Source organism: Tolypothrix sp. FACHB-123, from assembly GCF_014697075.1.
Lineage (GTDB): Bacteria > Cyanobacteriota > Cyanobacteriia > Cyanobacteriales > Nostocaceae > Aulosira.
Genome location: NZ_JACJRE010000036.1, coordinates 1 through 86,178 on the forward strand (window position 1 = coordinate 1; position 86,178 = coordinate 86,178).

The following is an 86,178-nucleotide window of genomic DNA, read 5'->3' on the forward strand; positions in this document are numbered from 1 at the left end:
TATATCTGGGTGGGTGATACAAACGGCGTACAAATCCAAATTTTTGCCACTTGGATTTTTTATGCTGTTCTCAATCAATTATGCATCGATATAGCGTTCGCGAAGCGTGTGCGAAGCACTCTCGCTCTTCAGCAGCCTTTAGACCGAATTTCTACAGAGATGTTTTTCCGCAGTTTATACCATTTCTCCCAAGCTGTTCTCCGTGGTGATGCATCTGAGGCTGTTCCCTATCTTGTCGAACGTCAAAAGCTGTTTGGATTGGTCAAAACAAGGCGTAAGCGCCATCGAGAGATTGACGCTTACACTCAACAAATTTGGGCTTTATCTTCTTAAGTTGACACCAATGGGCAGTGCCATGCCCCTACCATCTGTCGCATTCTTTTCTCAAATTGGTATAAGATTGTCATTTTAAAATTTTATCTTTTCAAATTTAAAATTTAATCTAGCAGCCAATAGCTGAAAAACAAAATCCACCTACCCTGAAGTAATGTCAAGGACAGGTGGAATTTATCTGTGTAGATGTACCCTCAAGCTTGTTGGCGATAAAACTAGGATGCTTCCGTCGCCCAATACTTTAGAGTTATTTAAGTAGAAATGTAAATAGATGGGCAATGACTAATGACAGCCTTTGCGATATTTAATTGCACTGACCTATCGGTGAAAAATTAAAATCTCCAAACTATATAATGAAAATGTTTGGAGAAGTTGTGGTGTTCCAAAGGAGTTATTCCTAGTGGAAGTTTAACAATTAGTTGTGGAGGTTACGGGTAAATATCGGGTAGAAATCGGGTATTTTTCTACAGCTGCTTGAGGCGGTAGCCTAATCCATGAACTGTTTCAATCAAATCATCAGGAGCGCCTGCTTCTCGGAGCTTATTTCTTAAGCTCTTAATGTGAGATTTCACAGTTTCTTCGCTGGGCGGATCGTTGAGTGACCAAATCCGCTCAATAATTCCAGTTCGACTAAGTACCCGCCGACCGCTAGAAATCATCAGTTCTAGAAGGGCAAATTCTTTTGGTGTCAGGTGTAAGGGCTGTTCTGCATAGGTGACTTCATAAGTGCTGGAATTTAAATACAGCTCGCCCCAACTCATGTCTGGAAAAGAGGCGGCGCTTTGATTGCGGCGCAATAATGCACGAATGCGAGCCATTAACTCTGGCATTTCAAAAGGTTTCACCATATAGTCATCGGCCCCTGCATCTAGCCCGGTAACTTTGTCAGCCAAGGTATCGCGTGCTGTTAACATAAGGACGGGCAGGCTATGATTACGCGATCGCAAGCGTTGACAAAAACTGACACCATCTAACTTGGGTAAGGTAATATCTAGCACTACTAGATCGTATTCCAAACTCTTGATAAAATCCCATGCTTCTTCTCCATCTTGGGCAATATCCACTACATATTGACGGTCTGTGAGGGCTTCCATTAGCATCTCTGCAAGTTGCACATCATCTTCGACTACCAAAATTCGCATTTCTCAAATATTTTTCAATAAACAAACTAGGATCGTTCGCGATACCTCACATCACGTTAATATTATCTGCGATTGGCTTGAGGACGAGGAAACTTAGAAGTTGCTTGAAATCTTTCTACTGGTACGCCCACAAGTGCCTTCTGCATAAAGTCACGCCAGATAGGAGCCACCGTACCGCCACCGGTAGCACTGCGAGCTAGTTGTCGGTTATCGTCTCTTCCTACCCAGATAGCCGTTGTTAACTGCGGTACAGTGCCAATAAACCAAATATCCTTCTCTGAGGAGGTTGTACCGGTTTTTCCTGCCGCTGGACGGCCGATAGCTGCGTTTTTACCAGTTCCTTGATTAATTACTGTCTGCATCACATCTAAAGTGGCTGCTGATGCCCAAGGGTCAAGTACTAGTTGCGGTTTCGGAGTATTATCTAGCAACACATTGCCACTACTATCGGTCACACGGGCAATAATTGTGGCTGGTGATTGCCAACCATAATTAGCAAACGTGGCATAAGCACTAGCCATTTCTAGGGGTGTCACGCCAATTGCACCTAGTGGTAAAGAACTCACAGGTATCATCGGACTCATTATTCCCAAAGTCCGGCAAGTTTCAATAACTTTATTCATACCGACAGCTTTACCTAACTTAATTGCCGGGATATTCCGGGATAGAGACATTGCTGTCCGAATCGATATTGCTCCCATAAAGCTATTATCATAGTTGCGTGGATAATACCAACCACTACCATCTCGATAACTAACTGGGTTATCTAACACCGTTGAATTGGGTGTAAATCTACCGCTAGCAAAAGCAGCATAGTAGACAAAAGGCTTAAAAGAAGAGCCTGGCTGACGTTGTGCTTGAGTGGCGCGGTTAAATTCGCTAGTTTTTGGATTTACGCCACCAACTAGGGCTTTGATAAAGTGGGTGCGCGGATCGATTGCTACTAAAGCTATTTGATTTTTGTATACTCCTCGATTTGTCAGGGTGCGATGCCACTTTTGAACGGTTTTTTCTGCCATTTTTTGGAAGTTGGTGTCTACGGTAGTTTGTATCCGCATTCCTCCTTTTAGCAGTGCTTCTCGGCCAAATTTTTTAATTATTTCCTGAGAAACTGTATTGGTAACGTATGGCAAAGCGCTACCTTGAAAAGACCTAATCTTGCCAAATTTAAGTTCTTGTTTTATGGCATTATTATACTCTTGCTGGCTAATCCAATTTAGGTGCAACATCCGCCCCAAAACTTCTTTTTGTTGTTGTTTGGCTAGTTTCATGTTGACAAACGGGCTAAATTCTTCTGGGGCTTGAATTAAACCTGCCATCATCGCTGCTTCGCCTAAGGTTAAATAGGCTGCTGATTTATTAAAGTAAGTACGTGCTGCTGTTTGCACGCCATAGTTATTGTGACCCCAGTAAACTTGATTGAGGTACATTTCTAAGATGTCATCTTTGCTGAGAACTTGCTCTAAGCGAATTGCTAAGACTGCTTCCGCAATTTTTCGCGTAAATGCACGCTGCGGCGATAGAAAGAGATTTTTCACCAACTGCATGGTGATTGTGGAACCACCCTCTCGTACACCCCCAGCCGCCCAATTGACTAATGCAGCACGTCCGATACCAGCAGGATAAATACCATGATGTTCGTAGAAGTGACTGTCTTCACTAGCTAATACTGCTCTTTTTAAATGGGGAGAAATGTTATTTAAAGTTACAACTTCTCGATTAGCTTCCCCATGTATATGTGCTAAAAGCTTACCTTTAATATCATAGATATAAGTTGTTTCTGACGGAAAGAAGTTGCGCAGTTGTCTTACATCTGGTAAATTCTGGAAACTAAAGGCTAAACCCACTAATCCTCCAGATATCACAGAAGTTGATAACATAATAATTGATAGGAGCGTACCCCCAGTTATTTGACCAACTCCTTTCCAGAACTCTAACTTAGGTAAAGTCTGAATTTGCGATCGCTTTTTGTCAATAGTTTTCAAAGAAGACACGGTAATTCCACTTCCTCATTTGTAAATTTAAATATTGCTCGCTAGTTTTTTACCAAACTATGCTCTTATTTTTCGGCAATTACAATAATTTTGCAAATGTCAAAGTGGATAAATTACTATGATAACTATATATAAAACAGATGAGATCGCTGATAATGCTGATAATTAAAATTCTCCAAACTGATTATTTTTAATAGCTTGGAGAAGATATAGTGTTATAGAGGTTAATTCAATTATTAGCTTAACAAGCAGTTGTGGAGATAACGGGTAAAAATTGGGTAGAAATCGGGTAGTTTACTTAAGTAGTTAGGTGCAGGCGATCGCTTGTTACTAGTTCGGCACAATTAAAATAATTGGCAATAGTAGCAAGTCTATTTACTTTTTGTAACATAGTTGGACTTATTTACACCGCCTTAGTTCAGTTAAGGTCATCAGATTTGACCGCGGAAATTACTAGGGTATACAATTCAGAGAGAATAAAACTATACCTAAATTTGCCAAAAATAAATATGAATTCCATAGGGTATTCCAACCAGTAAAATTGTTTGCAGAGTATTGCGTGCTGTGACCATGAAAAAATTGAGCATGATGAAATGGTCACCAGAAGGTAAATGGATTGCTTCTGGTTTTGGTTTATCCATACTATTAATGGGTATTGTCAGCTTCATTTCTTATCAAAATGCTACTCAGTTAATTGAAAGTAGCGCTCAAGTGAAGCACACACATGAGGTAATGAAAAACCTGATTGATATTTTCGCTACTCTGACTGATGCTGAAGCCGGACGTAGAGGATATATTCTATTTGGAGAGCGAGCAGAACTAGAACGTTACGATCGAGCAATGCAAAGCTTAGATGCTAAAGTCAAAGAGTTGCAACAACAACTGGCTGAAGATCCTGCTCAACAGCAGCAACTCATGAAGCTAAAAGTCTTAATTGCGCAAAGAATTGAACTATCTAAACAGTCGCTTAATCTTCAGCAATTAGGCGACTCAACATTTTCGCTGCAAGCTACGAAAATTAACCAAACTCGTGGTGAAATTCGTCAAACTCTGGCTCAGTTGCAAGCGAGAGAAGAACAGTTACTAGAAATTTCGGTCAAACATTCCCAGCAAAATATTCACAATCGAATGTTGATTGAATTCCTGGGTACAGTACTGAGTTTTGCTATTTTGTTAGCTGTTTATACCTTGCTCTATCAACAATTGGTTAAGCGCCAGCAAGCTGAAGCTTTGCAACGAACATTAGCTCAAGAAAAAGAACTTAGCGAATTAAAATTGCGCTTTTTTTCGATGGTGTCTCATGAATTTCGCACACCTTTGAGTATTATTTTAGGCTCGGCTCAATTATTAGCTCAGAGCAATCAGCAATGGACAGAAGAAAAAAAGCTGAAAAATTTGCATCGGATTCAATCTTCAGCCAGGTCAATGAACCAATTACTGACAGATATTTTGACTCTGACTAGGGCAGAAGCTGGTAAATTAGAATTTCATCCCGAACTTATAGATTTGGAAGCATTTTGTCTTAACTTAATTGAAGACATTCAGTTTTGCAATCAACCACAACATCCAATTAAATTTGTCACCCAAAGTAACTGTACCCATGCCCAATTAGATGAGAATTTGTTGTATTCAATTCTCAGTAATTTACTTTCTAATGCCATAAAATACTCGTCGCCAGAGACAGATATATTATTAATCCTTAGTTGTGAAACAGATGCAATAATTTTTCAAGTTAAAGATTCTGGCATAGGTATACCATCAGAATTTCAGCAGCATTTATTTGAGCCTTTTCATCGTGCAGAGAATGTAGGTAAAATTGTTGGTACTGGACTAGGTTTAGCTGTAGTGAAAAAGTGTGTTGAACTACATCAGGGACGAATTTATGTAGAAAGTGAGGTAGGTATTGGTACTACTTTTAAGGTCAAAATGCCTCAAAATATCACAGCAACAGCAAATCATACATGAAAAACTCCATCCCCTTGTGGGTGGAGTTTGTGGGCATAGGTAATGGAGCATGGGAAAAACCACTAATGCCCTATACCCGCTAAATCCCACTTCTTTTTAGGGGTGGGATGAGCTTAAGTAGTGATTAGCGATTGGCTAAATATTGATACATCAACCAACGCGCATCTACTTCCGCTTGCGCTTGTTCTAGGAGTTGTTTGGCGACTTCTGGCTTACTCTTGGTGAGCATTTTGAAGCGATTTTCTTGATACATTGATTGCTCTACCGATTGCTTAGGCGATCGCATATCCAATTGCAGTGGATTCTTACCATCTTTTTGCAACTCAGGATTATACCGATACAGCAACCACCTTCCTGATTCTATCAAAGATTTTTGATGATTCATGCCTGTGGTCATGTTAATGCCGTGGGCGATGCAATGGCTGTAAGCAATAATCAATGATGGGCCGTTGAAGGCTTCGGCTTCTAAAAATGCTCTCAGGGTATGTTCGTCTCTTGCGCCTAAGGCTACACTGGCTACGTAGACATTACCGTAGGTCATGGCGATTAAACCGAGGTCTTTTTTCGGCGCAGGCTTACCACTGGCGGCAAATTTGGCTACGGCTGCTTTGGGGGTGGCTTTTGATGATTGTCCGCCTGTGTTGGAATATACTTCTGTATCCATGACTAAGATATTCACATTGCGACCACTGGCTAAAACATGATCGATACCGCCAAAGTCAATATCATACGCCCAGCCGTCACCGCCGACAATCCAAACGCTTTTTCTGACTAGGTAATCTGCAATCGATTTTAGATTTTGGATTTTGGATTTTAGATTGAGGTCTGATGCGGAATTGATGATTTCATCTAGTCGTTTTTTCAACAACTCTACTCGTTCCCGTTGTTCCCAAATATCAGCTTCGGTGTTTTGCGTAGCGTTGAGGATGGGGTGAATGAGGTTATCGTCAATTTCACCGCTGAATTTTTGCAGCAGTTCGGCTGCAAATTCGGCTTGTTTATCTAAGGAAAGGCGGAAACCAAAACCAAATTCGGCGTTATCTTCAAATAAACTATTAGACCATGCTGGGCCTCTTCCTTGGGCGTTGGTTGTCCAAGGAGTTGTGGGTAAATTTCCGCCGTAGATGGAAGAACAACCGGTAGCATTGGCAATGACTGAGCGATCGCCAAACAATTGTGTCAATAATTTTAAATAGGGTGTCTCTCCACAACCAGCACAAGCACCGGAAAATTCAAATAATGGTTCTTGCAGTTGTTGTTGGCGAATTTGGTTGAGTTTTAGCTGTCTGCGGTCGGGATTGGGTAAATTTAAGAAGAAATCCCAGTTTTTGCGCTCTTGTTCCCTTAATGGTAGTTGCTGTGCCATGTTAATGGCTTTTTTCAACGGCTCAGTTTTATTTTTGGCTGGGCAGACATTTACACAAATAGCGCAGCCTGTACAATCTTCTGGGGCTACCTGGATGGTAAATTTCTGGTTGGCGAAGTCTCTATCTTTGGCGTCAACTGACTTAAAGCTTGTTGGTGCATTCACTAACTCACTCGGCTGATACGCCTTAGCGCGGATGGCGCTGTGGGGACATACCATCACACATTTACTACATTGAACGCAGACATCTTCATCCCATACAGGAATTTCTTCGGCGACGTTGCGCTTTTCCCATTTGGTTGTACCTGTGGGGAATGTACCGTCAGCTGGTAGTGAACTGACAGGTAAATCATCACCTTCCCAAATCATGATTTTACCCAGAACTTCGCGGATAAATTCTGGGGCGCTGTCGAGTAATTGTGTATTTTCGCTGGGGGATTGGGGCTGGTAAATTGTTTGGGGTATGTCTACCTTATGTAGGTTAGCGAGGGTATTATCTACGGCTTGCAAATTCATGCGCACAACTTCTGCGCCTTTTTTACCGTAGGTTTTTTCAATGGCTTGCTTAATTTTGGCGATCGCTTCTGCTTGTGGTAAAACATTAGCTAAGGCAAAGAAGCATACCTGCATAATGGTATTAATTCTACCGCCCATGCCGCTACTGCGGGCGACTTGGTTAGCATTAATTACATATAATTTCAGGTGCTTGTCGATAATTTGCTGCTGTACCTTCACAGGTAGCTGTTTCCACACCGTATCCGCATCGTAGGGACTATTAACTAAAATCGTCGCCCCCGGAATCGCCGCTTTGAGAATGTCAATATTTTCTAAAAATCCCCAGTGGTGACAACCAATAAAGTTAGCTTTATCGATGAGGTAGGTTGAGCGAATTGGCTGGAGTCCGAAGCGCAGGTGAGAAACTGTCATCGAACCTGATTTTTTGGAGTCGTAGACAAAGTAGCCTTGGGCGTAGTTGTCTGTTTCCTCACCTATAATTTTAATGGAGTTTTTGTTAGCGCCGACTGTTCCATCAGAACCTAAGCCGTAAAACATCGCCCGGACAACACTATCAGGTTCTGTGGAGAAGTTGGGGTCAAAGTTTAGGGATGTATGGCTAACATCGTCATTAATACCGATAGTAAAGTGATTTTTTGGTGTAGGTAAGGCGAGATTGTCAAAAATTCCCTTCACCATTGCGGGGGTGAATTCTTTGGATGATAAACCGTAGCGCCCACCAATAATAGATTTTAGATTTTGGATTTTGGATTTTGGATTGGCTTCATGAATGGCGGTGACTACATCTAAATATAAGGGTTCGCCGGCGCTACCTGGTTCTTTGGTGCGGTCGAGGACAGCGATCGCTTTTACACTATTAGGTAAGACTGCGATAAATCTTTCGACATCAAAGGGGCGATATAGTCTGACTTTGACAACACCGACTTTTTCCCCTTGGTTGTTGAGGTAATCTACGGTTTCATGGACTGTTTCACAACCGGAACCCATGATGACAACGACGCGCTCGGCATCCGGTGCGCCATGATATTCATATATTTGATAATACCTGCCAGTGCGATCGCCAAATTTATCCATTAAGCGTTGGACAATTTCGGGGGTAGCGCTGTAATAAGGGTTAGCGCCTTCACGAGATTGGAAGTAAATATCGGGGTTTTGGGCTGTACCTCGCAGTACTGGGCGGTCTGGGGTAAGGGCGCGGCTGCGGTGAGCTAAAATGAGATCGTCGTTGATGAGCGATCGCAAATCATCATCGGAGAGTAATTTTACCTTCTGCACTTCATGGGAGGTACGAAACCCATCAAAAAAATGCATAAACGGAACTCGCGCTTCTAATGTCGCAGCATAGGAAATCAGCGCAAAATCGAGATTTTCCTGCACCGAAGCCGAACACAGCATTGCATAACCTGTTGCCCTAGCTGCCATCACATCGCTATGATCGCCGAAGATAGATAAAGCATGGGTAGCTAAAGAACGTGCAGCAACGTGAATTGTCGTACTTGTTAATTCCCCAGCGATTTTGTAGAGATTGGGAATCATTAACAATAACCCTTGAGAAGCTGTGAAAGTAGTACTCAGGGAACCCGTTTGTAACGCCCCATGTACAGCACCAGCAGCGCCACCTTCACTTTGCATTTGTACCACACTGGGAACCGTACCCCAAAGGTTAGGACGATTTTCCGCCGCCCAAGCATCAGCCCATTCACCCATTGTTGAGGAGGGGGTGATAGGATAAATGGCGATTACTTCATTTAATTTATAAGCAATCCGGGAAACAGCCTCATTCCCGTCAATAGTCGCAAAGGTTTTGTTCATTATTGACTCCTGCTTTATTAGCCAGATGCGAAGATATTCTCATTGCTCTGTAGAAGGGCATAAACACACTTTAAGAGTCCATAATTTGGACTCTTTATTTCTAGCCATTTAAATCAGGTTTTATTTATAACTGCCTATTACTCAAAATTCAGGAAATTCATGATTAGAAGAATTAGAGTTAGGTAATACCAGGCAATACAATTTTTAAATATTCACTTTTAAATAACTTTTTTTGCCTATATTCCAACAGAATCTATCGACTTAATAAGTCTGAAATATAACCAATCAAGGATAAAAAGTCAGTGCGCCAACAGATTTTTTCAAAATTCATACCCTATCTCGTTATAGATAGATAATTTCATACTTCATACTTCATACTTCATCTCGCATAATTTATCTCTCATTCTTGTATTATTATTCCACAAGTTATTTTATCTAAATTTATATATATTAATCTTGTACTCAAGAGGCTGAAAAACCTTGGGCTATATATTTCAGACAAATGATTGATAATTTTGGGGTCGAGGTTCGAGAATTAAATAACTTTCTTGGTGGGCGGCTAGTACTCTGTCAAGATAAAAATGATGGACTTGTAGTGCGGGACGGAAAGCCCGCGTGAGTGAGACGTTTGTCCTTCGCTGCGCCAACGGACACGCTATCAAAAATCCCTCAAAACAAAATTGACAGGCCATTAGGGTTCATGAGATAGCAATACCCACAAGCTAATAACCTTTTACGAACTTAAGTAAATATACTATAGTTGTCATGTATTAAAACAAGGCATACTGCGATAAATGTCTCAAAGATGTGCGTGGTTGAGAAAAACCGCTCCAATGATAAAACCTCAGTAACAGAGAATATTCCGGATAATTCATGAAAAAAATTACTTCGTTTCTTGCCGTTATACTTAGCTTTGTTGTGTATCTAAGTGGTGCTAGCCCTGCTTTAGCTCAACAATCGCCTCCGCCTCCGCCTCCATCTCGTGGGATAGTCACTTTTTACATCACTCCAGAACAACAGGCAGAAGGAGTAAAGATATATGGTGATATTTTGAAATATGACTTAGCTCTTCCTCATCCCGATCTAAGTGCTATTCTTCCTGAAAATGTCAGCGATTTTCCAGCTGCTTATAAACAAGTACTCGCACAAAATAAGCAGAAAAACGGAATTAATGGCTCATTAACTGAAGGTTGGTTTGATTTCCAAGCAGCAATGGCTATGAGTCCTAGAACTAACACATTGTTCACTGTTAATGCTCCTATTAACGGCAGAATATACAGTGTAGTAGCTGGATTACCTGTAGCAAATCAATGCCCTCAGAAAATTCAACAAACTGAAATTGCTTTCTTTGATAATGTAAGAGATGCGGAAAGCAAAGCTGATGAATTAGATACAAAAGGATACTTGGTCTATGTTTCCCCTAAAGATGATTTGACAGTCAAGGCATTTTCACAAATTTTCTATGACCAAACTACTGGAAAGAAACAAGCTAATTCATCTTGTTTGCTAGTTTCAAGTTTTACTGAAAAAGTTAGAACCGATTTCAGACAAATATTCACTTTACTACCTCCTGCTTTACAGCAGGAAGCACGGCAACAACCATTTGAATTTTTTCCCAGAGTAGGAACTTACATCTATGTTGCCAATGCAGTAAAGAATATCTCTCAGCCTAATAGGATTAGTATGAAATAATCCCTGATTGCTGTAAATTTGTAGGACAAGCTAATCAAAAAAATAGTGCCTCATTGCGAGATAGAAATTAAATAATGCTATTTAGTATTTATAGCAACCGCGCACTAAAACAAATCAGCAAAACACCCAACACTTAATTTTTATTGTTGGGTGTTTTAGTTTTTAGGGGTAAATGGCAATCCTATAGAAAGTAACAAAATCCCCTAAAAATCATGCTAGGTGAGCATTCTATCCATCAATGTTTTTTGCAATTCTCAAAATACCAGTTAACCTATAAATTTTTTATTACTAAGAAAAAAAAGTGAATTGAGATTTAGCTGATCTAAGTGGGAAATCTAATTGTAGGGTGTAAGGTGCGGACATTCAAATTAAATTAGCACACTAAATATTCACGCTAAAAATGAGGTAACTGTGTTTAGAGTTGTTGTAGGTCATAGTAACGATCCTGATTCTCAAAACGCGATCGCTGAAGTTATTCAACAATGTAGTTCTTCCTTTGGCGGTTTAATTCCTCAAGCTGGAATTTTATTCACTGCTATTGACTTTGATCATGTGTTAATTTTACAACGTATCCAAGACGCTTTTCCGGGAATTGAGTTAATCGGTGGTACGACAAATGGAGAAATATCCTCAACTCTGGAGTTTCAACAAGATTCTCTAACTTTAATGCTGTTTGCTACAGACGAAGTGGAAATTCGCGCAGGTATTGGAAGGGGAGCATCGAAAAATCCGGCGCTTGCAGCCCAAATTGCGATCGCTCAAGCAATGGCAAAGAGTACATCTACACCACAATTATGCTTGACTTTTCCCGATAGTTTAACGAGCAATGGCGTATTGATTTTAGACGGTTTAAAACAAAGCCTGGGAGGGCATATTCCCATCATTGGAGGAATGGCTGCCGATGATTATACCTTTGATAAGACCTACCAATTTTTTCAGGGTGAAGTGTTAAGTGATTCAGTACCAGTGTTGCTGTTCTTTGGCAAACTCTTATTTTCCCACGGAGTAGCTAGTGGCTGGACTCCTATTAGCCAACGTAGCCGTGTCACGAAAGTGGATGGTAATGTAGTCTATGAAATCGATGGACAACGCGCCTTAGATTTTTATCAGCACTATCTGGGAAAAGAACGATTTGCTGCCAACTATGCAATTCATGCCCTAGCAGTTTTTCAAGATCAAGACCATTTTTATATGCGTGCGCCCAATGGATACGATCAACAAACTGGTAGTGTTACTTTCTTTTCAGATATTCCTGAACAGGCAGTTGTCCAAATTACTGATGCAACTCGTGATGATATTCTGTCAGCTTCTGAGACATCTTTAAAGAATGCTCTCACCCATTATCCTGGTTTAGAGCCAACCGCAGCGTTACTGATTTCCTGTGCTGCTAGGCGGCGAATTTTGGGAACTCTTGCAACACAAGAGTATCAGCTTGTCAAAACTCATTTACCAGAGGCATTAGTTTGTTGTGGTTTCTATGCTTACGGTGAAATTGCTCCTTTGGTTGGCAAAGGTCAAACACAATTTCATAATAAAACTTTTGTCACACTGTTAATAGGAACAAAATGAGTGGTGCATGGATAACCAGGACAATTCCATACAATTCCAAGAATTGGAAAAGGCAAACCGCATCTTGCGAAAAAAGCTGGAACGCTGCGAAAATGAACGCCGCCAGTTAGAATCTGACATTTCCACCAAGGAGTTTTTACTGAAGAAAGTTATTAGTGAGTTAGAAGACTCACAAACTAAATTACAGCAAAGAAGCCAAGAGTTAGAAGATACGTTAGATAGTTTGCATAAAATGCAAACTCAGATGATTCAAAACGAAAAAATGTCTGCTCTAGGTCAAATGGTAGCAGGCATTGCTCATGAAATTAACAATCCTGTAAGCTTTATTTACGGCAACATCAGCCATATCAAGCAATATACCCATGACTTACTGCGACTGGTTGAGCTTTATCACAGTTACTTCCCCAATCCACCAGCCGAAATTCAAAACGAACGTCAAGCCATTGATTTAGAGTTTCTCGAAAAAGATGCAACTAAAATATTGCATTCAATCAATATCGGCACAGAACGCATCCGAGAAATTGTGCTGTCACTCCGTAATTTCTCTCGTTTGGATGAAAGTGAGTTCAAGGCGGTAGATATTCATGAAGGAATTGATAATACGTTGTTAATTTTGCAGCACCGCCTGAAAGCTAATGACAAAAGCCCAGAAATTTTAGTCACTAAAGACTATGGCAACTTACCCAATGTAGAATGTTATGCCGGACAGATCAATCAGGTATTTATGAATATCCTGGCAAATGCTCTTGATGCGATCGCACAATTCAATGCTAAACGAACTTATCGCCAAATCCAAGATCATCCCAGTCGCATCACCATTCATACTTCTGTCGTTGATTCACATTGGGTAAAAATTGCGATCGCTGATAATGGGATTGGAATTCCCGAAGCGATTCAAAAAAATATTTTCAATCCGTTCTTTACCACAAAACCTATCGGGAAGGGAACGGGAATGGGAATGGCTATTAGTTATCAAATTATTACCGAAAAACATGGCGGCAAGTTAGAATTTTTTTCGACACCTGAACAAGGAACAGAGTTTGTGATTCAAATTCCTCTCCAGCAGCTAATTAGACCCCGTGATGTACTAGGGGAGGAGGAGAATAACAAATGACCATTGACTATTTATAAAACCATCAAATAAGTATCTTTTCCTTCAACTGGCAAAATTCGCAATTTCTGATTTTGTAAATCTGGTTCTAATCCTAAATCTTCTAAAGGTATTAATCCTAATAATGCATCAGAACCTTCTGGTAATTCAATACAATTAAATGTCCCTTCTCGTCCCTCAACTGAAAGATTAACATTTTAAAAATCCGCGCTTTCTGTAATCCTGTTGCTATTTTTATATCTACTTCCCCTTGAAGAGGTAATCCCAAATCAAGAATAATATTTTTAGGTAAGCACAGTCTGGTTGCACCTGTGTCAACTAAAACATCATGTAAAGTAATTGAGCGTATTTGTTCTGTGGGAATAAATCCTCGTTCTGCAAGAGTCTGGTCAATTTGGTTAGTAATAGTGATTGTGGTAGTTACTTTGCCCATTTTTTCACTTTTGCTCAGTGTCATATAATTTTCCTATTTCTTGCGCCTACTGGTTGAAATACATCTTTTTTATCTTTCATACTTAAGATAGTTGCGCTGAATTTGGCAACAGGGAAAATAAATTTTTTCCTAGTCTCAGCCTTTTACCTTTCTTAAGTTAATTGTCATTGGTAGGGCTTTCAGGTATATTTACGTTTCGTAACATAGCTGTGTTTACAGGAGTTGCTATGACTAATTTTTTATTCGTATCTGATTTAGATCATACCTTTGTAGATCATGATGCAGGCAATGATGATGCTCGTGGAGAGTTAAGCGATCGCCTACAGCAACATCGTGAATTACATGGTACAAAAATTGTCTATGCTACCGGGCGATCGCCTCAACTTTACCGGGAGTTACAAAGCGAAAAAAATCTTATCCAACCAGATGCACTGATATCATCTGTAGGTACGGAAATTTACTTTGATAATAGCGATATCCCAGATCCAGACTGGTCAGAAATTCTTTCTCCCGGCTGGAATCGCGAATTGATACTATCAATAACTGCAAAATACCCTGAGTTAAAATTGCAACCAGAGTCAGAACAGCGCCCCTTTAAAGTTAGCTTTTTCTTAGAACAATCTGAAGCATCTGGAGTTTTATCGCAACTTGAGTTAGAGTTACAAAAACATAAATTAAAGAAAAAGTTAATCTATAGTAGCGGAATTGATCTTGACATTGTTCCCCTTTCCAGCGATAAAGGTCAGGCAATGCAATTTTTACGCCAAAAGTGGAAATTTGCAGCCGAACAAACTGTTGTCTGTGGCGATTCGGGTAATGATATTGCTTTATTTGCTGTAGGCAACGAAAGGGGAATCATTGTTGGTAATGCTCGTCCTGAGTTACTTCAGTGGCATAATGAGCATCCAGCTGACTACCGTTACCTAGCCCAAAATTTTTGTGCAGGTGGCATTCTTGAAGGACTGAAATATTTTGGATTTTTACAATGATTAGTTATCTCAAAGGTATCGTTGCTGGTGTTCAAACAATAAGTAGTAATCGCGTGATATTGACTCTTGAGGTCAATAACATCGGGTATGATTTGCAAATTCCCCAACGGCTAACAAAGTCTTTACCAGAGTCGGGGGGATTGGTGCAAATCTTTACCCACTACCAAGTCCGGGAAGAAGTGCCCTTATTGTATGGCTTTTCTTCCCCAGCAGAAAGAGACTTATTTCGTCATCTGCTGAGTGTTAGCGGTATTGGTGCGGCTTTAGCGATTACCCTGTTAGACACCTTAGAACTTCCAGATTTAGTCCAAGCAATTATCGCTGCGAACATTCAAATTCTCATTCAAGCGCCAGGTGTGGGTAAGAAAACCGCCGAACGTATTTGTTTAGAACTCAAAAGCAAATTAATCGAGTGGCGCAAATCAGCAGGCTTCTTCGTCGCCACAGGCGGGCCAGCACCAGGTATTCTCGAAGAAGTGCAAATGACATTGTTTGCTTTAGGCTATACCGCCCACGAAGTCAGCCACGCCTTACATGTAGTCAGCGAAGACATTGGACTCCCCAAAGATGCTTATGTAGAAGATTGGATTAAACAAGCGATCGCTCATCTTAGCAGCAGCGAACAAATTAGTTAATAGTCAACACTTCGACTTCGCTCAGTGACCACAGTCAACCGTCAACCGTCAACCGTCAACCGTCAACAATAAATGCCCATAGATCCTTATGCTTGGCTAGAGCAGTCTTTGGAAACTATTCATCGGGCGGATTGGTATCGCTCAGTCCAAACGATTGATGGGCGATGTGGTGCTACTGTGTTTTTAGAAGGGCGGGAAGTAATAAATTTTGCCAGCAATGACTACTTAGGATTAGCGGGGGATCAGCGTTTAATTACAGCCGGGGTTGCAGCTACTCAAGAATTTGGCACAGGAAGCACAGGTTCTCGATTACTCAGTGGACATCGGGAATTACACCAACAATTAGAAAGAGCGATCGCATCTTTGAAACAAACCGAAGATGCATTAGTATTTAGTTCAGGGTATTTAGCAAATTTAGGTGCGATCGCAGCATTGGTAGGTAAGCGCGATTTAATCCTCTCTGACCAATATAATCATTCCAGCCTGAAAAATGGTGCAATTCTCAGTGGTGGAGCAGTTATCGAATATCCCCACTGTGATGTTACAGCTTTAAAAAATCAGTTAATTAAGCAAAGACAAAATTACCGCCGCTGTTTAATCCTCACCGATAGCGTCTTCAGCATGGACGGCGATTTATGTCCCTTACCCACATTAATAGATATAGCAGCAGAATTTAGCTGTATGCTCCTAGTAGATGAAGCTCATGCAACTGGTGTCATGGGTAAAACTGGCGCAGGTTGTGTGGAACACTTTAACTGTACAGGAAAGCAACTTATTCAAATCGGCACATTGAGTAAAGCCCTAGGTAGTTTAGGCGGATATGTCGCCGGAAGCGCCACCTTAATTGATTTCTTACGCAATCGCGCCCCCACTTGGATTTATACTACAGGACTTTCCCCCGCAGACACAGCCGCAGCCTTAGCCGCCATTGAAATAGTACAGCAGGAACCCCAACGCCGCACTCAACTGTGGGAGAATGTCGCTTACTTAAAAAAATTAATGCAACAACAGGTATCGGAATTAAAATTACTACCTTCCGAATCACCTATATTATGTTTTCAATTACCAACCGCCGCAGATGCGTTAACAGCAGGTAAATATTTAAAAGATGCAGGAATTTTCGCCCCAGCCATACGCCCGCCAACCGTACCCACAAGCCGCATTCGCATATCTGCAATGGCGACGCATCAAGCAACGCATATTGAGAAATTAGTAGCAGCATTGCGAGAATTCGTAACGGTTAAAGGTTAAAGGTTTTTCTTTCCCCTTTCCCCTTTTTTCCCTTAACCTCAACTCCTTGATCACAAATGCGATCGCCTTCTCTATGGATGAGTACTCATTGATAGACAACCCGATCTAGTTGGTCACAAATGCGATCGCCTTCTCTATGGATGAGTACTCGTTGATAGACAACCCGATCTAGTTGGTCACAAATGCGATCGCCTTCTCTATGGATGAGTACTCATTGATAGACAACCCGATCTGGTTGGTCACAAATGCGATCGCCTTCTCTATGGATGAGGTCTCGTTGATAGACAACCTCATCTGGTTGGTTATGAAGGAGTTGAGGTTCTCTATGGATGAGGTAATTTTGGGAAAGAAGGCTGATTTGGCTTAGATACTGCATCGCCTGGTGGTAGACATCGCATTTTGTCGAGAAGCGATCGCACTCAATACTTTTGAGACTGGAAAGGCGATTGCACTTACAGCAATTTTCAGGTAAATAAACCACACTGTAGGGGCACGGCATCCACAATCTTCTTGTATATACAATAATCTTACTGGTGCCGTGCCCCTACTACGATTGTGGTTCTTCATCCCTTGTTTCTCAGAGAATAGATAGAAAAATACCTGCCAGTAACATGACGACAATTACTGTCAAACCTGGTTAGCGATCGCAATTATCTCACATTAGCATCAATGCAGATATATCCCTGTTAACGCGATCGCACTTTTTCTTCATTCCCCTACAAGCTGACTGCGATCGAATAACCACTCATCCCCTACTATCTCCTCTAAGCGTTGATTAAGTCGAGTCAGGAAATATCCTGGACTACCCAATTGTTGTTGTTCAAACCAAGCATTATAATCTTGTTGGTTTTCTATGCCTTGAAATACTGCTGCTGCTTGCATCATTGTCAAACATATTTCCTCCAACTCTTCTAGCTGAGGATGTCCTTCATCGCGTTCTAAAAAACACATATAAGAACCTGTTGTGCCTAATAAAGCTTGTAATTCATAATCTTGAGGCACTGCTACATACAAGGAATGAATTAGCCGAATTTTCTCTACCAAAGACGATTTTATCCGTAAAGAAAGCCATATTGCTTGAGCCAGCAGAACTAGATTCTCAGTTTCATCTGGTTGGGTTTGAGGAGCGTTGACTGGCTGTTGAATATCTTTTATACGTAGCCACAATGCGATCGCTTTCACAATCTCGCCTTGCTTAATTCTATACCAAGCCATGTGTGCAAGAATTGTTGTTTGACTGTCAACATCACCCATCTGTTCAAATATATCTAACAATTTCTCATATACAGAGAGCGCTTGGTCTAATTTTTCTTGCTGGGTGAGCACATGAGCCATGAAGGTAAGTGCAGCTATTTTACCGGGAATGTCATTAATCGGCTCACAGATTTCCGCAGATTTCTGCAATAAAGCAAGTGCTTTATCTAATTCTCCTTGTTTGTAGATAAACTCTGCCATGCTATGCAAAGAAGCTGATTGTCCTTGCAGATCGTTAACTTGCTCGTATAATTCTAAGGCCTGTTCCCACGAAGCGATCGCTCTAGTGCTATCTCCTTGTTTTGCAAAACACCGCGCCATATGGGCTAGAGAAACAGCTTGTGCTGGAACAAAATTGATGCTTCGAGATAATTCCAAAGCTTCCTCACATAAGGAAATTCCTTTAACAAAGTCTCCTTGTTCCGCTACCCACCATGCCATTTCGGCTAACGTTGTGGCTTTGACTTCGATACTATTAATATTGGTAGATATTGTCAATGACTCTTCCCATAAAGGGATGGCGCTAGGAATATCACCATTTTGAGCAGTATAAAAAGCTATTTTGCCTAAAGTGTAGGCTTTACCTGCTAAATTGTGAGTATTTTCTTGAACTTTTAGCAATTGCTGCCATAAAGAGATTGCTTGTTCTAAATCTCCTTGTAAAGCAATCATCGGTGCTAAAGAGGTGAGGGTTCTTGATTTAATTGTTAATTTAAATTCAACATCATCAACAATTTCATGCAATAGTAATAATTCTTGCCATAAAGGAAATGCTTTTTTAAAATCCCTTTGTTTTGTTAAATATTCTGCCATAAAATACAAGGTTACAATTTTACCTTGCACATCATTATTCTTTTTTTGGATGGGTAATAATTCTAAACACAAAGAAAATCCTTGGTCATAATCTCCTTTTTGTAAAAAATAATTTAACATTGCAAAAAGAGTTTTACCTTGACCTTGAGTATCTTTTATATACTCTTGAATTGGTAATACCTTTTTCCACAATAAAATTGCTTGTTCAATATTTCCTTGCTCGAAAGTTAGGTTTGCCATTTTAGACAACGTTCTGGCTTTACCTGGTACGTCACTTATTTTCTCTTGTATTTCTAAAGATTCTTCTAATAAAGATAGGGAGCTTTCTATATCACCCTGTTCGGCTACTAATTCTGCTATCTCAGCAAGAGCCACAGCATGATTATGTAAATCTCCGTTTGCTTCAGATATTTCTTTTGATTTATAGTACAGTTCAATAGCCGCTTTGATATCTTTTTGTGCTCTAGCAACATACCCCCTGTACATTAATATTTGTGCTTCTAGGCGAGAGGTAGAAATGCTTAATTTTTTAGATATTTCTAAACATTCTTTCCATAAAGACATAGCATCTTCAATATTTCCTTGTCTTGCTATAAGGCTTGCCAAATCAGCCATAGCACGAGCTTTACTATATAAAATTTCATCATCAAAATCGTTTATATTATCATAGATATCCAGCGATTGTTTATATAATTCAATCGCTTTTTCTGTTGATCCTTGAGAATAGGTAAACTTTGCCAAATTCGCCATGAAAGCTGCTTTTCTTTTTAAATCGCTTTCTGGGCAAAGGTCTATCGCTTGCTGATAATGAAGCTTTGCTTGCTCGAATAAACCAAGGATACGTTCCGTTTTGGCAATTGTACCTAAAATGCGGTAATCTGGAAATACTGCAAGAATTTGCTGGCATAATTCATATGCTTCTAAAAACCGAGAAAAATCAAATCTTACTTTAGCAATTAAATATGCAACATTAACCGTTATTTCCTCTGCTTGTGCCAACAATCCTAAACGCACAATTTCTAGAGATTGGTCTTCGCTAAAAGTTAATGAATCAATTGTAATATCAGATTCTTGCCACCAGGCTTGATAAATACTTTTCACTCCTTCTTGACGGGCTGTATGCCACTCTTGTGCACTTAAAACTGGTCTTAATAACGGTTCTAAAATAGTAGTTACTCGATAGGTAATTATTTGAGTAGAATAATTAATCGCAAATTCTACTAGGCTGAGACTCACAAGTTTAGAGAGTGGAGCAGTAGTTGAAGGAATAGCATGAATAATTTCTTCTGTCACGGGTAGATGAAACACGCTCAACCTAGCCAGAAACTTTTTTTCATCCACCTCCAAAGTATCCAGCAAAGTTTGTGCCAAAATATTCTCGCGGAATTTCTGCTCAGTCGCTTCCAAACGATTAAGCAATTCATCGGTTGCTATTCCTGGTTGCTGAATTACTTCTAACAGCCACTTCAACAACCGGGGATTACCATCAGCAATTTTGAGAATCCGTTGAGTTTTTAACTGTTGCTTCACTTCCTGATCTAAAGCAAAGCAAATTTTCTCAATATCGCTACTACTCATTCCTGTCAAAGATTCCAAGTGTAGGCGATGGGGTGGTAAAGTATCTGACTTTAAATAGCGAGACGTAACAATCAACCGACTTTCTCCCCCATTCTCTGCCAATGCCGCACAAATCGCTGCTAAAATCTTGTAAGCTTCTGCCGTCATCCGCAATGAGCCATCCTCAATATTCGCCTCGGGGATATTTTGCTCAAAGTCATCCAGCACCAACAGCAAAGGTTGGTTGTGTTCTTGTTCAATTACCTCAAAAAAGTTTTGCAACCGCCCTTCAAGAGTTACATTTGGTTCATTTAACAATGCAGGGACATCAGCAAATCGCTGAAACTTATTAGAAAGCTTATTCAGCAAACCCTTTTCATCCAAAGGGCCAATCAACACCACCCGCGCAAAATTAGGACGTTGCGCCTCAACCCGCGTACATAACCGCGCCGCCAGACTACTTTTTCCCAATCCTCCCATCCCCGCAATCAACACGCCGATTTGCTCGCTGGTTTCCTGTAACGCCCTCAAACATCGTTGCAAAGGCCTTCTGCGACCGACAAATTCCAACCGACTGGCTACTTTAACTTGATTATGCTCATCGAGAAATTCTTGCTCTGGGACTGTAAACTTCAGCTTTTCGCGGTTTCTGGTTCTCAGTGGTGTTACCAACTCTGCAATACTGCGAGTATCCCTATACACCCGCAATAAATGCCAATCGGTACATTGTTTATCAAGCATCTCCTGCTGCGCCGCTTTTACAGATGCTTCCAAAGTTTCCCCCGTCGCCAAAGCTTGGTAAAGTGCCTGTGCCGCTATAATACCCGTGTTCTCTATCACCGGACGCGCCCAGCCTAAAACTATACCCGCACCCGCCTTTACCAATGCTTGCGCCATTGAGGGTACTGTCCCTTGGTTGGGAACCTGTCCCGTATGACAGCCAGACAGAAATATGACACGAGGCCAGCGTCCGCGAAAGGCTTTAGCTAAATCATTCACGGTGGTAAGTTTTAAATTCCCCACTTCATCCTCAGTGATAAAGCAGGGTGTATTATCTGGTAGAGTTTCCCCTTTTGGCAGCAACAAGCCGTAATCTTTTTTGGTATAAATTATGCCGTGTCCGGTGAGGTGAAAGACATCAAAGTAATCTTCTGGATATGATTTCACCAAATTGGCTAACTCTGCAACGGAACCGCTTTCTTCAACAATTAACGCCAAAGGCTGATTCTTGGTTGCTTGTAAAATATTCGCTTCTTCTCGCTCAAATCCCAGTGCAGTAATTCTAGGATCTTCCGGCGCAGTCGCCATAAACAGCAACCGCAACGGGCGATTTTGCACGGCGATCGCTTGAGTTTGACGCTGCTGTACAGAACGCACAGGTAATATGCGTAAAAACCCCCGACCATCATGTAGCAATTCCCAAGGTAAATGTGCTAGTCCTAAGGCTACCCGTTGACTATCTGCGTTTAACCCCTGGGTTTCACTGGTTTGAATTAAATCTAAATAAATTGTCTGCTCATCTGCTTCATCTAGCGCCCTTCTCAGCCAGCCTTCCTTACCGTCCAACCATTGATAAAGTCGTCGTCCCAACTGAGTGAGATAAGGTAAGCGATCGATTTTGCGATTGTAGTAATATTGCTCGGAGGAATCAATCAGTGTTGTTAACTCCGATGAATCCAAGGAACGGGAACCATAATTGCAGCGCAATTCAAAGGTTTGCTGTTGACTCAGAGCGAAGGTAAATGTCAGGGACATGGCTACGAGCAGTAGATTCTACAATAACCTTCACCGTATTATCACTCAAATCCTGATGATTCTGTTTTAATAAAATGCAACAAAAAAATCGCGATAATTAAATTGGTAAGGGAACTCCACAACATTCTAATTATTGATAATTGCGCTCAAAAAGTTAATCACAGGGGAAATGGGTGCTGGGGGAATATAGTTTGAATATGATATGAAGCGATCGCAATCACCGTAAATATTTTTGCACCTGTGGGCGGCTCACAGTGGGAAAATCTTCTCAAAAATCATTGAGGCGATCGCATTTTTCTTATCTTCATAGCCTTCCCTATCTAGGTAACCAAACAAAAATCATCCTGTGCAACAATAGCTGTAACTTTGTACAACTTATAATTATGGACTGGCAACAGTACATTCATTCAGGCACAAAAATTTTGCTGGGTAAGCCGACTGTCAAAGGAACTCGTTTATCTGTAGAGTTCTTGTTGGGTTTGTTTGCGGCGGGATGGACAGAACAACAAGTGCTAGAAAACTATCCCACTTTGACAAAAGAAGCATTAAGGGCGGTGTTCGCTTTTACAGCAGAGTGATTTAAAAAAAAGTTGTTGCCTGTACGCGGCTCACAGTGGGAAAATCTTCTAAAAATTCATCAAGGCGTTCGCGAAGCGTGTGCGAAGCACTCTCGCCTGCTTCAAGATAATCAATTAATGTTTGTATCGGTACACGAGTTCCATAAAATACGGGTATACCTGAAAGAATTTCCGGAGAAGTCTGTATTAGTTGAGATTCCATATCACACCTAGCTGTTTGATATTCAAGGACTGCATTATCAGCCATTAATTTAAGATTAACGCGATCGCACCGCCTCCTCGCCCTTGTCTACCTTGTCCCCCTTCCCTTGTCCCCTCATTCCGCCACAACCTGACTGCGATCAAACAACCACCCATCGCCGACAATCTCCTCTAGGCGTTGATTGAGTCGGGGAAGGAAATAATCTGGATCGTTAAGCCGTTGCTGGACATACCAAGCATCAAACGCTTCCTGTGTCTCAATTCCTTGTCTACCTGCTGCCTCTGCTAGCATCTGCCAACTACGCTCTTGTTGTTCTTCTAACTCGGGATGACCTTCACCTCGGTCATTGCAAAAGAACATTGCCGTTGCACCTAGTATGGCTTCTAGTTCATCATCTTGAGGCACTCTATTATATAAAGCACGGATTCGGTTAATAGTACTTGCTAAGGGAACTTGAATTCTCAGCGTTAGCCATATTGCTTGAGCTAGGTAAACTAAACCGTTGCTTTCATCTGCTATGCCTAAATTCCCCAGAACTGTTACCAAATCACCATAAGCGCGTATTTGTGCAAGTGTGGAAGGAACTTCCTCCCAAAGTGCGATCGCTTTAGTGATGTCCCCTTGTTGGACGAATAATCCTGCCATGTTGTTGAGCGTAATGGCTTTACCTTTGACATCGCCAATCTGCTCAGATATTTCCAAAGATTGCTGCCACAGTGCGATCGCTCTTGGTATGTCCCCTTGTTGGGCGATTACCTGTGCCATGTTGTTGAGGATAGTGGCTTTACCTTGAACATTGCCAATCTGCTCAGATATTTCCAAAGATTGCTGCCAAAGTGCGATCGCTTTAGTAATTTCCCCTTGGTTGGCGAATACCTGTGCCATGTTGTTGAGAGTAGTGGCTTTAAGTTTAACATCGCCAATCTGCTCACATATTTCCAAGGATTGCTCGTAAAGTACGATTGCTTTAGTGATGTCCCCTTGGTGGGCGAATACTCCTGCCATGTTGTTGAGGGTAGTGGCTTTATCTTGGACATCGCCAGTCTGCTCAGATATTTCCAAAGATTGCTCCCACAGTGCGATCGCTTTAGGGATGTCCCCTTGGTCGGCGTATACTCCTGCCATGTTGTTAAAGGTAGTGGCTTTACCTTGGACATCGCCAGTCTGCTCAGATATTTCCAAAGATTGCTCCCACAGAGTGATCGCTTTAGGGATGTCCCCTTGTTGGGCGAATACCCCTGCCATGTTGTTGAGGGTAGTGGCTTTACCTTTGACATCGCCGATTTGCTCAGATATTTCCAAAGATTGCTCCCACAGAGCGATCGCTTTAGGGATGTCCCCTTGGTCGGCGTATACTCCTGCCATGTTGTTGAGGGTAGTAGCTTTACCTTGGACATCGCCAGTCTGCTCAGATATTTCCAAAGATTGCTCCCACAGAGTGATCGCTTTAGGGATGTCCCCTTGGTCAGCGAATACCTGTGCCATGTTGTTGAGGGTAGGGGCTTTACCTTGGACATCGCCAGTCTGCTCAGATATTTCCAAGGATTGCTCGTAAAGTGCGATCGCTTTAGGGATGTCCCCTTGGTCGGCGTATACCTGTGCCATGTTGTTGAGGGTAGTGGCTTTACCTTTGACATGGCCGATTTGCTCAGATATTTCCAAAGATTGCTGCCACAGTGCGATCGCTTTAGGGATGTCCCCTTGGTCGGCGTATACTCCTGCCATGTTGTTGAGGGTAATTGCTTTTTCTTGCAATTCTTTTTCCGGGCAAAGGTCTAAGGTTTGCTGATAATGGGTAACAGCTTCTTGCACCAAACCTAAAACATTTTCCGCACGGGCAATGTTTCCCAAAATGCGGTAGTCTGAAAAAACTGCCAGCATTTGCTTACACAAATCCAAAGCTTCCACAAACCGGGACTTATTCATCCAATTGTTTGCAATCCTAGCTCCAATGCTGGCAGTAATTTCCTGTTCTTTTGCCAGCAGTCCCAACCGGACAATTTCTAATGCTTCTACTTCCGTTTTTTGCTCATTCTCCTCCCACCAAGCTTGATAAATTTTCTTCACCGCTTGCTGTCGGGTTGCTTGCCATTCTTCTTCAGTCAATATAGGTTCTAACAACAGTTCTAAAATTCTCGCCACTCGGTAATTAACTGGCTGGTTGGGGTGAGTGGTGGCAGATTCAACTAAACTCAGGCTGACAAGCTTGGATAACCTTTGAACCAGACCAGCATCAGATCCCCCCGCCTGCGGCGACCCCCTTAATAAGGGGGTGGAAGAAGTAATATTATTGCCCCCCTTTTCAAGTTCTCTTGTTGGCGGCGTTGGTGCTGCTGTCGGTTGGGTGGAAGAAGTAATATTATTGCCCCCCTTTTTAAGGGGGGTTGGGGGGATCTCCGATGTAGGGTCAAGCTTAAGAACTTGAATAATCTCCTCTGTCACCGGCAAATTAAACACACTCAACCGCGCCAGAAAATTTTGCTCCTCTGTTTCCAAAGCATCAAACAGGGTTCGTGCCAAAAGATGCTCGCGGAATTTTTGCTGAGTCGCCTCCAACCGATTCAGCAATTCATCCGCCGCCAATCCTGGCTGGTTTATCACCTCTAATAACCACTTCAGCAACCGGGGATTTCCATCAGCAATCTTGAGAATCCGTTGTGTTCTTAACTGCTGCTTGACTTCCTTATCTAAAGCAAAGCAAATTTTATCAATATCACTGCTGTTCATCCCTGCTAAAGATTCCAAGTGCAGGTGATGGGGTGGTAAAGTATCTGACTGCAAATAGCGACAGGTAACAATCAGCCGACTTTCTCCCCCATTCTCTGCCAATGCCGCACAAATCGCCTCTAATATCTTGTAAGCATCTGCCGTCATCCGCAGCGAACCATCTTTAATATTAACTGTGGGGATATTTTGCTCAAAGTCATCCAGCACCAGCAGCAAACCGTTCAAACTTACTAGAAAGCTTATTCAGCAAACCCCTTTCATCTAAAACACCAATCAACACCACCCGCGCAAAGTTGGGACGCTGCGACTCAACCCGCGTACATAACCGCGCCGCCAAGGTACTTTTCCCCAGTCCCCCCATCCCCGCAATAAATACGCCAATGTAATCGCTAGTTTCCCGCAAAGCTTTGAGACACCGTTGCAAAGCTCGTCTGCGTCCGACAAATTCAAACCGACTAGCAACTTTAACTAGATTATTCTCATCGAGAAATTCTTGCTCTGGGACTGTAAACCTCAGCTTTTCGCGCTTTGGTGTTCTCAGTGGTGTTACTAGTTCGGCAATCTCTCGCGTATCCCGATACACCCGCAATAAATGCCAGTCGGTGCATTCCTTGTCAATCATTTCTTGCTGCGCCGCCTTCACAGCTGCTTCCACCGTCGCCCCCGTCGCCAAAGCTTGATAAAGTGCCTGTGCCGCGACAACAGCCGTATTATCTAACACCGGACGCGCCCAGCCTAAAACTATACCCGCCCCTGCTTTCACCAAAGCCTGCGCCATTGAGGGTACAGTCCCCTTGTTAGGAACCTGTCCCGTATGACAGCCAGAAAGAAATGTTACACGAGGCCAGCGTCCGCGAAAGGCTCTAGCTAAATCGTTGACGGTGGTAAATTGCACATTCCCCACCTCATCCTCAGTAATCAAGCATGGTGTATTATCTGCTATCCTTGCGCCTTTTGGCAGTAAAAAGCCGTAGTCTTTTTGGGTATAAATTATCCCATGTCCCGTGAGGTGAAAGACATCAAAATAATCTTCGAGGTAAGATTTCACCAAATTCGCTAACTCAGCCACCGAGCCACTTTCCTCAACAATCAACGCCAAGGGCTGATCCTTAGTTGCTTGTAAAATATTCGCTTCTTCCCGCTCAAACCCCAAAGGCGGAATTTGCGGATGTTCTGGCGCAGTCGCCATAAACAGCAACCGCAAGGGGCGATTTTGTCCGCCGATTACCTGGGTTTGACGCTGCTGTACAGCACGCACAGGTAACACAGAAATATCCTGGCGTTGCAGTAAAAAACCGTTCCTATCATGTAACAATTCCCAAGGTAAATGCGCTAATCCCAACGCCACTCTTTCTGTCTCTGCGTTTAACCCTTGGGCTTCACTAGTTTGAATTAAATCTAAATAAATCGTCTGCTCATCCGCTTCATCCAGCGCCCTTCTCAGCCATCCTTCCTTCCCATCCAGCCATTGATAAAGTCGCCGTCCTAACTGGGTGAGATATGGTAAGCGGTCTGTTTGTCGAGTATAGTAATTTTGCTCAGACAAATCAATTAGTTCTGCTAACTCTACCTGATCCAAACGACGGTAACCATAATCACAGCGCAGTTCAAAAGTTTGCTGTTGACTCAGGGCGAAGGTAAACTTTAGGGGCATGGCTACGAGCGGTAGATTCTACAATAACCTTCACCGTATTATCACTCAAATCCCGATGATTTTGTTTTCATAAAATGCAACAGAAAAATCGCGATCGCTAAATCAGTAAGAGAACTTGTTAACAGTAAATTGTCATTTCGCTATCCTAGAACAATAAATCATTAAAAGATCGCGCCGATGCTTGCTTTACCCGATAGCATTTTAATGAATGCTGAAGAATATCTGGTTTGGGAACCCACCCAAGAACAACGCTATGAGTATTGGGATGGGGAAGTTGTAGCGATGAGTGGTGGTACGCGCAACCATAATCGGGTATGTCTCAATTTGTTTAAGCTTTTAGATGATACTTTAGGCGATCGCTCTTGTGAAGTGTATATTGTAGATGTAAAAGTGCAGCTTGAACCGGGACAAAAGTATTTTTATCCTGATGTTGTGGTGACTTGTGACGAACGAGATACCGATCCCCAATTGGTACAATTTCCCTGTTTAATTATCGAAGTGCTATCACCCTCAACAGAAGCAGCCGATAGGGGTAAAAAGTTTGCTAAATATCGCCAATCTCCCACCTTGCAAGAATATGTTTTAGTTCAAGTAACGCAACCAGGTGTGGAAGTGTTTCGGCGTAACGAACAAGGTAAATGGGTGCTTTCGGAGTACAATTTGGATGAGAAATTGCTGCTGGAATCAGTGAATGTAGAAATAGCTATTTCTGATTTGTACCGCCAAGTGCAGTTTGAACCGGAACCCGCTGATGACTCTGTTTAAGTTTGGATACTCGTGAATAAGGCTTTTATCTTCATGTACCGGAAGTAAGAAGTTACTCGCTGGAAGATTTTGTAAAATAGTATATAGAGATATATAGCAATCCTATTTCAGTTGCGAAAAATATCGGTTTTGGCTGTTGACTGTTGACTGTTAACCGTTCACAGTCAACAACCCTGCTTGTAATATTTCACAAATCACTTAGGATTGCTATAGAGCGATCGCTTAAGTAAATAGCTCAGTAAAACACCAGAACGGATAAAAAACCTTCTTCCCAGTCAACTGTCAACCGTCAACAGTCAACAATCAACCCTAACGCGATCGCTACCTAATTAATATTTTAAATTTTGATCCAGGGAGATAGCAACGTGACTCATTCATTATTAGTTAAATCAGGGCTACTACTGACTATCCTGACGCTAGATTTAGCGATGTATTCTCCTGTAAAAGCAGAAATCGCTCAGAAGATACCGCAAAATCTACAACAGCTAGAACCCCAAAGCAAACAGTTGAGTAAACAATCATCTTCTTCAACTTCTCAACAACAATGGGAACAGTTTAGACAGCGCCAGGATGAGCAAATGCTAAGACAACAACAGCGTTTTGAGCAATTTAGATTACAAAATGAGCTACGACAACAACAACCCTTGGGACGATTTAGACAACAACCGGTGGGACAATTTAGACAAAACCAATTACTAATACAACAGAGACAGCAAATGGATACTTTGAGGCTACAGCATAAACTGAAACCGCAGCCTTAACGCTTGTTTCGCCATAATCAAGCAATAGATCAAGAAATGCGATCGCGTCTTTGTCAGCTTACCGATCATTTTTTGCAAAGGCGATCGCATTTAGTATTTACATTTCAGTACATTAAGCCCATTGTCGCAGCTTTTTATGTACCTGCGCTAAGTACCACATATAATCATCAATTTTGTAATTATCAGCAGCTTTAACTATATATTTCTGCGCTAATTCTAGATTATTCTCAGCTTCGTAATATAATCCTAGATAAAGATGACTGTAAAAGTTACCTTTTATCCCTTCAGACTTGCCAATATTTAAAACCTCATCAACTGTACAATTCCCTGCATATAAATCATACACTCTGCGCATAATTCGTCTGGGGTCATTTCTCACAGTTAATAGCGAATTCTTTGCTAATTCCACCCCCGAAAGGCGAGCTATACAAAGATATCGCCATACTGTTTCCTCTACATCTTGGGCGTTAACAGTCAAATCAATTTCAAATTGGGCTGCACCTTCAGCAAATTTTTCTGCATAATAATAAGATAGCCCCCGTTGCCATAGATAAGCTTTAAGTCGCTCATCTAATTTTTCTGCTGTATCAAAATCTTGAATAGATTCATCAATTTTGGCTAATTGAAAGTAAACCATACCACGGCGAATGTAAGCATGAGGATTTTGTGGCTGATTGCGGATGGTTTCATGCCAACGCTGGAGTTGATTTTCTAAAGAATTAGTAAAAAACATAATTTTGAGCTTTGGATTTTTCGTAGTCAGGACTTCAGTCCTCACTACCATAGACTACTAAGTAATACACCAATTTTGCACATGAGATAATAATTGGGGAAAGAATTCTTGAAAGTCCGAATCCAAAGCGTCATAATGGGTAATGAGTTCATCAATTGCTGGAGTTAAACTGAGATTTCTCTTACATCGCCTTGATAATCGTTTTGATATGCGTAAAAGAGCAATTTCTACACCAGATACATGACGATAAGAGCCTAACCAATCTTCAGCAGCTACGCGAGAAATTACTTCTGTGACTATCAGAGGTAACTGACCTTGATAAGCTCGAAATGAATTATAAATCTCTGCTGTAAATTCATCTAGAGAAACATTGCAATATTCTGACCAATTTTTCGCTAAGAAATGGTCATAAAAAATATCTACTAGTACCCCAGAAAATCGCCGATAGCTAGAATCAATACGTTGTTTACTTCTTTGTACGACTATGTGACTATCTGTAAATCTATCAATTACTTGATGACAAGCAATTCCACGTTGAATATAAGAATTTAATTCTTGACGCGCTGTACCTTTAACAATATCGGCTAGGAGATTACCTAAGCGATTCTCAACGTTTGGTTCAGACAATAACAAGTGGGCTAACCAGTTCATTTTGACAATGCATCTACCTAATTGCTGAGTACGTTTACTTACAGCAGCATAACAAAGGTATTTTAATCTATACAGCTACAGTCATCATAAGAGAATATTTCCTCAAAAATTGCGATCGTTTCACCGTCATATCCAGCCAACAGGTAGAAGCGGCTACTAGCAGAATTCAGTATTGTGAGGCTAGTTGCTGAAAGATGAGGAATAAACGCCTGTGGTTCCAATTAGAGATAATAATCCTACCCAAATCACCCCTTATGTAACGTTTGGGTTAATTGCTGTGAATGTGCTGGCTTTTCTTTATGAAGCCAGTCTTCCCCCTCGCGCTTTAGATGGGTTTTTACATTTAGCTGCTGTAGTTCCCAGAGAACTTACCTTAAGTTTTGCTGGTGTATCTGTACATCAACCTGTACCAGAGTGGGCTACATTAATTACCTCACAATTTTTGCATGGAGGTTTATTACACCTTGGTGGGAATATGTTGTTCCTCTGGATTTTTGGTAACAATGTAGAAGATAAGCTAGGTCATTTTAAATATCTGCTGTTTTATTTATCTTGCGGCATTTTGGCATCATTAAGCCAATGGTATTTCTCTCAAAATTCTAACATTCCTTCTTTAGGGGCCAGTGGTGCGATCGCAGGTGTGATGGGAGCATATATTCTCCGTTTCCCCCAAGCCGAAATTCTCGGTGTCATACCTTTAGGGTTTTTCTTCCCAACATTCCGCGTTCCTGCATATTTCTTTTTAGGTTTCTGGTTTTTACAACAAGCTTTCTATGGTTTCGCCAGTCTGGAAACACCTACCAACATCGGTATGGAAAGCGGCGGTATCGCCTACTGGGCCCATGCTGGTGGTTTTCTCTTTGGCGCGATTCTCGCCCCTATCTTAGGATTATTTAGCGACAAACCTAAATCGGGGGTAAAAACTTGGGGATGACTGATGACTGATGACTGTTGACTGATGACTGATGACTGTTGTCACTAAGCTTGTCGAAGTGTTGCCCAATGCCCAATGCCCAATGCCCCATGCCCTTACGCTATATTGCAAGTAATAAATAATTAGGAAAAACACCTGTGTTTCCTCTCTACGACGAAAATCCAACGCGCATCACCCCATACTTCACTTATGGGTTGATTGGGATGAACATTTTAGTTTTTCTTCATGAAGTGAGTTTATCCAATGCCCAATTAGAACAGTTTTTTCAGCTATATGCAGTAGTACCGCGAGAGTTAACCACCAATTTTGCCGCAGAATGGACAACTTTATTTACATCACAATTCTTGCACGGGGGTTGGTGGCATTTAATCTCGAATATGGTTTTTCTGTGGGTTTTCGGTAACAATATCGAAGACCGTTTAGGTCATTTCAAATACCTAGTTTTTTACTTAGCTTGCGGCGCTTTAGCGGCTTTGTGCCAGTGGTTTATAGGCATGAATTCGGGTATTCCTTCTTTAGGTGCAAGTGGAGCAATTGCGGGAGTTTTGGGTGCGTATATTATCCGTTTTCCTCACGCTAGAGTTATGACTTTAGCTTTTTTAGGCTTTTTTGTTACCACTATTAGAGTGCCCGCTATGATTCTGATTGGGCTGTTTGTAATTCAAAATCTCATTTCCGGTTTTGCAACTCTACAAGCCGCAGCCAATATGAGTGTAGAAACTGGTGGAGTTGCTTACTGGGCACATATTGGAGGCTTTGTATTTGGTATAATTCTGGCTCCTTTATTTGGTTTATTTAGACGCGACGAATATTAGTCTGTTTTATCTGAGTTTGTATTAATACCAATTCAAATAATCTAGGCTCCAAATAAAGATTTTTTAGGGCACAACATTGTTGTGCCCTAACCTTTAATTGGATTTTTTATGCAAATTAGTAATTGATTCACATTAGTTATTATTAGCACCTACTGACATTTCTGCGGCTGAATCTTCTTTTGCAGTAGAAGCTGATGAGGATTCTACTATATCAGATGAATATACCAAAATATCAGCGCCATCAATTACAGCCCCTAACAATCCCAATTCTGAATCAACTAATTGATCGATAGCTTCACCAAATAAGTTTTCTTGTGTATAGTTTGGTCGTGCAATAATTACTATCGCGTCACTGTAAGGTTGAATTAATAAAGGATCGTTAGATAAACTTAAGGGACTAGTATCTAAAATTACTAAATCGTAGCGCTCGCGTACATCCTCCATGAGCCGCCGCATTTCGCTAGATTCAAGAATTGCCGCAGATTGGCGCACCGGGCCTGGACTAGGAATAATGTATAAATTTTCTACATCAGGGACTAAGCGGATACATTCGCTGAGGTTAGCATAATAGCGCAGCGGTTCAATATTAGCATCTGGATCGGCAGCAATTTTTAAGGATGCACAACAAGAAGGCGATCGCAAATCTGTTTCGATAATTAAGGTTCTTTTACCTGCACGGGCAGATGCTATACCTAAGTTATAAGCGCTTGTCGTCTTACCCTCAGTTTTACTAACGCTAGTCACCAAAAGTATCTTTAAAGATTTCCCGCCAAGTCGCCGCACATTACTGCGGACTTTTTCATAAAACTCTAAATAGGGAGAATCAGCGGAAAGTAAAGCTGGTATAGCTGCTAAATCTAAATCATCAACCGGCATTAAAGGTATTTCTCCTAGCAGTGCAACTTCCCGTTGCTTCAGGCTTTCGCGGATATCTTCTCTAGTTTTGAAAATACCTTCTAGGGAACCTAACAAAAAGATAACGCCACCACCAATCACCAATCCCATCAAGCCACCAACACCTAATGTCACAGACATTTTCTTTGGTTTGACAAAGTCTGCAATTACCATTGGCCCTCTAGCAAGAGTTAGACTGGTAACGGTTTCTGCTTCTGCGGTTTTAGCGTCGGCTAATTTAGCCTGCATCTTATCATAGATAGCTTTTTTGAGTACAACATCTTGTTCTAAACGCGATCGCTCTAATTGTTTATTAGGTATTAATGAATACATTTGCCGCAATCGCGCTTCTTCTTGAACTTGTTGTGCTAATTGTTGTTGCAGCGTATCCCTTTGAGTTTGCAAAGCCACCATTTGGTTTGCTAATTCTTGTCGTGCTGGATCTAAGTTACTTTGAGCGCGAATATTATAAACACTACCAGTTAGAGGTGCGGCTGCGCCACCACCACCAACAACCTCCGCCGCACGTTGTTGTAATAATTCTTCAGCGGCCTGTTTTTGACGCTGTAACTGAATCATAGTTGGATGTTCGGGACGCAAATCTTTGCGCAACACCGCCACTTGTGACTCAACTTGATAAATTTGCGATCGCAAATTGGCAATAATCGGATCTGCACTTAAAGCCGAAGAAATATAAGCTTGGTTAACATTTAACCCTAACTTCGCTTGTAAACTCTGAATTTGGGCATTAATACCCGCAATTGTCTGTTGGATTTGACGCTGCTGATTTTGACTGCTAGTCACCGCAGTTAGCAAACTACCATTCTCAGATGCTAAAATTGCTGGTCTCTCTATGCGATCGTACTGTTCTAACCTCTTCTCTGCTGCTTGCAATTCTATCTTTGTCTGTGGTAAACGTTCATCAATTTTTTGAATAATTGCTTTTAAGCGTCCTGTATTAATATCACCACTAAGCTTAATCATTGTTTGCATCAATACTTGCAATACTTCTACAGCTCGCTTCCGGTCACTATCTTTATATTTAAGCTCTATGATCGTTGATTCTAATTCTCCTGTCCGAGAATTTTTTTTAGGTAATTTAATAACAATATTTAGACCAATTTTTTGAGGTTTAATATTAACTTTTTCAGCTACAGTTTCAATCACCTGATCCGATAACAAAACTTCTTCATTCAATTCCTGACCTTGTTGTTGAATTTCCGTACCAGTTACCGAGAATGACACTGGCGGACGATTATAAGTCAGCGCTGCATTTGCTATATAGCTAGCTGGTGGTTCAGGTTGTATAGCTACTACAGTAGAACCTATTACAACCAACGAAAAACTAGCTAATCCAATCCATTTATACTTCTCAAAAGCAATGAGGTAGCGTTTAACAATTGGTGGACTCATAAAAATTAATCAATAGTCATTTGTTATGTGCAAAAAATAACAGTCAACCGTCAACCATCAACCGTCAACAGTTAACACTCAATAATCCCCTCATCTGTCCCTACTTCAACCCACCTGTAAAGAAGTCAAAGAAGCGAATAAAGCTCTGCACATTAAAAAATGGTTGTGTAATAGTATTGAGAGCATTAGTAATTCTACCGATAAGGTTACGACCAACCACAATAACATCATTATCTTGAAGCGGCACGTTTTGAGACATATCACCACCTAGAGCTTTTTTCGCATCCAGTCTTTGGGTGACAGCTTGACCTCTTTCCGGATCAAAGCGGACTAAGGCAATATCTCGAAGATTAGCAGTGTCAAGATTGATACCACCTAAAGCATCTATAAATGTGCTGCCATTTGGAAGTACTTGATTAGCAATACCTCCCGCCGCATAGTTTAAAACCCTGATTTTAATCTGAGGTATGGCTAAGGTTGAACGCGCAATCAAATTGCGGTCATAACCATTATCAGTGCCGATTTCCCGACGGGGTACAATGATAGCATCGCCATCTTGTAGCCTGAAATTAGGCAACGCACTACCATTTTGTAATGCTGTGTATAAGTCAACAGTTTGAGCAATTACAGAACCATCAAGCAACCGCCTACGCACTTGTACTTGCCTTAAATCTGCGTTGATTGTCGTCCCGCCAGATGTTAGCAAAGCATCAGCGACACGGGGAGTAACTGATGTAATCGGGTAAATCCCCGGACGAAACACTTCCCCACTAATAGTAACTTGCACTGGTCTTGGTGATGCTAATGACGCTACCACAATCGGCTCGATGACAACGCGACTTAAAGCTAAGCGAATTTTTTCTTGTGCTTCTTCCACACTCAAGCCTTGTACAGATAATGTTCCTACTTGGGGAACTAAAATATTACCTTCTGGATTAATTATGGTTTGGAAGCTTAAATCTTGACGCTGTCCAGTTAGGGATAAAACTACTATCGGTTCTACTACGTAACGATTGAGTAACGAGCGAATTTTTGCTTGTGCTTCATCCAAAGTTAAACCCTGTAGCGACACTGTATTAATCAGTGGTACTATGATGTTGCCTTCAGGGTTAATTACAGCTTGGAAACTCAAGTCGGGAAAGCGTTGAACCAAAACGCTAATAGAATCACCCGGCCCTAAGCGATAGGGGCCAGGTGGACGCTGAACTACTATACTCAGAGAATCTCCAGGCCCTAAAAGATACCGATTGAGTTGGGGGGAAACTTCGTTATTTAAACTTCCAGGTGCGGCCTCAGTGGCTGAAGGAGATGAAGGGGATTGACCTGAGGATTGTTCTGGAAATGGTAAAGGCTGAGCAACAACTTGAAACGCTGTTGTCCAGAAAACACTTAGTTGAAGGCTCAAAAAAAACAGAGCGCTGAATGCACGCATATGAGAATTGTAAAATATAGACATTTGAGCAAGCAGTAAAGCTAGACTCAGAATCGGTCTTGCTGAGCCGCTATTTTACTCTGTAAATGCCTAAACTGTCTCTGGTTTCTCCGAGAAATTACGATATGCGATCGCAGTAAAATATATCCTAAATGATACATTTACCAAAATAAAGACGGAGTTGCCCCCGTCCGTAATGACAATTCATGATCAAATTGGTATTAAAATAGCGATCGCATCACAATCAAGAATTACAACAATTTCAGATTAATTATTTGCTAAACTCTTCCCACCCTCCAGAGTGGGCAATCAATTGCCGACTTTTGGTAATGAGTCTGCCATTAAAGCAGATTGTACCGTCTGACCGATAGATTCAGCCAAAGGCCAAATTTTTTCCACCTGACCGAAAGGTTCCATTGGAATCATAATACTCACACCAACCCAAGGAACTCTTTGCCTACGCCACTGCGCCAATTGATCCGCTAAAAACCAGCGTAACGGTGATGGGTTTCCTCCATGCGGTAGAGCATACCATTGCAACACCGCAAAAGTGTCCTTTTGTGTAACAGCGCGAAAAAATTTAGCTTCTACCTGCGTTTCTCTAGGCTGTTTCACAGTAAATTTAGCCGAACGATATTGAGCTACATCCCACTTGCGCCAACGTAACTTTCCCCAACCCTGAATTTCTGTCCATTCCACCTCAGGTTGATCCATCGGCCCATTTTGCGGTAGCAACAACAATACTGCTTGAATTGGCGAGTCTTGTTTCTTAATGACCTGTAGAGACCATTTTTGCTCACCAATTTCTTGTTGCACCTGCTCAACAGTTTGCCAACCAGGAACAGTTAACCCAGAATTGCGTATCTCTTTCAATGCTTTCAAGCTAGTGATTGGTGGCGGCTGTTTCCATTGCCATTTTCCTGTCACATATCCAGGAACAGCACCAATAGCAAATAGTAGTAGTAACAATAACAGTGCTACTACTTGATTCCATTGACTTTCTTTGAGAAATTTAGATAAGGAAATCATTCATAAACTTTGCAATACTTAGGCAAAGTTTACTTACTAAAATAGCGTAATGAGTTCAGTAAAATTGACCAATATTTTTAATTATTAGGGAGGACTTTAGTCCTTAAAATCACGACTGAAGTCTTCACTACAAAGAAATGACTTTATTTTTTTGAAATTTGCGTAAGTCTTATATTATTTCAATTTTTAATATAACAATTCTGAATGATTTGTAAATACCTATCTTTTTTGTTATTTTTGTTTTTATATCAAATAGGATTATTGGGTATTTATTGGGAATAAATGAAAATTGCAAAATCAGCTAATTAACTAAGACAAAAAAAATTTGCGTTAGATTGTAGATATTTTTCTAGATTTTTGTTTCACCTTCTGCTTCAAATTCCATATCTGAAGCTGTTGCAAAATAACTATTAATTTTATTCAACAAAGGCACCAATAAAACTAACATACAAGCAGAATATAGGTCACCACCCCAACTGTCATGTAACCATTTAAAAGCGGCTTCTTGACCTGTACCATGAAAGAATGTCAATGCAGTGTTGCGAATAATATTAGCAGTAATACTAATAACGATAGCAATTATTAAGAACCAATTTCTTGTGCGGCGTGAAGATAAAGCACCTGTCCAATAAAGCAACATTAAGCTGACATATAGAGTAGTAAACAACATTTTCAGCCCTGCACAATAAGGCGCAACCTCTACAATCCTTCCACCTACAAAAAGATTAATTCCTTCAACAGTTACTTCCATCCCAAACTGATTGAGTATAAATCCAGCTGTACCAGCAATAAAACTTTGTAAAGGTAAAGTGTAAGGCGCTATCAAATATGGCCCGGATGTGGGAGTTGCGAGAAATATTAGTAATAGAGGAAATCCTTGCAGTTGCAAACCTGACATACCTTTCAACCATAAGCATAATCCGGCTAAAATAGCTGGGAAAGAAAGGTTAACCCACTCAGTTACACCGCTTAAATAAAAGACTCCCCCAATTAATAGCAAAACAGCACCAAGAGGATGGATTATATTTGGTAGTCTTTGCCATTGTTTGCGTTGTATCCATACTAGATAACTAGCAAAAGGTAGTCCGATTAAACCGTGGCTAAAATATTCATGTTCTGTACTAATATTTTTGTGCAACCAACCATCAACCCAATGTAGTAATATCGGCGCATAAAGTAGAACTAAAACGCCTAAAATTGCTAGATTAAGTAATTGCCCTGTATTCCTAATTTTGAAATGTTGTTGGATTGCCATGATTTTCAGCAATGCAAAATTTATTGCGCTTCGTGTGTCAGTTGTTAGTAGGGGCGGGTTGATGCGAGATCATCGTTAAGCGGCGAAGATATCTGTGAACCCGCCCTTACAGTTGTTTTTGGAAGGAGTCTAATACCCCAACCCAAGAGTGGTTGGTTTTTAGGTGTCTAGGAAATAATTAAAGGCATAATAATTGTTGTGAACTACTAAGTATTGATGCGATCGCACTTACAACTTCTGTAATTTCACTACTGCTTAAGCCTGGATACATAGGTAAAGATAATATTTGCTTAGCTAATGCTTCTGCTTGGAGGAAATCTCCCGGTTGATAGCCTAAATTTGTAAATGCTGGCTGGAGATGACAGGGGATGGGGTAATGAATTCCTGTCTGAATTCCCAATTCCGTGAGTTTCTCTTGAATTTGCTGGCGTGTGAAAGGACAAGAATCATCGATTTTAATTACGTAAAGATGATAGACATGTCCTGTATCGCTGTGATTTTCTAAAGGAAGAATCCCCGCAGATGCTAAGGGTAATAATTCTCGATCGTATTGTTTAGCGATATGATTGCGATCGCAGTTCCACTTGGGTAAATATGGTAATTTCTCTAGTAATACTGCTGCTTGCAAGGTATCGAGACGGCTATTTGTCCCCGCTTCCACATGAAAATACTTTTGCGCTGCGCCATAATTCCGCAAGCGTACCATTTTTTGGGCAATATCTGGATCTCGCGTTAATAGCATTCCCCCATCGCCAAATGCGCCCAAATTTTTGCTGGGATAAAAACTAAAAGCCGCTGCTATTCCCACCGAACCTGCAAAATATCCCTCTCTTTCTGCTAAATGTGCTTGTGCTGCATCTTCAAAAATTAGCAGGTTATATGTCTGAGCAAAATCTAGCAGCTGCTTTGGTGATACCATTTGACCATATAGATGTACAGGAATAATTGCTTTAGTCTTTGGTGTTACTAATTTTGCGGCTGCTTCTAAATCAATTAAAGCTGTTTGGCGATCGCAATCGACAAAAATTGGTTTAGCACCAACCCGCAATACTCCAATCAGCGTTGCGACAAAGGTATTTACGGGTAATAAAACTTCATCACCACTGCCAATATTACAAGCTTGTAAACCGAGTGCGATCGCATCCGTTCCTGACGCTACACCAATACCATATTCTGTACCAGATGCGACTGCAAATGCTGTCTCAAAATCTGAGAGTGCTTGCCCTAAAATAAAATCTCCTTTGCTCAATACACTTTGGATTGCTTGCTCTAACTGAATTTGCAGTGACTGATGTTGTAAAATTAAATTAACAAAAGGAATTTTAATATTGTTTTTATTCATTGTTATTTAGCCTGGTAATTGCTCATTAATAAACTGTTGAAAAACTTCATAGCTTGAATTTATAAAATATTTGCTTAAAAAATAAAAAATATTATTTCTCCAGCTAAAATTGCAACCCATTTATCATAATTTAACTAAATATCTATATAATTAATTATTTTTGGAGAAATCTTGGTTTTTAATGCTAAAAATAATCTTGTAAATATTTATTTTATTCATCATTTATTGATACTGCTTCAGTAAAAATGATGAGATTCATTAATAAATTTTTCTTATTAAAAAATATTACTTAAATCATTTTTTATTGTTAAAACTATTTAAATATCTACTTTTTGAGAATTTATTATAGAATCTTGAAGAAACTACTATGCTTTTATTCACGAAATACAAGCCTAAATATATGATTTAAGCTTTTTATTCCATATTTTCATGCTGCTAAACATGCTAATTTAAAATTCAAAATATAACTATATTTAAAACAGCGATCGCTGAACATATACATAATAAAAGACATACTAGACATAAGCATGGTAAACTTCATTTTCCATCTTGTTGTTATATTACCCATGCGAAAACCAAAACTAACGCTGTCTAGTAGTAAAAGCGAAAACAATAATGATTCTTTTAGTGCTAACTCGAATATTTACTGATACTCTTTATGAACTGAGAGATAAAAATAAAAAATTTTGCTCTGAGTTTGTTTATCTGAGGTGAATTTGGGGAATGCTTAAAAATAGCAATTAATAACCCACTAACAGTGGTTATATAAACTCCACTATCAAACAATTATCAAGGTAACAGTGGCAATGGTAGAGCCTGAAAACAAATTATCAGCCCTAAAGGATGGTTGGGCTTCCCAGGAAACAAGAGAAAAGCAAAGACTAGAAGCTTTGTCAGAATTAGGTTTGCGCCAATCAGAAACAATTCCTGTCTTTGAAGAAGCTACTCAAACTGCTGCCCATTTTTTGGAAGCACCAATTTCCATTTTGGGATTTGTAGATCAAGAACGTCATTGGTTTAAGTCAGCAGTAGGTTTATCTAGACTAGGACTAATGAATCATTTGGCGCAAAGTCGTCAATTATTACGTCGGGAATCCTTTTGCACCCAAGTAGTAGACAGCTTCCAAATTTTAGTCATAAATGATACACATAAAATTACAGATCCAGCACTTGCTTCTAGCAAGTTGATACAGGATTATGGTATCCGTGCTTACTTGGGAGCACCATTAATTGATGCGTCTGGTCATTGTCTGGGTGCATTAGCGGTGATGGATTTAGTACCGCGTAATTTTACCAATCGCGATATTGAATTTTTACAAATCATCGCTCGTTGGAGTATGAGTGAGTTTGAGCGCAATCGATTGCTCAAAGCTAAGTCAGAAGTCAGTATTGGGCAAAATTCCCTAAGTTTAGCATTCAGTGACCACAATAGCACCGAGATCAAAATCTCTTCACCTGCTTTAGAAACAGAGTCTGTTTCTACTAAACAACTCAAGCTAGAACTATTAGGACAGCTGACTCAAGAGTTACGCACACCCTTAACTTCTGTACTAGGCATGGCTAGTGTTTTAGGGCGCGAGATTTATGGGCCTTTAACAACTAAGCAAAGAGAATATCTAGATATTATCCAACACAGTGGTCGATATTTACTTTCCTTAGTCAATGAAATTACTGAACTAGGCGCAATGGATGACGGTTCCACCGAATTGAATATTGCTCCTGTAGATATTGAAATGGTTTGCCAACAAGCTATCAATACTCTAGAGGAAGCTGCTAATCGTCGCGAGCAAGATATTCGTCTATCCATTGAACCAGGACACAGCCGCATTTGTCCTTTAGATAAAGATAAAGTCCGACAAATGCTGTATCACCTAATTTTTAGTGTGATTCAACTCTCTGCTACTGGCAGTGTAGTGCGGATTCATGTTTCTTATAAAGAAAACATGCTTAACATTACAGTTTGGGTTTCACACCCTTGGTTAGGAGACGGTATAACTGAGGTCGATCCTTATTTCCGTTTGAGTCCCTTGTCTTTGCTGGAGCTTACTGGTGAGACAGGCAATTATAATCTGCATTTAGATAACCACGAACCTGTAGGCAATTTACCACTAGTAGTGGAAACTGCAAACAACTTGAGTGCTTCCCATTCAGATGTCATGACTATGAACTCAGCAATAGATGTTGCTCAGCCACGTAATAGTTTGTCTCGCGAAAGCTTAGGTTTATTACTTAGCTGTCAGTTAGCTGAGTTACATGGTGGACAAATCACCATCCAAGGTTCGCCGGAATCAGGATATCGCTATGTGCTGTCTTTACCATTGCAAGTGGTAGCTTCTTCAGAAGCAGTTAGTGATGTTTAAGCAGCACAATCTAGCTTGCTAACATAGCTGTTTCCTAAATAGCTGTCATGAATGATTATCTACACCTTCCCGTAAATCCGACCTTAGCCTTGAACAAGCAGCACAATCTGCAATAAGTTTTGTGGATGATACTCTGAGCTTGCTTATGCTCTCACAGACATGAACTCATCGCTCCGCGTCTACTAATAGACGCAAAGACGCGGAGAATATAGATTCTGGAGCGAATTTTCTTTGGTGGACTAAGTAGAATTTATTCCCGCTACTTAGCTCGTTGTTTGCGAAATTTGCCATAAGTGGTTAGTTTACATGCCCGCTGTCATATTTTTGATATATTTATAGTCAGCCAAAGCGTGCTTCAAAATTTACTAACTCAGGCTCATAAATTTTAATTTGCAAGAAAAAACAAAATTTGTAGACACGGTGACATAGATTATGATCGAGTCCAAGTTCTTAGAGGGCTTGCTAATCAGTCACAGCGTGTTTTATGAATTTAGTCTGGCAAAGATTTACTTTATCTTATTTCATAGTCCAAGATTATTTTGCTACCAGTTACCTCCACCGTGCTTTGGTGGGTCTGTTATCGTCTTGGCGGCAAAGTAGTATATTGCTCCAGTGGGGAGATACGATAGCGGCTGCTTTACTCAGCTTAATATATCTTCTCGCACCTTTTGTTTCGACCACGTTGTTAGGGTTGTTACTGGTAGCTTGTGTCGGATTTTGGTTGTTGCTGACTTTATCGGATGATGCAACATCAACAAATGCTTCGTCATTTACTCCGATTCACTTGCTGGTATTAGCCTATTGGGCAATTGCCGCTGTCGCTACAGCATTTTCACCAGTAAAAAAGGCAGCATTGAGTGATTTAGTCACTTTAACGCTATATTTAATGCTGTTTGCTCTTTGTGCTAGGGTGCTGAGGTCTTCCCGCTTGCGGTCTTGGCTAATCGTTCTCTATCTCCATGTATCGCTCATTGTCAGCGTGTATGGATTACGACAATGGTTTTTTGGCGCAGATGCTTTAGCAACTTGGGTTGACCCAACTTCGCCTTTGTCTAAGACCACCAGAGTTTACAGTTATTTGGGTAATCCCAATTTATTGGCAGGGTATTTAATACCAGCAGTAGTGTTTAGTTTGGTGGCAATTGTTGCTTGGCGAAGCTGGTATAAGAAAGCACTAGGATTGACAGCATTGATTGTTAATAGTGCCTGTCTAGTCCTCACTTTTAGTCGTGGCGGGTGGATTGGCTTAGTAGCATCAATATTGACAGTGATGGCATTGCTCATTTATTGGTGGAGCGTGCAAATGCCTCCTTTTTGGCGTACTTGGTCGCTGCCAATTATTTTAGGAGGTTTAGTTGGGGTATTAGTGCTAGCTGTAATTTTTATTGAGCCTGTGCGGTTGCGAGTTTTTAGTATCTTTGCCGATCGCCAAGATAGCAGTAATAATTTTCGCCGCAACGTCTGGGATGCTGTGTTTGAGATGATTCGCGCTCGCCCAATTTTAGGTATCGGGCCTGGTCACAATGCCTTTAATAAAATCTATCCCCTTTACCAGCGCCCCCGTTATAGTGCTTTGAGCGCCTATTCAATTTTGCTAGAAATTGCTGTGGAAACGGGCTTTATTGGTTTAGGCTGCTTCCTTTGGCTATTAGTGGTAACTTTTAATACAGGTTACATGCAATTGCGCAGATTGCGGCAATTAGAGAATAAAGAAGGATTTTGGTTAATTGGGGCGATCGCTTCGATGGTAGGTATGCTAGCGCATGGAACTGTTGATACTGTCTGGTTTCGTCCCGAAGTCAATAGTCTCTGGTGGCTAGTAGTGGCTTTAATTGCTAGCTACTGGACACCTTTAAGCCAAAACAAGACCCAAGAATTAACTTCGCCTAGCTCAGAACCAGCAGCAAACTAAAAAAACTAGAATAAGTTAGTTGTCAGTCAAATAATTTTAGATTTGTTCCGTTGACAAAAGCGGCAGTTATGCCTAATCACCAATACAAAACTGACAACTAACTAGTTGCAAATTCTTAATGTTTTAGTCCCTATAGGTTGAAGCCCCTGGGGTGCTGGGATCGCGATAACGGGTTGGTTCATCGTCACGTTTTTTACCTGTCAAGCCAGCTAAACCTAATAGACCAAGTAAGCCAAACCAACCCCAGTCAAAATCATTGCGCTCATAAGTTGTAGTGGTGGGGTTAGTGGTAGTGGTTCCAGGGTCGGTAGTGGTAGTTTGGGCTTGTACAGGTTGAGTTAAGGATAAAACGGCCATACTCAAGGCGATCGCGCCAGTGCTGATTACTTTAGGTAAATTGCTTGTCATACTAAAAGTTCCTCATCCCTTGCAAAGTTACTCACCACTTTACCGAGTTCGAGAAAGAACAAAATCAATCTGTGGCGATAAAGTCGGCTTGTGCTTAACTCTGGCTGAAGATATACAAGCAGCTTTCCAGTCCCTAAATATCTTGGCTAATAATTTTTCATTGCCCGTTCAATATCCCGTTTATCCTGGCGTTTTTTCAAATCCTCTCGCTTATCGTGGAGTTTTTTACCTTTACCCAGGGCAATACTGACTTTGACTCGCCCACGCTTAAAGTACATCTTTAAAGGTACTAACGTCAAACCCTGCTGTTCCACTTTGCCAATTAGCTTGCGGATTTCCTGACGATGTAGTAATAGCTTCCGCGTCCGCCGTGGCTCGTGATTAAAATATTGACCGCTAGCAGTGTAAGGTGAAATATGCGCGTTGATTAACCATGCTTCGCCATTGCGAATCAAAGCATACCCATCTTGCATATTGACTTTACCAGCCCGAATTGACTTGACCTCTGTTCCTGTTAACTGAATTCCGGCTTCGTAGGTCTCCAGGATTTCATACAAATAACGAGCTTGTCGATTGTCGCTAACTACTTTGTAACCGTCACTTTTATCGCTCATGGAAAATCGTGCGTGCTGAAAATGTGTCTAAAAGATTTTTGGAGTTGGTAGAAAAATTGATTTAGTTTATGTTAAACCAATATAAATGCTGACTCTAGATAAGATACTTATCTTACTAATTTAACTGTTTCAACCTCGCAATGAAAAATTTTCCGGCAAATTTTTTCTCAACCAGACTGTTGATCTAGTCAATTTAATTTACAGTAGGGTAAAAGATTACTCTATCCTATTGGTTATTTGTTATGAAGTGCTACATTATTTATCTTTGCCAAGCAGTAGAATGGTCAGCTGCGTTAAAATTTATTAACAATTTCTAAAGAATTAAGATTTTCTTTATAAATAAGTCCTACAGCAGTAATTAGCTGGTAATCCTGTCATAGTATGAAACATAAGAGCACATCATTCTTGCCTGTGTTCACTAATAGTGCTCAAACAAGCCAATTTGTTAGTAAAAAAAATGCTAGGGGTGTACTTTCCATGCCCTTGACGATCCTTGTAGTGGATGATGATTTGGGCACTCGGTTGTCGATTAGTGATTATCTTGAACTGTCTGGCTATTCAGTGATTACGGCTAATGATGGTCAAGAAGCTTTACTCATGGTTGAGGAGTACCATCCTGATTTGATTGTCACCGATATTGTCATGCCAAGAATGAATGGTTATGAGTTGGTGCGGCGAGTGCGGCAAAAAGCAGAGTTCCGTTTATTACCTGTAATTTTATTAACAGCGCGTACCAAGACTCAGGAACGGATTTTGGGCTATCAGTCAGGCTGCGATCTCTATTTGCCCAAACCTTTTGAATTAGAAGAGTTAGCAGCGGCTATTCGGAATTTACTGGAGCGATCGCAAATCATTCAATCTGAGTATCGCTTTTCTCATACAGAAAATTTGAGCAATTCCCAGCAAATGAAAGCAGTGGATGCCAATTCTGTTGAAATTACTCAAACTCAAAAATCGGAAATGCTCTCAGCTTTAACAGCCAGAGAACAAGAAGTACTAGAACTGTTAACACATGGTCTTTCTAATGCCGATATGGGTCATCAGTTACACCTGAGTGCCCGTACAGTCGAAAAGTACGTCAGTAGTTTATTAAGAAAAACCGCAACCAGTAACCGAGCTGAACTTGTTCGTTTTGCCATTAAGCATGGTTTAGTCGAATAACCCAATAAATTGGGAGAGACAAGGAATTTTAGATTTTGCGAAAACTCGGAGCGCTGGCTTCCGGCGCTCTGAACTTTTCAAGCTAGATTTGCGATAGCGCAGCGTAAAGCTTTCTCTTCTCCTGACGGAGACGCTACGCGAACGCCAACAACATAGCTTCGCTTAGAGCGAGTCCACGAGCGTATTTTGGATTCTCATCTAAAATCCAAAAACGTTACCTATGCCCAATGCCCAATGCCCAATTAACAATTAACAACTTAAGTTTTTAATTCCTGACTCATAATATTTTTCAATAGACCTTCACAAGCATCAACTAACAAATCGATAACTTGATTAAATCCTTCTGGGCCCCCATAATAGGGGTCTGGCACTTCTTTGAGATTATAGCGAGAACAAAAATCACACATTAGACGGACTTTACTGTGATATTGCTGAGTTGGATCGAGCATCAGAATATTTTCATAATTATCCCGATCCATCGCCAAAATTAAGTCAAAATCTTGAAAGTCTGATTTGCGAAACTGACGCGCCTGACCGCGCAGTTTAATTCCTAACTTTTGATTAGCTGCGGCACTCATGCGTCTGTCAGGTGGGCTACCAATATGATAACTAGACGTACCAGCAGAGTCGCAGACAATACTATCGCCTAAGTCAGCCTGTTCAATCAGGTGATTCATAATGTTTTCTGCCGATGGCGACCGACAGATGTTACCCAGGCAGACAAAAAGTAGTTTGTATGGCATAAGTATCTTTTGTCATTTGTCCTTAGTCATTTGTCATTTGTCCTTAGTCGCTTGTCAGTTGTCCTGTGAATCACTTATTTTTGACTCTTGACTACTGTACGGGCGGGTTAACAAATATCCTTACCGATCCAATGATGATTCTCAATAAACCCGCCCCTACTGACTATTGACCAATGACCAATGACTATTGACTAAAATCCCGGTAGCTCTAGTCCACTGGTCAAATCTTCCATGCGTTCGCGCATTGTAGCTGTGGACTTGTTGTAAGCGTCTTTCATTGCTACTGTGACCAAATCGGACAGTACATCTGCACCTTCATTGAGAGCTTCGGGAGAAATTTCTACACGTTTGGGTTCTTGGTTTCCACTGACCACTACTTTGATCAGCCCACCGCCAGCCTCTCCTTGAATCTCCATTTGCTCCAATTCTTCTTGAAGCCGCTTGGCACCTTCTTGAACTTGCTGTGCTTTTTTGAAAGCTTCAGCTAGTTCTTTCATTTTGCCCAAACCAAAACCAAAACCCTGTCCTTTTCCTGTCATAATAAATAGTCCGCGTGTGCGTTCAATAACAAATCAAATTCAATTATAGATGCGGTAGGCAAATTGCCTCTTTTTTTACTCATAATTAATGAATTGGGCACGGGGGATAGGGCATGGGGCATTGTTTAATAGTCTCCTTTGTCCCCTTTGTGCCCGTTGTGCGTTTCACCTCTAGTATTTGAGATGCTTATCCACAAGCTGCCTGAAACTCTCCCAGCATTTTCACTTCTGGCTCTAACCAAATTGACCACTGGTCTTGGACTTTGTGCTGAATATGACGAATGAGAGAGAAGATATCGCTAGCTTTGGCTCCACCACGGTTAACAATAAAATTGGCGTGGAGTTGTGCTACTTGAGCACCACCAATTTGGAAACCTTTTAAGCCAGTTTGTTCAATTAACCAGCCAGCGGAGTAAGGTTTAGGATTGCGAAACACGCTACCACAACTGGGGAAGTTGTAGGGTTGGGTGCTGAGTCGATGCTGTTTATGCTGCTTGGTAACTGCAAAAACTTTTGCTGGATCTGCACCAGGACGCAGTTGGAAGGTAGCTTGGGTAACTATGCGTTGGCAACGCCTCTCCGCAGGAGACTCGCTTCCTTGCAATAATGAAGTCCGGTAGCTATAACCTAATTCTTCCGGAGTGAGAGTTTCTAGGGTGCCATCGCTGGAGAGTACCTGAGCGCTAACTAACATATCTGCAGTACAGCTATTGTGGGCCCCTGCATTCATCACTACCGCACCACCAACTGTTCCTGGTATACCCACCGCCCATTCTAGTCCTTCCCAGCCTAAATCTGCGGCTTGCCATGCTAAGCTAGGAATCGATTCACCAGCGGCTACGGTTAATTGACCGGTTTGTGGATCAAAGTAACTATGTCTTAGATGCCGAGTCGCAATCACTAAACCTGGTAGGCCGCGATCGCTTACTAACAAGTTAGAACCAGCACCCAGTACTGTTACGGGAATGCCACGTTCTTTGGCATACTTTAACCCTGCTTGCATTGCCTCTATGTTGCGGGGGGCAATATACAGTTGTGCTGCTCCACCCACCCGATAGGATGTATAAGCAGACAAAGAAGCCTGGGACTTGATTACACAATCAGTGCCAGGCAAATATATTACCGGACTTTCAGAGGTATTCGCTTTTTCCTGTTTCTCTGTAGTCAATGTAGAAACTGTGCAGACGCTGCCATCTGCCTGGAAGGTTGTCATTTTTAGATGATTTAGTGAAATTTTTACATTGATTTGCCGTAAATATACGGCTATACTATGAAATTTTTATGAAACTGTGACAAATTAAGCAGACACTAGTTTCAAAAATGAAACACTGTGCGTGTCATTACTTAAGATGTAGCTTTTGCTGGTTCGCAAAGTGTAGCAATTATTTCGGGAATAGTCTGATTCAAATTTCCAGCACCAAGAAATAGTGCCAAATCCCCAGGACGTAAGGTTTTGAGTAAAAATTCACCAACAGCAGGCAAAGTAGGTTGATAAACAACCTGTGGGTGTTGTTTAGCAATTGCGGCTGCTAAGAGTTCACCACTAACTTGCCCTAAATTGGGTTCTCCGGCGCTGTAAATATCTGTCAGCACCACCAAATCAGCATGAGTAAAGGATTCAGCAAATTCTTCTAAGAATGTCAGGGTGCGACTATAGCGGTGGGGTTGGAAAATCGCCACCACTCTTTGTCCTGGTCTAGCTTGTAGACGTGCTGCTGCTAAAGTAGCACGAATTTCACTAGGATGATGGGCATAGTCATCAATGAAGGTAATACCATCAACTTCGCCTCGGAATTCAAAGCGCCGTCTTGCGCCTTCAAAGGTAGCAATACCCTTAGCAATTTCCCCAAATTCTAAGCCTAATAATCGACCTACTGCTACAGATGCTAAAGCATTGCTGAGGTTATGACGACCTAGTAAGCGCAAATTCAACATGCCTAAGGCTTTACCTTTTTCCCACACTAAAGCGGTAGTTCCATCAGCACGATAATCAATATTAGTAGCAGTATAGTCAGCGTTAGTATCTGGGTGTAGGCTATAACTAATTGTTGGTTTGAGGCGATCGCGTACTGTGGCACAATCTATGCTACCAATTAAGGTCTGACAACCACCAGCAAACTCTTGGAAGATATCAACGACTTCCTCTAATGTTTCATAGTGGTCGGGATGATCGAGTTCTATATTGGTAATAATGCCAATTGCTGGGGCATGTTTTACTAAAGAACCATCGGATTCATCTGCTTCAGCTACGAGATACCTACTGTCTCCTAATCGAGCATTACCTTCCCAAGCATTGACTTCCCCTCCTACAAGAATAGTGGGATCTAAACCAGCTTTTAACAGCATATAGCCAATCATGCTACTGGTTGTAGTTTTGCCGTGGGTACCTGCTACGGCAATGCTGTAATAATCGGCAATTAAGGCAGCTAGTACATCTGAACGATGTAAAATTGGGCAACCCAATTCTAGTGCTGCTTTGTATTCTAAATTGTTAGTGTTAATTGCTGTTGAACAAATTACTTGAGGCAGTGTTGAGCTAGCCGCAGTATGTAATTCTGTTTGTGAATTTAATCCTACTCCAGAGGTGACACGAGGGCGAAAGAATTCAAGATTACTCGCTTCTTGTCTACTAAAAATATGAGTTCCGATAGATTCTAACTTGTGCGTAATGTGATTTGGACGCAGATCGGAACCTGATACTGGCAATTGACGTTTGGCGAGAACATATGCCAGTGCTGACATACCTATACCGCCGATCCCAATGAAATGAAATGGTCTACCGCTAAAATCTACAGAATTATTCATTGATTACTCCTCTTACACCACACCACACCATAATCACAAATGACACGCGTATCATAACAGGAATTGGATTTTTACTGTAACTGCTCCTGTATATATTTAATTTTTGTAGTTTCGTTGATTTTGCTCCTTTGTTTTTTTGGTTCAGAATGATTTTACCTTTGTTAGAGGTTTTTACTATTTCTGAACTGTATCTTATGTCTATTCTGAAAATTTCTGCCACATCGGGAAAGAAATTCTTGTAATGAGAAACACATATTTTTGTTGTCCTGACTGAAATTGCCTAAACCGCTACCTTTTTTTGAAACTGCTTTTAAATTAAATAAAGCTTATTGTCGAATTGACTACAATAGTACATTGATAGTGAAACTTCTTTGAAATCGAATATCATCTCGATCTAACTGGATGCAGCAATTAGCAATTTTTGGTGGCACATTTGATCCAATTCATTGGGGACATCTACTCATAGCCGAAACAGCGTTGCATCAAGTACCTGTTGAACAGATAATTTGGGTGCCATCGCTAAATCCTCCACATAAACAAGCAGTTGCATTTGAGCATCGTTTAGAAATGCTGAAACTAGCTACAAAAGATCATCCTAAATTTACGGTTTCAGTAATTGAGGTAAATCGCCCTGGAACATCCTATGCCATCAATACCCTCATCGATTTATCTGCTGCTTACCCTAATACTCACTGGTACTGGATTGTCGGCTTGGACGCATTCCAAACCTTACCCCGTTGGTACTGTGGACACGAACTAGCTCAGATGTGTTATTGGTTAATTGCACCCCGACTCCTAGGTGGTGAGACTATAGCTCAAAGTGAGTCAATCTGCAAGCAAGTAGAACAACAACTGAAAAATCAGTGTGTAAGCATTCAGTGGCAATTACTGCATATACCATTGGCAGGAGTTTCGTCAAGTAATATTCGTCAATTAATCCGGACAAATCAATCGATTCGTTATTTAGTTACTGAGTCGGTGAGGTTGTACATTACAGCCCACAACCTTTACAGAAAATAAATCTGAATAAATTATGTGTTTTTTTTCTAGATCTAACACTTTATGGTTATTAATGCTCCCCCCCTTTGCGATATGATTGGGGTCAACGATATAAACTTATAGGCATAAATACAGAGGGCAAGACACTGTGATTAGAGTCGCAATCAACGGTTTTGGGCGGATTGGACGTAACTTTGCACGCTGCTGGGTTGGGAGACAGAACAGCAACATCGACCTTATCGCTATTAATGACACATCTGACCCTAGAACTAATGCTCACCTGCTGAAGTATGACTCCATGCTAGGGAAGTTAAAGGATGTTGACATTACAGCAGATGATAATTCAATCATCATTAACGGTAAGACCGTTAAGTGCGTATCCGATCGCAATCCAGAAAACTTGCCCTGGAGAGATTGGGGAATTGACCTAATTATCGAAGCCACAGGTGTTTTTACCAGCAAAGAAGGAGCGCTCAAGCACGTTAATGCTGGAGCCAAAAAAGTTTTGATCACTGCCCCTGGTAAAAATGAAGATGGCACCTTTGTTGTTGGTGTAAATCATCACGATTATGACCACAACAAACACCACATCATCAGTAATGCTAGCTGTACCACCAATTGCTTGGCTCCAATTGCCAAAGTTTTAAATGAAAAATTCGGGATCATCAAAGGTACGATGACCACCACTCACAGCTACACAGGTGACCAGCGCTTGCTAGACGCTTCTCACCGTGATGTCCGCCGTGCTAGGGCAGCAGCCATCAACATTGTACCTACCTCTACTGGTGCAGCCAAGGCAGTAGCATTAGTGCTCCCAGACTTGAAAGGCAAACTCAATGGTGTTGCTTTACGTGTACCTACCCCAAACGTCTCAATGGTAGATTTCGTAGTTCAGGTTGAGAAGCGTACTATTACTGAAGAAGTTAACCAAGCCTTAAAAGATGCCTCCGAAGGCCCACTCAAAGGGATTTTGGATTACAGTGAACTACAACTAGTTTCATCTGATTACCAAGGTACTGATGCTTCTTCAATTGTTGATGCTAGCCTGACTATGGTTATGGGTAACGACTTAGTGAAAGTCATGGCTTGGTATGACAACGAGTGGGGTTACAGCCAGCGCGTTCTCGATTTGGCAGAACTCGTAGCTGAGAAATGGCAATAATTTAGTCATTAGTCATTAGTAATTGAACCACTGACAACTGACTACTGACTAAGGGCTAAAAGTGTTGAAATCCCTGATTAAGAGTTAAAACTTGGTCAGGGATTTCTGTATTTTCGTGATGTAATAGTACTGATGTTCCTGATGTAATGGTGCCAATAATTGCTGCATTTTGTCCGAGTTGTTGAACTAATGCAGATGCTTGATATTGTGGCAAACACAGTACTAATTCAAAATCTTCGCCGCCGTATAAAGCATAATTTAGGGCTTGTTCTGGAGTTAGCCAGTTATCAAAAACTGCTGGTAAAGGTATTTGCTTGGCTTCGAGGATAGCACCAACGTTACTAGCACGGCAGATTTGCAATACAGCATCAGCTAAACCATCGCTGCTGTCCATCCCCGCCACAGAAATTGTAGATGGGCAAATTTTCCAGAGGATGGGTAGAACATCTAATCGTGACTTTGGACGCTGGTGTGAGGCGATTAAAGCCGCCTTTTCTGCTTCTTTAAGGTTTTGACCTATTTCAGGGTTTAAGAGCAGTTCTAAGCCCGCACGGGAGGCTCCATGAATACCTGTAATTGCGATCGCATATCCCACTTGGGCAGCAGAGCGGCGGATAATGCGATCGCTATCGGCTTGACCAAAGGCAGTAATTGATAAACTAACAACAGGCGATCGCACAATATCACCACCGACAATTGGCGTATTGTACCTTTGCAAGCATTCGGTCATTCCTTGGTACAAACGCTCAACCCAATCGACAATAGTATCCCCCGGAAGCCCTAAGCCGACAGCGATCCCCAAAGGGGTTGCACCCATCGCCGCCAAATCTGATAAATTAGCCGCCGCCGCCCGCCAACCTGCATCTTCTGGGGAAGTAGTAAGATTACTAAAATGCACGCCATCAACTAAAACATCTGTCGTTACTACCAAAGATTTTCCTGGTGTTGTGACAAGTACGGCTGCATCATCGCCAATAATTTCTTGAGGACAAAAGCGCTGCAATTTGGCTAACAATCCTTGTTCGCCAATATCTTTTACTCGCAAGGAAGATAACTCATTATTTGCCATTGCTATCCCCCAAATTTACAGCCTTTGCCATCGTCAAAATTTTGATAAATTTGTATTATCAGGGCTAAAGCCCAAACTACTAATTTTTCTACTCAGCACTACTTATGGTTACTACACCAGTTACCAGTATCACTTTTGAGGAGTACTTAACCTATGATGATGGTACAGGTTTTCATTACGAACTGGTGGATGGTAGGTTAGAGCTAATGAACCCACCGACAATTGAACATTTTTTAATTAGCAAATTCCTGGAACAGTCACTCGATACAGAAATCAAAAGGTTGAATTTACCTTGGCTGTGTTTTCGAGAAACTGGGGTGAGAACAGGGAGAAATAAATCTCGATTGACTGATTTATCTGTGGTGACTATGGATCAAGCAAAAGAATTGCTAAATACGTCAGCAGTATTTCAGTCTGCACCATTATTGATTGTCGAAGTTGTCAGTCCAGATTCAGTGAAACGAGATTATCGGTATAAGCGGTCTGAATATGCGGCGTTGGAAGTGCCAGAATATTGGATTGTAGACCCCTTAACAGCCAAAATTACAGTTTTATTGCTGGAAGAAGGACTGTATGAAGAAACAGTGTTTACAGGTAACCAGCAAATTATATCCCAGACTTTTGGGGAAATTGCGATCGCAGTTGATTTGGTGTTGAATTGTGCAAATCTAGGTTAGTGCGATCGCAATTTGTTGAGTCAGCACTTCATTGTTACTGTCAACGCTGAAATGCTGATTGCAAAATATATTTTACGTGGCTTCTGGCTGAACTAAATTTTCTATGCCCTGAACAACAGTGGCAGATTCAATTTTATCGCCAGCTTTGAGTTTATCTAAAATTTCTTCACCTTCAGTTAAATAACCAAACACCGCATAACGGCCATCTAACAAGTTGCGTCCAGCTGGGGTAAGTTCTGGTTCAAACAGAAAGAAGAAAAATTGCGAAGAAGCACCATTTACCTGGCTTTCTGGACGAGCCATAACTACAGCACCAAAGGAAGAAAATGGTAGAACTGGCATATCAAGATACCGTCCCGCATCTTCCAGTGTGATACCGTAGGTGGGTGCTTTATCGCCTTGAACTAGGATTTCTAAGGGAATAGCCCGATATTGTCTAGTTTTAGGATCGATGAAACCTACATCTTTTCCAACGGGATCACCAGTTTGTAAAAAGTAAGATTCTTCCGAACGGGTAAATTCTAAACCGTTATAAAAACCACGTTGCACCAAATCCACAAAGTTACCAGCCGTCACCGGGGCGCTATAACCATCGACAACAACGGTAAGATTGCCTTTGTTGGTTTTGATATCTACAGTGGCGCGACCTTTGAGTTGGGGTAGGTTACTGTATTCCTGAGGGACTTCAAAAGGAAATTCCTTTACCATTGACTCTTCAACAAGAGACACGAGATTCAGGAGTCTATCGCGTTCCGATTTGACTTTTTCCTTGTCCTTAACTTTGGCGATTTCTTGCAATTCATTAACGCCAGATTTCAATTCTTCCAGCCAAGCTTGCGCTTGGGGTTGGCGTTCTTCGGGAACGCTTGCTAGGATTTTGGATGGTTGATCAAGAACTTTGGCAGCTTTGCTGATGTCTTTGGAGATAGCGCCCCAACGCCGATTGCCCCGCAGTTGGCTTTTGATATCTTCTAAACTGGCTTGCAATTGCCGCACAGGTTCATTATTTATGGGGAGTGCATACCGCAACAAAGATCTGCCATCAGTGATTGCATTCCCAGCTGGTAGGGCGGCGCTACTGGAGGGAGTCCATCCAGCTGTACTTATGCCTAAAAATATTGTTACCAGCAGTATTGCCATGAGGCTGTTCTTCAGCCAGGATTTTAATAAATTAAACATGGTATGGCTTAAATGCAGCATTAAAATTGTTGACTGGACGTAACCCATCACTTATCTTCCCACAGTATTAGTTACTAGGGATTAGAGATTAGGGGCTAGGGGCTAGGGGGATGGGGGATGGGGGAGACAAGGGAGACAAGAAATTTTAGATTTGCGTTAGCGTAGCGTAAAGCCTTCTCCTATCGGAGACGCTACGCGAACGGCATAGCTTCGCTTAGAGCGAGTCCGCGAGCGTCTTTTGGATTCCAATCTAAAATTTAAAATCCAAAATCCAAAATTATTTCCAATGCCCAATGCCCAATGCCCAATACCCCATGCCCAATTCCCAATAACTAACCAATGACTACCCTTGAGGGGTACAATAAATGCCGATTGTCTTCCAATAATTGAAAGTTTCATGATCTCCAGTAACGACTTTCGACCCGGTGTCTCAATTGTTCTAGATGGGTCTGTATGGCGCGTAATTGATTTCCTCCACGTTAAGCCAGGTAAAGGTTCAGCCTTTGTGCGGACAACGCTGAAAAATGTCCAAAGTGGCAAGGTTTTAGAAAGAACCTTCCGGGCGGGGGAAACGGTACCGCAAGCGACTCTCGAAAAAATCACGATGCAGCATACCTATAAAGAAGGTGATGAATTCGTCTTTATGGATATGGAAAGCTATGAAGAAGGCAGATTAAGCGCCGCGCAAATTGGCGATCGCGTAAAATACCTCAAAGAAGGTATGGAAGTTAACGTCGTTCGTTGGGGCGAGCAAGTACTAGAAGTTGAATTGCCCAATTCTGTGGTTTTAGAAATCGTGCAAACCGACCCGGGTGTTAAAGGGGACACGGCTACTGGTGGTACTAAACCAGCAATTCTAGAAACAGGTGCAACCATCATGGTTCCCTTGTTTATTGCTCAAGGTGAACGTATCAAAATCGATACCCGTGATGATAAATATTTAGGCAGGGAATAATTATTATCTCCTTTGAGAGCAATCCCGATTTCAATCCCTTTATAGGGATTAAATCCCTGCCACACTTAAAATTTTTCTTTAGATACAGGTCGAGGTAATAAAAACTGTGCCATTGGACTTTAATGAAATTCGCCAACTGCTAGCAACTATTGCCCAAACAGATATTGCCGAAGTCACGCTCAAGAGCGATGATTTTGAGCTAACAGTACGTAAAGCTATTAGTTTGGCAGTAGGTCAAGCAGGATCAGGCGGTGTGGTTGGTGTGGGATTAACATCGGTTGCGCCTGTTGCACCCCAGATAGGATCGGCTGTCACAGATGCAGGGACACGCAGCACAGAGAATGCTGCTGGATCTAGCTCGCAGTCGTCAGGATCTCCCTCAGCCATTGATAAAAGATTAGTAGAAGTGTCCTCCCCGATGGTAGGTACGTTTTATCGCGCACCCGCACCCGGAGAGTCACCATTTGTGGAAGTAGGCGATCGCATCCGCAGTGGTCAAACTGTCTGCATCATTGAAGCGATGAAGCTGATGAACGAAATTGAGGCGGAAGTATCCGGTCAGGTTATGGAAATTTTGGTGCAAAATGGCGAACCTGTAGAATATGGTCAGCCTTTAATGCGAATTAACCCTGATTAAGTATTAATCTATATATGACGTAGAGTCATTGTAAATTTGTCAGTACTGCGGGTTAATCCTGATGAAACAAGTGTTGCCTGTACCACCGGAAGTGGTGCAACAAGTAGCTGAATACTTCAGTCTGTTAAGTGAACCGATGCGCCTTCGGCTGTTGCACTTACTACGAGATGAAGAAAAATGCGTACAAGAGTTGGTAGAGGCAACACAGACTTCGCAGGCAAACGTCTCTAAACACCTGAAGGTAATGTGGCAAGCAGGTATTCTTAGCCGCCGCAGTGAAGGAACTTGTGCCTACTACCGGGTGGAAGATGAGATGATTTTTGAATTATGTAATCGGGTTTGCGATCGCCTCGCTACGAGGTTAGAACAGCAAGCCCATAATTTTAGGGTGTTAAATAGTAAATTGTAAGGTTCTTAGTTGTCAGTTGTCAGTTGTCAGCCCTTCTCTGCGAGACGCTACGCGAACGACTTCGCTCAGGGCAAGTTGTTGTTTATCCCATCACCAACAACTGTTGACTGTTGACTGTTGACTGTTGACTGCGTTCACTGAAGCTCACTCGAAGTGTTGACTATTGACTATTGACTAAAGCGGATAATCTTTCTGAAAGCTTTCACGGGTGACTGGCTGATCTAAGACTACGCCTTCGCCGCCTAAAACATCTAATTTTTTGCCATCGACATCAATGTACACTTTGGCCTTGGGATTTACCGTAGTCGCAGTGTAGACAACTTGTCCTACACGCCCTACCATCGAGCTACTACCACCGCCACTGGTAAATTCTTCAGATAAATTAACGCGAATTTCATCATTGTTAACAGTCAAACCCAACAATTTGGTGCCTTTGGGAATGGTGGTAGAATCTGAACCTTCGGTTGGGCCTGCTAATAAACTTTCAAAAGCTTTTTCTAAGACTTGGTTAGGTTGAGCAGCAGCTATTTTAACTGGCTGAGGAGCCAATTCTAAACTTTTACCATTGTCTTTGAGCCAATAAACATTAGCAGTTTGCTCTTGGCCAGGCTGTGTGGTTGTGCTTCTTCCTGGCTGATTTAATGTTTGTGAAGATTGGGGCGGTGTCGGTGGATTGTTGGATTGCCATGTAAGCCAAGCAACACCACCACTAACTGCTACTACTGCTGCTGAGACAGCTGCTACGACACCTGAAGAATTCCGGCTAGATCCTTGTTGGTTTTTCATATTTAAAACCTGCTTGACTGAGGGCTGAGAGATTTATGTGTGGGAAGAGCAGCCTGATTTAAGACGATACTTATAAAAGGGGAGTTTCCAAACACCTAGAGGATGGCTATCTATAACAACAATGCCGCCATGTCTCTTTCCGCAGGAACTACCTTAATTTTAATTTCGGTCTTCTATTACGTCACGTATCTAAAGATGGGCATTGGGCATTGGGCATGGGAAGTATATTTTTGACAAAAAGGTAATTTTGTGTATTTGAAAACAAAAAAGTAGGTTGGGTTAAGGGTAGCGCAACATAAGCAAGTAACGCCAATCTTGGGTTTTTTGCCTCAACCAAACCTACAATTCAGTCTGTTCGCTAATCCCTAGCCCCTAGTCCCTAGCCCCTAGTCCCTAATTTCCTACTGCTGCTGCAATCCACTGTTTGATTGTACTTACGACTTCCGGAATGTCAATTTCTTGGGATTGACGAGTGGCTCTTTGGACTACTTCTACTTTACCGTTAGCGATCGCTCTGCCGGTGACGATTCTGTAAGGTATACCAATTAAATCGGCATCTTTGAATTTTACTCCTGCCCGTTCGTCGCGGTCATCGAGTAGGGTTTCAATTCCGGCTTGATTTAGTTCTTTGTAGAGTTTTTCGGCGATTTCTACTTGTTGAGCATCTTTAATGTTAGGAATTGTAACGATAGCGTGATAGGGGGCGATCGCCACTGGCCAGATAATTCCATCTTTATCGTAAGATTGCTCTACGGCTGATTGTGCCAACCGGGACACGCCCACACCATAACAACCCATAACTAAAGGTTTTTCTTCCCCTTGTTCGTTGGTATAAGTTGCACCCATCGCTACAGAATACTTTGTACCTAATTGGAAGATATGCCCGACTTCAATACCCCTAGCGCTTTGTAGGGTTTGCTCTGGGTTGTGTAAAGCGCGATCGCCTGGTCTGGCTTTCCGAATATCTACTACCAACTCAGGTGCTTTAAATTGCTCATTCCAATTTGCACCCACTACGTGATAGCCAGCTTCGTTTGCGCCTGTGACGAAGTTCTTCAACTCAACTGCGGTTTTATCGACTAAGCGCAAAAACTGCGGATGTACTTGTTTATCGCCCTTGATATACTCATCAGCAATATCAGGCGCAATATATCCTAAAGGTAGAGATTTTGCTGCCCATGTTTGTTGTGCTTCCGCATTGGGTACAGTCAAGGCGATAATAGTTTTTGCGCCATAATTAGCAGCTAATTTTGTCAATTCATTTTGTAATTTGACTTCGTTAACTTCTTGATCGCCACGGATGCTAATTAAAACTAATACTGTTTTCCCGTTGTCATAAACTGTCTGGTAAAGAACATTCTTAACTACTTGGGTAGGAGAACAGTTGAGCAATTTACAAACTGTTTCAATGGTTTCAGTTCCCGGTGTTTCGCGTTTTTCGTAGGTGGTAAACGCTGAGGCTACCGCATCAGCTGGTAAAGATACGGCTTTTTCTACGTTAGCGGCGTATTTTCCATCTTCGGTATAGAGAACTTCGTCTTCTCCCGCATCCGCCAATACCATAAATTCTGTGGAACCAGAACCGCCAATTGCGCCGGAGTCAGCTTCAACGGCGCGGAAAGCTAAACCAGAACGGCGCAGCATGTTGCTGTAAGCCTTGTACATATCTTGGTAAGTGGCTTTGAGGCTATCTTCATCCACGTGGAACGAATAACCGTCCTTCATGATAAATTCTCTTCCGCGCATCAAACCAAAGCGAGGACGAATTTCATCGCGGAATTTGGTTTGAATTTGGTAGAGATGCAATGGTAGCTGACGGTACGAGCGAATCATATCACGCGCGATCGTTGTAATGATTTCCTCGTGAGTGGGGCCTAAGCCTAATTGTTGCTCCCGTCTGTCGATGAGGGAAAACATAATTCCCTCAGCTTTGGTATAAGTATCCCACCTTCCCGACTCTTTCCATAGCTCGGCAGGTTGTAATTGTGGTAACAAACATTCTTGTGCGCCTGTGGCGTTCATTTCTTCGCGCACAATTTGGGAAACCTTTTGTAATACCCGCCACATCAGTGGTAGATAAGCATAAACACCGCTCCCGATGCGACGAATATAACCTGCACGTAGTAATAATTTATGACTGGGAATTTCCGCATCAGCTGGATCATCCCGCAGTGTAACGAATAACATTTGTGACAGTCGCATCGTTTATTCCCTTTCCCAAAACACTTAATGAATTATGAATTATGAAGTGTGAATTATGAAGTCCGAAGTTATGAAGTATAAAGTATAAAATTTCATCCTTTATCCTTCTGCCTGTTTTAAATCGCCACTTTGAGGAGAAAAATCTCTTGACTACTGGAATTTACCAAGCACAACCACCTCTAGAATTTATTCCGCCGAGGTTTAACCCCTTATTACTTCAACTGTCGCATTTGTTACTTCCCAGCTTGATTAACTGGAAAACAGCGATTACGCAAATTGAAGCAGACAACGTAGAAATTTTAGCGGATCTCTACCGTCAGTTTCAGGATGGTAAGATTCGGTTTTTGTTAGCATTTCGCCACCCAAAAACGGAAGATCCTATTTGTTTAGGCTACTTACTGTCGCAACTCGTACCGAAAGTAGCACGAGAACAAGACATAAAAATCCAAACTCCAATTCATGCTCATTTTATCTACGATCGCGGCATTCCTCTATGGGCTGGCAAACATATAGGCTGGCTAGCGTCTAATTTAGGCGGTACTCCCATCCAACGCGGTAAGGCTGACTGGAATGGTTTGCGTTCAGCGCGGGATTTATTCGCCAATGGAACTTTCCCGATGGCTGCTGCGCCAGAAGGCGCAACTAATGGGTTATCGGAGATTATTAGTCCCTTAGAACCGGGTATTGCACAATTAGGCTTTTGGTGTGCTGAAGATTTGCAAAAAGCTGGACGCACCGAGCAGGTTTTTATTGTACCAGTTGGGCTTAAATATAGTTATGTTGCTGCCCCTTGGAATGCGATCGCGCAACTTTTGAGCGAATTAGAAGCCGCTAGCGGTTTACCGATAAATCCCTCAGAAAATGGCAATAGTGCAACTATCGAGTCACTATATCCCCGCTTGTTAACTTTAGCAGAACGTTTATTAACGCTGATGGAAGAGTTTTATAAGCGCTTTTATCATCAAAAGCTGCCAGAAGCGATGATAGCAGATCTGGAAAGAGGCGATCGCAATGAAGTTGTAAAAGCGCGGTTACAAGCCTTAATGCATGTAGCCTTACAAATATCTGAGCAGTATTTTGACTTATCGCCTAAAGGTGCTTGGAACGATCGCTGTCGCAGATTAGAGCAAGCAGGGTGGAATTATATTTTTAGAGAAGACTTTAAGGATTTGAAATCATTATCGCCCATCGAACGAGCTTTAGGCGATCGCGTTGCTGAAGAAGCCAACCGCCGAATGTGGCACATGCGATTAGTCGAAAGTTTTGTTGCTGTTTCTGGTAGTTATGTTAAAGACAAACCTACAGTAGAAAGATTTGCCGAAACTACCTTATTGTTAAGAGATATGGTGAAGAAAATTCAAGGTAATAACGATCCTTTGCGTCGTCCCCAATTAGGGAAGCAAAAAGTCAAAATTACCATAGGCGAACCGATATCTATTTCGGAACGATTCCCGACATATAAAGCTAATCGTGTCGGTGCAAAGCAAGCTGTTACAGATTTTACTAATGATTTACAGCAAGCAATGGAGAATTTAATTTAACTATTAGGTAAGATTTATCCTCACTATTATTAGCTAAAAATTAGTTGACTCTGTTAATTGCTAAGTGGCTTGGTAGTCGCTTTATAATCTTTAAAGCTTAAACTTTATACTACGAGGTTATAAAATTTCATTGACTACCATTGGCTCCTATCAGGTAAAAATACGACTCAAATCAAAGACAGAAGATATTGCTTTTCTCTGCCAATCTGAAGCAAATGATATGCCGACCGATTGGTCTTGTCACTGGTTAAATTTCTGGAAAAACGCTAATTTTGAATGTGAGAATATAGTCAAACTGGTTTATGAAGGCAAAATATGGGGATTAGTGCACTACGGTCTTTATCCCTATCCTGGAGATCCCAGGTTTATAGAAATAGAACATATAGAAGCTCATCCTACAAGTCGAGGAGATAAGGCGGAACGGTTAATTGAACCAATAGGGAAATGGTTAATTTGGTATGCAACTAAGGTAGGTTTGGAATTTTGCCAAACACAAGCAGATGATCCACTGCTGATCCTAGAAGCTCTAGATACAGCTGTGTCATACTACAGAGATAAGGTTCAAATGGAGTATCTCGGTTTCTCACGTAGCACCCCAGGAGAAGATTTGTATGGCTTCAGATTTTCACGAACAGCAGCAGCAGAGTTCTGTCAGCGACATGAAAGCCAATGGGGAGGAGCAAAACCATATGAGCAGTGATGAAATCAGAGCAGGGTCAAGTGAGATAATGACTCATGCTCAAAGACAAGCTTTTCTGAAAACATCTTCTTTAGGTAATTTATTTGGAGTTGCACATTTACTCCCTGAAATAGAGGAAAGTACGAGTGGCGACTATAATTTTTCTAATCAAGATAAATTTGCAAATAAATTATTTGTCGGCGAACAAAATTTTCAATGTTATGAAGTTTTAAAGATTTCTAGAAAAGGTCATGTAAAATGGGTAAGAACTGTATCTTGGATGCAACTGTATTTAAAGATTGAAAACAATTTATCCAATAGAAAAAAATTAACTATAGTTTAAGTTTTAAGAAGAAATTTATACATTTAACAAGAATGCACTGACTTTGAAATTACAACAGTCAGTGTCATGATGCTTGTTCTGATCTGTTATTGATATATTCATTTATAGTAATGTAATCGCCTGAAGCATATTCAGCACGAACTGCTTGCATTTCTGTTTGTGTTTCTGCATCATCTTCGTAAACCGCTTCTTCAGCTTCAAAAATTTGTTGCTCAATTATATCTTGTAGCTGAAGTTTTTCTTCTAAATTCAGGGAAGATATTGCTTGTGCTAAATCTTCTAAGGAGAGTTGTAGTTTAACAATAGCTGGCATATTTTTACTTTTACTCTTGTTGGTTTCTCTGAAAAATTTACCGCATCTATATTGCTGCTAAAATCAATACATTTATTAATCGTAAGACATTTACACTGGAAATATCTTGGATAATTCCAAGACTGAATCAGTAAAATTTGGTAAATTAACTGACTCATTAGATAGAAAAATTACCTTGCGGCGATAACCAAATTTACCTTGTGAAGCTTGATAACGCTCACTGTAGCATTCTAGATAATTATCTACTAAATTAAATATCCAATAATCGGAAATACCTGCTTCTGCATAAAGGGGTAGCTTGACTTCTTGGTCATATTTTAAAGAAGAATCAGCAATCTCAATTAAGAGTAAAATATCAGATGGAGTGGGATGATTTGCTAGATAGTCGTCAGCACGATTTCGCGCAATCACCAAATCGGGTTCGGGTTCGCTGTTGTCAGCAATAGTAATTGGATCTTGGGTTCTAATAGTTCCTTGTTCTTTAACAAGCTGGAATAACTCTCTAGACAACCGGGTAAGACAAACAGAATGCGGTTTACCTTTAGCTGCCATATTAATGATTTCACCGTTAATTAGCTCAACTCGCTCACCTTCTTTAAAAAAGCCGAGTTCTGCTAGGCGGTGATATTCAGCTATGGTAAAGCGTTTAGCGGTGCTTAGGCTCATAACAAATATGGAAATGCAGAGTTATTTGCATCTTACACTTTTATACGGAAAATAGGCGGACTGGGAGCTTACCCTTTCCACCTGTAAGGTTTATTTAGCACAGTATATTTGCTTGCTTAAGTTAAGTGATTCTCTAGCAAAGATGCGATCGCTTCTGGATGAACTTTCTTGTATTGCTTTTTACCAATCCTGACAACGCAGTTAGGTGCGCTGCTACAGCGTTTTTGACAACCGGTATGTTCGATTGTTACTTTGTCGATTAAACCGCGATCGCACAAAGTTTTTTCTAATTCTGATACTAAGCCTTTGCCACCTCGCTTGATACAACCAGCTTTTTGACAAACCATGATTTTGGCTTTGGTTTGAAGTGGCAGATTTTCTATAGGGCAAACACCAGTTGCTTTTACCCGAAAGGCTTTGAACTTTATTTTACCTGTGTTTGAGTTTAATTGGCTAACACCATCAACGCGGATATGTTCGCCAGGTACTAAGGTGTTACCTAAAGCACCGCGCAATTCTTTGGGAACTTTTACTTGCAAATTCCCGGCTGGGATGGCTAAACGCAAATATTTAAATTTCCCTTCATCGCCCACAAAACCCAGGAATTTACCTTCAAGGTTTAATTCCGATAATGTCCGATATTTTTCACCCATGTTTAGCAACTCACCATTCAAAATTAAACTCAAAATTAAACTTAGTTCAACCTGAATCTAAACGGGTGCTATCATGTCCAAAATAATGCTTATATGGTAATCCTATTTTAGTTGTGAAAATATCGGTTTTGGCTGTTGACTGTTGACTGTTGACTGTTGACTGTTAACCGTTAACAGTCAACAAACCTGTTTGTAATATTTCACAAATCATTTAGGATTGCTATATCATGCCCTTAAATTTAACACTAATTACAACTTTTGGCATTGCCCCAATAGTCTAAATTATGTATATTTAAACATACATGATATCTTCCGAGCTAAATTACTATAGCATTACCTAATTATTGGTCTATCATCGATATCAAATGACAAATGACAAATGATAAATGACAAATGACAAATGACAAATGACAAATGACCAAATTTAGATAGCTATAGCAATCAACTAGTTAGTCGGACATGATATAAGAGATAGATGCTTCCCCAATTACTATCTCCCCCCATAATTAATATTACGCAAGTCGTCTAGCTTCTACTGTTAGAGGTAAACTCTTTTCGTCTGGCATATCACGAAATTCTAATTCCCAGCCGTTAGCTAAAGTCAGAATTTTCCCCTCAGCGCCGTCTGTTTCTTTGACTACGATTTCTTCTAAATCTTTTTTAGCGACGTAGACAACTAAATCACCGGCATCATTCTTCCGTAGCATTACTTTCATTAATTTCCTCGACAGATTCTAGTTCTTTTTTCCGACAACCGATGACGAACCCTGTATGTAAGAAATGCACAGCATAGATATAGGATCTCTGCAAATATGTGCCAATACTTGCAACGTAGCCAACTTCTCCTTTTTTGGCTAAAACTACGCCGATGTCTTGACCGGGAAATGTGCCATCATTTTTAATCAGTTTACGCAATCTGACTTTTTGACCGATTTCAAAAGCTGGTGGTGAGTCAAGTTCAATTTCATCTTGCATGAGAATACCTCTGTTCTCTGGCTAGATTCAACAGTTCTTCGGTAGTTAGGCTACGTTTTTTCTCAATAGATTGTTGGCGTACTGCGTCTAAAACAGTTTGGGCTTCTTGGGAGTTAAGATAAATACCGTGCTGTTCGAGTACGCTAGATACTAAATGACGACCAGAATGTTTACCAACTACTAACCGTCGTTCCCAACCTACTTCTTCTGGTGCAAATGGTTCGTAAGTAACGGGATTTTGCAACACGCCATGCGCATGAATTCCTGATTCGTGAGCAAAAGTATTTTCGCCAACAATTGCTTTCCAAGGTGGAACTGTGCTACCTGATGCAGATGCAACTAGTTGAGATAGTTCTAGTAATCTGGGAGTATCAATACCTAAATCTACGTTGTAAATGCGTTTAACGGCCATGACGACTTCTTCTAAAGCGGCGTTTCCGGCGCGTTCACCCAAGCCATTGACTGTGGTATTTACTGAAGATGCTCCAGCTTTGATACCAGCAAGAGCATTAGCAGTAGCTAAACCAAAATCATTGTGGGTGTGGATTTCTAGGGGAATCATCAAGGCTGATGCTAGCCGCTTGACTTTATTGTAGGTAGTAAAAGGGTCAAGAACGCCAACAGTATCGCAAAAGCGAAACCGCGATGCACCCCATTCTTGAGCATACAATGCTACGTCTAAGAGGAAGTTTTCATCAGCTCTTGAAGAATCTTCTCCGCCTACTGCTACCCAAAGACCATTATCAACCGCAAAGCTGACACAATCTTTAAGTTTTTGCAGACTTACCCGCCATTGTCCGTGAAATTTAGCAGCGATTTGAATTCCAGAAACAGGAATTGCAATATGTACTCGCTCTAAACCGCAGACTAGAGAAGCTTTAATATCGGAAATCACCGCGCGGTTCCAGCCGAGTAATTTGGCTTGCAAACCCAAGTTAGAAATTGCTGAGATAGCGCGTGTTTCTTCCTCACCCATCGCCGGAATACCGACTTCTAATTCGGGTACACCAATGGCGTCTAAAAACTTAGCGATCGCAACTTTTTCTTCTAAGTTAAAAGCAACACCTGCTGCTTGTTCGCCATCACGTAATGTAGTGTCATTAATTAGGATTTGACTCATCTCAAACATCTCACTATGGGAATTATTCTTAATATTGTTTCTGGACTGCATTCCTGGTAGTCTGCAATCGCTACTAATGGTAAATGCCTATATAATTTCAAAAAAATGACGGTAAATGCTGAAGAATCTTAAAAGACATGATTCATGACTCTTCATTATGCTCCATAAAAACTCAAGTCATCTGTATGAGAAAGAACCAAATTCCTGTATCATTTACAAATTTTTTTTTACGTTGACGGTTGATGGTTGACGGTTGACTGTTGATTGATGACAATTAACAACTGATAACTGACAACTGTACGGGCGGGTTCACAAATATTCTCAAATATCCATGACTATCTCTCATAAACCCGCCCCTACTAACAATTGACAACTGACAACTGACCAATAGTCAACTTTGCTCATAGAGCCAGTCAAAAATTCGTTCTAGCTGCTCTAAATTTACTAGTCCATATTGCCAAAGCAGCATTGGTAAAGGGCCGTTATCTATTTTTTGATGTCGCAGCGCTACAGAAATGTCAGCACTGGAAAGTTCAAGTTCATTATGCAAAAAATTCAGGAATTGTTTCTCGCTGTTGCGAATTAACATAAGCGGGCTTTACAATTTTAGATAGGGGCAAAACTGAAAAATTAGAAATCACAACTCTGCATTTGTAACTTCAATTTTATATTTGCCAAAATATGTCAAGAAAACTTCAGATTTAGCAGATGGAAAATAACCCCAACACAAATGCAATACCAATTCGGAATTTCTAACTAACAAGCTTCAGATTTAATTTAGCTTTGGTGCGTTTGCATCTGTCACCGCAGAGGAGAGAATTGATGTTACCTCCTCAGTCTGCAATAAAATTGCTGAGGGAACAGTAACTTCTACTTCCAATTCTCCAAGCGGATTATGCATGTCTGCAAAAATTCTCAATTATCCTGACAAAATCTCCTTTGCAAGTTGAGATTTTAGGCGAGATGGGAGTTTGTGCTCAAGATTCAGGCTGATAATACCAACAATGTTCTAACCAATCTACCAATTGTTGACGAGATGCGAGAAATTGGATTAAAGTACTGCGAACTAAGATTGCTGTTTGCAGACTATCTACTCGTACCAGCAAAGAACCATCAGGCTGACAGGAACATTCGATTGTTAATTCTTGCAAGCGGTGATAAATACGCCAGCGATCGCTCAGGGGAATATGCAATACGCGATCGCCTAGAAAGTCAGAACTACTAGGGGATAACATTTATAATTGTCCTTGGTCATTTGTCATTGGTCATTTGTAATTAGTCATTTGCGATTGACTGTTGACTGTTGACTGTTGACTGTTGACTGTTGACTGTTGACTGTTGACTGTTGAGTTTTAATTCTTGCAGTTGTTGTTCTAGTTGCTCGATGCGGGAAAGCAAGGAACGCATGACGCTGGCTTCGACATCGGGGAGTTTACCATGTTCTAGGGGTTCGCCTTGTTTGCGAGAAATAACCCGCCCAGGAATCCCAACTACGGTAGAATCGGAAGGGACATCGCGCAAGACAACTGAAAGAGCGCCAACCCGAACGCGATCGCCAATTTCAATATTACCTAAAACCTTGGCTCCGGCTCCAATAACTACGTTTGCGCCGATAGTGGGATGGCGTTTACCGCTTTCCTTGCCGGTTCCACCCAGAGTCGCACCTTGATAAATTAGCGTATAGTCACCAACAATCGCAGTTTCGCCAATGACTACACCCATACCGTGATCGATAAATACACCTTTGCCAATTTCTGCACCAGGATGAATTTCAATACCCGTGAGAAACCTTCCCAGATGGGAAATCAAGCGGGGAATGAAAACTACCCGGCGACGGTGTAACCAGTGAGCTAGACGATGTAAACAGATTGCGTGTAATCCAGGGTAGCAAAAGACTACCTCTAGCCAATTACGCGCTGCGGGATCGCGCTCAAAGATAATACGAAAATCACTCAACAATGGCTCAAACAAATCGCCAGAGAGTAGATTTTTCAGCAAAGAGGTATTTGCAGAATCCGGCTTGGTAGCAGTTTTGGGATTTCTGATACTATTTAATGACTGTTGCATCGGTACTTTCTGGTTGAAAAAGCCATGTGCTATTTTTCTGCTTATATCAGGCAGCTTCAAATAGGACAGTTTAGCCGATGCCCATTGAATTTATTGGATTGATTATACTTGTACTCAAACCCTGTAACCCCCATGACAGCACAATTTAAAATTTATCTTGGGGTAGGGGTACTGGTTTTTTCTGTTAGGGGTACTAGTATTTACGAGGTAGGGGGTTCAGATATCCTGTACTCATCACCAAACCTCCAGCCTGTAATACTTCGCAATCATTTATCGAGCTTATTTTGCGATATATTAAGCTGTACTCAAACGCTATTTAATATGAAGTAAGTAGGGCAACCTATGGCATATCTGTATTCCCAGTTACCTTTCTTATTTTATTATTTTGCTAGGGGAAAAACTTAATTTCTTAATTTTCTCTTAGGATTTACTGTCTGTAAATATGCATACTTTTTCCCACAATTGAGTTGTCCAGACTTATATTTTAACTCGCGCCGCAACGCATATATGCACAGCATACACCAAAGACTCTGCACTAATCTTCCTTGGCGCACTTGGCGCACTTGGCGGTTCATTAAAATAAGTACTTGGACAAAAATATTTACAGTCATTGCGAGCGAAGCGAAGCAATCCCAGCCCTTGCGATTGCTTCATTCCGCTTCGCTCCATTCGCAATGACTTTGTGTAATTAATTCTGTCTGACTACTTATAATGCTGATTGATGAGCGATCGCATTTATCGCCATAATCAACTCACCCTTTGATTGCATAAAGAGCTTCTGAACCTCATTAAACAACTTCCGAGCCTCATTAACGAGCTTCTGAAACTCATTAAACAACTTCCGAGCCTCATTAACGAGCTTCTGAACCTCATTAAACAACTTCCGAGCCTCATTAACGAGCTTCTGAACCTCATTAAACAACTTCCGAGCCTCATTAATGAGCTTCTGAACCTCATTAAACAACTTCCGAGCCTCATTAACGAGCTTCTGAACCTCATTAAACAACTTCCGAGCTTCATTAATGAGGTTTGATTATAGCGGTTCTCATTCAGATGCGGCAAAACACATATCGCGAAGTGTAGGACACAGCAGTGCCGTGTCCCTACGGAAAACCCTATAATTACTAACTAGATGTAACTCTAGGCGATCTACCTTTGATAGCTTTGAAGCGTTCGCCTAATTGTTGAGCCACAGTTTTTAAACCTGGAGTCTTTTTCGCGGCTGTTTTTACATAGTCATAAACTGTTAAACTGCTACTCATCGCTTCACTACCGACTGCTAGTAGAGTATCATCTACTTGTTCAGTAATTTGGCGCATAGAAGTTAAAAGTTCAGTAAGTGCGGTGACTAATTGATAATCCCGAACAAGTTCTTCAACATCAAAACTGGCTGGAAGAATTTCCCGGTTCGACTGAGCAGCCGTAACGCTATTATTAACAAAGGCGAGACTTTTATCACCCATTTTTAATAATCTACGCCGTTCTTCATTGCTGAGAGTGATTAAAAACGGTAGCTTTTTTTGGATAGTCTGTAGTGCAGTCTTAATTTCTTGGATATCCTGGGGTGAAAGAGAGCCTGTGATGTTTTGATATGCCATCGTATTGTTACTGAGATATTTCTAGGTTAAAGTAGCGATAGATGCTAAGTATAGAATGCCCAGTAAAGAATGCGATCGCACAAAATTTATCTACTTATTTATGCGTTTTATTGCCGATGCTGAAGGATACTGACCAGATGCTATCAAAGCTTGACGCTCAATAATCCTTTCATCACCGTTAAAATCGAGAATACGTGCTGTCACCTCGCCAATATCTGTAATGGGTTGAATCACCGCCGCATTTAGTTGAAAATGCTCACCCCAAAAATCTCTACGTGGGTTAAAAAACCGCACAAGTTCCCCAGTTTGCTAATTAATAGAACCTAAATCACTACCTTTTTGCAGATTACAGAAAATACAGGCATAGCAGAGATTATCTGCTGTAGTTGAACCGCCATGTTTCACGCTAATTATATGATCAACTTGAAACATTAAGCCGTCTGTTCCTGGAAATAAGCAATACTCACACAGAGAATCAGCGCGATCGATAACTAAACGCCGCAATTCTACACTAATGTAAGGGCTAGACACTTTAAAGATTTACTCCGCATTCAGGTACTGATGAGCTTTGGCTTTTGCTAACCTCATAATATGCTCTAGTGTGAGGAAATGATCTAACTCTCTCTTGTCTTCTGGTGTTAGTTCTCCCGTTTTATGTCGGTAAACCAGTTCCTCTAAACGCGCTTTTGCTGAATCCGAAAGTTGAAAGTTAACGACACTTTGGGGAGTGGTTCCAGCCGCAATAAAATCTATAATTTCGTCGTAGACTTTAGCTGTATTTACAGATGTAGTCATAAGTTTATCTATTTTGATTTAATTTACAACATTAATTTTAATCTTTGTAGGGTGTGTTATGCCGTAGGCGATCGCACCTTCAATTAATAATGGCAGGTTGGTGCGTTGCGCTGCGCGACAACACATCGAACAAATACTTATGCCACATTAAATGCCTTTTCTAGTGTTTTAGGCTCCGGTAAAGGTTGACCATCTGCTAAAGAAGATTCAATTAGCATTTCTAAAACTTCCTGAGCATTTTTCAAAGCTTCTTCATAGGTATCGCCATGAGTATGACAAAATTCTCCCCATTCAGGAAGACTGACAACAAAACACTCATCTTCATCAGACCACTGAATAATTATTGTGTAGTGAGAATTCATTCTGATTCTTCCTCTTGAGTTTTTTTAATTTCTTCTAACCTTTGTAATGCATTATTAACGTCTTTTTCCTGATAAGCTTTAGCGTCATTGCCATCTTTACCAGATATAGTAACTCTCCCAGCTAGCAAGGGATGATACCAATTAGTGTGGCTACCTTTACCAGTACGATATGTAAATCCTGCTTGCAATAATAAGCTTTTAAGTTCTCTAATTTTTTTTGGCATAGCTTTAGCTTACATCCACCTTATAAGAGTAAGCCTTAACCTTGATAATTTTGCTTTCTTCTGTCTGCTTCCTCAACACGCAGCTTAATTGCTTCTTCTGCAATGCGAATATTTTCTTTAATTGGTGTACAATCTTCAGTTTTCATTGACCCATACCATATTGCTTCCGAATCAGGAGTGCGACGGCTATACAATACCCAAATTGCCTCATCATCTTCTGGGTGTGCAAGTACTATTTTAGCCTTGCCACGCCAGTAGGGTATGTTATTGCTGAGGGTACGGCACCTTCAATTATTAATTGCATCTCGGTGCGTTGCGCTGCGCGACAACACACCCTACATTTAAACTTGACAAAAACTAAATTTATCTAAGATTTTGCGGTTTTTACCAAGAGTAGGTTGTGGTTAAGCGATAATAAATACATTTGCCAATAGATGCACAGTTATGACCTGCTGCCTAAATCCAGCTTGCCACAATCCGCCAAATCCTGATGGCACAATGTTTTGCTCAAACTGCGGTATAGGATTGGTAGTGCTGAGAAACCGCTATCGCCCGATTAAATCACTAGGTGCTGGGGGATTTGGTAAAACTTATTTGGCAGAAGATATCGACAAATTGAATCAAAAATGTGTCATTAAGCAATTTGCACCACAAGTACAAGGAACTGGCGCACTGCAAAAGGCCACAGAATTATTTGAACAAGAAGCAAGGCGACTAGAACAATTAGGCGAACATCCGCAAATTCCCACGCTGTTGGCATACTTTGAGCAAGATAATCACCTTTATTTAGTGCAACAATTTATCGACGGACAGAATTTATTGGATGAATTAAAACAGCAGGGAATTTTCAACGAGCAAAAGATAAAAGAATTATTGCTTAATTTGTTAGATATTCTCAAAACAGTTCATCAATACAAAGTCATCCACCGCGATATCAAGCCAGAGAATATCATTCGTCGCAGCGATGGGAAACTGGTACTCATTGATTTTGGTGCATCCAAGCAACTGACAGCAACAGTGATGACGCAAGTAGGAACTACCATCGGTTCTTTTGGTTATGCACCACTGGAACAAATGCAGGGTGGTGAAGCTTACCCAGCTAGCGATTTATATAGTGTCGGTGCAACTTGCTTTCACCTGCTAAGTGGAATACACCCTTGGCAACTTTGGCAACGACAAGGTTATGGTTGGGTTGCGAGTTGGCGATCGCATTTACAGCAACCAGTGAGTCAAGAATTGGGGCAAATGCTGGATAAATTATTGCAAGAAGAATATCAGCAGCGTTATCAGTCTGCGGAGGAAATTGTACAAGAATTAAATCCTTCGTTACTACCTTCAGTACGTCCAAATAAGCCAGTTACTGCAACTCGAGCATCAATGCTATGGAGAGCGGGGCAGTACGCGGTGCTATTTCTGCTATTGATTGTTTTACTTGCTGTTGGTAAAGGTTTCTTTGATAAACAACCACAACAAAGGGAAACATGGCGTTATAGTCAGTTTATTCAAGAAGTAGAAAAAGGCAGAGTAGAAAAGGTGTCTTTGAGTGCAGACAGATCCATAGCTCTTGTCACTACCAGAGACGGTAACAAGGTAGTAGTCACCTTAGTCAACGATCCAGACTTAATTAATACACTAACTGCTAAAGGCATTGATATTTCTGTTTTGCGGCAAACCGACTAAGGATTTTGGTTGAAGGCATTAAGCAGATTATACTTCTATGTATTCCCTGTATTGTTTCTATTTAGCTTATTTTTATTGCTCCGTCGCCCTAAAAATGGTCGATGAAATGAGTGTGGATTTAGTAGTTTGGAGTATTTAGCTGAAAACACAAAAAATAAGTAAAATTTACCAACAACACACCATGATTAATCCTACTTACGCCTAATATCAGAAGTCGCTTTATACTTACGTCAAAATAAACCTAAAAATTCTTGGCGAGGAGTAGTGATTTATCCTAGCAGAGATATAGATGTCGGAGATAAAGAACATTTCTTAGAATTATTCCAAAGCCAGCGTATCAGTATAATTTACCTAAATGAATTAGGCGAATCTGCATCTCTACCACTAGGTATTGCTACGATAAAATTAGTAATTGAAGGGGAAGATACAGCAATTAACACAGCCAGGGAATTAATCAGACGTACCCAGCAAATAGAAAATTTACAACTTCCACAAAAACAATTACTAGAATTGATTGAGACAATCCTAGTTTATAAATTCCCGCAAATGAGTCGAGAGGAGATAGAAGCAATGTTTGGTTTAAGTGATTTAAAGCAAACGCGAGTTTACCGAGAAGGACGTTTAGAAGCAAAACTAGAAGCTGTACCTAAGCTGTTAGCACTGGGTTTATCTGTAGAACAGATAGCGCAGGCGTTGGATTTAGACATTGCACAAGTTCAGCAGGTAGCACAGCAAACACGCCCAAATCAATAAATTAAGATTAACGCGATCGCCATCTAAACTAGAAATATCAGCAAAACCCCATACTTGGAGGTGCAGCAGTGGTACAACAAGTCACACCAGAAAACACCATCGAAGTCATCTACCCCCAAAGCGACGGACAGCCAATGGCGGATAATACAGAACAATTTGCATGGATTGTCAAAATTAAGGAAAATTTAGAAATTCTCTTTGCATCGCAAGCGGATGTATTTATCGCCGGAGATTTGTTTTGGTATCCAGTTCAAGGAAACCCGAATATTAAACAAGCGCCCGATACAATGGTAGTTTTTGGTAGGCCTAAAGGTAAACGGGGTTCTTATTTACAATGGGAAGAAGATAATATTCCGCCACAGGTAGTATTTGAAATCCTATCGCCTGGTAACACCCTCAAAGAAATGACCAAAAAATTGCAGTTTTACCAGCGTTACGGCGTAGAAGAATATTATATTTACGATCCAGCTAAAAATGATTTAAATGGCTTACTCCGTTCTGGCGATAGTTTTGAAGTCATCGAAGAAATGAATGGCTGGGTAAGTCCGCGTTTGGGAGTCCGTTTTACACTAACACCGGATACCCTAGAAATTTTTTCTACATCTGGTCAAAAGTTTTTGTCACCTGTAGAAATTGACCAGCTACGGGAACAGGAACGTCAACGTGCTGAACAGGAACGTCAAGCCAAGGAAGCGGCTTTACAAGAATTACAACAAGAGCGCGATCGCTATCAAGAATTGTTAGCTAAACTCAAAGCGCAGGGAATTGACACAGATAATTTGTAATTAGCGATCGATAAAATGCGATCAAGTATGAGTAACAGCGATCGCAATTTTGCCAACAGCACGTTCTGTTTCACTTTCTGTATGCGCTGCTGCTAATTCCTGTAAAGGATATGTGCGGTGAATCACAACACGCATTTTACCCGCTTCAATCAACTCTTTTAAATACAGCAAGTCTTTAGTATTGGGTTTTTCTAAAATAAATTTGACCTTTTGACCTGGTAGGAAGACTGTTAAAATACTCTGCACGAAACTTTCAACGCTGGGTAGGGTGGTGATGTATACCCCATTGGGTTTGAGGACTCGTTTGCATTCAGAAGGCGATCGCTTACCCACAACATCGAAAATAATGTCATAGGGTTCTGTATCTTTAATAAAATCCTGTTGTGTATAATCAATTACCCTATCTGCTCCCAAAGACTTCACAAAATCCAAGTTTTTCGTACTGCAAACTCCCGTCACCACAGTATCTAAAGCCTTAGCAATTTGCACTGCAAAAATGCCTACACCACCAGCAGCGCCATTAATCAAAATACTTTGACCTGACTGAATATTACCTTGGTCGCGCAACGCTTGCAAAGCTGTAAGCGCAGCTAAAGGAACAACAGCCGCTTGTTCATAATTTAAATTCGTCGGTTTAGGAGCCACTATATTTGCTGGAACAGCCGCAAATTCTGCATAAGCGCCCCCAGGTACAGCAGCACTTCCATAGATAGCGTCCCCAGCTTGAAAACCTGTAACCCCAGAACCAACTTCTACAACTTCCCCCGCCAAATCAAACCCCAAAATCATCGGGAATTTATTCCCCGTGAGGAATCGCAACATTCCCTTGCGGATTTTCCAATCAACAGGATTAACACTACTAGCGTGAATCTTCACAAGTAATTGGTCAGGTTTAATCGTCGGTTGTTCCACATCCTCATACTGCAAAACCTCAGCAGAGCCATATCGGCGGATAACAACAGCTTTCATCCCCATTCCTCCTTGCTACCCTGTTTTTCTCTATGAATACAGTGTAATGGCGATCAACTGTTAAATGTTGACCGTTGACTGTTGAGCATTGACTAAATAGCAAGTAAATATACTCCTTTCGACTTCTTTAGAAAAAGAAAAATTCCGATAAAAAAGTAAAGTTTTTGAGAATTATGTGCATTAATAGAGATAGGTAAACCATTCTGTAAGTCTTATCTAACAAGCTTTCACAACTTTATTGCACATCATTTCTAATGAAATCTTAAAACAATATGAATTACATTTTTACCCAAAAAAAAATGATATGTTGGATACAGAATTGAATTTCGCACGTATCTGGAGTAGAACGACGTAGACTACTCCAGTTTTTCCCCCTCAATTCCCTATCACTACTAGCTTTGGGTGAGGTTGGGGAAGTGTTTGAGTACAGACATTTATGTCTAAAAATAATCTAAATTTAAGCTCCAAGCCTTGTGGGTCATGGATTTTAGCTGAGTACAAATAAATCCTGTACCCCACTCCAGAAATACTTGTACCCCAATGAGAAAACACTAGAACCTCTACCCAAAAGAAATTTTTTAAAGTCTGGAAATGCTTACAAAATATGACTTACAAAAATTGAGTACAAGCTTAATAAATCCAATAAATTCTATCCTAGATACCAGCCAAGCGATCGCCAAAATGGCTGCTATAAATCATATATCGCCAATCACTTAACGCTTCTAAACAAAAGCGAAAAGTGAGTGGAGGGATGAGATAGCACCATGCCTCTGTGAATAGAAGTCGCGGCTTTCAGTACGCACAAATTCTACCCACGACCCAAACGTTGACACACACCAGCCGAAAATCAAGGATTGTAAGCCTGCCCTACTCTAATATTTGATGTTATCATCAGCATCACCCCGCAACAGAGTAAGTTCCTGCGAGTAACGAGTAGAAACCGCGACTTCAATTCCTAGGCATCAAGAGTAGCAACGGCATCTCTCACAGTGGCAGCCAGTCCACCGACCCTTGCGAAATTCAATGACACCACCGTCTACAGGACTCCTCACCTCCTCCAATCAGGAACCCACCACTACCCAAGCCAAATCAGGTGGTTGCGGATGCGACAGCAAAAGCAGCGCCACCGTAGAAATGGACGAAAAGCTCAAGGAACGCATTGCCAAGCATCCCTGTTATAGCGAAGACGCACACCACCACTACGCAAGAATGCACGTTGCAGTTGCACCCGCCTGTAACATTCAATGCAACTATTGCAACCGAAAATATGACTGTGCTAACGAAAGCCGCCCTGGAGTGGTTAGCGAGTTACTCACCCCAGAAGAAGCAGCCCACAAAGTATTGGTGATTGCAGGTAAAATTCCCCAAATGACAGTCTTGGGAATTGCTGGCCCTGGTGATCCGTTGGCGAATCCAGAAAAAACTTTTCGCACCTTTGAGCTAATTGCAGATAAAGCGCCAGATATTAAACTGTGCTTATCAACCAATGGTTTGATGCTGACCGAATATGTCGATCGCATTAAACAACTCAATATAGATCACGTTACTATTACCCTTAACACAATTGACCCGGAAATCGGCGCACAGATTTATTCTTGGGTTCACTACAAGCGCAAGCGTTATAAAGGCGTTGAGGGAGCGAGAATTCTGCTAGAAAAGCAGATGGAAGGATTACAAGCCCTCAAAGAAGCCGATATCTTGTGTAAAGTCAACTCGGTAATGATTCCGGGAATTAACGACCAGCATTTGGTAGAAGTAAATAAATTCATTCGTGAAAACGGTGCATTCCTGCACAACATCATGCCGTTGATTTCTGCACCAGAACACGGCACACACTTCGGTTTAACCGGTCAGCGCGGCCCCAGTACCAAAGAACTCAAAGAAGTTCAAGATCAGTGTGCTGGTAACATGAAAATGATGCGCCACTGTCGTCAATGCCGAGCCGATGCTGTAGGATTGTTAGGAGAAGACCGCAGCCAAGAATTTACCAAAGATAAATTCCTGGAAATGGCTCCCGAATATAATTTGGAACAACGCCAAGAAGTTCACGAAGGTATTGAGAAATTTAAACAAGAAATAAAAGCCGCCAAAGAAAAGGCGCTAGCTGGCAAGAAATTTGCTAACAATCCCAAAATCCTGGTTGCTGTTGCAACTAAAGGTAGTGGATTAGTTAACCAACACTTCGGTCATGCCAAAGAATTCCAGGTTTACGAAGTGGATGGTCAAGAAGTACGCTTTATCAGTCACCGCAAAATAGACCACTATTGCCAAGGTGGATTTGGAGAAGAAGCCACTCTAGACAATATTATTAAAGCGATCGCAGATTGCAAAGCGGTTTTAGTCTCCAAAATTGGGAACTGTCCCAAAGAAGAATTGCACAAAGCTGGCATACAGACTGTTGAAGCTTACGACGTAATTGAAAAAGTTGCTTTGGAATATTACGAGCAATATGTCGAAAGCTTAGAGAAATAGGGACTAGGGGCTAGGGACTAGGGGCTAGGGACTAGAGACTAGGAAAATTATACCCAATGCCCAATACCCCATGCCCAATGCCCCATGCCCAATCCCCCATAAGGAGAATAATCATGGCTTACAAAATTACTGGCCAATGTATTTCCTGTGATTTATGTCTTTCTGTATGTCCCACTGGTGCAATCAAAATAGTCGATGGTAATCGCTGGATTGACCCCGAACTTTGCACAAACTGCGTCGGTAGTATACATACAGTACCTCAATGTAAAGCTGGTTGTCCCACTTGTGATGGTTGCGTTCAGCAGCCGACAGATTATTGGGAAGGTTGGTTTGCTAACTACAACCGCGTTTTAGCGAAGTTAACTAATAAAGAAGATTATTGGGAACGTTGGTTTAACTGTTATTCTTAGAAGCTTCCACTATCAAATTAAAAAGATGCGTTAAGGACAGCCCATCGCAAACAAATGGCTACTCAACAATAAATGAAAATTGTAACTATTAGCTTACTGAAAAATGAATTTAATGCCAAAATGACGACTTGAATACTCATACCGCCCATAAATTCTTGTATAACTAAACTGGTTAGCTGACACTCACGGTACAAAAATATCTTGCTACATGACAACTGAAAGTGCAAATATAAGAACTAGGAATTTCAAAGAGGTAATTATGGTTCCGCTGGAATGGGTTGTCATGCTGGCGTGGAACAAAGAGTGTGGCGAAACTCTAAAATTATTGCGCGGTAAAAGGTCTAGGCGCGAAATTGCAGATGCTGTTTCTCAGCAAGGTGTTGAATGCTCACAAGAGTACATCAGAAAACTGGAAAACGGTGAAGCCGCCTCCGTTTCCACGAAAATTATCACTACAATTGCTAAAACCCTTGATGTTGAGTTGATTGAAATAATTTATGACTTGCGTGTTGAAGTCACAACAATAGTTTGTACTAAGAGTTGATTTTTGTACTCTGAGTTGTTATTTTAGATAATGTCAAAGTGAAAGGCGATCGCTTAGAGCCTGGAAAACTTATGCGATCGCCTTTTAATCCTTTAACAGGAAATACCATTATGACTCAAACCATCTATAGCTATCAACAGCTGCAATACAAATCCATAGCTCGACTCAAGCAAATCTACAATGACATCATCTGCACAGTTGAGGTACTTGACAAGCGGTGCAAGGATGTCTGGATTAATGCGATCGCTGAGTATCAAGCTAGCAGGATTCAGACAGTGGTTGACACTACCCTTGACGAACAACCCACGGATGAAGCTATTGCCTCGCAACTGATAACAGTAGCAATCAACTTCTACCACCATGAAGTCTACGTAGGTAAAAAACTCATAGCTTACATGGTCTACGATAATGACGAATTTGTTATGCAACCTTGGTTGGTTATGGTTAACGGCAAAGAGATTTTCCGCGCCACTACATCTGCCAAATGCTTGCGCTACATTCAATGGCATTACCATGACGGCACACTCAACCCATTCGACCAAATTGAACTGGCTGAAGTCCCAGAAGTCCCGACAATTATGAAAATTTCTTTTTACGAGCAAGAAGCATTTGTTGGTGAGCAACTGATAGCTAGGATTAGCTACGATTATGGAAATTACGAAAATCTATACTGGCGGGTGATAATTAACGCTAAAGAGATTTTTCGAGACATTAGCCCAGCCAGATGTCACAGTTACATTAAACAAATCTACCAGCAAGGTAAACTCCCATTACAAGAGTAGTTATACCTAGAAAAACATTTGCTATCAAAGAGCTACTCTTTGCCCACGACTGATACATATCTGCAATACTTGAACTCTTACCCCTAGAGAATAGCGATCGCTTCTTTCGCATGAGGCGCAAGTTCAGTAATTGGTAACAGTCTCAAACTCACTGTGAGCAGCAATTTCTATTACTGCTCACTCCTACATGCATTTTTTCAAAAGTGATATTGCGTCAACTAAGTTTCACGTTGGCAAGGAGGTAAAGGATGAGTGTTATTGTCTCATCGAACAAAACATCTGTGCTTGTTATATTGCGACGAGAGTATCTAGAAATTACTGGTAACTTCTGTGCTGCCAAGTTGATTGAGTATTTCAGACATTGGACAAAGTGGAAGCTGAAAAATCATCGCACTCCTTGGGTTTATCAACCACTCAAGAAAATCTATGCTGATCTTATGGGTGAACATAGCTTACATGTTATTCGGAGTGCGATCGCCTTACTGGAGGAGATGGGTATTATCGAAAAGCAGAAAAATCCAGGTAATGGGCAGGATAGAACTTGGCAGTATAAATTACACCATGATGTACTTAATCAGCTATTGGAACATCGCAAGGGCAAAACTGAATCTTCCAAATTCACTGTAGAATCACATCTTAGATCAGATCCTGAAACTTCTAAACCACAACAACATGCTGTTGAGGAAAAAAAGCATGAAAACGTGGAAGAAGAGGTTTTATCACCCCAACCCGATATTTGTGATTACGCCCAGGAGTCAGTTCGCCAAGCTGCACAACCACAGCAAACCCAGATTACTCACTTGGCTGATGAATTAGAACAAGATGACTCAACTGACGAGATAGATCCTGATGAAGACATATTTTCCGCGCCGGAAGTTAAAGTCGATTCAAGTATGGATAAGCCCAGCAAGCGCGAGATTGCAGAGATATGTACTGAGTTGCGACGACTGCGGATTAACCCTGAACCTTGTTTGGGAGTGGTGAAGAAATATTGGGGGAATGTCGCTGGTGCGATCGCTCGTGTAAAAGAAGCAATTCACGAGGAATGGTGCGATAATCCCACTGGATTATTTATCAATAGCTGCAAGAGTGGGGCTAAGGCGAAAAATACGGTGACATCAGATGTGAGTGCTTGGTTTGAGTGGGCGAGGAAGCAGAGGATTGTGCTAGCGATGTCGGGTGGAGTGGTTTATACGTCGGATGGCGATGCGGTGGAAGTTGGGGAGATGATGCAGCGCTTTCCGGTTGTGGAGTAAAGTAAAAAGATTGATGATTTCATCACTTTGGGCGTACCAAAAAAAGATATTGTGCTAGGTTTTCATCCTCCTTTCATGCGGGAGATGAGTGACTATGCTGTGGGCTAAAAGTAGAAGAATTAAAAAGGCGATCGCTTGATGAACTAAGTAGGGCGATCGCGCTTTGGTCAAAATGGATTTAATGATAGATTTGCGATCGCTTGATGGATAAGTTTCAACTAGCAGCAAAGTCAGTAAATTTTCTTTTATATGGGGCTTTAAAAGCCAAAACTATATCTTGTTTAGGAACTCCAGCTTCTACTAATTCATTAGCTACTCCGATTTCCGTTCCATCGCGTTCGATCCAAATTTTGCCATCTTTAATTTCTACGTAAATAATACAACCAAATATTCGCGTTAGGTCTTGCCAACCAATATTTATAACTTGATAGCGATCACGCTCAGTGTCAAATAACAATTTGACTTCTGTCTGGTTATTTGAGGGATTTTTAGCGTGATTTTCCAGAATTTTTTGGACTATTTCTGGATAATTTAGTCTCTCCATATAACAATCTCCTCTCGCTCTGGATCAAAAATTAGTAATTTAACTTGATATTCCCCAATTATTCTTTGAATAAACTTCCGACTAAAAAACTCATTATAAACATCTACTGGAACGGCTAAATACAAAATCCGCTCTGGTTCTGTCAACCTCAATGCTGAACGGTAGTTTAGACATTGACCAAGAGCTAGGTGAAATTCAGTTACGTCTGAGGCTCCTAAAAAAGATTTTATCTCTACTGCTATTTTTTTACCAGTTTTTTCAGCAGCCAAAATTCTCTCTGCTGTTAGGTCTATGTAAAAATCAATATCCTCAACTTGAATAAATAGATGCTCGTCAGTAATTGTCCATTTATCTTTTTCGAGGGCTGTTTTAACTGTATTATGAAATATATCTTTAGCTGGCATACATATATTAAATATATTTAACCAATACTCATATTATAAGGCGATCACTCTCTGAAATAAGTAGGGCGATCGCAACTTGGTAGAAATTATTAATAATGTGCTACTGGTTTAACTTGCTGTTTAGTATCTTTGATAATTTTGACATCTGGCAGTGAAATCATATGGCGAGCAAAAAAATAGCCTGAAAAGCTTAGGGAATAAAGTTTATATCAAGTTATGATTAAAAAATATAGATCTACTTCTAAGTAAATCTCTATGTCTATATTGTTACTAATATTTTATCTTTCTAGGTTGTCTATGTCTCAGTATAGGCAAAAAATTTTACTCAGGGTTTACAATCCGCTCTATCTTGATAGCTCCACCACATTACTATAGGAAAACCGCTAGAATATTTTTGCAGGCATGATATTTGGTTGATAGGACTCATTAGTTTTTTTGATACAACCTATCACCACGCAGTTCACATCTTATCATTTACCAGTTTTAGCCACACTGAGTATTATAAACCTCATATTTATCTATGTAGCGATCACCTGTAAATTCTTACCAATTTCCCAATGCTGGGAATAGCTTCTGTCTCATCTAATTTTTCTTGTGTGGGAAATATCCACCGTTAATTCCTTGTCCATGAAAGTTAGGAATGCCATCAGCATCACCACTTTTGAATAATACCTTGGTAATTTGGAATATACTTTATATTTTCTTCCAAATTTAACCTTGACATTTTGAATTCTCCTAAAGATATAATTGTGGGTACAATTAACAATTTAACAGCCAAAAATTAATTAAATATCAACCTAAGCCGGGGATGTGAATCACCGGCTTTTTTGGTAAGTCAACCAATATCCCAATCCATGTAAAAATCATGAAAATTTCAATGTCATCAATATTAATAATAAGTATTTATGATGCTTTGAATTTAAGTTAAACATGGTTATTTGGCATTCTAACTCAGGATGTTGAACTTTTAAATTGGCAACAAATTGAGAATTGAAAAACTAAATTAATGAGAGGAATAATTATAATGAATCAGACAAACTCTGTCTTACAGCAAGAAGAAATGATAGTAGGTACATACAATATAATCATCCGGCACTTAGATATAAAAGACAAAGAAAAGCCTAGCCAAAACGACTATATTCAAGCATTTAAGCTTTTACCGGATTTTGTTCTCAAGGGTAATGGAATTTTAATTTCTGACTTAAATGAAGGACATTTAGGAGTATTACTGTCTTCTCATCGAGATGCTTTTAAGGCTATACATAAGTGGTTAGTTTACTTTGATAGCGCTAATAATAATAGCTTTCCTATTGATCCCCCAGAACTGCCTTTTGATTGGGAGTTGGACTATGAATCTCATGCTAAACAATCTTGGGCTTTCCTAAATCTCTGCAAAGAAATTCTCAACCACGACCAATTTGGATGGAAAGAGTCAATTAAAGATCTTTCTGCTGCTGAACTTTGGTTTAGCTGCGAATTTGAGAAATTGGAGAATACTTTTAAAATAACAGGAATTTTAGGGGAAAGTGATTGGAGAGGAAAACATTCTGATTGTGATGCAATGTCAAAACAAATTAGGGAAAACTTTGATTCTCTTCATTCACGAAGATTTGCAGACGCTTGTGACTTTCAGCCAAATCAAATTCAAAGTTGGGATTCTACAGATGAGGCGATCAGAGTACACGCTGAAAAAATTGCACAACAGGACTTTCAGTTTCGTTATATCTACTACAACTACATCAATATTCGGAAACAAACTCTCAGAAGCATTCGTAATAATCCCAATCTACAGTTTGCTGCTTTAGGAGAAAATCGTCTTCTATCTGTCGGTGGGAAGGGTAAGCGAGGCAAAAGTCGAAAACCGACAAAGGGGTTTTGTAAACAAAAGTAACAAGTTTCAAAAAAGATGCACAAAGGATGAAATTTAAAATCTGCTCTGACAAGCTAGTTTCAGAGCAGATTTTTTTAGGAGATGACATAAACGAGTAAATGATAGTTTTTATTTTCTAATTCCTATTTGTAATAAATGGACAAAATAAATTGCAAAGGAGTAGTTTAAAGCTGAAATAATCCCTTGATTTGACCAGCTTTTGTGCATATCCAGCAGGTATTGGTTTCTTTATGGCATACATCGCCATGTCTGGCAATCCTGAATCCCCCACATTGGGTGCAGGCCTAATTGTTGCTAGTGCTACAACCAAAACCACTTTAGGATCTTTTAGCAACCCTGTTACCTTACTAGCAGTGTTTGGTCTATTGTTAACGGCAGGTTTGATGGTGCGTCAAATCAAAGGTGGGATATTGTGGGGTATTCTCGCAACTTCCTTACTAGGATGGGTGTTGGGAATTGCACCTGCACCTCAAAGATTGATGGCGTTGCCCCATTTTCCAGTTCATTTGTTTGGTCAAGCATTGATGGGCTGGAAGTATTTTACTCCCAATCAGACTTTTAACTTGATAGCAGCAATATTTATCCTACTGTTCGTGACATTGTTTGACAGTATTGGTGCATTGATGGGGTTGGGACAACATGCTGGTAGACTTGATAGTAGTGGAAAATTGCCACGTTCACGCCAATCTTTGTTTGCGATCGCAATTGGTACAGCTTTTGCTGCCATGGTAGGAATTTCCCCGGTTGCTCCCTACCTGGAGTCAGCAGCAGGTATTTCCGAAGGCGGACGGAGTGGAGTTTCCTCGCTGGTTGTCAGTATTTTATTGCTCTTTTCAGTTTTGTTTTTACCCCTACTGGCGGCAGTACCCGCTTTTGCTACCGCACCTGTGCTAATTCTTGTAGGCGTTTTGATGTTGGCTGGTAGTATCAAGTCGATTAACTGGGACGATTTAAGCGAAGCAATTCCGGCATTTTTAATGATTTTGATGATGCCGATAACTTTCTCCCTAGCTAATGGATTAGCCATCGGATTGATCGCCTATCCATTAATGAAATTGTTCCAAGGAAAAATCCGGGAAATCAGTCCGACACTCATGTTTTTAGGCTTGGCTTCTGTCTTGTTCTTAATGTTAATGACGTTGCAAAAGTTATAATCTAGTAACGATAGTCAATAGCTGTAACAAAGTTACCATCTACACAAATTTTTTTAACGCAACCATTGAGGATTGCTCTTTTATCTTGCGCTTGGAGTCCTTGCCAATAATTTTTATTCGCAAAAGCCCGTATAATGCGTTCTTTAGCAATCAAGACTTTTCAATAGTCATTGGTGAAATAGTAATCTATTCTGCTTCTGTTCCCAAAACAACACCTTCATACAGAAGTGCGATGGCTACACCCGCCGCAGGCATCGCTAATTCAAAAAGGCGATCGCATTGTCTTTAGCAACAATCCGTACAGTCCAAGAATGGGTGTACGCAGTTGATGATGGCAACTTAAGTTCATTAAAACAAGCGTTGACGTATCCAATGATTACGAGACCAGATACAAATTAGCCACATTCCAGAAACTAAAGCACCTATGCTCCATTTAATAGTATTTTTTATCAGACTCAAGCGTTGGTTTGCTTGTGCTTTTTTGGTTGTCGCATTAATTTGGTTTATAGAAGCAGTAATATACTGTGAGAATTTAATTTTAATATCTTCTAATTGTTGAGAGGTTTGAATTTTTAAAGGCTCAACTTGATTTTGTGTTAAGCGTAAAAGCTCCTCCATTTCTACTGGTGTTTTTACTTGTGCTAATTGTGCTTGCGCTTGTTTGAGTTGGTTTATTTGTTGTTCAATTTGAGTAGTATATATTTGAGTGTTTTGGCGATCAATTCTGATGCTATTAACAATACCCAAAGGAGTTAGTAAAAGCAAAAATATAGCAAATAATAAAGTAAACCAGTATGTTAGCTTTAAGAATAGTCTTTCCCATTTACTGCGTAAATTATCTTCACCATAAAATATACAACATAGACTAATTAAAGGTATAGCTATCCTTTCCACTAAATCACCAAACACTTTAAATTCCCAAGCTGGGTTCATCAGATCTGGTGGTATGAATATTATTCCTAGTTCTAATATAAACAATAATAGCAAACAATAGCCAACTAAACGAAAAGTTAGTATCGAACGAACAATATTATTATTGGATTTCCACAATAGTGGAATCTGTTCAATCAAAATTTCTTTATCTAATGGAGTCATATGCTAAAAAATTATGGTTCTTTAGTACTTGTTATGCTAAACTAACAATCAAAATGCCAGTTTAACAAGCATCTAATTCGGAAGTTTTCAAAGTTTCTAAATCCATAAGCCGAG

Annotated in this window: 81 protein-coding genes and 3 pseudogenes; 36 read left to right on the forward strand and 48 right to left on the reverse strand. The window is 40.8% G+C overall.

The genetic code is table 11. The features are described from left to right. Positions 1 to 333: pseudogene (locus H6G41_RS21690) on the forward strand (IS4 family transposase); the annotation flags it as partial. A 464-nt stretch (positions 334 to 797) separates the two neighbouring features. Here H6G41_RS21690 and H6G41_RS21695 read toward each other — a convergent pair. After that, positions 798 to 1,475: a response regulator transcription factor gene (locus H6G41_RS21695; RefSeq protein ID WP_190748508.1), complete on the reverse strand. Its 678-nt coding sequence runs from the start codon at positions 1,473 to 1,475 to the stop codon at positions 798 to 800. Positions 1,476 to 1,537: 62 nt separating this feature from the next. Then, the gene (locus H6G41_RS21700; protein WP_242038006.1) at positions 1,538 to 3,460 is read right to left on the reverse strand and encodes a transglycosylase domain-containing protein; all 1,923 of its coding nucleotides are present in this window, start codon (positions 3,458 to 3,460) and stop codon (positions 1,538 to 1,540) included. 597 nt (positions 3,461 to 4,057) lie between these two features. Here H6G41_RS21700 and H6G41_RS21705 point away from each other — a divergent pair. Continuing rightward, positions 4,058 to 5,434 (forward strand): ATP-binding protein, encoded by a 1,377-nt coding sequence (locus H6G41_RS21705; protein ID WP_190748639.1) that lies wholly within the window; start codon positions 4,058 to 4,060, stop codon positions 5,432 to 5,434. Positions 5,435 to 5,558: 124 nt separating this feature from the next. Here the strand turns inward: H6G41_RS21705 and nifJ are convergent, their stop codons facing one another. Further along, positions 5,559 to 9,128 (reverse strand): pyruvate:ferredoxin (flavodoxin) oxidoreductase, encoded by a 3,570-nt coding sequence (nifJ, locus tag H6G41_RS21710; protein WP_190748509.1) that lies wholly within the window; start codon positions 9,126 to 9,128, stop codon positions 5,559 to 5,561. 873 nt (positions 9,129 to 10,001) lie between these two features. Here nifJ and H6G41_RS21715 point away from each other — a divergent pair. The 3 genes from H6G41_RS21715 (at position 10,002) to H6G41_RS21725 (ending at position 13,503) form a co-directional block, all read left to right on the forward strand. Continuing rightward, the gene (locus H6G41_RS21715; RefSeq protein ID WP_190748511.1) at positions 10,002 to 10,820 is read left to right on the forward strand and encodes a hypothetical protein; all 819 of its coding nucleotides are present in this window, start codon (positions 10,002 to 10,004) and stop codon (positions 10,818 to 10,820) included. 411 nt (positions 10,821 to 11,231) lie between these two features. Beyond that, positions 11,232 to 12,389, forward strand: coding sequence for an FIST N-terminal domain-containing protein (locus tag H6G41_RS21720; protein ID WP_190748513.1), 1,158 nt, complete (start codon positions 11,232 to 11,234; stop codon positions 12,387 to 12,389). Between the two features lie 7 nt (positions 12,390 to 12,396). Next, complete coding sequence (locus H6G41_RS21725; protein WP_190748515.1) at positions 12,397 to 13,503, forward strand: sensor histidine kinase; 1,107 nt, start codon at positions 12,397 to 12,399, stop codon at positions 13,501 to 13,503. Between the two features lie 11 nt (positions 13,504 to 13,514). Here the strand turns inward: H6G41_RS21725 and H6G41_RS21730 are convergent. Beyond that, positions 13,515 to 13,957, reverse strand: a pseudogene (locus tag H6G41_RS21730) (retroviral-like aspartic protease family protein). Positions 13,958 to 14,160: 203 nt separating this feature from the next. On the opposite strand from H6G41_RS21730, the gene H6G41_RS21735 reads away from it, so the two are divergent. The 3 genes from H6G41_RS21735 (at position 14,161) to bioF (ending at position 16,808) form a co-directional block, all read left to right on the forward strand. Continuing rightward, entirely contained in the window at positions 14,161 to 14,922 is a 762-nt protein-coding gene (locus H6G41_RS21735) for a sucrose-phosphate phosphatase (RefSeq protein WP_190748517.1), read from the forward strand. Then, positions 14,919 to 15,557, forward strand: a complete 639-nt coding sequence (gene ruvA, locus H6G41_RS21740; RefSeq protein ID WP_190748519.1) for a Holliday junction branch migration protein RuvA — start codon at positions 14,919 to 14,921, stop codon at positions 15,555 to 15,557. Before H6G41_RS21735 ends, ruvA begins: the two co-directional genes overlap by 4 nt. A 72-nt stretch (positions 15,558 to 15,629) precedes the next feature. Continuing rightward, complete coding sequence (gene bioF, locus H6G41_RS21745; protein WP_190748521.1) at positions 15,630 to 16,808, forward strand: 8-amino-7-oxononanoate synthase; 1,179 nt, start codon at positions 15,630 to 15,632, stop codon at positions 16,806 to 16,808. Positions 16,809 to 17,019: 211 nt separating this feature from the next. Here the strand turns inward: bioF and H6G41_RS21750 are convergent, their stop codons facing one another. Both H6G41_RS21750 and H6G41_RS21755 read right to left on the reverse strand, forming a co-directional pair. Further along, complete coding sequence (locus H6G41_RS21750) at positions 17,020 to 17,307, reverse strand: hypothetical protein (RefSeq protein ID WP_190748523.1); 288 nt, start codon at positions 17,305 to 17,307, stop codon at positions 17,020 to 17,022. Between the two features lie 209 nt (positions 17,308 to 17,516). Then, the gene (locus H6G41_RS21755) at positions 17,517 to 22,187 is read right to left on the reverse strand and encodes a tetratricopeptide repeat protein (RefSeq protein WP_190748526.1); all 4,671 of its coding nucleotides are present in this window, start codon (positions 22,185 to 22,187) and stop codon (positions 17,517 to 17,519) included. 383 nt (positions 22,188 to 22,570) lie between these two features. Between H6G41_RS21755 and H6G41_RS21760 the strand changes: the two genes are divergently transcribed. Further along, positions 22,571 to 22,765, forward strand: a complete 195-nt coding sequence (locus H6G41_RS21760; RefSeq protein WP_190748529.1) for a DUF433 domain-containing protein — start codon at positions 22,571 to 22,573, stop codon at positions 22,763 to 22,765. Between the two features lies 1 nt (position 22,766). On the opposite strand, the gene H6G41_RS21765 is transcribed toward H6G41_RS21760, so the two are convergent. The 3 genes from H6G41_RS21765 to H6G41_RS35275 all read right to left on the reverse strand — a co-directional run bounded on the left by H6G41_RS21765 (position 22,767) and on the right by H6G41_RS35275 (position 27,348). Then, positions 22,767 to 23,012, reverse strand: a complete 246-nt coding sequence (locus H6G41_RS21765) for a DUF433 domain-containing protein (RefSeq protein WP_306790443.1) — start codon at positions 23,010 to 23,012, stop codon at positions 22,767 to 22,769. Between the two features lie 69 nt (positions 23,013 to 23,081). After that, positions 23,082 to 25,919, reverse strand: a complete 2,838-nt coding sequence (locus tag H6G41_RS21770) for a tetratricopeptide repeat protein (protein ID WP_242038002.1) — start codon at positions 25,917 to 25,919, stop codon at positions 23,082 to 23,084. Then, positions 25,891 to 27,348 (reverse strand): CHAT domain-containing protein, encoded by a 1,458-nt coding sequence (locus H6G41_RS35275; protein ID WP_242038003.1) that lies wholly within the window; start codon positions 27,346 to 27,348, stop codon positions 25,891 to 25,893. The genes H6G41_RS21770 and H6G41_RS35275 overlap by 29 nt, the downstream gene beginning before the upstream one ends. Before the next feature lie 177 nt (positions 27,349 to 27,525). Between H6G41_RS35275 and H6G41_RS21775 the strand changes: the two genes are divergently transcribed. After that, positions 27,526 to 28,113 carry a Uma2 family endonuclease gene (locus H6G41_RS21775; RefSeq protein WP_190748531.1) on the forward strand — a complete coding sequence of 196 codons (588 nt, stop codon included), beginning with the start codon at positions 27,526 to 27,528 and terminating at the stop codon, positions 28,111 to 28,113. A gap of 365 nt (positions 28,114 to 28,478) precedes the next feature. Then, entirely contained in the window at positions 28,479 to 28,874 is a 396-nt protein-coding gene (locus H6G41_RS21780; protein ID WP_190748533.1) for a hypothetical protein, read from the forward strand. Between the two features lie 112 nt (positions 28,875 to 28,986). On the opposite strand, the gene H6G41_RS21785 is transcribed toward H6G41_RS21780, so the two are convergent. Together H6G41_RS21785 and H6G41_RS21790 are read right to left on the reverse strand one after the other, a co-directional pair. Next, positions 28,987 to 29,607, reverse strand: coding sequence for a hypothetical protein (locus H6G41_RS21785; protein WP_190748535.1), 621 nt, complete (start codon positions 29,605 to 29,607; stop codon positions 28,987 to 28,989). Between the two features lie 57 nt (positions 29,608 to 29,664). Beyond that, entirely contained in the window at positions 29,665 to 30,258 is a 594-nt protein-coding gene (locus tag H6G41_RS21790) for an ACP phosphodiesterase (RefSeq protein WP_190748537.1), read from the reverse strand. A 211-nt stretch (positions 30,259 to 30,469) separates the two neighbouring features. On the opposite strand from H6G41_RS21790, the gene H6G41_RS21795 reads away from it, so the two are divergent. Together H6G41_RS21795 and H6G41_RS21800 are read left to right on the forward strand one after the other, a co-directional pair. After that, positions 30,470 to 31,192: a rhomboid family intramembrane serine protease gene (locus tag H6G41_RS21795; protein ID WP_190748539.1), complete on the forward strand. Its 723-nt coding sequence runs from the start codon at positions 30,470 to 30,472 to the stop codon at positions 31,190 to 31,192. 137 nt (positions 31,193 to 31,329) lie between these two features. Then, positions 31,330 to 32,007, forward strand: a complete 678-nt coding sequence (locus H6G41_RS21800; RefSeq protein WP_190748541.1) for a rhomboid family intramembrane serine protease — start codon at positions 31,330 to 31,332, stop codon at positions 32,005 to 32,007. 132 nt (positions 32,008 to 32,139) lie between these two features. Here H6G41_RS21800 and H6G41_RS21805 read toward each other — a convergent pair whose 3' ends face one another. The 5 genes from H6G41_RS21805 to H6G41_RS21825 form a co-directional block, all read right to left on the reverse strand. After that, complete coding sequence (locus tag H6G41_RS21805) at positions 32,140 to 34,314, reverse strand: tyrosine-protein kinase domain-containing protein (RefSeq protein WP_190748543.1); 2,175 nt, start codon at positions 34,312 to 34,314, stop codon at positions 32,140 to 32,142. A gap of 100 nt (positions 34,315 to 34,414) precedes the next feature. Continuing rightward, positions 34,415 to 35,770 carry a polysaccharide biosynthesis/export family protein gene (locus tag H6G41_RS21810; RefSeq protein ID WP_190748545.1) on the reverse strand — a complete coding sequence of 452 codons (1,356 nt, stop codon included), beginning with the start codon at positions 35,768 to 35,770 and terminating at the stop codon, positions 34,415 to 34,417. 285 nt (positions 35,771 to 36,055) lie between these two features. Beyond that, on the reverse strand, positions 36,056 to 36,775 hold the full coding sequence (locus H6G41_RS21815; protein WP_190748547.1) for a cyanoexosortase B system-associated protein: 720 nt from the start codon (positions 36,773 to 36,775) through the stop codon (positions 36,056 to 36,058). Positions 36,776 to 37,124: 349 nt separating this feature from the next. Further along, complete coding sequence (crtB, locus tag H6G41_RS21820; RefSeq protein ID WP_190748549.1) at positions 37,125 to 38,030, reverse strand: cyanoexosortase B; 906 nt, start codon at positions 38,028 to 38,030, stop codon at positions 37,125 to 37,127. 178 nt (positions 38,031 to 38,208) lie between these two features. Beyond that, positions 38,209 to 39,372: a DegT/DnrJ/EryC1/StrS aminotransferase family protein gene (locus tag H6G41_RS21825; RefSeq protein ID WP_190748551.1), complete on the reverse strand. Its 1,164-nt coding sequence runs from the start codon at positions 39,370 to 39,372 to the stop codon at positions 38,209 to 38,211. An 806-nt stretch (positions 39,373 to 40,178) separates the two neighbouring features. Here H6G41_RS21825 and H6G41_RS21830 point away from each other — a divergent pair. Further along, complete coding sequence (locus H6G41_RS21830; RefSeq protein WP_190748553.1) at positions 40,179 to 41,732, forward strand: GAF domain-containing sensor histidine kinase; 1,554 nt, start codon at positions 40,179 to 40,181, stop codon at positions 41,730 to 41,732. Between the two features lie 484 nt (positions 41,733 to 42,216). Next, positions 42,217 to 43,644, forward strand: coding sequence for an IctB family putative bicarbonate transporter (locus H6G41_RS21835; RefSeq protein ID WP_190748555.1), 1,428 nt, complete (start codon positions 42,217 to 42,219; stop codon positions 43,642 to 43,644). Between the two features lie 123 nt (positions 43,645 to 43,767). On the opposite strand, the gene H6G41_RS21840 is transcribed toward H6G41_RS21835, so the two are convergent. Beyond that, on the reverse strand, positions 43,768 to 44,052 hold the full coding sequence (locus H6G41_RS21840; protein ID WP_190748557.1) for a WGxxGxxG family protein: 285 nt from the start codon (positions 44,050 to 44,052) through the stop codon (positions 43,768 to 43,770). Between the two features lie 146 nt (positions 44,053 to 44,198). Further along, positions 44,199 to 44,666 carry an SsrA-binding protein SmpB gene (gene smpB / locus H6G41_RS21845; RefSeq protein ID WP_190748559.1) on the reverse strand — a complete coding sequence of 156 codons (468 nt, stop codon included), beginning with the start codon at positions 44,664 to 44,666 and terminating at the stop codon, positions 44,199 to 44,201. 477 nt (positions 44,667 to 45,143) lie between these two features. Between smpB and H6G41_RS21850 the strand changes: the two genes are divergently transcribed. After that, positions 45,144 to 45,827, forward strand: coding sequence for a response regulator transcription factor (locus H6G41_RS21850; protein ID WP_190748561.1), 684 nt, complete (start codon positions 45,144 to 45,146; stop codon positions 45,825 to 45,827). Positions 45,828 to 46,084: 257 nt separating this feature from the next. Here the strand turns inward: H6G41_RS21850 and H6G41_RS21855 are convergent, their stop codons facing one another. From H6G41_RS21855 to murC, 4 genes are all read right to left on the reverse strand, one after another. After that, positions 46,085 to 46,570 carry a low molecular weight protein-tyrosine-phosphatase gene (locus tag H6G41_RS21855; protein WP_190748564.1) on the reverse strand — a complete coding sequence of 162 codons (486 nt, stop codon included), beginning with the start codon at positions 46,568 to 46,570 and terminating at the stop codon, positions 46,085 to 46,087. Positions 46,571 to 46,761: 191 nt separating this feature from the next. Further along, positions 46,762 to 47,109: a YbaB/EbfC family nucleoid-associated protein gene (locus H6G41_RS21860; RefSeq protein ID WP_096646401.1), complete on the reverse strand. Its 348-nt coding sequence runs from the start codon at positions 47,107 to 47,109 to the stop codon at positions 46,762 to 46,764. A 187-nt stretch (positions 47,110 to 47,296) separates the two neighbouring features. Then, complete coding sequence (gene murB / locus H6G41_RS21865) at positions 47,297 to 48,322, reverse strand: UDP-N-acetylmuramate dehydrogenase (RefSeq protein ID WP_190748566.1); 1,026 nt, start codon at positions 48,320 to 48,322, stop codon at positions 47,297 to 47,299. A 131-nt stretch (positions 48,323 to 48,453) separates the two neighbouring features. Then, positions 48,454 to 49,914 (reverse strand): UDP-N-acetylmuramate--L-alanine ligase, encoded by a 1,461-nt coding sequence (gene murC, locus H6G41_RS21870; RefSeq protein ID WP_190748567.1) that lies wholly within the window; start codon positions 49,912 to 49,914, stop codon positions 48,454 to 48,456. A 402-nt stretch (positions 49,915 to 50,316) separates the two neighbouring features. On the opposite strand from murC, the gene nadD reads away from it, so the two are divergent. Together nadD and H6G41_RS21880 are read left to right on the forward strand one after the other, a co-directional pair. After that, entirely contained in the window at positions 50,317 to 50,934 is a 618-nt protein-coding gene (gene nadD, locus H6G41_RS21875) for a nicotinate (nicotinamide) nucleotide adenylyltransferase (RefSeq protein WP_190748569.1), read from the forward strand. A 127-nt stretch (positions 50,935 to 51,061) separates the two neighbouring features. Next, positions 51,062 to 52,075: a type I glyceraldehyde-3-phosphate dehydrogenase gene (locus H6G41_RS21880; RefSeq protein ID WP_190748571.1), complete on the forward strand. Its 1,014-nt coding sequence runs from the start codon at positions 51,062 to 51,064 to the stop codon at positions 52,073 to 52,075. Positions 52,076 to 52,130: 55 nt separating this feature from the next. Here the strand turns inward: H6G41_RS21880 and thiL are convergent, their stop codons facing one another. Further along, positions 52,131 to 53,144: a thiamine-phosphate kinase gene (gene thiL / locus H6G41_RS21885; RefSeq protein ID WP_190748573.1), complete on the reverse strand. Its 1,014-nt coding sequence runs from the start codon at positions 53,142 to 53,144 to the stop codon at positions 52,131 to 52,133. A 104-nt stretch (positions 53,145 to 53,248) separates the two neighbouring features. On the opposite strand from thiL, the gene H6G41_RS21890 reads away from it, so the two are divergent. Beyond that, positions 53,249 to 53,821, forward strand: a complete 573-nt coding sequence (locus H6G41_RS21890) for a Uma2 family endonuclease (RefSeq protein ID WP_190748575.1) — start codon at positions 53,249 to 53,251, stop codon at positions 53,819 to 53,821. 72 nt (positions 53,822 to 53,893) lie between these two features. Here the strand turns inward: H6G41_RS21890 and H6G41_RS21895 are convergent, their stop codons facing one another. Continuing rightward, positions 53,894 to 55,000: a peptidylprolyl isomerase gene (locus H6G41_RS21895; protein ID WP_190748643.1), complete on the reverse strand. Its 1,107-nt coding sequence runs from the start codon at positions 54,998 to 55,000 to the stop codon at positions 53,894 to 53,896. 397 nt (positions 55,001 to 55,397) lie between these two features. Between H6G41_RS21895 and efp the strand changes: the two genes are divergently transcribed. The 3 genes from efp (at position 55,398) to H6G41_RS21910 (ending at position 57,001) form a co-directional block, all read left to right on the forward strand. Then, positions 55,398 to 55,955: an elongation factor P gene (gene efp, locus H6G41_RS21900; RefSeq protein ID WP_190748577.1), complete on the forward strand. Its 558-nt coding sequence runs from the start codon at positions 55,398 to 55,400 to the stop codon at positions 55,953 to 55,955. Positions 55,956 to 56,061: 106 nt separating this feature from the next. Then, complete coding sequence (gene accB, locus H6G41_RS21905; RefSeq protein ID WP_190748579.1) at positions 56,062 to 56,592, forward strand: acetyl-CoA carboxylase biotin carboxyl carrier protein; 531 nt, start codon at positions 56,062 to 56,064, stop codon at positions 56,590 to 56,592. Between the two features lie 61 nt (positions 56,593 to 56,653). Then, a complete protein-coding gene (locus tag H6G41_RS21910) occupies positions 56,654 to 57,001 on the forward strand; it encodes a metalloregulator ArsR/SmtB family transcription factor (protein WP_086683299.1) in 348 nt (115 codons plus the stop codon). Between the two features lie 174 nt (positions 57,002 to 57,175). On the opposite strand, the gene H6G41_RS21915 is transcribed toward H6G41_RS21910, so the two are convergent. After that, the gene (locus H6G41_RS21915; protein ID WP_190748581.1) at positions 57,176 to 57,787 is read right to left on the reverse strand and encodes a GerMN domain-containing protein; all 612 of its coding nucleotides are present in this window, start codon (positions 57,785 to 57,787) and stop codon (positions 57,176 to 57,178) included. A gap of 393 nt (positions 57,788 to 58,180) precedes the next feature. Continuing rightward, positions 58,181 to 59,989 (reverse strand): proline--tRNA ligase, encoded by a 1,809-nt coding sequence (locus H6G41_RS21920; protein ID WP_190748584.1) that lies wholly within the window; start codon positions 59,987 to 59,989, stop codon positions 58,181 to 58,183. Between the two features lie 146 nt (positions 59,990 to 60,135). On the opposite strand from H6G41_RS21920, the gene H6G41_RS21925 reads away from it, so the two are divergent. The 3 genes from H6G41_RS21925 to H6G41_RS21935 all read left to right on the forward strand — a co-directional run bounded on the left by H6G41_RS21925 (position 60,136) and on the right by H6G41_RS21935 (position 62,552). Further along, on the forward strand, positions 60,136 to 61,530 hold the full coding sequence (locus H6G41_RS21925; protein WP_190748586.1) for a 1-acyl-sn-glycerol-3-phosphate acyltransferase: 1,395 nt from the start codon (positions 60,136 to 60,138) through the stop codon (positions 61,528 to 61,530). 130 nt (positions 61,531 to 61,660) lie between these two features. Next, positions 61,661 to 62,230 carry a hypothetical protein gene (locus tag H6G41_RS21930; RefSeq protein WP_190748588.1) on the forward strand — a complete coding sequence of 190 codons (570 nt, stop codon included), beginning with the start codon at positions 61,661 to 61,663 and terminating at the stop codon, positions 62,228 to 62,230. Next, positions 62,220 to 62,552, forward strand: coding sequence for a protochlorophyllide oxidoreductase (locus H6G41_RS21935; RefSeq protein ID WP_190748590.1), 333 nt, complete (start codon positions 62,220 to 62,222; stop codon positions 62,550 to 62,552). The genes H6G41_RS21930 and H6G41_RS21935 overlap by 11 nt, the downstream gene beginning before the upstream one ends. Positions 62,553 to 62,616: 64 nt before the next feature. Here the strand turns inward: H6G41_RS21935 and H6G41_RS21940 are convergent, their stop codons facing one another. From H6G41_RS21940 to H6G41_RS36230, 17 genes are all read right to left on the reverse strand, one after another. Further along, a complete protein-coding gene (locus tag H6G41_RS21940) occupies positions 62,617 to 62,865 on the reverse strand; it encodes a hypothetical protein (RefSeq protein WP_190748592.1) in 249 nt (82 codons plus the stop codon). A 90-nt stretch (positions 62,866 to 62,955) separates the two neighbouring features. Then, complete coding sequence (locus H6G41_RS21945; protein ID WP_190748594.1) at positions 62,956 to 63,531, reverse strand: Uma2 family endonuclease; 576 nt, start codon at positions 63,529 to 63,531, stop codon at positions 62,956 to 62,958. A gap of 116 nt (positions 63,532 to 63,647) precedes the next feature. Then, positions 63,648 to 64,184 carry a (2Fe-2S) ferredoxin domain-containing protein gene (locus H6G41_RS21950; protein ID WP_190748596.1) on the reverse strand — a complete coding sequence of 179 codons (537 nt, stop codon included), beginning with the start codon at positions 64,182 to 64,184 and terminating at the stop codon, positions 63,648 to 63,650. Positions 64,185 to 64,696: 512 nt separating this feature from the next. Further along, positions 64,697 to 64,900, reverse strand: coding sequence for a putative nitrogen fixation protein NifT (gene nifT, locus H6G41_RS21955; RefSeq protein ID WP_190748598.1), 204 nt, complete (start codon positions 64,898 to 64,900; stop codon positions 64,697 to 64,699). Then, the gene (locus tag H6G41_RS21960) at positions 64,875 to 65,159 is read right to left on the reverse strand and encodes a nitrogen fixation protein NifZ (protein WP_096646379.1); all 285 of its coding nucleotides are present in this window, start codon (positions 65,157 to 65,159) and stop codon (positions 64,875 to 64,877) included. Before H6G41_RS21960 ends, nifT begins: the two co-directional genes overlap by 26 nt. Next, a complete protein-coding gene (gene nifV, locus H6G41_RS21965) occupies positions 65,149 to 66,279 on the reverse strand; it encodes a homocitrate synthase (RefSeq protein ID WP_190748601.1) in 1,131 nt (376 codons plus the stop codon). The genes H6G41_RS21960 and nifV overlap by 11 nt, the downstream gene beginning before the upstream one ends. A 391-nt stretch (positions 66,280 to 66,670) precedes the next feature. Then, on the reverse strand, positions 66,671 to 66,868 hold the full coding sequence (locus H6G41_RS21970; RefSeq protein ID WP_190748603.1) for a DUF2949 domain-containing protein: 198 nt from the start codon (positions 66,866 to 66,868) through the stop codon (positions 66,671 to 66,673). A 183-nt stretch (positions 66,869 to 67,051) separates the two neighbouring features. Continuing rightward, positions 67,052 to 67,180: a hypothetical protein gene (locus tag H6G41_RS35835; protein ID WP_277878170.1), complete on the reverse strand. Its 129-nt coding sequence runs from the start codon at positions 67,178 to 67,180 to the stop codon at positions 67,052 to 67,054. Between the two features lie 76 nt (positions 67,181 to 67,256). Beyond that, a complete protein-coding gene (locus tag H6G41_RS21975; protein WP_190748605.1) occupies positions 67,257 to 67,514 on the reverse strand; it encodes an Asr1405/Asl0597 family protein in 258 nt (85 codons plus the stop codon). Between the two features lie 40 nt (positions 67,515 to 67,554). Beyond that, positions 67,555 to 68,346 carry a serine O-acetyltransferase gene (cysE, locus tag H6G41_RS21980; protein WP_190748607.1) on the reverse strand — a complete coding sequence of 264 codons (792 nt, stop codon included), beginning with the start codon at positions 68,344 to 68,346 and terminating at the stop codon, positions 67,555 to 67,557. Positions 68,347 to 69,470: 1,124 nt separating this feature from the next. Next, positions 69,471 to 69,944 (reverse strand): hypothetical protein, encoded by a 474-nt coding sequence (locus tag H6G41_RS21990; RefSeq protein ID WP_190748611.1) that lies wholly within the window; start codon positions 69,942 to 69,944, stop codon positions 69,471 to 69,473. A 90-nt stretch (positions 69,945 to 70,034) separates the two neighbouring features. Further along, positions 70,035 to 70,238, reverse strand: a complete 204-nt coding sequence (locus H6G41_RS36030; RefSeq protein ID WP_306790444.1) for a hypothetical protein — start codon at positions 70,236 to 70,238, stop codon at positions 70,035 to 70,037. 15 nt (positions 70,239 to 70,253) lie between these two features. Further along, a complete protein-coding gene (locus H6G41_RS36035; RefSeq protein WP_308796258.1) occupies positions 70,254 to 70,475 on the reverse strand; it encodes an HNH endonuclease signature motif containing protein in 222 nt (73 codons plus the stop codon). 9 nt (positions 70,476 to 70,484) lie between these two features. Beyond that, complete coding sequence (locus H6G41_RS22000) at positions 70,485 to 70,739, reverse strand: hypothetical protein (RefSeq protein ID WP_190748613.1); 255 nt, start codon at positions 70,737 to 70,739, stop codon at positions 70,485 to 70,487. Positions 70,740 to 70,876: 137 nt separating this feature from the next. After that, positions 70,877 to 71,101 carry a type II toxin-antitoxin system HicB family antitoxin gene (locus H6G41_RS22005; RefSeq protein WP_096646371.1) on the reverse strand — a complete coding sequence of 75 codons (225 nt, stop codon included), beginning with the start codon at positions 71,099 to 71,101 and terminating at the stop codon, positions 70,877 to 70,879. Beyond that, positions 71,098 to 71,325, reverse strand: a complete 228-nt coding sequence (locus H6G41_RS22010) for a type II toxin-antitoxin system HicA family toxin (RefSeq protein ID WP_190748615.1) — start codon at positions 71,323 to 71,325, stop codon at positions 71,098 to 71,100. The genes H6G41_RS22005 and H6G41_RS22010 overlap by 4 nt, the downstream gene beginning before the upstream one ends. 35 nt (positions 71,326 to 71,360) lie before the next feature. Further along, the gene (locus tag H6G41_RS36230; protein WP_190748645.1) at positions 71,361 to 71,588 is read right to left on the reverse strand and encodes a DUF6887 family protein; all 228 of its coding nucleotides are present in this window, start codon (positions 71,586 to 71,588) and stop codon (positions 71,361 to 71,363) included. Positions 71,589 to 71,769: 181 nt separating this feature from the next. On the opposite strand from H6G41_RS36230, the gene H6G41_RS22020 reads away from it, so the two are divergent. The 3 genes and pseudogenes from H6G41_RS22020 to H6G41_RS22030 all read left to right on the forward strand — a co-directional run bounded on the left by H6G41_RS22020 (position 71,770) and on the right by H6G41_RS22030 (position 74,543). Next, the gene (locus H6G41_RS22020; RefSeq protein ID WP_277878172.1) at positions 71,770 to 73,005 is read left to right on the forward strand and encodes an ATP-dependent metallopeptidase FtsH/Yme1/Tma family protein; all 1,236 of its coding nucleotides are present in this window, start codon (positions 71,770 to 71,772) and stop codon (positions 73,003 to 73,005) included. 192 nt (positions 73,006 to 73,197) lie between these two features. Beyond that, positions 73,198 to 73,758 (forward strand): annotated as a pseudogene (locus tag H6G41_RS22025) (Rpn family recombination-promoting nuclease/putative transposase); the annotation flags it as partial. Between the two features lie 68 nt (positions 73,759 to 73,826). Next, positions 73,827 to 74,543: a Uma2 family endonuclease gene (locus tag H6G41_RS22030; protein ID WP_190748617.1), complete on the forward strand. Its 717-nt coding sequence runs from the start codon at positions 73,827 to 73,829 to the stop codon at positions 74,541 to 74,543. A 21-nt stretch (positions 74,544 to 74,564) separates the two neighbouring features. Here H6G41_RS22030 and H6G41_RS22035 read toward each other — a convergent pair whose 3' ends face one another. Further along, positions 74,565 to 75,512, reverse strand: a complete 948-nt coding sequence (locus tag H6G41_RS22035; RefSeq protein ID WP_190748619.1) for an NAD(P)-dependent alcohol dehydrogenase — start codon at positions 75,510 to 75,512, stop codon at positions 74,565 to 74,567. Between the two features lie 1,023 nt (positions 75,513 to 76,535). On the opposite strand from H6G41_RS22035, the gene nifB reads away from it, so the two are divergent. The 6 genes from nifB (at position 76,536) to H6G41_RS36235 (ending at position 81,084) form a co-directional block, all read left to right on the forward strand. Then, positions 76,536 to 77,984: a nitrogenase cofactor biosynthesis protein NifB gene (nifB, locus tag H6G41_RS22040; protein ID WP_190748621.1), complete on the forward strand. Its 1,449-nt coding sequence runs from the start codon at positions 76,536 to 76,538 to the stop codon at positions 77,982 to 77,984. Between the two features lie 113 nt (positions 77,985 to 78,097). Beyond that, positions 78,098 to 78,394, forward strand: a complete 297-nt coding sequence (locus tag H6G41_RS22045; protein ID WP_190748623.1) for a 4Fe-4S binding protein — start codon at positions 78,098 to 78,100, stop codon at positions 78,392 to 78,394. A 259-nt stretch (positions 78,395 to 78,653) separates the two neighbouring features. Continuing rightward, positions 78,654 to 78,938 carry a helix-turn-helix domain-containing protein gene (locus H6G41_RS22050; protein WP_052335102.1) on the forward strand — a complete coding sequence of 95 codons (285 nt, stop codon included), beginning with the start codon at positions 78,654 to 78,656 and terminating at the stop codon, positions 78,936 to 78,938. 38 nt (positions 78,939 to 78,976) lie between these two features. Then, positions 78,977 to 79,720 (forward strand): hypothetical protein, encoded by a 744-nt coding sequence (locus H6G41_RS22055; protein ID WP_190748625.1) that lies wholly within the window; start codon positions 78,977 to 78,979, stop codon positions 79,718 to 79,720. Between the two features lie 248 nt (positions 79,721 to 79,968). Then, entirely contained in the window at positions 79,969 to 80,976 is a 1,008-nt protein-coding gene (locus tag H6G41_RS35280; RefSeq protein WP_190748647.1) for an ArsR family transcriptional regulator, read from the forward strand. 51 nt (positions 80,977 to 81,027) lie between these two features. Then, positions 81,028 to 81,084 (forward strand): hypothetical protein, encoded by a 57-nt coding sequence (locus H6G41_RS36235; RefSeq protein WP_374939441.1) that lies wholly within the window; start codon positions 81,028 to 81,030, stop codon positions 81,082 to 81,084. Between the two features lie 106 nt (positions 81,085 to 81,190). Here H6G41_RS36235 and H6G41_RS22070 read toward each other — a convergent pair whose 3' ends face one another. Together H6G41_RS22070 and H6G41_RS22075 are read right to left on the reverse strand one after the other, a co-directional pair. Further along, positions 81,191 to 81,520, reverse strand: coding sequence for a XisI protein (locus H6G41_RS22070; RefSeq protein ID WP_190748627.1), 330 nt, complete (start codon positions 81,518 to 81,520; stop codon positions 81,191 to 81,193). After that, on the reverse strand, positions 81,508 to 81,924 hold the full coding sequence (locus tag H6G41_RS22075) for a XisH family protein (protein ID WP_190748629.1): 417 nt from the start codon (positions 81,922 to 81,924) through the stop codon (positions 81,508 to 81,510). Before H6G41_RS22075 ends, H6G41_RS22070 begins: the two co-directional genes overlap by 13 nt. A 1,024-nt stretch (positions 81,925 to 82,948) precedes the next feature. On the opposite strand from H6G41_RS22075, the gene H6G41_RS22080 reads away from it, so the two are divergent. Both H6G41_RS22080 and H6G41_RS22085 read left to right on the forward strand, forming a co-directional pair. Beyond that, on the forward strand, positions 82,949 to 83,815 hold the full coding sequence (locus H6G41_RS22080) for a hypothetical protein (RefSeq protein ID WP_190748631.1): 867 nt from the start codon (positions 82,949 to 82,951) through the stop codon (positions 83,813 to 83,815). A gap of 230 nt (positions 83,816 to 84,045) precedes the next feature. Further along, positions 84,046 to 84,969 (forward strand): NCS2 family permease, encoded by a 924-nt coding sequence (locus H6G41_RS22085; RefSeq protein ID WP_190748633.1) that lies wholly within the window; start codon positions 84,046 to 84,048, stop codon positions 84,967 to 84,969. A 1-nt stretch (position 84,970) separates the two neighbouring features. Here H6G41_RS22085 and H6G41_RS22090 read toward each other — a convergent pair whose 3' ends face one another. Further along, complete coding sequence (locus H6G41_RS22090; RefSeq protein ID WP_242038005.1) at positions 84,971 to 85,123, reverse strand: hypothetical protein; 153 nt, start codon at positions 85,121 to 85,123, stop codon at positions 84,971 to 84,973. 194 nt (positions 85,124 to 85,317) lie between these two features. Further along, a complete protein-coding gene (locus tag H6G41_RS22095) occupies positions 85,318 to 86,064 on the reverse strand; it encodes an HpsJ family protein (protein ID WP_190748635.1) in 747 nt (248 codons plus the stop codon). Between the last annotated feature and the right edge of the window lie 114 nt (positions 86,065 to 86,178).

Coding starts and splice junctions, on each gene's coding strand:
- H6G41_RS22010 (WP_190748615.1), bottom strand. CDS start 71,325: ATGCCAAAAAAAATTAGAGAACTTAAAAGCTTATTATTGCAAGCAGGA.
- H6G41_RS35280 (WP_190748647.1), top strand. CDS start 79,969: ATGAGTGTTATTGTCTCATCGAACAAAACATCTGTGCTTGTTATATTG.
- H6G41_RS21920 (WP_190748584.1), bottom strand. CDS start 59,989: ATGCGACTGTCACAAATGTTATTCGTTACACTGCGGGATGATCCAGCT.
- H6G41_RS22000 (WP_190748613.1), bottom strand. CDS start 70,739: ATGACTACATCTGTAAATACAGCTAAAGTCTACGACGAAATTATAGAT.
- H6G41_RS21810 (WP_190748545.1), bottom strand. CDS start 35,770: ATGTCTATATTTTACAATTCTCATATGCGTGCATTCAGCGCTCTGTTT.
- H6G41_RS21755 (WP_190748526.1), bottom strand. CDS start 22,187: ATGTCCCTGACATTTACCTTCGCTCTGAGTCAACAGCAAACCTTTGAA.
- efp (WP_190748577.1), top strand. CDS start 55,398: ATGATCTCCAGTAACGACTTTCGACCCGGTGTCTCAATTGTTCTAGAT.
- ruvA (WP_190748519.1), top strand. CDS start 14,919: ATGATTAGTTATCTCAAAGGTATCGTTGCTGGTGTTCAAACAATAAGT.
- H6G41_RS21735 (WP_190748517.1), top strand. CDS start 14,161: ATGACTAATTTTTTATTCGTATCTGATTTAGATCATACCTTTGTAGAT.
- H6G41_RS21860 (WP_096646401.1), bottom strand. CDS start 47,109: ATGACAGGAAAAGGACAGGGTTTTGGTTTTGGTTTGGGCAAAATGAAA.
- H6G41_RS21715 (WP_190748511.1), top strand. CDS start 10,002: ATGAAAAAAATTACTTCGTTTCTTGCCGTTATACTTAGCTTTGTTGTG.
- H6G41_RS21940 (WP_190748592.1), bottom strand. CDS start 62,865: ATGCCAGCTATTGTTAAACTACAACTCTCCTTAGAAGATTTAGCACAA.
- H6G41_RS22075 (WP_190748629.1), bottom strand. CDS start 81,924: ATGCCAGCTAAAGATATATTTCATAATACAGTTAAAACAGCCCTCGAA.
- H6G41_RS21765 (WP_306790443.1), bottom strand. CDS start 23,012: ATGGCTGATAATGCAGTCCTTGAATATCAAACAGCTAGGTGTGATATG.
- H6G41_RS21990 (WP_190748611.1), bottom strand. CDS start 69,944: ATGGCATATCAAAACATCACAGGCTCTCTTTCACCCCAGGATATCCAA.
- crtB (WP_190748549.1), bottom strand. CDS start 38,030: ATGGCAATCCAACAACATTTCAAAATTAGGAATACAGGGCAATTACTT.
- H6G41_RS21890 (WP_190748575.1), top strand. CDS start 53,249: ATGGTTACTACACCAGTTACCAGTATCACTTTTGAGGAGTACTTAACC.
- nadD (WP_190748569.1), top strand. CDS start 50,317: ATGCAGCAATTAGCAATTTTTGGTGGCACATTTGATCCAATTCATTGG.
- H6G41_RS21825 (WP_190748551.1), bottom strand. CDS start 39,372: ATGAATAAAAACAATATTAAAATTCCTTTTGTTAATTTAATTTTACAA.
- H6G41_RS21805 (WP_190748543.1), bottom strand. CDS start 34,314: ATGAGTCCACCAATTGTTAAACGCTACCTCATTGCTTTTGAGAAGTAT.
- H6G41_RS21725 (WP_190748515.1), top strand. CDS start 12,397: ATGGATAACCAGGACAATTCCATACAATTCCAAGAATTGGAAAAGGCA.
- H6G41_RS22070 (WP_190748627.1), bottom strand. CDS start 81,520: ATGGAGAGACTAAATTATCCAGAAATAGTCCAAAAAATTCTGGAAAAT.
- H6G41_RS21815 (WP_190748547.1), bottom strand. CDS start 36,775: ATGATTTCCTTATCTAAATTTCTCAAAGAAAGTCAATGGAATCAAGTA.
- H6G41_RS35275 (WP_242038003.1), bottom strand. CDS start 27,348: ATGCCCCTAAAGTTTACCTTCGCCCTGAGTCAACAGCAAACTTTTGAA.
- nifB (WP_190748621.1), top strand. CDS start 76,536: ATGACACCACCGTCTACAGGACTCCTCACCTCCTCCAATCAGGAACCC.
- H6G41_RS21790 (WP_190748537.1), bottom strand. CDS start 30,258: ATGAACTGGTTAGCCCACTTGTTATTGTCTGAACCAAACGTTGAGAAT.
- H6G41_RS21895 (WP_190748643.1), bottom strand. CDS start 55,000: ATGTTTAATTTATTAAAATCCTGGCTGAAGAACAGCCTCATGGCAATA.
- H6G41_RS21775 (WP_190748531.1), top strand. CDS start 27,526: ATGCTTGCTTTACCCGATAGCATTTTAATGAATGCTGAAGAATATCTG.
- H6G41_RS22095 (WP_190748635.1), bottom strand. CDS start 86,064: ATGACTCCATTAGATAAAGAAATTTTGATTGAACAGATTCCACTATTG.
- H6G41_RS21950 (WP_190748596.1), bottom strand. CDS start 64,184: ATGGGTGAAAAATATCGGACATTATCGGAATTAAACCTTGAAGGTAAA.
- H6G41_RS21915 (WP_190748581.1), bottom strand. CDS start 57,787: ATGAAAAACCAACAAGGATCTAGCCGGAATTCTTCAGGTGTCGTAGCA.
- smpB (WP_190748559.1), bottom strand. CDS start 44,666: ATGAGCGATAAAAGTGACGGTTACAAAGTAGTTAGCGACAATCGACAA.
- cysE (WP_190748607.1), bottom strand. CDS start 68,346: ATGCAACAGTCATTAAATAGTATCAGAAATCCCAAAACTGCTACCAAG.
- H6G41_RS21695 (WP_190748508.1), bottom strand. CDS start 1,475: ATGCGAATTTTGGTAGTCGAAGATGATGTGCAACTTGCAGAGATGCTA.
- H6G41_RS21975 (WP_190748605.1), bottom strand. CDS start 67,514: ATGTTATCCCCTAGTAGTTCTGACTTTCTAGGCGATCGCGTATTGCAT.
- H6G41_RS21960 (WP_096646379.1), bottom strand. CDS start 65,159: ATGCAAGATGAAATTGAACTTGACTCACCACCAGCTTTTGAAATCGGT.
- thiL (WP_190748573.1), bottom strand. CDS start 53,144: ATGGCAAATAATGAGTTATCTTCCTTGCGAGTAAAAGATATTGGCGAA.
- H6G41_RS22050 (WP_052335102.1), top strand. CDS start 78,654: ATGGTTCCGCTGGAATGGGTTGTCATGCTGGCGTGGAACAAAGAGTGT.
- H6G41_RS21835 (WP_190748555.1), top strand. CDS start 42,217: ATGAATTTAGTCTGGCAAAGATTTACTTTATCTTATTTCATAGTCCAA.
- H6G41_RS21945 (WP_190748594.1), bottom strand. CDS start 63,531: ATGAGCCTAAGCACCGCTAAACGCTTTACCATAGCTGAATATCACCGC.
- H6G41_RS21760 (WP_190748529.1), top strand. CDS start 22,571: ATGGACTGGCAACAGTACATTCATTCAGGCACAAAAATTTTGCTGGGT.
- H6G41_RS35835 (WP_277878170.1), bottom strand. CDS start 67,180: ATGCATAATCCGCTTGGAGAATTGGAAGTAGAAGTTACTGTTCCCTCA.
- H6G41_RS22045 (WP_190748623.1), top strand. CDS start 78,098: ATGGCTTACAAAATTACTGGCCAATGTATTTCCTGTGATTTATGTCTT.
- H6G41_RS21970 (WP_190748603.1), bottom strand. CDS start 66,868: ATGTTAATTCGCAACAGCGAGAAACAATTCCTGAATTTTTTGCATAAT.
- H6G41_RS22005 (WP_096646371.1), bottom strand. CDS start 71,101: ATGAATTCTCACTACACAATAATTATTCAGTGGTCTGATGAAGATGAG.
- H6G41_RS22020 (WP_277878172.1), top strand. CDS start 71,770: ATGACCTGCTGCCTAAATCCAGCTTGCCACAATCCGCCAAATCCTGAT.
- bioF (WP_190748521.1), top strand. CDS start 15,630: ATGCCCATAGATCCTTATGCTTGGCTAGAGCAGTCTTTGGAAACTATT.
- H6G41_RS22080 (WP_190748631.1), top strand. CDS start 82,949: ATGAATCAGACAAACTCTGTCTTACAGCAAGAAGAAATGATAGTAGGT.
- murC (WP_190748567.1), bottom strand. CDS start 49,914: ATGAATAATTCTGTAGATTTTAGCGGTAGACCATTTCATTTCATTGGG.
- nifT (WP_190748598.1), bottom strand. CDS start 64,900: ATGAAAGTAATGCTACGGAAGAATGATGCCGGTGATTTAGTTGTCTAC.
- H6G41_RS21840 (WP_190748557.1), bottom strand. CDS start 44,052: ATGACAAGCAATTTACCTAAAGTAATCAGCACTGGCGCGATCGCCTTG.
- H6G41_RS21855 (WP_190748564.1), bottom strand. CDS start 46,570: ATGCCATACAAACTACTTTTTGTCTGCCTGGGTAACATCTGTCGGTCG.
- H6G41_RS21750 (WP_190748523.1), bottom strand. CDS start 17,307: ATGCCGTGCCCCTACAGTGTGGTTTATTTACCTGAAAATTGCTGTAAG.
- H6G41_RS21910 (WP_086683299.1), top strand. CDS start 56,654: ATGAAACAAGTGTTGCCTGTACCACCGGAAGTGGTGCAACAAGTAGCT.
- H6G41_RS21705 (WP_190748639.1), top strand. CDS start 4,058: ATGAAATGGTCACCAGAAGGTAAATGGATTGCTTCTGGTTTTGGTTTA.
- H6G41_RS22035 (WP_190748619.1), bottom strand. CDS start 75,512: ATGAAAGCTGTTGTTATCCGCCGATATGGCTCTGCTGAGGTTTTGCAG.
- H6G41_RS21850 (WP_190748561.1), top strand. CDS start 45,144: ATGCCCTTGACGATCCTTGTAGTGGATGATGATTTGGGCACTCGGTTG.
- H6G41_RS21935 (WP_190748590.1), top strand. CDS start 62,220: ATGAGCAGTGATGAAATCAGAGCAGGGTCAAGTGAGATAATGACTCAT.
- H6G41_RS21830 (WP_190748553.1), top strand. CDS start 40,179: ATGGTAGAGCCTGAAAACAAATTATCAGCCCTAAAGGATGGTTGGGCT.
- nifV (WP_190748601.1), bottom strand. CDS start 66,279: ATGAGTCAAATCCTAATTAATGACACTACATTACGTGATGGCGAACAA.
- nifJ (WP_190748509.1), bottom strand. CDS start 9,128: ATGAACAAAACCTTTGCGACTATTGACGGGAATGAGGCTGTTTCCCGG.
- H6G41_RS22085 (WP_190748633.1), top strand. CDS start 84,046: ATGGCATACATCGCCATGTCTGGCAATCCTGAATCCCCCACATTGGGT.
- murB (WP_190748566.1), bottom strand. CDS start 48,322: ATGACAACCTTCCAGGCAGATGGCAGCGTCTGCACAGTTTCTACATTG.
- H6G41_RS21785 (WP_190748535.1), bottom strand. CDS start 29,607: ATGTTTTTTACTAATTCTTTAGAAAATCAACTCCAGCGTTGGCATGAA.